Origin of the sequence: Marinomonas alcarazii, from assembly GCF_003208215.1 — a bacterium.
GTDB lineage: Bacteria > Pseudomonadota > Gammaproteobacteria > Pseudomonadales > Marinomonadaceae > Marinomonas > Marinomonas alcarazii.
On the sequence record NZ_QKLW01000001.1, the window covers coordinates 288,357 to 403,699 of the forward strand.

103 protein-coding genes (2 of these 103 cut by a window edge) are annotated in these 115,343 nt (G+C 43.2%); 67 read left to right on the forward strand and 36 right to left on the reverse strand.

Going from position 1 to position 115,343, the window contains the following annotated elements; all coding sequences use genetic code 11:
• Positions 1–776: the start of an RNA polymerase-associated protein RapA gene (gene rapA / locus DFP75_RS01250; RefSeq protein ID WP_110571684.1), read on the reverse strand. It extends 2,053 nt beyond the left edge of the window; 776 of the gene's 2,829 nt are visible here — the first part of the coding sequence; the start codon lies at positions 774–776; its stop codon lies beyond the left edge, outside the window.
• A gap of 2 nt (positions 777–778) precedes the next feature.
• A complete protein-coding gene (locus tag DFP75_RS01255; RefSeq protein WP_110571685.1) occupies positions 779–1,396 on the reverse strand; it encodes a YigZ family protein in 618 nt (205 codons plus the stop codon).
• A gap of 142 nt (positions 1,397–1,538) precedes the next feature.
• On the opposite strand from DFP75_RS01255, the gene DFP75_RS01260 reads away from it, so the two are divergent.
• On the forward strand, positions 1,539–2,852 hold the full coding sequence (locus DFP75_RS01260; protein WP_110571686.1) for a DNA recombination protein RmuC: 1,314 nt from the start codon (positions 1,539–1,541) through the stop codon (positions 2,850–2,852).
• A 220-nt stretch (positions 2,853–3,072) separates the two neighbouring features.
• On the opposite strand, the gene DFP75_RS01265 is transcribed toward DFP75_RS01260, so the two are convergent.
• From DFP75_RS01265 to DFP75_RS01285, 5 genes are all read right to left on the reverse strand, one after another.
• Complete coding sequence (locus tag DFP75_RS01265; protein WP_110571687.1) at positions 3,073–4,239, reverse strand: cation diffusion facilitator family transporter; 1,167 nt, start codon at positions 4,237–4,239, stop codon at positions 3,073–3,075.
• A 319-nt stretch (positions 4,240–4,558) separates the two neighbouring features.
• Complete coding sequence (locus DFP75_RS01270; protein ID WP_110571688.1) at positions 4,559–5,455, reverse strand: recombination-associated protein RdgC; 897 nt, start codon at positions 5,453–5,455, stop codon at positions 4,559–4,561.
• Between the two features lie 2 nt (positions 5,456–5,457).
• The gene (locus DFP75_RS01275; RefSeq protein ID WP_110571689.1) at positions 5,458–6,036 is read right to left on the reverse strand and encodes a thymidine kinase; all 579 of its coding nucleotides are present in this window, start codon (positions 6,034–6,036) and stop codon (positions 5,458–5,460) included.
• An 84-nt stretch (positions 6,037–6,120) separates the two neighbouring features.
• The gene (gene ybfE, locus DFP75_RS01280) at positions 6,121–6,444 is read right to left on the reverse strand and encodes a LexA regulated protein (RefSeq protein WP_110571690.1); all 324 of its coding nucleotides are present in this window, start codon (positions 6,442–6,444) and stop codon (positions 6,121–6,123) included.
• A gap of 72 nt (positions 6,445–6,516) precedes the next feature.
• Entirely contained in the window at positions 6,517–8,565 is a 2,049-nt protein-coding gene (locus tag DFP75_RS01285) for a carboxy terminal-processing peptidase (RefSeq protein ID WP_110571691.1), read from the reverse strand.
• 122 nt (positions 8,566–8,687) lie between these two features.
• Here DFP75_RS01285 and DFP75_RS01290 point away from each other — a divergent pair, with 122 nt between their 5' ends.
• Entirely contained in the window at positions 8,688–9,986 is a 1,299-nt protein-coding gene (locus DFP75_RS01290) for a M18 family aminopeptidase (RefSeq protein ID WP_110571692.1), read from the forward strand.
• 80 nt (positions 9,987–10,066) lie between these two features.
• Here DFP75_RS01290 and DFP75_RS01295 read toward each other — a convergent pair whose 3' ends face one another.
• Both DFP75_RS01295 and DFP75_RS01300 read right to left on the reverse strand, forming a co-directional pair.
• Positions 10,067–11,395 (reverse strand): TolC family outer membrane protein, encoded by a 1,329-nt coding sequence (locus DFP75_RS01295; RefSeq protein ID WP_110571693.1) that lies wholly within the window; start codon positions 11,393–11,395, stop codon positions 10,067–10,069.
• Between the two features lie 198 nt (positions 11,396–11,593).
• Complete coding sequence (locus tag DFP75_RS01300) at positions 11,594–12,826, reverse strand: hypothetical protein (RefSeq protein WP_110571694.1); 1,233 nt, start codon at positions 12,824–12,826, stop codon at positions 11,594–11,596.
• 121 nt (positions 12,827–12,947) lie between these two features.
• Between DFP75_RS01300 and xni the strand changes: the two genes are divergently transcribed.
• Together xni and gltX are read left to right on the forward strand one after the other, a co-directional pair.
• Entirely contained in the window at positions 12,948–13,730 is a 783-nt protein-coding gene (gene xni, locus DFP75_RS01305; protein WP_110571695.1) for a flap endonuclease Xni, read from the forward strand.
• A gap of 181 nt (positions 13,731–13,911) precedes the next feature.
• The gene (gene gltX, locus DFP75_RS01310; RefSeq protein WP_110571696.1) at positions 13,912–15,396 is read left to right on the forward strand and encodes a glutamate--tRNA ligase; all 1,485 of its coding nucleotides are present in this window, start codon (positions 13,912–13,914) and stop codon (positions 15,394–15,396) included.
• Positions 15,397–15,478: 82 nt separating this feature from the next.
• Here gltX and DFP75_RS01315 read toward each other — a convergent pair whose 3' ends face one another.
• The 9 genes from DFP75_RS01315 to DFP75_RS01355 all read right to left on the reverse strand — a co-directional run bounded on the left by DFP75_RS01315 (position 15,479) and on the right by DFP75_RS01355 (position 26,384).
• Entirely contained in the window at positions 15,479–17,365 is a 1,887-nt protein-coding gene (locus DFP75_RS01315) for a methyl-accepting chemotaxis protein (protein ID WP_110571697.1), read from the reverse strand.
• A gap of 241 nt (positions 17,366–17,606) precedes the next feature.
• Complete coding sequence (locus DFP75_RS01320; RefSeq protein WP_110571698.1) at positions 17,607–17,921, reverse strand: DUF3301 domain-containing protein; 315 nt, start codon at positions 17,919–17,921, stop codon at positions 17,607–17,609.
• A 255-nt stretch (positions 17,922–18,176) separates the two neighbouring features.
• Complete coding sequence (locus DFP75_RS01325) at positions 18,177–18,713, reverse strand: flavodoxin (RefSeq protein ID WP_110571699.1); 537 nt, start codon at positions 18,711–18,713, stop codon at positions 18,177–18,179.
• A 28-nt stretch (positions 18,714–18,741) separates the two neighbouring features.
• Positions 18,742–19,629: a helix-turn-helix domain-containing protein gene (locus DFP75_RS01330; RefSeq protein WP_110571700.1), complete on the reverse strand. Its 888-nt coding sequence runs from the start codon at positions 19,627–19,629 to the stop codon at positions 18,742–18,744.
• Between the two features lie 137 nt (positions 19,630–19,766).
• A complete protein-coding gene (locus DFP75_RS01335; RefSeq protein ID WP_110571701.1) occupies positions 19,767–21,140 on the reverse strand; it encodes a sigma-54-dependent transcriptional regulator in 1,374 nt (457 codons plus the stop codon).
• Between the two features lies 1 nt (position 21,141).
• Entirely contained in the window at positions 21,142–23,223 is a 2,082-nt protein-coding gene (locus DFP75_RS01340; RefSeq protein WP_110571702.1) for an ATP-binding protein, read from the reverse strand.
• An 83-nt stretch (positions 23,224–23,306) separates the two neighbouring features.
• Positions 23,307–24,257: an AEC family transporter gene (locus tag DFP75_RS01345; RefSeq protein WP_110571703.1), complete on the reverse strand. Its 951-nt coding sequence runs from the start codon at positions 24,255–24,257 to the stop codon at positions 23,307–23,309.
• Between the two features lie 21 nt (positions 24,258–24,278).
• Positions 24,279–24,959, reverse strand: coding sequence for a response regulator (locus DFP75_RS01350; RefSeq protein WP_110571704.1), 681 nt, complete (start codon positions 24,957–24,959; stop codon positions 24,279–24,281).
• An 18-nt stretch (positions 24,960–24,977) separates the two neighbouring features.
• On the reverse strand, positions 24,978–26,384 hold the full coding sequence (locus tag DFP75_RS01355; protein WP_110571705.1) for an ATP-binding protein: 1,407 nt from the start codon (positions 26,382–26,384) through the stop codon (positions 24,978–24,980).
• Positions 26,385–26,613: 229 nt separating this feature from the next.
• On the opposite strand from DFP75_RS01355, the gene DFP75_RS01360 reads away from it, so the two are divergent.
• From DFP75_RS01360 to DFP75_RS01375, 4 genes are all read left to right on the forward strand, one after another.
• Entirely contained in the window at positions 26,614–27,519 is a 906-nt protein-coding gene (locus DFP75_RS01360; RefSeq protein WP_110571706.1) for an acyltransferase, read from the forward strand.
• Between the two features lie 110 nt (positions 27,520–27,629).
• Positions 27,630–28,796, forward strand: coding sequence for an aminotransferase-like domain-containing protein (locus DFP75_RS01365; RefSeq protein WP_110571707.1), 1,167 nt, complete (start codon positions 27,630–27,632; stop codon positions 28,794–28,796).
• A 189-nt stretch (positions 28,797–28,985) separates the two neighbouring features.
• Positions 28,986–29,702: a YebC/PmpR family DNA-binding transcriptional regulator gene (locus DFP75_RS01370; RefSeq protein WP_110571708.1), complete on the forward strand. Its 717-nt coding sequence runs from the start codon at positions 28,986–28,988 to the stop codon at positions 29,700–29,702.
• 58 nt (positions 29,703–29,760) lie between these two features.
• Positions 29,761–29,955 carry a DUF1289 domain-containing protein gene (locus DFP75_RS01375; protein WP_110571709.1) on the forward strand — a complete coding sequence of 65 codons (195 nt, stop codon included), beginning with the start codon at positions 29,761–29,763 and terminating at the stop codon, positions 29,953–29,955.
• 18 nt (positions 29,956–29,973) lie between these two features.
• On the opposite strand, the gene DFP75_RS01380 is transcribed toward DFP75_RS01375, so the two are convergent.
• Positions 29,974–31,206 carry a glycosyltransferase family 4 protein gene (locus DFP75_RS01380; protein ID WP_110571710.1) on the reverse strand — a complete coding sequence of 411 codons (1,233 nt, stop codon included), beginning with the start codon at positions 31,204–31,206 and terminating at the stop codon, positions 29,974–29,976.
• A gap of 166 nt (positions 31,207–31,372) precedes the next feature.
• Here DFP75_RS01380 and fabV point away from each other — a divergent pair, with 166 nt between their 5' ends.
• Both fabV and DFP75_RS01390 read left to right on the forward strand, forming a co-directional pair.
• Positions 31,373–32,575 carry an enoyl-ACP reductase FabV gene (gene fabV / locus DFP75_RS01385; RefSeq protein WP_110571711.1) on the forward strand — a complete coding sequence of 401 codons (1,203 nt, stop codon included), beginning with the start codon at positions 31,373–31,375 and terminating at the stop codon, positions 32,573–32,575.
• A gap of 103 nt (positions 32,576–32,678) precedes the next feature.
• Positions 32,679–33,221 (forward strand): hypothetical protein, encoded by a 543-nt coding sequence (locus DFP75_RS01390; RefSeq protein WP_110571712.1) that lies wholly within the window; start codon positions 32,679–32,681, stop codon positions 33,219–33,221.
• 10 nt (positions 33,222–33,231) lie between these two features.
• Here DFP75_RS01390 and DFP75_RS01395 read toward each other — a convergent pair whose 3' ends face one another.
• From DFP75_RS01395 to ubiG, 3 genes are all read right to left on the reverse strand, one after another.
• Positions 33,232–36,183 (reverse strand): insulinase family protein, encoded by a 2,952-nt coding sequence (locus DFP75_RS01395; protein ID WP_245926920.1) that lies wholly within the window; start codon positions 36,181–36,183, stop codon positions 33,232–33,234.
• 66 nt (positions 36,184–36,249) lie between these two features.
• Complete coding sequence (locus tag DFP75_RS01400; protein WP_110571713.1) at positions 36,250–36,993, reverse strand: YciK family oxidoreductase; 744 nt, start codon at positions 36,991–36,993, stop codon at positions 36,250–36,252.
• Between the two features lie 20 nt (positions 36,994–37,013).
• The gene (gene ubiG, locus DFP75_RS01405; RefSeq protein WP_110571714.1) at positions 37,014–37,736 is read right to left on the reverse strand and encodes a bifunctional 2-polyprenyl-6-hydroxyphenol methylase/3-demethylubiquinol 3-O-methyltransferase UbiG; all 723 of its coding nucleotides are present in this window, start codon (positions 37,734–37,736) and stop codon (positions 37,014–37,016) included.
• A 318-nt stretch (positions 37,737–38,054) separates the two neighbouring features.
• Between ubiG and gyrA the strand changes: the two genes are divergently transcribed.
• The 6 genes from gyrA to rpsA all read left to right on the forward strand — a co-directional run bounded on the left by gyrA (position 38,055) and on the right by rpsA (position 47,887).
• Entirely contained in the window at positions 38,055–40,727 is a 2,673-nt protein-coding gene (gene gyrA, locus DFP75_RS01410; RefSeq protein ID WP_110571715.1) for a DNA gyrase subunit A, read from the forward strand.
• Positions 40,728–40,801: 74 nt separating this feature from the next.
• Positions 40,802–41,881 (forward strand): 3-phosphoserine/phosphohydroxythreonine transaminase, encoded by a 1,080-nt coding sequence (gene serC, locus DFP75_RS01415; protein WP_110571716.1) that lies wholly within the window; start codon positions 40,802–40,804, stop codon positions 41,879–41,881.
• Positions 41,882–41,922: 41 nt separating this feature from the next.
• Positions 41,923–43,044, forward strand: coding sequence for a prephenate dehydratase (gene pheA, locus DFP75_RS01420; protein WP_110571717.1), 1,122 nt, complete (start codon positions 41,923–41,925; stop codon positions 43,042–43,044).
• Positions 43,045–43,068: 24 nt separating this feature from the next.
• Positions 43,069–45,321 (forward strand): bifunctional prephenate dehydrogenase/3-phosphoshikimate 1-carboxyvinyltransferase, encoded by a 2,253-nt coding sequence (locus DFP75_RS01425; RefSeq protein WP_110571718.1) that lies wholly within the window; start codon positions 43,069–43,071, stop codon positions 45,319–45,321.
• Positions 45,322–45,340: 19 nt separating this feature from the next.
• Complete coding sequence (cmk, locus tag DFP75_RS01430) at positions 45,341–46,024, forward strand: (d)CMP kinase (RefSeq protein ID WP_110571719.1); 684 nt, start codon at positions 45,341–45,343, stop codon at positions 46,022–46,024.
• Between the two features lie 180 nt (positions 46,025–46,204).
• Positions 46,205–47,887, forward strand: a complete 1,683-nt coding sequence (gene rpsA / locus DFP75_RS01435) for a 30S ribosomal protein S1 (protein WP_110571720.1) — start codon at positions 46,205–46,207, stop codon at positions 47,885–47,887.
• A gap of 133 nt (positions 47,888–48,020) precedes the next feature.
• Here rpsA and DFP75_RS01440 read toward each other — a convergent pair whose 3' ends face one another.
• Together DFP75_RS01440 and tsaA are read right to left on the reverse strand one after the other, a co-directional pair.
• Entirely contained in the window at positions 48,021–48,269 is a 249-nt protein-coding gene (locus DFP75_RS01440; protein ID WP_110571721.1) for a hypothetical protein, read from the reverse strand.
• Positions 48,270–48,280: 11 nt separating this feature from the next.
• The gene (gene tsaA, locus DFP75_RS01445; RefSeq protein WP_110571722.1) at positions 48,281–49,000 is read right to left on the reverse strand and encodes a tRNA (N6-threonylcarbamoyladenosine(37)-N6)-methyltransferase TrmO; all 720 of its coding nucleotides are present in this window, start codon (positions 48,998–49,000) and stop codon (positions 48,281–48,283) included.
• 131 nt (positions 49,001–49,131) lie between these two features.
• Between tsaA and DFP75_RS01450 the strand changes: the two genes are divergently transcribed.
• The 15 genes from DFP75_RS01450 to DFP75_RS01520 all read left to right on the forward strand — a co-directional run bounded on the left by DFP75_RS01450 (position 49,132) and on the right by DFP75_RS01520 (position 64,229).
• Positions 49,132–50,391, forward strand: coding sequence for a glutamate-5-semialdehyde dehydrogenase (locus DFP75_RS01450; protein WP_110571723.1), 1,260 nt, complete (start codon positions 49,132–49,134; stop codon positions 50,389–50,391).
• Entirely contained in the window at positions 50,381–51,037 is a 657-nt protein-coding gene (gene nadD, locus DFP75_RS01455) for a nicotinate-nucleotide adenylyltransferase (protein WP_245926922.1), read from the forward strand. Before DFP75_RS01450 ends, nadD begins: the two co-directional genes overlap by 11 nt.
• Before the next feature lie 14 nt (positions 51,038–51,051).
• A complete protein-coding gene (gene rsfS, locus DFP75_RS01460; protein ID WP_110571725.1) occupies positions 51,052–51,405 on the forward strand; it encodes a ribosome silencing factor in 354 nt (117 codons plus the stop codon).
• Positions 51,406–51,416: 11 nt separating this feature from the next.
• The gene (gene rlmH / locus DFP75_RS01465) at positions 51,417–51,884 is read left to right on the forward strand and encodes a 23S rRNA (pseudouridine(1915)-N(3))-methyltransferase RlmH (RefSeq protein WP_110571726.1); all 468 of its coding nucleotides are present in this window, start codon (positions 51,417–51,419) and stop codon (positions 51,882–51,884) included.
• Positions 51,885–51,894: 10 nt separating this feature from the next.
• Positions 51,895–53,778, forward strand: a complete 1,884-nt coding sequence (gene mrdA / locus DFP75_RS01470) for a penicillin-binding protein 2 (RefSeq protein ID WP_110571727.1) — start codon at positions 51,895–51,897, stop codon at positions 53,776–53,778.
• The gene (gene rodA, locus DFP75_RS01475) at positions 53,768–54,889 is read left to right on the forward strand and encodes a rod shape-determining protein RodA (RefSeq protein ID WP_110571728.1); all 1,122 of its coding nucleotides are present in this window, start codon (positions 53,768–53,770) and stop codon (positions 54,887–54,889) included. The genes mrdA and rodA overlap by 11 nt, the downstream gene beginning before the upstream one ends.
• Positions 54,886–55,944 carry a lytic murein transglycosylase B gene (gene mltB / locus DFP75_RS01480; protein ID WP_245926924.1) on the forward strand — a complete coding sequence of 353 codons (1,059 nt, stop codon included), beginning with the start codon at positions 54,886–54,888 and terminating at the stop codon, positions 55,942–55,944. Before rodA ends, mltB begins: the two co-directional genes overlap by 4 nt.
• A complete protein-coding gene (locus DFP75_RS01485; RefSeq protein ID WP_110571730.1) occupies positions 55,931–56,866 on the forward strand; it encodes a septal ring lytic transglycosylase RlpA family protein in 936 nt (311 codons plus the stop codon). The genes mltB and DFP75_RS01485 overlap by 14 nt, the downstream gene beginning before the upstream one ends.
• A gap of 81 nt (positions 56,867–56,947) precedes the next feature.
• Positions 56,948–58,096, forward strand: coding sequence for a D-alanyl-D-alanine carboxypeptidase family protein (locus DFP75_RS01490; RefSeq protein ID WP_110571731.1), 1,149 nt, complete (start codon positions 56,948–56,950; stop codon positions 58,094–58,096).
• Between the two features lie 28 nt (positions 58,097–58,124).
• Complete coding sequence (locus tag DFP75_RS01495) at positions 58,125–58,427, forward strand: HP0495 family protein (protein WP_110571732.1); 303 nt, start codon at positions 58,125–58,127, stop codon at positions 58,425–58,427.
• Complete coding sequence (gene lipB, locus DFP75_RS01500) at positions 58,428–59,072, forward strand: lipoyl(octanoyl) transferase LipB (RefSeq protein WP_110571733.1); 645 nt, start codon at positions 58,428–58,430, stop codon at positions 59,070–59,072. It begins immediately after the preceding gene.
• 1 nt (position 59,073) lies between these two features.
• Positions 59,074–60,033 (forward strand): lipoyl synthase, encoded by a 960-nt coding sequence (lipA, locus tag DFP75_RS01505; protein WP_110571734.1) that lies wholly within the window; start codon positions 59,074–59,076, stop codon positions 60,031–60,033.
• A gap of 156 nt (positions 60,034–60,189) precedes the next feature.
• Positions 60,190–62,091 carry a biosynthetic arginine decarboxylase gene (speA, locus tag DFP75_RS01510; RefSeq protein WP_110571735.1) on the forward strand — a complete coding sequence of 634 codons (1,902 nt, stop codon included), beginning with the start codon at positions 60,190–60,192 and terminating at the stop codon, positions 62,089–62,091.
• Between the two features lie 48 nt (positions 62,092–62,139).
• A complete protein-coding gene (gene aguB / locus DFP75_RS01515) occupies positions 62,140–63,018 on the forward strand; it encodes an N-carbamoylputrescine amidase (RefSeq protein WP_110571736.1) in 879 nt (292 codons plus the stop codon).
• Between the two features lie 323 nt (positions 63,019–63,341).
• The gene (locus DFP75_RS01520) at positions 63,342–64,229 is read left to right on the forward strand and encodes a GNAT family N-acetyltransferase (protein ID WP_110571737.1); all 888 of its coding nucleotides are present in this window, start codon (positions 63,342–63,344) and stop codon (positions 64,227–64,229) included.
• A 26-nt stretch (positions 64,230–64,255) separates the two neighbouring features.
• Here the strand turns inward: DFP75_RS01520 and DFP75_RS01525 are convergent, their stop codons facing one another.
• A complete protein-coding gene (locus DFP75_RS01525) occupies positions 64,256–64,978 on the reverse strand; it encodes a hypothetical protein (RefSeq protein ID WP_110571738.1) in 723 nt (240 codons plus the stop codon).
• Positions 64,979–65,163: 185 nt separating this feature from the next.
• On the opposite strand from DFP75_RS01525, the gene parC reads away from it, so the two are divergent.
• The 3 genes from parC (at position 65,164) to bfr (DFP75_RS01540) (ending at position 68,530) form a co-directional block, all read left to right on the forward strand.
• A complete protein-coding gene (parC, locus tag DFP75_RS01530; protein ID WP_110571739.1) occupies positions 65,164–67,461 on the forward strand; it encodes a DNA topoisomerase IV subunit A in 2,298 nt (765 codons plus the stop codon).
• 119 nt (positions 67,462–67,580) lie between these two features.
• Positions 67,581–68,054 carry a bacterioferritin gene (gene bfr, locus DFP75_RS01535; protein ID WP_110571740.1) on the forward strand — a complete coding sequence of 158 codons (474 nt, stop codon included), beginning with the start codon at positions 67,581–67,583 and terminating at the stop codon, positions 68,052–68,054.
• Between the two features lie 11 nt (positions 68,055–68,065).
• Complete coding sequence (gene bfr / locus DFP75_RS01540) at positions 68,066–68,530, forward strand: bacterioferritin (protein WP_110571741.1); 465 nt, start codon at positions 68,066–68,068, stop codon at positions 68,528–68,530.
• Between the two features lie 15 nt (positions 68,531–68,545).
• On the opposite strand, the gene DFP75_RS01545 is transcribed toward bfr (DFP75_RS01540), so the two are convergent.
• From DFP75_RS01545 to DFP75_RS01555, 3 genes are all read right to left on the reverse strand, one after another.
• Positions 68,546–68,740, reverse strand: coding sequence for a (2Fe-2S)-binding protein (locus tag DFP75_RS01545; protein ID WP_110571742.1), 195 nt, complete (start codon positions 68,738–68,740; stop codon positions 68,546–68,548).
• 191 nt (positions 68,741–68,931) lie between these two features.
• Positions 68,932–69,573, reverse strand: a complete 642-nt coding sequence (locus tag DFP75_RS01550; RefSeq protein ID WP_110571743.1) for a DsbA family oxidoreductase — start codon at positions 69,571–69,573, stop codon at positions 68,932–68,934.
• A 43-nt stretch (positions 69,574–69,616) separates the two neighbouring features.
• Positions 69,617–70,291 carry a DNA-3-methyladenine glycosylase I gene (locus DFP75_RS01555; protein ID WP_110571744.1) on the reverse strand — a complete coding sequence of 225 codons (675 nt, stop codon included), beginning with the start codon at positions 70,289–70,291 and terminating at the stop codon, positions 69,617–69,619.
• Between the two features lie 146 nt (positions 70,292–70,437).
• Between DFP75_RS01555 and DFP75_RS01560 the strand changes: the two genes are divergently transcribed.
• The 5 genes from DFP75_RS01560 (at position 70,438) to DFP75_RS01580 (ending at position 74,785) form a co-directional block, all read left to right on the forward strand.
• A complete protein-coding gene (locus DFP75_RS01560) occupies positions 70,438–71,163 on the forward strand; it encodes a pyridoxine 5'-phosphate synthase (protein WP_110571745.1) in 726 nt (241 codons plus the stop codon).
• 24 nt (positions 71,164–71,187) lie between these two features.
• Positions 71,188–71,787, forward strand: coding sequence for a tRNA-uridine aminocarboxypropyltransferase (locus DFP75_RS01565; protein WP_110571746.1), 600 nt, complete (start codon positions 71,188–71,190; stop codon positions 71,785–71,787).
• A 35-nt stretch (positions 71,788–71,822) separates the two neighbouring features.
• Positions 71,823–72,116 carry a DUF1244 domain-containing protein gene (locus DFP75_RS01570; RefSeq protein ID WP_217495002.1) on the forward strand — a complete coding sequence of 98 codons (294 nt, stop codon included), beginning with the start codon at positions 71,823–71,825 and terminating at the stop codon, positions 72,114–72,116.
• A 67-nt stretch (positions 72,117–72,183) separates the two neighbouring features.
• The gene (locus tag DFP75_RS01575; RefSeq protein ID WP_245926925.1) at positions 72,184–72,813 is read left to right on the forward strand and encodes a transglutaminase-like cysteine peptidase; all 630 of its coding nucleotides are present in this window, start codon (positions 72,184–72,186) and stop codon (positions 72,811–72,813) included.
• Positions 72,814–72,823: 10 nt separating this feature from the next.
• Positions 72,824–74,785 (forward strand): bifunctional diguanylate cyclase/phosphodiesterase, encoded by a 1,962-nt coding sequence (locus DFP75_RS01580; RefSeq protein WP_110571748.1) that lies wholly within the window; start codon positions 72,824–72,826, stop codon positions 74,783–74,785.
• Positions 74,786–74,823: 38 nt separating this feature from the next.
• On the opposite strand, the gene DFP75_RS01585 is transcribed toward DFP75_RS01580, so the two are convergent.
• A complete protein-coding gene (locus DFP75_RS01585; RefSeq protein WP_110571749.1) occupies positions 74,824–75,195 on the reverse strand; it encodes a hypothetical protein in 372 nt (123 codons plus the stop codon).
• Between the two features lie 148 nt (positions 75,196–75,343).
• Here DFP75_RS01585 and DFP75_RS01590 point away from each other — a divergent pair, with 148 nt between their 5' ends.
• The 14 genes from DFP75_RS01590 to mobA all read left to right on the forward strand — a co-directional run bounded on the left by DFP75_RS01590 (position 75,344) and on the right by mobA (position 94,136).
• Positions 75,344–77,623 (forward strand): type I secretion system permease/ATPase, encoded by a 2,280-nt coding sequence (locus tag DFP75_RS01590; protein ID WP_110571750.1) that lies wholly within the window; start codon positions 75,344–75,346, stop codon positions 77,621–77,623.
• Positions 77,624–77,625: 2 nt separating this feature from the next.
• Positions 77,626–78,957, forward strand: a complete 1,332-nt coding sequence (locus tag DFP75_RS01595; RefSeq protein ID WP_110571751.1) for an HlyD family type I secretion periplasmic adaptor subunit — start codon at positions 77,626–77,628, stop codon at positions 78,955–78,957.
• Positions 78,958–79,062: 105 nt separating this feature from the next.
• Positions 79,063–79,698, forward strand: coding sequence for a helix-turn-helix domain-containing protein (locus tag DFP75_RS01600; protein ID WP_110571752.1), 636 nt, complete (start codon positions 79,063–79,065; stop codon positions 79,696–79,698).
• 204 nt (positions 79,699–79,902) lie between these two features.
• The gene (locus tag DFP75_RS01605; protein WP_110571753.1) at positions 79,903–80,508 is read left to right on the forward strand and encodes an ANTAR domain-containing response regulator; all 606 of its coding nucleotides are present in this window, start codon (positions 79,903–79,905) and stop codon (positions 80,506–80,508) included.
• Entirely contained in the window at positions 80,505–81,704 is a 1,200-nt protein-coding gene (locus DFP75_RS01610; RefSeq protein WP_110571754.1) for a CmpA/NrtA family ABC transporter substrate-binding protein, read from the forward strand. The genes DFP75_RS01605 and DFP75_RS01610 overlap by 4 nt, the downstream gene beginning before the upstream one ends.
• A 399-nt stretch (positions 81,705–82,103) precedes the next feature.
• On the forward strand, positions 82,104–83,450 hold the full coding sequence (locus DFP75_RS01615) for a CmpA/NrtA family ABC transporter substrate-binding protein (protein ID WP_425451214.1): 1,347 nt from the start codon (positions 82,104–82,106) through the stop codon (positions 83,448–83,450).
• Between the two features lie 25 nt (positions 83,451–83,475).
• Positions 83,476–84,447, forward strand: a complete 972-nt coding sequence (locus DFP75_RS01620; protein WP_110571756.1) for an ABC transporter permease — start codon at positions 83,476–83,478, stop codon at positions 84,445–84,447.
• Positions 84,448–84,499: 52 nt separating this feature from the next.
• Positions 84,500–85,348, forward strand: coding sequence for an ABC transporter ATP-binding protein (locus tag DFP75_RS01625; RefSeq protein WP_110571757.1), 849 nt, complete (start codon positions 84,500–84,502; stop codon positions 85,346–85,348).
• Positions 85,341–86,582 (forward strand): NAD(P)/FAD-dependent oxidoreductase, encoded by a 1,242-nt coding sequence (locus DFP75_RS01630; protein WP_110571758.1) that lies wholly within the window; start codon positions 85,341–85,343, stop codon positions 86,580–86,582. Before DFP75_RS01625 ends, DFP75_RS01630 begins: the two co-directional genes overlap by 8 nt.
• 60 nt (positions 86,583–86,642) lie before the next feature.
• The gene (gene nirB, locus DFP75_RS01635; protein ID WP_110571759.1) at positions 86,643–89,201 is read left to right on the forward strand and encodes a nitrite reductase large subunit NirB; all 2,559 of its coding nucleotides are present in this window, start codon (positions 86,643–86,645) and stop codon (positions 89,199–89,201) included.
• A 4-nt stretch (positions 89,202–89,205) separates the two neighbouring features.
• Positions 89,206–89,538, forward strand: a complete 333-nt coding sequence (gene nirD / locus DFP75_RS01640; RefSeq protein WP_110571760.1) for a nitrite reductase small subunit NirD — start codon at positions 89,206–89,208, stop codon at positions 89,536–89,538.
• 291 nt (positions 89,539–89,829) lie between these two features.
• On the forward strand, positions 89,830–92,529 hold the full coding sequence (locus tag DFP75_RS01645) for a nitrate reductase (protein WP_110571761.1): 2,700 nt from the start codon (positions 89,830–89,832) through the stop codon (positions 92,527–92,529).
• A complete protein-coding gene (locus tag DFP75_RS01650; RefSeq protein ID WP_245926926.1) occupies positions 92,526–93,548 on the forward strand; it encodes a glycosyl transferase family protein in 1,023 nt (340 codons plus the stop codon). The genes DFP75_RS01645 and DFP75_RS01650 overlap by 4 nt, the downstream gene beginning before the upstream one ends.
• A gap of 12 nt (positions 93,549–93,560) precedes the next feature.
• On the forward strand, positions 93,561–94,136 hold the full coding sequence (gene mobA / locus DFP75_RS01655) for a molybdenum cofactor guanylyltransferase (RefSeq protein ID WP_110571762.1): 576 nt from the start codon (positions 93,561–93,563) through the stop codon (positions 94,134–94,136).
• 1 nt (position 94,137) lies between these two features.
• Here the strand turns inward: mobA and DFP75_RS01660 are convergent, their stop codons facing one another.
• From DFP75_RS01660 to purM, 3 genes are read right to left on the reverse strand one after another with little or no spacing between them, the layout of a single operon-like run.
• The gene (locus DFP75_RS01660; protein ID WP_110571763.1) at positions 94,138–94,857 is read right to left on the reverse strand and encodes a DUF3108 domain-containing protein; all 720 of its coding nucleotides are present in this window, start codon (positions 94,855–94,857) and stop codon (positions 94,138–94,140) included.
• A gap of 13 nt (positions 94,858–94,870) precedes the next feature.
• A complete protein-coding gene (purN, locus tag DFP75_RS01665; protein WP_110571764.1) occupies positions 94,871–95,524 on the reverse strand; it encodes a phosphoribosylglycinamide formyltransferase in 654 nt (217 codons plus the stop codon).
• Positions 95,521–96,579: a phosphoribosylformylglycinamidine cyclo-ligase gene (purM, locus tag DFP75_RS01670; RefSeq protein WP_110571765.1), complete on the reverse strand. Its 1,059-nt coding sequence runs from the start codon at positions 96,577–96,579 to the stop codon at positions 95,521–95,523. The genes purN and purM overlap by 4 nt, the downstream gene beginning before the upstream one ends.
• Positions 96,580–96,696: 117 nt before the next feature.
• On the opposite strand from purM, the gene DFP75_RS01675 reads away from it, so the two are divergent.
• A complete protein-coding gene (locus DFP75_RS01675) occupies positions 96,697–97,782 on the forward strand; it encodes a DUF2066 domain-containing protein (RefSeq protein WP_110571766.1) in 1,086 nt (361 codons plus the stop codon).
• Positions 97,783–98,013 (forward strand): hypothetical protein, encoded by a 231-nt coding sequence (locus DFP75_RS01680; protein WP_110571767.1) that lies wholly within the window; start codon positions 97,783–97,785, stop codon positions 98,011–98,013.
• Between the two features lie 83 nt (positions 98,014–98,096).
• On the opposite strand, the gene gltA is transcribed toward DFP75_RS01680, so the two are convergent.
• On the reverse strand, positions 98,097–99,380 hold the full coding sequence (gene gltA, locus DFP75_RS01685) for a citrate synthase (RefSeq protein ID WP_110571768.1): 1,284 nt from the start codon (positions 99,378–99,380) through the stop codon (positions 98,097–98,099).
• A 572-nt stretch (positions 99,381–99,952) separates the two neighbouring features.
• On the opposite strand from gltA, the gene sdhC reads away from it, so the two are divergent.
• The 11 genes from sdhC to lhgO all read left to right on the forward strand — a co-directional run bounded on the left by sdhC (position 99,953) and on the right by lhgO (position 113,194).
• Positions 99,953–100,330 carry a succinate dehydrogenase, cytochrome b556 subunit gene (gene sdhC, locus DFP75_RS01690; protein ID WP_110571769.1) on the forward strand — a complete coding sequence of 126 codons (378 nt, stop codon included), beginning with the start codon at positions 99,953–99,955 and terminating at the stop codon, positions 100,328–100,330.
• Positions 100,324–100,671 (forward strand): succinate dehydrogenase, hydrophobic membrane anchor protein, encoded by a 348-nt coding sequence (gene sdhD / locus DFP75_RS01695; RefSeq protein WP_110571770.1) that lies wholly within the window; start codon positions 100,324–100,326, stop codon positions 100,669–100,671. The genes sdhC and sdhD overlap by 7 nt, the downstream gene beginning before the upstream one ends.
• Before the next feature lie 3 nt (positions 100,672–100,674).
• Positions 100,675–102,447 (forward strand): succinate dehydrogenase flavoprotein subunit, encoded by a 1,773-nt coding sequence (gene sdhA / locus DFP75_RS01700; protein ID WP_110571771.1) that lies wholly within the window; start codon positions 100,675–100,677, stop codon positions 102,445–102,447.
• Positions 102,448–102,459: 12 nt separating this feature from the next.
• Positions 102,460–103,164 carry a succinate dehydrogenase iron-sulfur subunit gene (locus DFP75_RS01705; protein ID WP_110571772.1) on the forward strand — a complete coding sequence of 235 codons (705 nt, stop codon included), beginning with the start codon at positions 102,460–102,462 and terminating at the stop codon, positions 103,162–103,164.
• A gap of 374 nt (positions 103,165–103,538) precedes the next feature.
• Positions 103,539–106,376, forward strand: coding sequence for a 2-oxoglutarate dehydrogenase E1 component (locus DFP75_RS01710; protein ID WP_110571773.1), 2,838 nt, complete (start codon positions 103,539–103,541; stop codon positions 106,374–106,376).
• Between the two features lie 33 nt (positions 106,377–106,409).
• Positions 106,410–107,954, forward strand: a complete 1,545-nt coding sequence (gene odhB / locus DFP75_RS01715) for a 2-oxoglutarate dehydrogenase complex dihydrolipoyllysine-residue succinyltransferase (protein ID WP_110571774.1) — start codon at positions 106,410–106,412, stop codon at positions 107,952–107,954.
• 85 nt (positions 107,955–108,039) lie between these two features.
• Positions 108,040–109,479 carry a dihydrolipoyl dehydrogenase gene (lpdA, locus tag DFP75_RS01720; RefSeq protein WP_110571775.1) on the forward strand — a complete coding sequence of 480 codons (1,440 nt, stop codon included), beginning with the start codon at positions 108,040–108,042 and terminating at the stop codon, positions 109,477–109,479.
• A gap of 90 nt (positions 109,480–109,569) precedes the next feature.
• The gene (gene sucC, locus DFP75_RS01725; RefSeq protein WP_110571776.1) at positions 109,570–110,736 is read left to right on the forward strand and encodes an ADP-forming succinate--CoA ligase subunit beta; all 1,167 of its coding nucleotides are present in this window, start codon (positions 109,570–109,572) and stop codon (positions 110,734–110,736) included.
• A gap of 2 nt (positions 110,737–110,738) precedes the next feature.
• Positions 110,739–111,611, forward strand: coding sequence for a succinate--CoA ligase subunit alpha (gene sucD, locus DFP75_RS01730; protein ID WP_110571777.1), 873 nt, complete (start codon positions 110,739–110,741; stop codon positions 111,609–111,611).
• A gap of 75 nt (positions 111,612–111,686) precedes the next feature.
• Positions 111,687–111,896 (forward strand): cysteine-rich CWC family protein, encoded by a 210-nt coding sequence (locus DFP75_RS18745; RefSeq protein WP_110571778.1) that lies wholly within the window; start codon positions 111,687–111,689, stop codon positions 111,894–111,896.
• A 68-nt stretch (positions 111,897–111,964) separates the two neighbouring features.
• On the forward strand, positions 111,965–113,194 hold the full coding sequence (lhgO, locus tag DFP75_RS01740) for an L-2-hydroxyglutarate oxidase (protein ID WP_110571779.1): 1,230 nt from the start codon (positions 111,965–111,967) through the stop codon (positions 113,192–113,194).
• A 148-nt stretch (positions 113,195–113,342) separates the two neighbouring features.
• Here lhgO and DFP75_RS01745 read toward each other — a convergent pair whose 3' ends face one another.
• Genes DFP75_RS01745 through DFP75_RS01755 form a run of 3 tightly spaced genes read right to left on the reverse strand, consistent with a single transcriptional unit; the run spans position 113,343 to position 114,706 of the window.
• On the reverse strand, positions 113,343–113,636 hold the full coding sequence (locus DFP75_RS01745) for a DUF1330 domain-containing protein (protein ID WP_110571780.1): 294 nt from the start codon (positions 113,634–113,636) through the stop codon (positions 113,343–113,345).
• 30 nt (positions 113,637–113,666) lie between these two features.
• Complete coding sequence (locus DFP75_RS01750) at positions 113,667–114,047, reverse strand: carboxymuconolactone decarboxylase family protein (RefSeq protein ID WP_110571781.1); 381 nt, start codon at positions 114,045–114,047, stop codon at positions 113,667–113,669.
• The gene (locus DFP75_RS01755; protein WP_110571782.1) at positions 114,047–114,706 is read right to left on the reverse strand and encodes a GntR family transcriptional regulator; all 660 of its coding nucleotides are present in this window, start codon (positions 114,704–114,706) and stop codon (positions 114,047–114,049) included. The genes DFP75_RS01750 and DFP75_RS01755 overlap by 1 nt, the downstream gene beginning before the upstream one ends.
• 142 nt (positions 114,707–114,848) lie before the next feature.
• Here DFP75_RS01755 and DFP75_RS01760 point away from each other — a divergent pair, with 142 nt between their 5' ends.
• Positions 114,849–115,343: the 5' portion of an amino acid synthesis family protein gene (locus DFP75_RS01760; RefSeq protein WP_110571783.1), read on the forward strand. It continues 105 nt past the right edge of the window; 495 of the gene's 600 nt are visible here — the first part of the coding sequence; it begins with the start codon at positions 114,849–114,851; the stop codon falls past the right edge of the window.

The following is a 115,343-nucleotide window of genomic DNA, read 5'->3' on the forward strand; positions in this document are numbered from 1 at the left end:
GTCGCTTTTGGATGTTGGCTCGCCCAATCGATTGGTGCAATAACAAAAGGTTGTTGTTCGAATGGGTTGTCGTCACCGTCCATAAAGTCTTCATACACGGATTCGTTGATCAGTGAGAATGGCTGGTGGAAGCGGCGTAGCATTTCAACCAACCACTGATGTTGTAGGTTTGTTGGAGTCAAAATCAGTACGCGTTTGCAAAGACCGTTTAGTAAACGTTGATGCAAGATCAAGCCCGCTTCTAGGGTTTTACCCATGCCGACTTCGTCACACAAAAGTGCGCGAGCTTTCGGACGGTTAGCGATGTCGTGAGCAAGGTAAATCTGATGTGGTAGAAGTTCTGCTTTCAGACCCATTAAACCACGTACCGGCGATGCCGCATTGGCCGCTTGGTGTTCAAGTGTGTGACGACGTAAGTCGAACCACATACGACGAGCAGGCGACAGCGCCAATAAAGAATCTAACTCGTTTTTATCGTTACGTGGAAATTGGATGATGGATTCTTCTAGCCAATCATCGTCGTCACTGATGCGGTATTCGATCAAATCGTTGATTTCTTCTACTTCCAATACTGTGTAGGTTTCATCTTGGAAATGAAGTTGGTCGCCGACGGTCAGCGTGCGTCGGACAAGGCTAGTCTGGTCATTTGAGTATTGACGTTCTGCTTCCGCATCTGGGAAATGCAGGGTAAAAGACTTATTTTGTGTGTCTACTATCATGCCTACGCCGAGATCAGGCTCGTTGCGGCTACTCCATCTTTGTCCAGTTTGGTACATAGTTATTCGTTGTCCGGTTCAATTAAAGTTAAACTGCCTTGGCATAAATCGGTTAATAGGATTTTGTGCTCAGGCCAAGTACGTTCAATAACAGCAAGGTCAATTACGATGCTGTCACTGTATGTTTTGTTGGTTATTTCTATATCGCTCTGTTCTAGCCAGTATTCAACCTTACCCAATAAAGGGTAGGCGATTTTTAGCTGAACGGCGCGCCGCGGGTATACATTTTCATATTCTGTTTGCGACAGCGCTTCTTGTACGGCTTGGCTGTATGCTCTTACTAAGCCACCTGCGCCAAGTTTTACACCACCAAAAAAGCGTGTCACGACGACAGTCGTTTCTCCAAAATCTGAGTGCTGCAACACATTCAGCATCGGTTTACCCGCTGTGCCTTTTGGTTCACCATCGTCACTTTGATCCCACAGGTGGGCATTATTTGGCATACCAGCAATAAACGCCCAACAGTGATGGTTAGCATCTGGGTAACGCTGACGCACCTCTTCGATAAAAGCCTTTGCCGCATCACGGCCGTTTGTACGACAAACCGTCGTAATGAACTGACTATTTTTTATTTCTAGATCAAAGCGTTGCGTGTGTGTTGGGCTTAGGTAGTAATCCATGTAAACTTATCGAGACCTTAGCATGACTGCTGCGCGCGCCAATGCAGTATGAAAAATAGACTCGTTTTGCCTTTGTTCGCGACGTCATGTAAAGACCTCACTTTGTTAAAAATAGACATTTAAATAGCGAGTTTTAATTCATATGACAGATTGGCTTTCGCAATCAGTTTGGGTGTTATCGGGCTTTTGTATCGGCGCGATTCTTCTCTCTGTTATTGCTGGCGTTATTGTACAGGCTATGCGCCGTCAGTGGCAGCGCACAGAGGAAAAAATGCAGCAACAAAATGAGGAATTACTGCGTCTTTTAGAGCAATCGAAAGATCAGGTTCATTATTTGGAAAAAGAGTCGCTTACTTTAGAGCAACAGTTCGCAGCAGCACAAAGTGTCTGGCAAGAAAAAGAAGCCTTTTATCGTGAGCAAAAAAAGCAAAACGAAACCGAATTTAAGCAAATGGCTCAGGAGATTATGAGCCAGCAAGGACAGCGGTTGGCGAAAGAAAATGAGCGCCAATTAGGGTCGTTATTAACGCCACTTGGCTCACAAATTCAGAAGTTTCAAGAAAGCGTAGAGAAAAGTTATCAAGAAGAGGCCCGTGAACGCTTTTCTTTGGTGAAAGAGATCAAAGGGCTTCAGCAACTGAATCAAAAAATCAGTGACGATGCGGTGAGCTTAACGCATGCTTTGAAAGGGCAAAATAAACTGCAAGGCGGTTGGGGTGAGGTGATTCTAGAGCGAATATTAGAACGTTCTGGATTAGAAAAAGGCCGTGAATATGAGACGCAAGCCTCCTACCAAACGGCAGAAGGTCGACGCTTGCAGCCAGATGTGGTGATTCATTTGCCTGAGGGTAAGCAGATCATTGTGGATTCCAAAATGGTGCTAATTAGCTATTTGGCCTATATGGAAGCCGAAACTGAAGAAGACAGAAATCGAGCGCTGAAACAGCATTTGGATGCCGTTCGCCGTCATATGAAGGAGCTAAGCGCTAAGTCTTATCATGACTTGCCAGGTGTGACCTCATTGGATTTTGTGCTTTTGTTTATTCCAATCGAAGCGGCGTTTGGTCTGGCTTTGCAGGGCGATAATGGTTTGTTTAGTGAAGCTTTTGAACACAATATTATTATTGTCGGGCCATCTAACTTGTTGGCGACATTACGCACCATTCAAAATATTTGGCGCAATGAAAAGCAAAGTCAAAATGCGATTGAAATTGCACGCCAAGCAGGCGCTATGTACGACAAGTTTTCGAGTTTTGTGCAGGATATGGATGACATAGGCAGTAAATTGGATGCGGTGAGTCGTACTCATGAATCGGCGTTGAAAAAGCTGACGGCTGGGCGTGGTAATTTGGTTTCCAGAGCGGAAAGGCTGAAAATGATGGGTGCGAAGACCAGTAAGGCGCTGCCAGTGGAGTATCTAAACGATGATGTTTTTACCGATGAACCGAACGAGTAATTGAATCTTTCCGTGTTTCATTGCTCGTCGTTTTTGGCGTAAATTGTAGGTCGTGCCTTTAGGCCGACAAAAAAACTCCCAACACAAAATCAAAACCTTCTTCACGAGAAATGACATTTTTTTGCGCTAAAGTACGCCCCAAAAAGCTCATAAGGATATATAAGGTTTTGTCGGGCTGAAGCCGCGACCTACAAAAATCTTAGCTGATTCACTTTCTTTGTCATTCAGGAAAGGCCCAAAGCACAGTGGCTTTGTTTATATAGTTTGTTGTTTGTAGTTCCTGAAGAATTCTTGCTGTCAGTTGTTTTAGATCCGCGCCTTCTGCTGTGTTTGCAGACTGAGCTATGATTTCTAAATCAAGCTGATTGTTCAGATAATGAAGCCGAGTGTTTGGTATGTCTACGTACGCTGAATGCTGGCGCAGTAGGTAACCTAAATCGGCTATAATTTGATGGCGTGCAGGCAGTTTTAAGTGTGGTGGCTTGCCAGATTTATGGGTGAAACTGTCTGTCTGAATGGTTTCATCGGTATCCACGTGCACCATCACGTCTTCTACTTGTGAGTGTGCTTTTTTAATGGTGTAAGCAACCAAGTCGCCAAGGTAATGTCCTTCGCTAACGCTAGCGTGGCTTGGAACATGAATGTGCATATCTAGATAGATTTTCCCAGCCATGGATCTTGCTCTCACATCATGGGGCGCCATTACGTGTTTTAGACTGTTGGCCGTGTCTTTGATTTGCGCAATCAGTTTTGGGTCAGGGGCTGTGTCTACGAGTTCCGCTAGGTTTTCCCATACCATGCTGATCGCCATTTTGCCGATTAATAGGGCGACAATAACGGAAGCCACCATGTCTGCCCAGCCATAACCAAAGTAGACCCCAGTTAAGCCTATTAATACGGCAACAGAGGAAAGCGCATCGCTACGGCTGTGCCAAGCATTGGCAACCAACATTTTGCTGCCGATTTCATCGCCCGCTTTTTTGGTGTAATGGAAGATGGCTTCCTTCACAGCGATGGTGACAAGGATCGCGGTTAGGCCATACCAAGTTAATTGAGCTTGTGATGAATCTGCATTGAAGGCCTCGTAACCAATCCCAAAGGCCACCACAATCAGAACCATTCCTAGAAAAACGGTGGTTAATGTTTCAAAGCGAAGGTGACCATAGGGATGGTTTTCATCTGGTCCTTGGCGGGAGTTGGCAGAAGCAAAATAGACAAACACGTCTGTGACTAAATCCGATAGGGAATGGATGCCGTCAGCGATAAGAGCCTGTGATTGAGAAAAGTATCCAGCAACAATTTTTGCTAACCCCAATAGAGCGTCCCAAACAGCGCCAACCAGAGTGACTCTTTTAGCGATATCTTCTTCTTTTTTAAGTGTTGTCATGCAGTTAGGAACCTATTTAAAAATACGACAATATAAGGGTGTTTATTGGTATGGCTTGCTTAAGTCGACTTTATTTATCTAAAACGGTTAAGTAAATTTAAAAAATTAAGTGATTGATTTGTAAGTTTATTTCTGTTGTTTTTTGGATGATTGTCCTGAGTTTTTAGGTTCAGGATTGTGCATCTGGTTGCTTTACGTTTTGGCTGTTTTTATTGAGTATTCTGTGCGGCTGCCTTGTTGTCTGGCTTTGCGAATGTTCTCCCCAAGCTTATCCACGATATCTGTGGAAAAGCTTGGCAAGCTCAATAAATATGGCGCTTTAATCGATTTCAAACCACATGCAATAGGAAGCAAAAAACTCTCTCATGGTAAGAGACATTAGAGAAAAGTTTGCGTCCATGTCGGATAACCCACCGCCTTGAGAATCATTAAACGCAGCTTCTTTTAGTGCATCATCAAATTTAATTTTGCGTAATGTTAGATCGTCATGTAGTACGAAGCTTAGTTTATCTGTCCAGCGAAGGCCTAGGTTTTTTACTGCCATGCCTTGTTGTAAGTGACGAGTCACGTCTTCAGATAATGGCTCTAAAGATTTAAAGCGAATGGTTGCTTTGTCTTCTGACGCATCTTGGATTTCACATTCGTCACCGGTTTCGAGACTTGCTGGTACTTCGTTTTTGACTAACCAATCTGTCATCAGAGAAGACGGTGAAACCTGTGCTTGCAAAGGTGTCATTGGGAAACTGCCAAGCGTTGTTTGCAGGTGCTTAAACAACAGCTCTGTCATGCTGGCATTGGTGCTGTTGAGAACCAGTATTTTGGCTTGTAGATCAATGTATGCCCAGATGTCTGTGCGCTTTGAAAAAGCTTTGGGACGAAGCGTGAAAACCAATTCGTCTTTCATGTCAGACTTTTCTTTTCGACCTACTTTACGGCCTTCGATTAATTCGATTTCAGCGACCTTGGCTTCTAGTTCTTCACGTACCACGGCAGAAGGTAACACTTTTTCTTCTTTACCGGCGCGGAACAACAAGCAGCGATCGCTGGCTAAGCTCCATTGCTCGCTGTTACGAATGAGTGGCAGCCAGCCGAAAGAGAACTCTTCTTGAGATCCGCATTCTTTTAATGGGAACTCCGGGATTTTGTCGATTAGTTCGTTAGTATCTAGTGATTCGGTATCTTTTAGTTGGAATATCTGGGCGTTCTTGAACCACATAATTAATCTCTCACGGCTTCTTTAAAGTGTTTTCGGCAAACGGACAAGTAGCGGTCGTTACCACCAATTTCAACTTGTGCGCCTTCTTTAACAGGAATTCCTTGTTCATTAAGTCGAATGACCATGGTGGCTTTGCTACCACAATGACATACGGTTTTTAATTCAATTAACTTATCTGACCAAGCTAGTAACGCTTGGCTGCCTTCGAACAGCTCACCTTGAAAATCTGTGCGAATGCCAAAAGCAAGCACAGGGATGTGTTGTTTATCGACAATTTCAGATAAAGCATAAACTTGTTCTTTGGTTAAAAACTGCGCTTCGTCAATCAATATGCAGCTTAATGTTTGCTGGTTGATTTCATTCTGGATTAACGCCACAAGGTCTGTGCTGTTATCAAACAGGCAGGCTTCTGCTGATATGCCAATTCTAGAGGCAATATGCCCTGTTTCAAATCGATCATCTATCGATGCTGTAAGAAGTAAAACCCGCATGCCTCGCTCTTGGTAATTGTGAGCAGATTGCAGTAAAACGGTGGATTTACCAGCGTTCATCGCGGAGTAATAAAAATACAGTTTGGCCATATCGAGTCTGTTTTTCAGTTTGCAGTGTTAAATGGCTGGCTAGTATATCAAATCACTATTGTTAGTGGTTCTTTTTCATGGGGATTATTTACTCACTTTTGTGTCGCTCTTTGGGGCTGGTCTTTTTGATTTGGTGGTTTTGCCATTGGCAAGTGAGCTATTAATTTGCAATGTTAGCCATTCAGCACGTTTTAAGCCGTTTAGGTTGCAAAGTTGATCAAGTTTTTCAATAACCTCTTGCTCTATGAGAAGTTCTAAGCGCTTCAGTCCTTGTGCTTTTTCTTTCTCACGCTGGGCTCGTTTATTGAGTTTAAGCTGGTCTTTTCTGGTGAGAGGTTGGCTTCTAGGACGGCCTGGCGATTTGCCAAATAGGTCTATGGTGTTGCGGTCGGATGAGGCTTTAGCCATGGTATTAGGTACGTTCGTATTAGTGGGTTGAAAAGGGCGAACAGCAGGATTTAGCTCTTCGCCCTTTATAGGCTATTTTTGTGCAGTCTTCTTATCTGCTTGCGCTTGCGCCATTTGGTTGGTTGCGATGAAGTCTAGTAAGATTTCTGATGCTTCTTTTGCATAGGTATCTTCTTCGACAGGCTCTATATCATCAACAGAGTCTACCGTTTCAAGCCCGAGTGCGGTACGGCGTTTATTTTCGCGTTCTAGCTCTCTTTTCTTGCTTTCTTCTCGTTGTTTTATACGAGTGGCTTCATTCAATGATATTGTTTTATAGGTTTCAACCTGATCTTTGAACTCTTTAATTTGTTCATTGATGGCAATGAAATTAGGATCTTTTGCCATTCTGTCTTCATGACGAGGCTCTAGAATAGGCAAGTAAGCAGGCATATTCCAGTAAACTGGGTAGCGTGTTTCATGAATTTTATCCCATGGTAATGGGTTATCTAAAGCACTCTCGCCAATGTTGTCTTTGTCTATCAAAGAAGGAAAGGCAATGTCTGGCATGACGCCTTTGTGCTGGGTGCTCTCACCTGAGACACGATAAAATTTGGCTTGTGTGACTTTCAGTTGGCCTTTGTCCATTTCTTGTAAGACTTGAACGGTTCCTTTTCCGAAGGTTTGATCGCCAAGAATTAAGGCGCGTCCATAGTCTTGTAAGGCGCCAGCCACGATTTCAGATGCAGAGGCGCTCATACGGTTCACTAAGACGGCCATTGGGCCGCTGTAGGCTATGCCTGGGTCAGAATCGCCTAATGGTGTGACTCGTCCGCTTTGATCTCGAATTTGAACGGTAGGGCCAGATGGAATGAATAAGCCAGCTAGGGCGTTGGCTTCTTGTAATGAACCGCCACCATTGTTTCGTAAATCTAGAATCAGGGCGGAGATGTCTTCTTTACGCAGCTCTTCTATGAGTTTTTTAGTATCACGAGTAGAGCTTTTGTAGTCTTTATCACCAGCTTGGATGGCGGCAAAATCAGAATAGAAGGTAGGTAAACTAATCACACCCACTTTGTATTTCTCGCCATCACGTTCTATTTCGACAATTTCTTTTTTGGCGGATTGGTCTTCAAGTTTAACTTTTTTACGTACGATGCTGATTTTTTTACTGGTTTGTGTATCGCCTTTACTCGGCGTTACTTCCAGTATTACTTTTGTGTCGCGCTCTCCACGGATCATGTCTACAACGTCGTCAAGACGCATTCCCACCACATCGATCATGGGCTTGCCTTCTTGACCCACGGCAATTATGCGGTCGTTGGGTGCTAGATCGCTTTGTGTGGCGGCAGGGCCACCAGGCACTAGACGTACTACTTTGGTGTAGTCATCGTCCATTTGTAATACCGCGCCGATGCCTTCAAGGGACAAACTCATATTGATATTGAAAGTCTCTGACGCTCGTGGGGCAAAGTAACTGGTGTGAGGATCCAACGCGGAGGTGATGGCATTGGCAAAGGTTTGATAAACGTCGGTGGCGTTTGTCTGATCAACCTGCTTAAGTTGGTTTTTATAGCGGCGCTCAAGGACGGAAATGATTTTGTCTTCGTCTTCGCCATTTAATTTAAGCGTGAGTGCGCGATTTTTTAGGCGTTTACGCCAGTAATCGTCGAGTTCTGCTTCACTGTTAGCCCATTCTAGTGTTTCTGGATCGGCGTTTAATGTTTCGTCTATCGTGTAGTCAAAGCCCTTTACCATCTCCGGAAGTTGGCTTTTTAGGTCGACCAAACGTTTCTCAAGGCGCTTAAGATAAAGATTGTAGATAGTGTAGGCTACCTGAGTATCGCCATCGCGCAAAGCATCATCCAAGCTGTTTCTGTATTGAGACAGCTTTTCTATGTCGCTTTTTAGGAAGAAGCTTTTCGTCGGATCGAGCGCTTCGATGTAATAATCAAACGCTTTTGCCGAAATGGTATCATCGATAAGAGGTCTGTTATAATGAATGCCTTCCAGCATTTCGACGAGTTCTTTGGATACTTTGTCATATTCATGAGGAGGCTGTAGCTCCTGATAAGCAGACACAGAGGTTGAGGCAAAGGTGTAGCCGGTTAAAAGGCAAAGCAAAAGGCGTTTATAGTTCATCCGGAATGTGTTCTCTCTGTCTATTTAATACATCATTAGTAAAATCATATTAGACACTGAGCTGTAAGGCTAGCTTAAGTGTTAAAAAGTCACTTTTTTAAAGCATTGTGCTATAGGATATTATGGAATTTTCAAACTTTAATGATTCTTTACTGTCATTTCTTCACTCTTCCCCAACGCCGTTTCATGCCACAGACAGCATGCGTAACGCCTTGCTTGCGGAAGGTTTTGTCGAGTTATTAGAAGAAGATAACTGGGTGATTGAGGAAGGTGGGAAATATTTTGTCACGCGTAATGAATCATCCTTAATTGCTTTTACGACGCCTCAGCTGACTATGCATCAAACTGGTTGGCGAATGATTGGTGCCCATACCGATAGTCCTTGCTTAAAGTTGAAGCCGAATGCGCAAGTCGATCGTTTTGGTTATCACCAGTTGGGTGTCGAGGTTTATGGCGGGGTTTTACTTCACACTTGGTTGGATCGAGATTTATCGATTGCAGGTCGTATCACTTTAAAAAACCAAGAGGGTAAAATTGTCAGCCGCTTAGTGGACTTTAAAGATCCGATCGCGGTCGTGCCAAACCTAGCAATTCACCTGAATCGTCAGGCAAACGAAGGCTTCTCTGTGAATCCACAAGAAGAAATTTTGCCTATTCTTTGTGGCGCAGAAAACGAATTCGATTTGCATTCATTGTTAAAAGCGCAACTGAAAAAGCAATACCCAGAGTTGTCTGTTGCTACTATTTTAGACTTCGAGTTGAGCCTTTATGATACTCAGCCAGCCGCTTTGGTTGGTTTGCATAAAGAGTATATCTGCTCCGCTCGTTTGGATAATTTGTTGAGCTGTTTCGTTGGGTTGCAGGCTCTATTAGATAGTGACTCACAGCGTCCAAGCTTGCTTATTTGCACCGATCACGAAGAGATTGGTAGTTTGTCTGCGTGTGGCGCAAATGGGCCATTTTTAGAGGATGTATTGCACCGTTTAACACCCGATCCAGAGCAATATGTTCAATCCATTCAGCGTTCTATGTTGGTGTCTGCAGACAATGCTCATGCATTGCATCCGAACTATGCGCACAAGCACGATAAAAATCACGCGCCTGCTATCAATAAAGGGGCGGTTATTAAGGTCAATGCGAACCAGCGCTATGCGACAAACAGTGAAACAGCAAGCATTTACCGTGATATCGCTGCGCAAGAAAATTACGATGTACAGTGCTTTGTCGTTCGTAGTGATATGGCGTGCGGTAGCACAATTGGGCCAATTACTTCTGGCGAGATAGGTGTTCCTACCATTGATATCGGCTTACCAACATTTGGTATGCATTCAATTCGTGAGTTGGCAGGCAGCAAAGATGCTTATGGTTTATATAAAGTATTGGCTCGATTCACAAAACGAGAAAAGTTGATAACTCGATAATACTGACAGGGTGTTGAAGCCAATAAAAAAGCCGTAAAACAGTGTTTTACGGCTTTTTTCTTTCGCTAAGACTGAGTCGGTTAGTTTTTAGCAACCAGCCATTTGTCTAGCTCTTTGATCTTGTCTTCTGTTAGGTCGCCAGTGGCTTCAAGAAGATTTAGCTTTTTCAACACAAAGTTGTAGCGGTATTGTTCGTAAGTATTTTGCGCATTAAACAGATTAGATTGTGCATCTAATAGTTCAACAAGGTTACGAGTACCCACATCATAGCCAGCTCTTGTTGCTTCTAAGGCACTGGTTCTAGAGCGGATTAGCTGCTGCTGTGCTTCGATTTGAGCAACGGCTGTTTGTAAATCAAGATATAGGCTACGGATATTCAGCTCAATGGACTGAATAGAGCTTGCTCTTTGTTCAGCAACAGACTCGGCTTGTGATGTTGCTTGTCGAATGGATGCGTTGATTGCACCACCGCTGTAAAGCGGAATGCTAACGCCTAGAGCGACGGAAGCATTGTTCGTGACGCCGTCTTGCATGGAAGCAGGGGCGCTGTTGCTATAATCCGTGTCTGTTCTTGATAGCGAGCCTGTGATGGCGACAGTTGGTGTACGACCATTGGCTTTTTGGATATTGATATTGTTCTCTGCACTTTCCAATGAAAGGCTTAGAATTTTCAAATCTTTGTTATCCATTTTCGCTTTAGCAATCAAAGAATCCACTGTCATATTTGGGTCTAAGCGAATAGGGTAGTCTTTTGACAGTTGAGGAATGTTTTTGATCTCTTGTCCTGTTCTTTGGAGCAAGGCTTTTTGAGCATAAGACACACTAGAGCGTGCGCTTAGTTCCGTTACTCGAACAGAGTCATATTCCGCTTGTGCGTCTTGCAGGTCAGTAATAGACGCCAAACCTACTTCATATTGCTTTTTAGCGCGATCTAGCTGACTTGCTGTACTTTTTACTAAAGCTTCTGTTGTTTGCAAGGTGGACTGTGCAATTAACAGGTTGAAGTATTCGGTTAGCGTTTGAAGAGCAAGATCTTCAGAGGCATTTTCATAACTAATACCAGCACTTTTCGAGCTTAATTCAACTGAGTCAACAGCATAACTAAGAGCAGGTGAGTAAATTGGGTAACTTAACTGCAACGCCAAGGAGTTTGAGGTGCTGTCAAAATCAGCGGAAGAAGTGTCTGTTTTATCGTAACCAAGGTTGCCGTTAAAAGAGATGCTTGGGTATAGGTTCCCTTTGGAAACTGTTACGCCTTCTTTTTGCGCTTGATAAGTGGCAGCTGCCGCTCTAAGACTTGGGTCATGTTGCTGAGCTAATTTGTATACTTGATAAATGCTTTCAGCGTTTGCAGTCGCACTGGATAGCACTGCTGCGGCAATGAGTGATGATATAATATGCTTTTTCATAGATCTCTGTGGGCTCGTATTATGAAATATAGTTATAATACTACCTTAAGTTTTTAACTTGTGGCAGTACCTAAGTTGCTATATCTATTATGACTATTGACCATATCATAACGAAATATTTTAATTAGGATCGGATTGTGAAAAATTAATGCAAGAGAGATGAGGGGTTGGCCCCCATTTCTCTTTATTTTGTAGTGATTAGTTTTTCAGCTCTATTTTATAGGTTACTGTCTTCGTTGAATTCGCTTCTATATTACCGCTAAGGTTTATGCCTTTGGCATTTGTCTGTGTTGCCGCGTCGCCCGCTAATAACTCTACAAGACTGTTTGTACTGTGTTCCACTGAATAGTGCTGTGCTTTATCGGAATGGTTTTCTATTGTGGCAGTCCAGACCTGTGTCGTGGGAAGTTTTTCGGATGTAGAGCTAACAAGGGTAAGGTAACCGGTTACATCTTGGCTTTTGTTTGTCGTCACGGTAAGAGGGTTGTTGGCGCGAACGGTATTTAATGTGATTTCGTTGCCCGGAATCAGTAAACCTTCTTTTTTCCAGAAGGTTTTATATACCCCAGGGAAGCCATCTTTAGGCAATGAAAAATGGACGGTGTTATTAAAGGTTAGATCGATTTTTCCCGAACTGTTTCCATAGGTATATAAACTGGCTTGTTGAACTTGTTTGTCTATTTCGCTGTTGCTGCTCGGTAACGGTATTAAGGTATTGGAATAGGGGGAAATAGAAAGAGCGTTTTCTTTTAAAGGATAACTTATTTCGTTGTCTTGATAGTTTACCTCTTGCTTCATGTCACCCATGGCAAGAGAACTGCGTTCTATTTTAAAGCGCTGCGGGCTAATGTTATTTGAGTAGTGTAATAAGCTCTTTCGAATATCAATCTGTGTGTTGGAGTGATTGCTCAATAAAGCTTGTTGCGAAAGAGTCACCTGACCATTTTCAAATATTAGGCTGAGCTGTGGTGACCAAGAAAGCTGGTTGGTTTGATAGCTGACAGGGAAGGTAAGTGCTGTTGCGTTTTTTTGGGGTTCCGATTTTGTCAGCGGAATTAGGTAGAAATCATCCAGCGGTAATTGTGTTAGGCGGCCATTTATGGACAGCCACATGGTACGGTTATTTTGTTGTATTTGAGTGAGAGTGCCTGTGTAGCTTAGGTCTCTTTGTTTATGCTCTACTCTGACTTCTTGTCCCACTTCATTAATCCAATTGGTTGATGAATCATTCTGTAAATGGGTAATGGGGGCGAAGTTATCTTGCAGTGGTAGCAAAGTGCCTGAGATTGGAGACAGGCTTATGGTTGGGTTGTTTTCGACTATTTGACTGTTGCTTAAACCAATGACCGCGTCGATTGGCGTGGCAAAAATAGGTTGAGTTAACGTGCCTAAAAGAACGCTTACATACAAGTAGGCTGGTTGCTTTTTCATAACAGAGTCCTTTTGTGTTATTGGAATATCATCATACTAGTTATCGTGGTGCATGTTTACTCATGTTACCCTAATAAAAAGTTTTGTCTGTAAAGCAAAGAAGTAAAAATAAGGGTTTGGTGTGGATAAAAAATTACTCATTATTGACGGTTTAAATTTAATTCGTCGACTTTATGCTGCATTAGAATCCGAGCAAGATTTAGAGCGTCGAGTGGAACGTACACAAAGCATTGCAATAGAAGCTTTGGCGAAGTTAACTCATCAGTTTGAACCATCATATGCTGTGGTTGTGTTTGATTCCAACGGTAAAACGTGGCGTCACAAAGTCTATCCAGAGTATAAGCTTGGCCGAGTTCCCATGGACGATGCATTGCTGGAATCGTTAGCGGATTTTGCCCGTGTCTTTCGATTTAATCATCTGCCGTGTTTGAGAATAGATGGCTGGGAAGCGGACGACCTTATCGCCACTTTGGCGGTCAAAGCAGCGCAGAATAATGTCAAATCTTATATTGTTTCCACGGACAAAGGCTTCACTCAATTGCTGGGGGACGATCGCATTCTACAGTACGATTATTTCGCTAAGCTGGGGTATGACAAAATCTGGGTGCCTGGAAAGTACGGTGTGGAACCTCATCAGTTAACTGATTATTGGGCCTTGGTTGGTGATACAACAAACCGTATTCCAGGGGTGAAGGGGATTGGTCCTAAAACCGCACTGGGCATTATTCGAGAGTTTCCAACAATTGAAGATATTTATGCCAATTTGGCGTCTTTTTCGGAACGGACTCAGAAAATGTTGGCGGGAGGATATGAACAATGTCTCTTGTCACGATCCTTGGTGGCATTAAAAACCGATGTAGATATTGGCGTTCGCCTTTCTCAGCTCCGTTATCAGCACAAATAAGTAATCAGCGCAGGCTATTGGCTATTTTATCTACTTGTTTCTTCGGCGCTTAGTGGCTGCACAAGTAAAGTTTCATGAATATCAAACATCTAAACGGAAAAGATAGTTCAGCCCTCTTACTCACAGGCTGTGAGAGGCTTATAATAGTGATATTTTCAGGCAACAGATAAATGAGATTGTTATGTCAGAGGTAAGAACACGTATTGCACCTTCACCAACAGGTGACCCGCATGTAGGAACTGCTTATATCGCGCTATTTAACATGGCGTTTGCTCGAAAAATGGGCGGTAAGTTTATTTTACGTATTGAAGATACGGATCAAACTCGCAGCACGCCAGAATCTGAAAAAATGATTTTGGATGCGCTTCGCTGGTTGGGTCTTGATTGGGCGGAAGGTCCAGATGTTGGGGGAGAATACGGCCCTTATCGTCAAAGTGAAAGAGGCGATATTTACGCTCAGTATGCACAAGAACTGATCGAGAAAGGCCATGCGTTTTATGCGTTTGAAACACCGGAAGAGTTGGATCAAATGCGTATCGAGCAGAAAGAACAAGGTCTGCCGCAAAAGTACGACGGTAGAGCGCTTAAGCTGAGCCAAGAAGAGATTCAGGCGAAACTGGATGCAGGTGTTCCTTATGTTATCCGCATGAAAGTGCCTGAAGAAGGCGTTTGTGTGGTTCAAGATATGCTTCGTGGCACAATTGAAATCGATTGGTCTCAAGTGGATATGCAGGTGTTGCTTAAAGCTGATGGCATGCCAACTTACCATTTGGCCAACGTCGTAGATGACCATTTGATGAAAATTACCCATGTTATTCGTGGTGAAGAATGGATTAACTCAGCGCCTAAGCACATATTGTTGTATCAATACTTTGGTTGGGATATGCCGACATTGTGCCATATGCCTTTACTGCGTAACCCTGATAAGTCTAAATTATCAAAACGTAAGAACCCAACGAGTATCTTGTACTATCAACGTATGGGTTATATGTCTGAAGCCGTTATCAATTACCTTGGTCGTATGGGCTGGTCTATGCCTGATGAGCGTGAAAAATTCTCGCTTGATGACATGATTGAGCATTTTGATATTCAGCGCGTATCTTTGGGTGGCCCTGTTTTTGATGTTGAGAAGTTGAGCTGGTTAAACGGTATGTGGATTCGCGAGAATCTATCGCCAGAAGCGTTTGCTCAGAAATATGTTGAATGGGCACTGAACCCAGAATACTTGATGAAGATTTTGCCTTTGGTAATGCCACGAGTAGAAACTTTTTCTGATGTTGCGGATGTGGCAGGCTTTTTCCTAAAAGGTATGTTGCCTATTACGAAAGAAGATTTCTCTTCTATAAAAATGGAAGAAGAAACGCTTCGTAAAGCGATGCAGTTCGCGTTGTGGCGTCTAGAAGCATTGAACCAGTGGGAAAAAGATAACATCTTTAATGAAATGAAAGCGCTAGCACAAGTTATGGGCATTAAGCCTAAGGACTTCTTTGCGCCTTTGTTTGTGGCTATTTCTGGTACAACCGCTTCTGTATCTGTCTTTGATTCAATGGCGATTCTAGGTTCTGATATTTCACGTGCACGCATGCGTACCGCGGTGAATGTTTTAGGTGGACCGTCTAAGAAAGAAGCTAAGCATTGGGAAAAAGAATTTGCTGACTTAGCATAATCAGTTATTTCTGGTTCATAGCAAATGAGATAAAAAAAACCGGCTTTTAGGCCGGTTTTTTTGGTCTCTTATTTGTCTTGCATTAACGAGTAGTGAAAACGCTCGTTTTTTTATCTAGGCTGCTTACCTGATTGTGAATGTCGCGGGTATTGCCTTCAATGCTGTTAATGTAGCTGTTATCGCGTTGAAGTTGCTGAGCAATCTTATCCATCTCTTCACTCATGTGAACTGCGGTTTTCGCGACTTCTTGGATGGATCTTGCCATATCGATAGAAGATGCAGAGCTAGTTTGTGCATTTTGCTCAATGTCTCGAATCGCAAGCTCAGCTTTCTCGCTGAACTCTTCAATAGAGTGCAGGCTATCTTGACCGCTTTGCATTGTTTCAATCGCCGTTTGAGTAGACGACTGTATCGTGCTTACTATGTCAGTAATTTTCGCTGTTGCATCAACTGTTTTTTCTGCAAGAGAGCGAACTTCATCTGCCACGACAGAGAAACCACGACCAGCTTCACCGGCACGCGCTGCTTCAATAGCTGCGTTTAGGGCTAATAAGTTGGTCTGATTAGCTAGATCGTTAATCATACCAATGACATTGTCGATGTCTTTAGACAGTTGGCCTAACTCGTTAAGCTGCTGGCTAGTTTTGTTTACCACACTGATAGTGCTAGACAGATTTGCAAGTGCGCCTTTTATCGTTTCTGCACCCACTTTGGCAGACTCATAAGTATTCTGAGACTGACTGCTTAAGCCTTCTGTTGTATGGGAAATGCTTGAAATAGTGGTGGATATTTCTTCGGTAGCTGCCGCTAGAGAGTTTGTCTGTTCGCTAACGGAACGGTTGCTCTGAGCAATGTTTACAACCGATGTATTAAGCTCGGCTACCATGTTGTTGACACCTTGCGTGGTGTTGACTACGTCGCCAATAACGCTACCCAGTCCATTTGTCATTTCGTTGACAGAACTACACAGAGAGTCAAATTCATCGTTACGTTTGCTGTTTACATGTAAGCGTGCCGTCAGATCACCGCTTTTCACTTTACCTAAATCTTTAATGATTTGGTTTAGGGTTTTGTTAACGCTGCTGCCGATACCCATCATCATTAGAGCGGATATAATAGCGACAATCACACTAACAATGATCAGGCCTATGCTGGCTTGCTGAGAACTTACAGAAGCTTGTTGGCGTGCTTCTTGTACGGCTTTCTGCATGTAATCGGTTGTGGCTAAGCGTGTTTGCGCGAACGCCGCTTTATTGGTAGAGAACTGTGCTTGTAGATCTTTTAAGATTTGGTTTTCTTTACTAAGGTTTTCTACCGCCGCAAAATATTGGCCAATAACTTCACCAAAACGCTCTTCTAGGCCAAAGTTCACTACGCGTTTATAGAATTTGTCGTAGCGTTCCATGAACGAAGCTTTGTTTTCTGGTGTGGGCTCAAAGATAAAGTTCTTTTCTGCTTCGCGAACGGGTAAGAATTCTTGCTTAACAAGACTTAAGAAGGAAATGTCTTCAGTCACTTTTTCACCTAAAAGAGATATTTCACCTTTTAGGCCAGATGAGCCATTAAAGCCCACTTTATGTCTTTGCTTAACCAATAATATTAATGAATCGTTGTAGTCAGCTAAGGAAGTGATGATGTTTTTAAGGTTTTCTTTAGCGCCTTCATCTTGAAGACTTGCTAGGTCTTTTTGAAGCGTCGCGATAAAAGACTCGTTGCTCGCGTTTAGTTGTTCTAAATAACTGTCGTAGGAGCTGTCATTGATTGTAGAAAGGGCTTCATACTCTTCCATCAAGGTGATGATGAGCGTTGACAGATTTTTATCAACGCTTGTTAGTCGCTCAAATTTTGATGAGGATGTTTCTTGGACGTTTAAACCCTGCAAGGCAACAGCAGTGACAATAACGAATCCAAGAACCGCAGCAATGAGTAGGGAAAGTAATTTTGTACGAAAACTAAGGTTTGCCAACATAATTTATCCTGCGTTTTTATTATATGTGGAACAGATAGACTTTAGTTGAGGGTATTAGGTCGATAGCCTAAGTTTACGCTTTGTCTATCAAATCATTACACTTATTTACACATGTATTCTATTTCTACTATGACCACATTTGCAATTAAATGAAATAAAAATATGAATTTATCTTGTCGTTGTTGTGTGAATAAATGTGACTGTCGTTGATATTTTATTGCATGGTGTTGTCTTTTGGTGCTCAAAAGTCATGTGGGCTTAGCCATATCTCTGTTTTATGGGGGCCGAGGTAGCTAATTTTTCCTTGGTATCGGGCAATACCACTAGAGCTAAATTCGAATTTATAGCTGCGCTTTATTTTGATTTGGCCATGTTGCCAAGTCGGCCGCCATTCAGACCCTGCTACACTGTCTTCTAGTAACTGTAGATTTAGAGATTCACAGTGTTTTTTGGCGCATATTAAAGCTTGCTCTCTAATAAAGGCATTACGCCACCATGCATAAATGGCGGCAAAAACAAGTAGCAGGATAACAATATCCGAAAGTTGTAGGTTCATGTATATCAACTGTGTGTAGAAGAAATTTAATGCTTTCTCTTACATCATAACGAATAGTATCTAGAAGAAAAGAAAAATACGTGACTACCTCCAAGCAGGAGAGAAAGGAGAGGTAGTCACGTTCTTCACACAGGCTAGAGCAAGCCGTCAAATTATCTCATTGCAGTAAGCTAAATTTGGGCATTCGGGGCAGCGAATGTTTGGTGTACCAAATTAGTCGTTAGCTTTTACTGCAATGGCCAGTCAGACGATAACTTAAGCGGCTTCTACTGCTCTTTCTGCGTAAAGCTGGATGACCCACTGTTCTATACGTTGATCAGTGAGTTCAAATTGCTGGTCTTCATCGATTGCTAAACCGACAAAATATTCTTTGTTATGAACGCAAGCGCGCGATGCTTCAAATTCATAACCTTCGGTGGGCCATTGACCAATAAATGTGGCATTTGTTGGTAACAGTTTCTCGTAAAGCCAACCAACTGCGTCAACAAAGTAGTCGCCATATCCAAATTGATCACCTAGTCCATAAAGCGCTATAACCGTATCAGCAAGAGCTAAGTCTGCTAGATTGTCGCCAATGTCTTCCCAATCTGATTGAATGCCACCAAAGTCCCATGTTGGAATCCCTAAAATGAGCATTGAGTACTGTTCTAGTTGGCTAAGCTCTATGTCTTTTATGTTGAATATATCAACTTGCTCGCCTAATTCTTCCCATTGTTTCGCTATCTTGTGACCAACTTCTTCTGTGTTGTTGGTGTCTGTGCCGTAGATGAGGGCGATAGTTGATTGAGCCATGTCTTATGTATTTCCTATAACTTAATGCTTAGTGTATTTGCTCATATTGGTGGCTGTAGACACCAAAATATTTAATGAAAGCCGCTTCAAATTGATCTTCAGAAAAACCGCTTTGAGCGACAATATGCGATTTTTCCGCAGGGTTTTGTCGAAGTTTAGAGGCCGCTGATTCGATACGATTGAGAGTGAAATAGCTCTCTATTGATTTTCCTGTAAGGTGTTTAAAACCAATAGCTAATGCTTCTGTATTTAAGCCTACAGTATGAGCAAGATGTTGAATGTCGAGTTTGTTTAACTCTGGTGCTTCAATCAGGTTTTGCGCGTTAAATAACTTACTTTGACAACCTTCACATTGAGAGAGGTGACTAAGCATTTGCAGCTGCTCGATCAGTGTAAAAATAAGTGAGTACAAATGCCCCGCTAGACTAATTGAGTGGCTTTTGTGGTTTAAAATATTGGTTAATATTGGATGAGTATTGCCAGTGACAGGAAGTTGGATGACAGCGTTTTCGTTGCCTAACCGGTTACGCATAGCAACAAAATGCTGAATCACTTGATCTTCTGTCTCGCCCAAAACAGACGCAAGAAGAGAAGGGCTAATATGCGTCTGCAAAAGACTAAATGACTCGCCTTTTTTCATCATAAAGTCGCCACTAATGGCGCTTGCCTGATAACTAATTTGTACAGACTGAATATCTTCGACGGTTTTTATTGGGCCTGTTCCCAAAAAAGAAAAAAAGAGGCCTGGTTGAGCTTTTTCGTGAATAGACACATCTGCAGTACTGCTTAGATGCTGGTTGAGTAAGTGCAAATTAGGCAGAAGGGTAATTCGTTGCTTGTGACCAGATAGCCATGGCATCGCCTGTTCGCTAATGCTGCCGCTATTGTCATAGATGTCTTGCATGTTTAGTTGCATCGTATGTAGCCCCTGAATCGATAATGGTTATCATTAAAGTATTTTTAGAGGTTTGATGCAAGTGATTCTCATTAAATAAATTATATGAGAATCACTTTGTTGATATCTTTATTTGATGTAATTGCTTAAATAGCGGATTAATCTAGGTAATCGACTCGGTTTAAGCCGTATTTTTGCATTTTTTGATTTAGGGTTCTGCGCGGAAGTTGAAGTTGTTCCAAGACCAGCTGAATATTACCTTTTTGTTGTCGGATGCTGGCTTCTATCAAACTGCGTTCAAATTCTTGGACTTTGACACTTAGAGGTAATGGCGTGATGGTGTCTATGTCGTCTTGCGCCTGATAACCAGCAAGTATCTTGGCTATGCTCGTGTTGGGTTCTAAGGCATAGCGTAGAGCGACGTTTCTGAGTTCACGAACGTTGCCGGGCCAGCCATATACGGTGAGTGTTTCGTGATCTATTGGGCTTAATGGTTTGAAATCACCACCCCGTTCTTTTACGGCAATACGGCAGAAATGCTCGAAAAGTAGGGGAATGTCTGCTCCTCTACTGCGTAAATCTGGTAAGTGAATCTGAGAAACGTTGAGTCGAAAGAATAAGTCCTGTCGGAAATTGTCGAGTGTCTGTAAGTCGTTTTTAGCAGCGGCAACCACTCTAAGGTCTATTTGTATAGTGTTGTTACTGCCGATACGTTCTAGCTGATTTTCTTGTAATACGCGCAATAGTTTTATTTGCATTGGCAAAGGCATGCTTTCTATTTCATCTAGAAAGAGGGTGCCGCCACTGGCGTGCTCCAGCTTGCCTATTCGTTGTTTATTGGCACTGGTGAATGATCCAGCTTCATGTCCAAACAGCTCACTTTCAAAAAGATCAGCAGGAATGGCAGCGCAGTTTATAGCAACAAAGGGGTGTTTACTTCTTGGGCTGCAGTCGTGCAGCGCTTTGGCGACTAGTTCTTTTCCGCAACCTGTTTTCCCGTAAACAATGACGTGAGTATCCATGCTGGCAAAGGTGCGAATTTGCTGTCTTACTCGAATGATTTGTTCGTTTTGTCCGATAATCGTTTCTTCCAAGCCATGTAACTCACCCAAATATTGAGATTGGTTTGCGTGTTGCTGTTGTACCTTTCTCAGTTGAATGGCTTTTTCTACGGTTTGTAATAATCGATTCGGATCAAAGGGTTTTTCGAGGAAGTCAAAGGCGCCATCACGAAGAGCATTAACGGCAGTATCGACATCACCGTGGCCTGTGATGAGAATAAAAGGCAGTTCAGCTTCCTGTGAAAGACAGTTATTCATCAGTGTGAGCCCATCAATGGGGGTCATTCGAATATCGCTAACAATGATGCAAGGCAAACCAACGCTGAAATGGTCAATGAGGTCTTGAGCGTCTTGGAATTCTCTCACTGTGTAACTGGATAAGCGTAACCATTGGGCCGTCGTTGAACGTACGATATCGTCATCATCAAGCAGCCAAATTTCGATGTGATTGCTGGTGTTGTTATTTTCCATGTTAGGCCTTTAATAGGGTTAATCTGAAGACTAATTGCGCCGCAGAGTTATGGCTTGCCTTAAGTACTCCGTTCATGTCTTTCGCAAGGTTGGCACTAATAGCAAGACCAAGTCCTAATCCTTTACCGATTGGCTTGGTCGTGAAAAAGGGTTCAAAGATATGCGCTAATTGTGCTTTATCAATACCTGGTCCATTGTCTTGATAATTGATGCTGATATAGCCATCTTCCTCTTGTAATGCGATTTGAATCCTTGGGGGAATTTTTAATTCATTGCAGGCTTGGACTGAATTGCTAATAAGGTTGGCAAAAATACGCTCTAACCTAGTCGGTTCAGCAATAACCTTGTCTGAATCTTGCAATTCTATATCCCATTGTACGTCATGGGCATCATCACCAAGGCTTTCTATTGCGCAATTGACCGCCATTTTTATTGATGTGGGAATAAGTTGTTCAGGTCGACGATAGGCGAGGACTTTTAGTTCGCTAGTCAGTTTTTGCATTCGCACCACAAGAGATTCTAGATCAACTAACGTCTTTAAGGCTTGTTCGGGTTCTTGTCTTTTTAATAGTAGTTCAGTGCTGTAAGCAAGTGTTCTGATGCCGGTAAGGGGCTGATTCAGTTCGTGAGCAATGGCGGTAGACATTTGCCCTATGGCGGCGAGCTTTTCAGTTCTTAATAACTCTTGCTGTGCGACTTCAAGGGCTTTTGTTCGTTCTAGAACACGTTCTTCTAGCCTTGTGTTGGCTTCCAATAAATTCAATTCGGCTTTTTTTCTTTTGCTAATGTCGATTAGTGTCACCAAGTATCCTTGAGAATCGCTCCATTCAAGTGGTGAAACAGATAATAGGGCAGGGAAAAGTTGTCCATCGTCTTTTTGTAACATCGCTTCTTGTCCTAACAAGTTGCTAGTCAGCACCGTGTCTTTTGATTCTGCTTCTTGTAACGATTGCACAAAGGTAAGTGCGGTATGGTTTTCGGGGCAATTAGGTAAAAAATCCTGAAGATAGCGTGCGTTGAGTTGAGCGCTTTTTCCAAGATAGCTCAGGCCCATTGGGTTTGCGAAGGAGATTTCCCCGCTTTTGGTCAGCTGTAAAAGTCCTACGTGTGTGTTTTCAATTAGCGCACGCTGACGCAGGGCGCTGTCGGCAATGAGGATTTCATTTTCAAGTTTGGACGCGATTTTTAATGCGCGTTCTCTTCGATATAGCCAAAATAGAAAGATTAAGGCGAAGATCCCTAAGCTTATAAATGCAATGTTCTGTGCTTTCTTTTGGATGGTTTTCAAATTGGATAAATAGTGAATTTGCCATTTTAGATCGTCCAAAGTGACATTTTGCAGTAAGTAACTTTCATTGTTTAAATGGTATATTTTAGAGCGAGTATTATTTAAAAACTGCACATTGCTGTAGTTGCTTAGCCAGTCACTAATTAGCAATCTATCTACTTTGCTGGCTAAAAAAATCAGGCTGTTTTGATCTGTCATCACGACCAGATCATCTGATAAGTTCCAGCGCTCAATTAGATCGTTCACATTGATACGGACAACAACTGCTCCGGCTAATCCTGAAGGCGTATAAACCGGCGCCATGACGATATGTGCGGATTTAGATAGCTCAGCGTTGTAGCCAGAAACCAGAATATATTCTCCTTGTTGGTCTTTCAGGACATTGCTTAAGCTCTGTTTGTCGAAATAATCGTCCAGTTTAAAATGCGGGGATTGCTCACTTGAGACAAGCAAATCTCCTTGTGAGGAAAGAATAAACCAATCTAATGTTTTTGATACGTGAGTAAGGTCTTCTAGCTGTCGTTGAATTTGCTGGGTTAACGCCTCGTCCTTTGGGTTCTCCATAAAGTCTAATAGCGTTGGGTTGTCTGCAAGGGCGTAGGGCAGAATATGGTAGCCTTTTAGTTCATTACGTAATTCGATGACGTAATCGAGCAGCTGATCTTGGCCTTCCGAGTGTTTGTTGATGATAAGTGCTTGATAGGCGATGGTGTTTACACCGAAGAACAGTAGAGTCAGGATGACACAACCAAGGGAAAGAAAAAAAAGGCGATGTTTACGAAATTGTGAAATCAAGGGTGTCTCACTTGCTTATATTATGCTGAAAGACCTAATAACTTACAGGCAACCGTGTTCGTTGAAAGAAAGGCTTTCTTTAATTAGATAAGGTTAAAACTGCGTAGCAAAGTAACGCCAATGCTTGTAGTAATCAAGGATGCAATCGTTGTTATCACAATAATATTGGCAGCAAGAGTGGCGTTGCCCTTCATGGCTCTGACCATAATATAACTTGCAGAAGCGGTTGGAGCAGAAGACATTAAGAATAATACACCGAGTTCCATACCGCGATAACCCAGTAAATATCCACTAAAAGTCAGTGTAAATGGAATGAACACAAGTTTACCGACTGATGCCAATATGGCGCCAAGCATGCCGTTTTTTAAGGACTTGAAACTCAATGACGCACCCGCACAAAGCAAGGCCAATGGGAGTGTCATTTGCGCAAAATAACTGCCCGTCTTATAAAGTGTAGAAGGAAGTGTGAAGCCTGATAATGTGCAAGCAAAGGCTGCCACAATGGCGATAATTAAAGGGTTTTTCGCGATGCCTTTTATTATGCCTGTAAAGCTGGCGTTTTTACCCAAAGCTCGGCTTAATCCAATCACAGACAAAATATTAAATAATATGGTGACGCCACCTAAGTAAACGGCCGCGACTGAGAATACTTCATTGCCATAAGCGTTTACGCAATAGGCTAAACCGATAATCCCCATGTTGGAACGAAAAGCGCCTTGAACCAGCACTGCGCGCTCGGCTTTATCCGCTATCCAAAACGACATAAATAGCTCTAAAGCTATATAAGTGATAGTGACAGCAAGCATGGCAAATATCACCAGTGATAAGTCGGTATCTTGGCTGATATTTGATTTAGATATACTAATGAAGAGTAGGGCGGGAAGGGTGACGTTGAACACTAATTTAGAGGCAATATCAACGAAGTTGTCATTGATAAGGCGTATTCGGTGTAGCAATACGCCTAGCGCCAATATTAAGAATATTGGCAATGTAATGGAAAATGAAAAAACCAATACGTCTAAAAAATTGTCCAACGCCTATTCCTTAGCAGGATATTACTGGTCGTTGTTTTCGAAACGGTAACCAGCTCCATAAACGGAATGAATAACATTTAACTCTGGCGCTACGGCAGATATTTTCTTACGCAGTTTCTTGATATGGCTATCAATTGTACGGTCACTTACGACACGGCTGTCAGCGTAAATGCTCTTCATTATCAGATCTCGGCCAAAGACACGACCCGGTTCTTTGATTAGTAGTTGAAGCAACTGGAATTCAACAGTCGTTAGGTCAATCAGCTCACCTTTGTAAGTGGCACGTAGGCGATCTACGTCTAGGTCAAAACCGTCTGTTCTTGGTGATTCAGCTTGGTCTAGTTCAACTCGACGAAGGTTCGCTTTCACACGAGCAACGATTTCGCGAGGGCTGAATGGTTTGCATACGTAATCGTCAGCACCCATTTCTAAACCAATTAGGCGATCGATTTCTTCAGCTTTGGCTGTCACCATAATAATAGGCACGCCGCTAAATTGACGAACTTGTTTGCAAATCTCGACGCCATCTAACCCTGGTAGCATCAAGTCGAGCAAAATAATATCGACAGCATTGTTTTTAATGTAGTTTACGGCAACATCACCGCGGTCAAGGTGATGGTGCTCATAACCTGCTTGCTCTAGGTAAGCACCCATTAATTCTGCTAATTTTGGTTCGTCTTCAATAATTAGTACTTTGCTCATAATGTTATTCGTTCCATATTAATTTAAAGGGAATTCTATTTTTATTCCTAAACCACCATCAGGAGAGTGGTATGCACTGATAGTGCCTTGATGTCCATCTACAATATTAGAGCAAATGGCGAGACCTAGACCTCTGCCTCCTGTTGCTCTGTTTCGTGAGTTTTCAACGCGGAAAAACTGCTCGAAAATTTTCTCTTTATCCTCATCACTTACTCCAGGCGCTGAATCCTCGAATAAAATGATCGCTTTCTTGTTCGCCTTTTTTAGTTTTACCGTCAAGGTCCCTGGAGCGTTTGTGTATTTTAGTGAATTATTCATCAGGTTAGAAAACAACTGATGCAACCTATCAGCGTCACCATTCATAACAATAGGTTTTTTCTGTGAATATTCAAATATCAAATCCAGTCCAGCTTCATTGAAAGGTAACGTCATAGATTGAACGGTTTGTTCAATAATGTCGTTAATCGCAATGTCTTCCATGTTGTAGCTTAGGCTTCCAACATCATGCATTGATAATTGGTTTAAGTCATCAATCAGACGTGCAATGTGCAATGTTTCTTGCTGTAGTGATGCAAGGCTGTCAGGTGTTACCTTAATAATGCCGTCCTGCATTGCTTCAATCTCGCCACGTAAAATAGCGACTGGTGTTCTTAGTTCATGGGCTGTGTCAGCTACCCAGCGCTTACGTGCTTCTCTTGTATGCTCTAATGTACAGGCTAAATTGTTAAAATCACAACTTAGGCTTGCCAGTTCATCAGAGCCATTTACAGCGATGCGTGTCTCAAATTTACCCGCCGCTAGTTTTTTAGTTGCTCTTTGCATGGAGGTTATTGGGCGGCTTAGCCATTGAGCTAAAGGCCAAGTTAACAGTGCAGCAATGATGAGCATGAAAGCGGAAATCAGCAAAAATGCCTCACCTTGCTGTCTCACAAAGCGTACTGTTTGATCCTGAACTAATTCACGAATAGATCGAAGGCCCACATAGCCGACGACTTTCTTGTTTACTTTTACCGCATGCGTTTCTGCGTCCGCAAATTTAACTTCGCCGATAATGGGGGTCTTCTGGCTATCGAACAGTAAAAAACGCTGGCGGTAGTATTGTGATGGGTAAATTAAATCTAGATTGGGTGTGCTTGGGGGCGGCACAAGATCGCGAAGATTTTCAAGTTTTGCTTGCTGCCACTCACTTTCCATGCGGCTTTCTTGTACCAGGAAGTACCAATCATCGTAATAGATATATAGGTTGGCTGTTCTGTTGGCCATTTGTTCAAGGAAATCGCGATCACGTTCTGTCGCATAGGAGACGAAGCCTTTATCAAAGCTCCATTGAAAGACTTGCCACATAGACACTATTAGCAATACGTTACTTAATACAAAAACGGCAAATAGTTTATGGCGAATTTTTAACCCTTTAGTCATGGTCATAGCTGGGTTTGAAATCCTATAGTGTGCACTACTAAAAATAGTGAAGCAGTTTGCTCTGTTATCATTGCTTTGCTGTGTAATCGCTTCATCTAAGGTGTTGGTTGATAAGTTATTCTAACGGTCTATTTACTATACTGTTTTATTAGGAAAGCTGGCTACTTGATTGGAGTGTAAATAATGAGGATTTCCTTTAAAATAGTGCACTATTTTTCGTTTTTTGAGCTAGTCCATGATTAATTTCTTTGTTTTAAGAGGCGTGCTTTCATTTGTTTTGATTGTACTAAACACTCTGTTTTGCTTTGTGCCAGTAATAATATTGGCTGTTTTAAAAGGGGGGCTTCCTTTTCCGAGAGTGCGTGCTGTGCTGAATGTCATTCTAGACCGAATTGCTACTTTCTGGATCGGAGTGAATAACATTAATCAGCGTTACTTTGGGCGCTCCGCAATTGATGTTACTGGTGTGAATGCGTTTGAGAAAAACGAATGGTACATGATCACCGCGAACCACCAATCTTGGGTGGATATTCTTATTCTCCAGCGCCTGTTTAATAGACGCATTCCTTTCATCAAGTTCTTTTTAAAGCGCGAGCTTATTTGGGTGCCTTTTATCGGTTTGGCGTGGTGGGCATTAGAGTTTCCCTTTATGAAACGTTACAGTCCTGAGCTGCTCAAGAAGCGACCTGAACTGAAAGGAAAAGACATTGAGGTGACGAAAAAAGCCTGTGAAAAGTTTCAGTATTTTCCCGTTTCGATTATGAATTTTCTCGAAGGCACGCGTTTTACAGAAGAAAAACACCGACAACAGTCTAACCAGTACAAGCACCTTCTTACACCGAAAGCGGGAGGTTTGTCCTTTGCGCTGAATGCCATGAATGGCAAGTTACATCAGTTAATTGATGTAACCATTGTTTATCCCGAAGGTATCCCAAGTTTTTTTGACTACCTTTGTGGGAATGTCCCCAAGATAAAAGTACATATTAGAATGATGCCGATTGAACCTGCATTGCTTGGTGACTACCAAAATGATGCAGAATATCGGGCGTATTTTCAGCAATGGGTGAATGACCTTTGGCTGCAAAAAGATCAGCAGTTCGAATACTTATTGCAAGCTGAGGCGAAGGGAGATGAGCGGTAAATAATTCGTTTTTCTTCTGTATGCTCCAATCAATCAAGAATTGTATCTTTTTTATTCTTTTTAAATGTCAGATTCTGTCTCTCTACTCTTAATTTATCGAGGCGTTTGGTATGGATATTTCTCATTTATTGACTTCTCACTCACGAAATATGGAAGCCTCTTTGGTTCGTGAGCTGCTGCATTATAGTCAACAGCCGGATATTTTATCTTTGGCTGGTGGTTTACCTGATGAGAATGTAATGCCTGCTTACCCTAGGTTAGAACTCTTAACCGACAGCCGACAATATGGCCCAAGTGAAGGTGAAAAAGACCTGCGAGAATGTATTGTATCTATTGTGGCTGGGCGAGGTATTGAAACCTCGACGGATAACGTGCTCGTGACCAACGGCTCGCAGCAAGGTTTGGATATCGTCAGCCGTTTAATTTTAGATGAAAACTCGACTATTTTAACTGAGCAGCCAACGTACCTTGCTGCTTGTCAGGTGTTTAAATTACAAGGTGCAAACATACAAGATGTCGTGTCGGATAAAGAGGGTATGTCTGTTTCTGCTTTACGCGATGCGATTGAAAAGTATCATCCTAAAGCGGTGTATTTGATTCCTAATTTTCAGAATCCAGCTGGGCAATGTTATAGTTTAGAGCGTCGACGCGAGATCGCAGCCTTGCTTGATGAGAAAAATATACTGCTCATTGAAGATGATCCTTACCGTGATCTTTGTTATGACAATGTTGACCTAACGCCAATTTCAACGCTAATAAAGCAAGCGCCATGGCTTTATATGGGGAGTTTTTCGAAGGTTTTATGGCCGGGGTTGCGTACTGGTTACATCGTTTCCTGTGATGCATTTTCTCCCTATTTAGTGAAAGTAAAACAAGCCGTCGATCTTCATACTAACCGTCTTTCTCAGAGTATGATTACCCAGTTCTTCAAGTCTGGACAATATCCGGATCATGTTATCCAGCTCCAAAAAGCTTATAAAGAAAAGCGTGACGTGATGGCTGACGCTTTGAATACACAGCTTGGCGATCTTGTTGAATTTTCACTTCCTGCTGGCGGAATGTTCTTTTGGGTGAAATTGCCTGAAGGTGTTTCATCGCAACGAGTACTGACTGAGGCATTAAAAGGTAAGGTGTTGGTTCTTCCTGGAACACCCTTTTTTCCGTGTAATAGTCCACTTGATGACTCGTTTCTAAGACTGAGCTTTGCCCGTGTTTCACCAGAGCAAATTCATCAAGCGATTGCGGTGCTTGCGAAAGTTGTTAGACAACTTTCCTAGCTCACAGTGAGTTGTTGTACTTTTACACTACTTGTTGTGTGCCAATATTGACTAGGTTCTTTTGTTTCATGATATTTTTGTGTTGGTAAGGCTGGCTTTTTATTGTATTTATGTTTGGCTAGCAGTTCCTTCTTTTTGGGCTACACGTTAGAATCTTACTTTTAAGACTGTATAGAATAGGAATATGTAATGGGCAGAGCCTTTCAAAACCGCAAAGAGTCCATGGCAAAAACGTCTGACCAAAAAGCCAAGGTTTACAGTAAGTACGGCCGTGAGATTTATGTTTGCGCAAAATCCGGTGGTATTGATCCTAATGGTAATTTGGCACTACGTTCTCTGATTGATCGAGCTAAAAAAGATCAGGTGCCAACTCACGTTATCGATAAAGCAATTGATAAAGCGAAAGGCGGTGGTGGAGAAGATTTTGATACTGCTCGCTACGAAGGTTTTGGTCCTGGTAATACAATGGTTATCGTCGATTGTTTGTCTGATAACCCAAACCGTACTTTTGGTGATGTGCGCACTTGCTTTAACAAAGTAAAATGCAAAATTGGTAGCCAAGGTAGCGTGAGTCACATGTTTGACCACAGCGCTATTTTTGTTTTCGCCGGTACGGATGAAGAAGCGGTATTAGAAGCACTAATGATGGCGGATGTTGACGTAACCGACATTGAGTTGGAAGACGGTAAGGTGACAGTATTTGCACCGCATACTGATTACAGCAAAGCTAAAACGGCCATTACGGATGCGTTTGGTGACATTGAATTCGAAGTAGATGAAATTCAGTTTGTTGCTCAAAATACGATTGAAATTCAAGGTGAAGAAGTGGAGCAGTTTGATCGCTTTTTGGATCTTTTGAATGATCTTGATGATGTGCAGCGTGTGTACCATAACGCTGAATATTAGAATCAGAGGCCTTGGTGATCTTTTTCACTAAGGCCTTTTTTATGTATGTTGATTAAGAATGACTAAGCCAAAACCTCAGTTAAAATCCCCTTGTGTAAATATCTGTCTTTTGAATGACGAAGATGTTTGTGTTGGTTGTTACCGTACTGGCAAGGAAATTAGTCAGTGGGGCAGTATGAACAAAGCCTCTCAGCAGGCTGTAATGAAAAAAGTGCGTGAGCGAGAGGCTAAAAGTCGTTTTGTTTCTGCTTAGTGTGTTTTTTCGTTAGCGCTATTTCTCTTCATTTTTGTTTTTAAGTTCTATCCATTGGGACATGTATTGCGTGCTTTTAAGGCTGTGATGCCGCAGCATTAATCCTAGAAAGTGTTTGTTTCTTAGGCTTTCTTTTAGCTGAAGCTGTAATTTTAATCGATTGATCAGTTTGGGCTCCCACTCTTCTGCTTGATAGCGAGCTTGCAATATTGTGTTGCCATTTTGTTGCATTAATAGCCAGCTTTCTTTGTCCTCATAGAGCGAAACAGCGGCGTCGACAAAGGTGTCTATGTTGTCGGTTATCACGCCATTCCAAGGTAATACGCCATGCATAGATTCCGCGCCAATGCTGGTGGTGATGCTCGGTGTGCCGACTTGCATGGCTTCCACTAATTTGCCTTTAATTCCCGCGCCAAAGCGTAATGGTGCTAAGCAAAGTCGCGCTTGTTGCATCACAGTTTGAGCATCTTCAGCCCAGCCTTTCACTAAAAAGCCTTCTTTTGCATTATGCAGTTGTGTGGCTTTTGGTGGTGGGTATGCACCGTAAATATGCATCTCTGCTTTCGGTAAGCGCTTGCGAATTTTTGGCCATATTTCTGTTTTCAATTGCAGTACAGCATCCCAATTTGGAGCATGTCGAAAGTTGCCGATGCTAATAAAATGTTCGCGATCTTCGAAACTGCGTAATGTGTCTGTCTGTTGTGGTTCAGGCAGCATAAATGGTAGGTGGAAAACGTGTGTTTCTGGTACGTGAAATTGATCGACTAGCAGCTTTGCTTCCACTTCAGAAATCATTAAGGTTAGATCGCAGCGATGAATGGCAGCGATTTCTCGGATGCCGTGGTCGTTGTAAAGGTCTTCAATGACAAACTCTCTGTTTTGCTTAAGGGCATTGTGTCTGGCTTGCCTTAGTGAGTGAAGGTCTTCTGTATTGAGGACTCGTAACGAATCGGGGCTGAATTTTTCTACGCGCCAGCCAAACTGCTCCTCCATCATGAAGCGATCAAATACCACAATGTCTGGTTTCTTTTCTGCAATATAGTGATCAAATGAATCGCTGTTCAGCTCTATATGTTCGGCTTCAATGCCTAGCTGGGATAGGTCTGCCATGTGTTCTGTTTGCTGGGCTGGGCTCGCAAAAGAAATCTGCCATTGTTCTTTATGGAAGCTGTTTAGTAGTTGCATCATTCTACTGCCAGCAGCGGAAGAGTTTGGTTCTGGCCAGACGTAGCCAATGACAAGTAGGTGCACTGTGCGCTCTCTCAAGATTTTGATGGTTTTTTGGTTCTGAATTTTTAGCAGAATCAGGACATATTGGTTCGGCTATTGTATCATGGCGAGTAGATTTGTGTTGCCTGCCTTATTTGAAGTAATTGTCAGGCAAGACGTAAGCAAAACATGACGTTGAGACAATATTATGATCATAAAACCAAAGATTCGCGGATTCATTTGTACAACAACACATCCAGTAGGTTGTGAGCAAAACGTAAGAGATCAAATCGCTTTTACTAAAAGCAAAGGGGCGATTGAAAATGGCCCTAAAAAAGTACTTGTAATCGGTGCGTCAAGTGGTTATGGCTTGTCTTCTCGTATCGCTGCAGCGTTCGGTTCTGGTGCTGCAACAATTGGTGTTTTCTTTGAAAAACCAGGTACAGAAAAGAAAACGGGTACAGCTGGTTGGTACAATTCTGCTGCATTCGATAAAGTGGCCAAAGAAGAAGGTTTGTACGCGAAAAGTATTAATGGCGATGCTTTCTCAAATGAAGCGCGCGAAACTGTGATTGATTTGATTAAGCAAGATCTTGGTCAAGTGGATATGGTGGTTTACTCACTGGCTTCTCCTGTTCGTAAAATGCCAGAAACCGGTGAGGTTGTGCGTTCTGTTCTTAAGCCTATTGGTCAGCCATACCGTTCTACTGCGATTGATACCAATAAAGATGTCATTATCGAAGCTGAAATTGAGCCTGCGACTGAAGAAGAAGTTGCAGCGACGACGACGGTAATGGGTGGTCAAGACTGGGAGCTTTGGATGTCTGCTTTACAAGAAGCGGGTGTTTTGGCTGAGGGTGCTCGCACGGTCGCTTATTCATACATTGGTTCTGATATCACGTGGCCGATTTATTGGCATGGTGCGTTAGGTAAAGCGAAAGAAGATTTGGATCGTGCTTCTGCAGCTATTGATGCTCAGTTAGCGAAAATCGGCGGTGGTGCTAATGTTGCCGTATTGAAGTCGGTTGTTACTCAGGCGTCTTCTGCTATTCCAGTGATGCCTTTGTATTTGGCAATGGTCTTCAAGGTGATGCGTGAAAAAGGTATCCATGAAGGTTGTATGGATCAGATTTACCGTATGTTCTCTGAGCGTCTATACAACAATCATAACCCTGCAGAATTGACAGACGAGAAAAACCGTCTTCGCTTGGATGATTGGGAATTGCGCGAAGACGTACAGCAAGCTTGTCGTGATCTTTGGCCTCAAATTAACGATGCCAACCTCTTTTCAGAGACGGACTATCAACTTTACAAAGATGAATTCTTGAAGTTGTTTGGTTTTGGTGTCGAAGGTGTTGATTATGACGCAGAAGCCAATCCTGAAGTGGATTTTGAAGTCATTACTCTTTAATCGTTACTAAAAGAGACAAAAAAGGAGTTCAAGTATTGCTTGGACTCCTTTTTTTATGTGTTTTTATCTCTTATAGTGAATGGAGTCTTACTTTGGGGTGGTTATGAAATATTTAATTGGGTTGCTTTGTGCAGTATCGTTATGTGTGCATGCTCAGACTGTTGAGCGTCAGCCTGTTGAGATTATCTATGGTAATCAGATTATTCGTTCCGAGCATCAGGTTGTGTTGAGTTCTCAGGAACAGGTGGCAGTTATTCCAGCTGAAAAGGCAAAAATGACCCTAGGACCCAATGTTGTTATTACAGCGGATGGTAAGGGCATGTCTTATTTGGAAGAAAATGCCATTGCTGAGCGTGAGCAGGCGATTTACGATGAAGTGAATAAGCGTACTGAAGAGGCGCCTTTTACTGTGCTGTTTACAGGTAATATTCCCGAAGATATTCAAAATAAGCGTTTAAGAATGATGCCGGAAATTGGTATTTTTGGTGATCAAATTAATGCGGATGATCGCTCGTCAGATAAAGTTGTACCAGATGTTGGGGATTTCTCTCCTGTAGGGGAATCTGCTGCGCCAGCTTCGGCGCGTGGGGCAAAAGGGGCTCCTGCCACGGACGCTGAAAAACTGGAGCGATTAATTGGCGGTTAACTCCTAAGTCTCACAGCTTGGGTGACATAGGGGAGGCCTCCTGCCAAGATTCTTGGTCTGTTAATTCCTGCGGAAACGCTTTGTTATGAATGATGATTTTTGCTGTTTCAGCTGATTCAAATTTCTGTTTGATAAAGGCAAGAAAGTCTTTTACTTCTATCTTTTCTACGTTTTCTATCCATTCTTCTTTCGTCTGAAAATCGGGTGCTGGTTTGGCAATTTGATGCCATTCATTAAGGGCGTTATCACTTAGGTTTTTTGCTGTCATTTTTAGTTCGCTTAACAGCGCATTTTTTGCTTTATAAAACTCATCAGCAGATAGATTGGGTAATCTTTCTCTTTGCTCTTCTATGAAGTCTTCCATGGCGTTTACTAAGGTTAGCGTATCCTTATTGGGGGATTGTACCAGCAGCCCTAGTATTGGGGTTTTGCGAATGCTGAGGTCTTGCGCGCCAACAATGTAGCCGAGCTGCTTTTTGGTCCTTAGTTCTTGATAAAAAGGGCTGCTAATGAGCTTTTTCAAGATGGCAAAGTACGCTTTTTCGGTAATCGCCTTTTGTGTGTTCTGTCCGCTGGTGTCTATTAATGTGTAAAGTACAACGCAGTCGTTGCTTGTGGAGTTGAACTTGTAATGATGCTTCTGTTGTGCGGTGAGTTCTTTGGTTTCAATTTCTAGCGGTTCTCTTTGTGTGAGTCTGTCTTCTACGCGTTGGTAAATGGATTGAGCAAGTTGTGTTGATTGTTGCTCTGTGACATTTCCTGTGCTGTAGGCGACGATATCAAAATGACTGCGCGCCCTTTTTGTGAAAGCTTGGAGGTCTTCTAATGTGAGTGATTCTAGTGCACTTTCTAGTTGTTCTATGGTCTGGCTATTTTTTGTGATGAGCGTGTGTAGCGCGCTGTTGGCATTGCTGTAAGCCTGACGACTTTTTTGATTGCTTAGGTCTGTTTTGAGTTGAGCTTTAGCAAGATTGAATGTTTCTTGGTTAGGGCGAAATAAGAAAATCTGATCTATGAGCCAAGTTGTGTAAACGTTCTGTTTATCTGAGTAGCCGCTTGTTCTAAGTGTGACGCCGTTTGTGTGTGGGTAGAATGAGTAGCCTAATCCTGCGATATACGGAGCATAAGTCGACTCGCTTACGCTGTCGTTAAAAAGTCGTGTCCATAGTCTATTGAGCAGTGTGTGTTTGGCGGTATCGGCGGCATTATCGAAGCGAAAGGCGATAAAGTTCATCGCCGTGGGTTTTTTAAAGCTGGGGTCGGATTTGTTCCAAAAAGTCATGCCTTCTTTCTGGAATATAATCTTAGGACTTGAGTCTTTTTCATTGACGAGTTTTAGTGACTCTGGGATGAAGTTGTTTTTTTCAGGTAACCCGACTTGCGTGGTTTTGACTGAAAAATTAATGGTGTCTGAAAGTGACTGGCTAATTAGGTTGTTACTGTATTCGCTGTTATACCAAGGTTCGGTTTTCCATGTGGGGGCTTTACTTGTCCAGTCCTGCGGGAACGTTTTGTTGGTCACTACTTGTATTAGTAGGTTTTCTGGTGACAGTTGTTGTAGCAGGTGTTGGACTTCGCTCTGGTTTGCTGCATGTTCTAGTCGAAAGCTGCTTAGAATGTCCTCACTTGGTGTATCTAACATTCTTGCAGAGAGTGTTCGAGCAAGGTTTAAAGGGGCGACATAGCTTTGGTTGTTGAACATGAGCTGGCTTAATGTCAGTCCTTCTTGCAAGTAAAGTGGGTTAACAGGTGAAGATTTCAAAAGGCTAATCGTGGCAAAGAGTCGCTGTGCGACAGTATTGATTTGAGATAGTCCCTCGTCGGTTAAGCGTATTTTTATGGAGAATAGGGCGTTGTCCCCATAATCCGGAGAAACTCCGGCTGATATGCTGTTAATTAACCCATCTGATTTTAATGAGGCATAAAGAGAGCCTTTGTTTTCATTGCCCAAAATATAGGATAGGTAGCGTGTTGGCTGAGTTTTGTAATTTTGTTTTTGGGCGTCTATTTGGTAGAAAATATTAAGCGTGTTGTTGTTGATTAAAGAACGAACAAATTGCAGTTGTGGTTTATCGGTCGTAATGAGTTCTGGGTAGCTTTTGGATGTCGTTATGGCTTTGCTCGGAATAGATGAGAAGTATTGATGAGCAAGCTCTGCTAGCTGATTTGGCGGAAGGTTTGCGACAAGAACTAGACCCATATTTTCGCTAGAGTAGTGTTCTTTGTATAGGTTGAGCAGCTGCTCTCTTAGTGGTTTATTAGGGAGATCTTTGAGGGTGTCTAGGCTGCCTACTGAAAATTGGCTGTAGGGATGGTCAGGGTTGATCAAGGTTTTTAAGGCTTGGGTATTGCGTCGGCTTTCGTCAGTTAGCTTTGCTTTATATTCTGCATTGACGGCATTTTTTTCTCTTTGAGTGAGTGATTCGCTAAACAGGGGAGAGATAAAAAACTGTGAAAAGCGATCTAGGGCGCCTTCATAAGCTGATGGGGAAATATCAAAGTAAAAGTTGGTTTTATCTGTGCTTGTGTAGGCGTTATGTGTTCCGCCATGAGTGTTTATGTAGGTTTGGTAGTTTCCGGCCTCAGGGTACTTTTCAGTGCCAAGAAACAGCATGTGTTCAAGAAAGTGAGTCAGCCCCTGTTGCCCTGTTGGGTCTTGAAAACTACCGATTTTGACTGATAGGGAGGCAGAGTATCTTTCTGCTTTTGGATCACTGATAAGCAGTACTTTTAGGTGGTTAGGGAGAGTGATCAAGTTGTAGCTGTTTTCGTCGCTTGTGCTCTTATTTGAAATCGGTGTAAAGGTGTCTTGAGTGGCGTACGTAATATTTTGCGTCATTAGTTTTGGGCTTACCGAAGTGTGATTTTTTGTTAGGTGTGCGTCATCCGCGCGAGCTGATGGCGAGGTGTGCGTGATGAATAAAATGAAAAGTACGTAAAGCGCTGTTTTGAATTTGTTCATGACTTCAGACTAACTGAAGCATGGGGAAAGATGCAATGGCTGTCGCGCATTGCATCTATCGGTGGGTTATTGGGCGTCTAAAGATTGCCCATTAACGTTTAGGCTGTCATCGCCCATAAGGTAAAGGTATACCGGCATGATGTCTTCTGTTGTTGCCAGTGTTTCTGGGTTTTCTTCAGGGTGGGCGTTGGCGCGCATGCTGGTTCTTGTTGCTCCAGGGTTGATCGCGTTCGCCCGAATGTTCGGGGAAAGATCGACCAGTTCGTTGGAAAACAATTGCATCATGGCTTCGGTGGCAAATTTTGAAATGGCATACGCTCCCCAGTTAGCTTTTGCCTTTCTGCCAACGCCAGACGATGTAAACACAATAGAAGCATGTTTTGCTTTCTGCATAAGAGGGAGTAGGGCTTGGTTTAGCAATAATTGGCTGGTCACATTGACGCGCATAACTTGCTCGAACAAGGTGATGTCGTAGGTTGCTATCGGCGTTCGTTCACCTAAAAGGCTGGCATTGTGTAGAATGCCATCTAAATGACCAAATTCACTTTCAATGGTGTTGGCAAGTTCTACATAGTCGTGCTCAGCCGCGCCATCAAGATTTAGTGGTACGATCGCGGCCTGAGGATAGCCCATTTGTTCGATATGGTCGTATACGGCTTCCAGTTTTTTGGTGGTGCGTCCTAATAGGATGACTGTTGCGCCATGTTTTGCATAAGTGATCGCGGCGGTTTTGCCTATACCGTCACCTGCACCAGTAACAAGGATTACCTTGTCTTTAAGTAGTTGGCTTGGGGCTTGATAATCAAACATATCTCCTCCTTATGCCTTGGTTAGGCGTTAATTTTCTGAGTGTGCATCATGTAATTAACGGATACATCTTTGTCGTTGAGTTTGTACACTTTGGTGATGGGGTTATAGGTCAACCCTGTCATGTGTGAAACTTCTAAACCAGCGGCCCTTGCGTAGTTATTGAGCTCAGCCGGTTGGATGAATTTTGCGTAGTCGTGGGTGCCTTTAGGAAGCATTTTTAGAATGTATTCAGCCCCTATAATGGCAAATAGATAAGCTTTGGGGTTTCTGTTGATGGTGGAGAAAAATACATGTCCACCTGGCTTCACTAGCGTCATGCAGGCTTTGATAACCGATGATGGGTCTGGAACATGCTCAAGCATTTCAAGGCAAGTGACGATGTCGTACTGGCCAGATTCTCGTTGGGCAATTTCCTCTGCGGTGATTTTTTCATAATCGATATCGAGCTTTGACTCTTCGTTGTGCAGTTTTGCTACAGCAAGTGGGGCTTCTCCCATATCTATGCCTTTGACGCTTGCGCCGAGTTTTGCCATAGCTTCTGACAATATGCCTCCACCACAACCGACATCGATGACTTTTTTGCCTTTCAGGCCGTCAGCTCGCTCATTTATATAGTTGGTGCGTAGTGGGTTTATGTCGTGCAGAGGTTTAAATTCATTCTCAGTGTCCCACCAGCGGCTTGCTAGTGCTTCAAATTTTGCAACTTCATTTAGGTCTACGTTGTTTTGTTGAGTGTCGGTCATCTGTTCTGCATCCATCTTAAATGTTGCTAAAGGCGATAAGCTCGATGTATTGAGCTGCGTAATGTGCTTTATGTCGTCTGTTTTAGGCTTGAGCTAAAGTGTGCTTTTTCTAGTATAGCGCCAACTAAAGGGGTGACCAATAGTAAACTTACTTTGAGCAGGGAGACTGTTTGGGGTGCTGTTTCTATAATTGCAATATAGAACAACAAAACATGCTCCTTGAAGGGGTGTTATTTATTTCCTTATGTTACAATGCAGCGCTTATAAAAAGATATTAGGGAGTCTTTTGACTCCAAGGCATAAGGATCGATTGTATCTATGGGTGAATTAGCCAAAGAAATTACTCCCGTCAGTATCGAAAATGAACTTAAGGGATCTTACCTAGACTACGCAATGAGCGTTATTGTGGGCCGAGCATTACCTGATGTACGAGACGGATTAAAGCCTGTTCACCGTCGCGTTCTATTTGCGATGAATGAACTTAAAAATGATTGGAATAAACCGTACAAAAAATCGGCGCGTATCGTTGGTGATGTAATCGGTAAGTATCACCCACATGGTGATTCTGCTGTATACGATACGATTGTTCGTATGGCGCAGCCTTTCTCAATGCGTTACACCTTGGTTGATGGTCAAGGTAACTTTGGTTCTGTCGATGGTGACAGTGCTGCAGCGATGCGTTATACCGAAATTCGTATGGCGAAAATTTCTCATCATCTGTTGATGGATCTTGAGAAAGAAACGGTTGATTTCGTGCCTAACTACGATGGCACCGAATTTATGCCTGAAGTATTGCCTGCACGCGTTCCAGGGCTGTTGGTAAACGGTTCTGCGGGTATCGCGGTTGGTATGGCAACTAATATCCCTCCTCATAATCTCGGTGAGATTATTGATGGCTGTCTTGCTGTTATTGATAACGCAGACATCACCATTGATGAGCTGATCGATCATATACCTGGACCTGATTTCCCTACAGGGGCGTTTATCAATGGTCGTGCGGGTATTATTGAAGCCTACAAAACAGGTCGTGGCCGTATTTATATGCGTGCTCGCCATCACTTTGAAGACATGGAAAAAGGCAATCGCCAATCCATCGTTTTCACTGAAATTCCTTACCAGCTAAACAAGGCGAAAGTGATTGAAAAAATCGCTGAGCTAGTCAAAGAGAAAAAGCTGGAAGGCATCAGTGAGCTACGTGATGAATCTGATAAAGACGGTATGCGTATCGTTATTGAATTGCGCCGTGGTGAAAATCCTGAAGTTGTTGTAAATAACATCTTCACGCAAACACAGCTTCAATCTGTATTCGGTATGAATATGGTGGCCTTGGTTGATGGCCGCCCTCAATTGCTAAACCTTAAGCAAATTCTTGAGTGTTTCGTTAAGCACCGCCGTGAAGTGGTTACTCGTCGTACTATTTTCGAGCTTCGCAAAGCGCGTGAACGTGGTCACATTCTTGAAGGTTTGGCGGTGTCGCTTGCTAACATCGACCGTGTGATTGAGTTGATTCGTACTTCTCCGACCTCTGCTGAGGCGAAAGAAAAATTGGTTGGCGAGTCTTGGCAGCCAGGTGATGTTATGGCCATGCTTGAGCGTGCAGGCGCTGATGCATGTAGACCAGATGACCTTGAAGCTTGTTACGGTTTTGTTGATGGTGCTTATCATTTGTCACCAGATCAAGCGCAGGCGATTTTGGACTTACGTCTACATCGTCTAACGGGCTTAGAGCACGACAAGCTAATGGGCGAGTATAAGTCTCTTATTGAGCTTATCGCTGAATTGCTGAATATTTTGTCTGACCCTGATCGCTTGATGGAAGTGATTCGTGAAGAGTTGGAAGAAGTTCGAGATACATTTGGTGACGCTCGTCGCACTGAGATCTTAACCTCTCGTCAGGATTTGACTATTGCCGATTTGATTGATGAAGCCCCAATGGTGGTGACAATTTCGAATACTGGTTATGCGAAATCTCAGCCATTGGTTGAGTATCAAGCTCAGCGTCGCGGTGGTCGTGGAAAATCTTCTGCAAGCATGAAAGATGAAGATCATATCGAGCACTTATTAGTTACTAGTAGCCATGACACTATCATGCTGTTCAGTAATCTAGGTAAAGTTTATTGGTTGCGTGTGTTCGAGATTCCTGTGGCTAGCCGTAGTGCGAAAGGTCGTCCTATCGTTAACCTACTGCCGCTAAAAGAGGGAGAGTTTATTTCTGCTCTATTGCCTTTACCAGTGGCTGAGGCTGACTCTGATGAAGAAGTTTCTGAAGAGGAAATTGTTGAAGCAAGCAGCTACATCTTCATGGCAACGGCAAACGGTACGGTTAAGAAGACGGCGATGCAGCATTTTGCGCGTCCTCGCTCTACAGGTTTGATTGCGCTTAGCCTAGATGAAACAGATGAGTTGGTTGGTGTGTCTGTTACCAATGGTGAAAACGACATTATGTTGGTTTCCTCTTCTGGTAAAACAATACGCTTTAAAGAGTCTGATGTTCGTGCAATGGGTCGAACTGCGGCAGGTGTTCGTGGTATTCGCTTGAATGAAGACGCTAAGGTTGTGTCATTGATCGTTCCTCAAGAAGGTTCTGCTGTCTTGATGGCGTGTGAGAATGGTTACGGCAAGCGTACTCTAGTGGAAGACTTCCCAGTCTATGGACGTGGTGGTCAAGGTGTTATTGGTATTCAAGTGTCTGAGCGTAACGGCCCTGTGGTTGGTGCTGCTCAGGTTGATGAAACCGATGAGATTATTTTGATTACCGATCAGGGTACTTTGGTTCGTACTCGGGTGACCGAGGTGTCTTGTCAAGGTCGTAATACTCAAGGTGTTACCTTGATTCGATTGACCAATGATGAGCATTTGGTTGGTATTGAACGTGTCGTTGAAGATGACGAAGCAGACATTGTGGTTGATGAAGCAGGTGATGTTGTAGTCGATCAGGCACCAAGCGATGGTGACGAGTCTCCGGACATTCCAGATACTGATACGGAATAGAAAATAAGCGACGCACCTAGGTGCGTCGCTTTTGTTGTAGATAAGTCCTGAAAATACTAGAGGTAATAGGCGGGATGAGCCGAGTATATAATTTTTGTTCTGGTCCAGCAGCGCTTCCTGAAGCGGTATTGAAAAAAGCACAGGCTGAAATGCTTGATTGGCATGGTGCTGGTGTTTCTGTTATGGAAATGAGTCACAGAAGTACTGAGTTTATGTCGATCTTGGCGTCTGCCAAAGCTCGTTTATCTCGACTGCTTGATATTAGTGATGATTATGAAGTGTTATTTGTTCAAGGTGGTGCATCCACTTTGTTTGCTCAGATTCCTGCAAATTTAGTAAATGGTTTTGAGTCTGCCTGCTATCTAGATACTGGTGCTTGGTCTTCGAAGGCTATTAAAGAAGCGAAAAGATATACCAAGGTTAACGTGGTCGGTTCTTCAAAAGAGCAAAATTACACCACGGTTCCTGACTTTTCTAGTTTGAAACTAGATGAAAGTGCGGCCTACTTGCATTTGTGTGCAAACGAAACGATTGGTGGTCTAGAGTTCGCAGATTTGCCAGAAACAAGCTTGCCTATCGTTGCAGATTTGTCTTCAACTATATTGTCTCGCAAAATTGATGTGAGTAAATATGGTCTTATTTATGCTGGTGCCCAAAAGAACGTTGGTCCAGCAGGTGTGGTGATTTGTATTATTCGTAAGGATTTGTTGGCTCGTTGTGGCGATAATGTCCCTTCCATTTGGAATTTTGAAAATTTAGCTGCCAATGATTCTATGATCAATACGCCACCGACTTTTGCTATTTATTTAGCGGATTTGGTGTTTGAGTGGTTGGAAGAGCAAGGTGGTGTCGAAGCGATTGAGGCGATCAATATTCGTAAAGCTCAAGCCTTATATGACTTTATTGATTCTAGCGATTTTTATTCAAACCCTGTTGATCCTGCCTACCGTTCTCGTATGAATGTGCCGTTTATTTTGGCGGATGAGTCCCTTGAATCTCTTTTCTTGAAAGAGTCGGAAGCGGCTGGCTTACGTACTTTAGCAGGGCATCGCTCTGTTGGCGGTATGCGTGCCAGTATTTATAACGCTATGCCAATGGAAGGGGTTCAGGCATTAATTGATTTCATGCGCGCCTTTGAAGAGCGTCATCGATAACCCCTTTTTAGAGATAATAACGACTACGGATAATAAATAGCATGTCGAATTCTAAACAAGCAGTACCTGATACGCTGCCGCTATTGCGCGATCGTATTGATTCTATTGACTCGCAAATACAGATGTTGATCAATGAGCGCGCACGCTGTGCTCAGAAAGTAGCGGAAGTAAAACTGGCTGAGCAAGGTGATGAGTCTGTTGTGTTTTACCGTCCTGAACGTGAGGCGCAAGTTTTACGCAGAGTGATGGAGCGCAATGAAGGGCCTTTGGGTAATGAGGAAATGGCGAAGATATTTCGTCAGGTTATGTCTTCATGTCTTGCACTTGAGAAGCCAATGCGAATTGCTTTCTTAGGTCCTGAAGGTACTTTTACTCAGCAGGCAGCGCTAAAGCATTTTGGTAAATCAATTATTAGTGCGCCTATGGCGGCTATTGATGAGGTGTTTCGTGAGGTTGAATCTGGGGCGGCTAATTATGGTGTTGTGCCAGTTGAGAATTCGACAGAAGGTGTTGTTAATCATACCTTAGACAGTTTTCGTGACTCACGTCTTAAGATATGTGGCGAAGTGGAAGAGCGAATTCACCACCACTTGTTAGTAAGCCCAAATGTAAATGCGGATGATGTCACGCATATTTACTCTCATCAGCAATCTTTGGCGCAATGTCGTGCCTGGCTGGATCGCTATTGGCCGCATGTAGAGCGTGTTGCTGTAAGTTCAAATGCGGAAGCGGCGCGTTTGGCGGCGGAGGCTGGCCGTAGTGGTCGAGCCATTGCTGCAATAGCGGGTGAAGTGGCTTGCGAACTTTATGGTCTGCTGAAAGTGTCTGCCAATATTGAGGATCGTCCGGATAATACGACGCGATTTTTGATTGTGGGGAATGAAGATGTGCCACCAAGTGGAAAGGATAAGACATCATTATTGATCAGTGCGAAAAACGAGCCCGGTGCTTTGTATCGATTGCTTGAGGCTTTTGAGCGACATGGGGTTGATATGACTCGCTTGGAGACACGCCCATCACTTATGAGCCGTTGGGGATATATTTTCTATATAGACTTCGTTGGACATCATTTGGATGAAGGCTGTAGCGCAGTCATTGAAGAGTTGCGTGAACGTGCGTCAGAAGTGAAAGTGTTGGGGTCATACCCAGTTGCTGTGCTTTAGCAAATTGATTAAGAGTGTTGTGCTTTGACTGGTGAAAGTGAATTTCAGGTGCTCGCGAATGTGACGCCGCAAGAAAATAAGAAGTTTGGCAATGTCATGATTATCGGTCTTGGCATGATAGGTGGTTCTTTTGCTAAGGCGCTTAAAGATCGAGGATTGGCAACACTTTATGGTGTCGATCGTCGAGAGGGCGAGCTCGCGTTAGGGGTCTCGACTGGTGTTATTGATTATCCAGCAGAGCTTTCACAAGAGTATGTCTCAAAAATGGATGTTATTGTTCTTGCAACACCGGTAAGAGCAATGGAATCCGTATTGGCTGACCTTAAGCCATTGCTACAAGAAAAAACGCTTGTTACTGATGTGGGTTCGACAAAGGGAAGTGTTGTTGAATCTGTGCGCCGTGTATTTGGTTTTGTTCCTGCTAATTTTATCCCTGGTCATCCTATTGCGGGTGCGGAAAAAAGTGGTGTTTTGGCTTCGAATCCGCAGCTGTTTGAAAAGCATATGGCGATTGTCACGCCTTTGCCTGATAGTGACCCCTTGTTATTGGATCGCTTGCACCGAATTTGGCGTGCGGTTGGTGCGGATGTGGTGAGTATGGATGTTGATCATCATGATCATGTCTTGGCCTCGTCCAGTCATTTGCCACATTTGTTGGCATTTACCTTGGTGGATGCACTGGCAAGCGGTGAGCGTAGCCAAGATATATTCAAATTTGCGGCTGGTGGCTTCCGTGACTTTACTCGTATTGCATCAAGTGACCCTGTGATGTGGCGAGATGTTTTTATGGCGAATAAAGATGCCACGTTAGCTACATTGGATCACTTTACAGATCGTCTGGCTGATATGCGTGCTGCAATTGAGCAAGGTGATGGGGCGAGCATGTTCGGTGTTTTTACCCGAGCAAAGTCTGCGCGAGATCATTTTCTTCGTCTGCTGGAGTTGCGTACAATAGGTTCAGCAAAAGAGGTGCGCCCTGTTTCTGTCTCTGTATTGCCAGCTTCTACCATAAAAGGGAAGATTTCTTTGTTGGGTGACAAATCTTTGTCACATAAAGTCATTACTATAGCGGCGCTTTCCGTCGGTGTGAGTGAGATCAAGAACATTGATTTAACAGGTGATGTACGCATTACAATGCAAGCTTTCCGTGATATGGGGGTTGTTATTGAAGAGGCCTCAGCGGATTGTGTGCGTATCCATGGCGTGGGCTTGTATGGTTTAAAAGCGCCAATTGCGCCAATCAATGTGCACGAGTCGCGAGAGAGTTTGTATTTGTTGTTGCCAGTTTTAGCTGGTCAGTCTTTCTCAGTAACGGTTGTTGCTGAAGGTAAATTGCTTAATCAATCTATGAGTGATTTATTTTCTTTGCTGCGTCAGATGGGTGGATCGGTAGTCTCTGAACTGGCTGATTGTTTGCCTGTTACCTTGTCGCCAAATGATTCTTTAAATGTAAATGTAGATGTTGAATTGAAAACAGGGTCTGGGAACCTTTTGATGGCAGCATTTTTGTCTGCTATTTATTCCCCTGATGAAGGGCGAGTGAAGCCTATGTTGCCTGGCTTATCTCACTGTGAAGTTTTATTGCAGCGCTTTGGCCAGAATATGACCAAGCATGGAGACAGTTTTAATTTTTCTCCTGGGTCTTTAGTTGGTACGGATATTGTATTGTCTGGTGATGAATATGAGGCCGTATGGCTTGTGCTGTTGGCAAGTTTGCTACCAGGCTCTGATTTGATGATCGAAAATGCAGGGTTAGACTCTGTTTCTTTTGATTTCTTGTCGTTTTTAAAATCTATTGGTGCAAATGTGGTTATACCACCATTGGCTGAATCTGGCCTTTATGAGGGTGTTTTGCAGGCAGGTTTTGCAGAATTATCATCGTTTGTATTATCGGCTGGGCAGGCCTACCAATTTAGAGATGAGCTACCTTTGCTTTGTGTGGTGGCAGCGTACGCGAAAGGTGACAGTCGAGTAGAGGGTGTGGGTGACCTACCTTATTACTATGAAGATAGAGTGTTGGCTTTGGTGGATGCGTTGGATTCTATGAAAATCTCCTGTACATACGAGCACGGTGATCTATTGATCAAGGGTGGTTTTCCTCAGGGTGGTGAATTGGACTGCGCTGGTGATGATAGATTAGCGCTTGCCATGCTTGGCTTGGGAGCGCGTAGTAAATCCATAACAAAAGTAAATGATTGTCAAAAATTATTAGAAGAATTTAATGAGTTGGAGAGTGTCGCATTGCAATTAGGTTTTCATTGCTCTGTGGCGCAATAGTTTTTTAAGAGGAATAGTTATGATCAACCAAGGCCCAGTTATTACGATTGATGGTCCAAGTGGTGCCGGTAAAGGTACTGTAAGTCAATTGATCGCGGAAAAGCTGGGATGGCACATACTTGATAGTGGTGCCTTATATAGATTACTTGCACTTGCTGTCTCCCATCATGGAATGTCTCCTGATGATGTGGAGACGTTAAAAGTCTTGGCTGAGCATCTGGATATACAGTTTCAACAGACCGAAGAAGGTAAAGTTGAGATTATTCTCGAAGGAGAGGTGGTTACTCAAGCTATTCGAACAGAAGAGGTTGGTAATTGTGCTTCTAAATTAGCGGCAATTCCTGAAGTTCGTGAAGGTTTGTTGTTGCGTCAGCGTGCTTTTTCGCAGGCCCCTGGTCTTGTTGCTGATGGTCGGGATATGGGAACAGTGGTGTTTCCTTCCGCCCAGATTAAAATATTTTTAACGGCTTCTGCAGAAGAGCGAGCGCAAAGACGTGCGCAGCAATTGCAGCAAAAAGGTGAAGCTGTTAATCTAGCTGAACTTGTTAAAACGATTAAAGAGCGTGATGAGCGGGATGCGAACAGAGCAATTGCTCCTCTTGTGCCTGCAGCAGGCGCTTTAGTTATAGATAGTACGAATTTGACCATAGAGCAGGTTGTCGAGATGGTTTTTGCCGAAACGGTAAAAGCGGGTCTTGTATAATCTGTTCTTTTTTGCGTCTACTTTTTTTTATCTATAATGTGCTAGAATAGATCAAATGTTATTCAAGTCGGTGGAAGTGCCAGCAAGCTTTCATCGCATCATTCAAAAAATTGACCCACATTTGCTGGCAATGTGGATATGACCTAGTTCTTTATATAGGTCGATTATATAGGAAATACAATGACTCAAAGCTTCGCAGAACTGTTTGAAGAAAGCCTATTAACCGTCGAAATGGCGCCAGGCTCAATTGTTACTGGTATCGTTGTTGACATCGATAACGAATGGGTAACTGTTCATGCAGGTCTTAAATCTGAAGGCGTAATTCCTCGTTCTCAGTTCCTAACGGAAAGTGGTGAGTTCAACTTAAACATCGGTGACGAAGTTAAAGTTGCACTTGATGCTGTTGAAGATGGTTTCGGTGAGACTAAATTGTCTCGTGAAAAAGCTAAACGTGCAGAAACTTGGTCTGTTCTTGAAAAAGCTTACGAAGAAAATGCCATCGTTCACGGTGTTATCAATGGTAAAGTCAAAGGTGGCTTCACTGTTGATATCGCTAATATCCGTGCTTTCTTGCCTGGTTCTTTGGTAGACGTTCGCCCAATCCGCGATACATCTCACTTGGAAGGTGTGGATCTAGAGTTCAAACTTATCAAGCTTGATCAAAAACGTAACAACGTTGTTGTTTCTCGTCGTGCCGTTATGGAAGCGACTAACAGCGCTGAACGCGAAACATTGCTTGCTTCTCTTGAAGAAGGTCAAGAAGTTAAAGGTATCGTTAAGAACCTTACTGACTACGGTGCTTTCGTTGATCTTGGTGGTGTTGATGGTCTTCTACACATCACTGACATGGCTTGGAAGCGCATTAAGCACCCAAGCGAAATCATTGCTGTTGGCGATGAGATTGATGTTAAGGTTCTTAAATTCGACCGTGAGCGTAACCGTGTATCTCTAGGTCTTAAGCAGTTGGGTGAAGATCCATGGGTAGCTATCAAAGCTCGTTACCCAGAAAATACTAAAGTAACTGCTAAAGTAACTAACTTGACTGATTACGGCTGCTTCGCTGAGCTTGAAGAAGGCGTAGAAGGTCTAGTACACGTTTCTGAAATGGATTGGACTAACAAAAACATTCACCCATCTAAAGTTGTTCAGATCGGTGATGAAGTTGAAGTTATGGTTCTTGACATTGATGAAGAGCGTCGTCGTATTTCTTTGGGTATCAAGCAATGCACAATGAACCCATGGGAAGAGTTTGCTACATCTTTCAATAAAGGCGACAAGATCTCTGGCGCAATCAAGTCTATCACTGACTTTGGTGTGTTCATCGGTCTTGATGGCGGTATTGATGGTCTTGTTCACCTTTCTGACCTATCTTGGGACGAAACTGGTGAAGAAGCCGTTCGTCAATACAAGAAAGGCGATATGCTAGAAACAGTTGTATTGTCTATCGATGCTGAGCGCGAGCGTATCTCTCTAGGTGTTAAACAACTAGAAGAAGACCCGTTCCTTGCTTTCGTTGCTGAAAATGACAAAGGCACTATCGTAAACGGTACTGTTTCTGAAGTTGATGCGAAAGGTGCTGTAGTTGTTCTTGCTGAAGGCGTTGAAGCTACTTTGAAAGTATCTGAAATCAGCCGTGAGCGTATCGAAGATGCAACAACTGCATTGAAAGAAGGCGATAAAGTAGAAGCTGCGATCATCAATGTTGATCGTAAAGCTCGTACTATTGCTCTTTCTATCAAGCAGAAAGATGCTACTGAAGAGAAAGCTGCGTTGAAATCTCACTCTGAGAAACAACAAGCTGAATCTAATGGTCCTACGACTATCGGTGATTTGATCAAAGCGCAACTAGAAAACCAAAACTAAGTTTTGATTCTATAGTTGTAATAAAAAGCGGGCTTAGGCCCGCTTTTTTTTGCATATTTTTTTGAAGTTGTTGACAGAAAAACTATACATATAACATGTGGATAACCATGGGTATAGGTGTTGTGTATGTTGATCAGCGCAGGGACTCTAGCAATGTATTCGTATCTTCCTCGCTCCAATCTTCTTTGTTCAGTAGAGCTTTTAGGGTGTCACTGTTCTGGGCATTTTGAAGATTTTTCTGAAATTTCGCGTAGTGAAAGTCTTTAATCAAGCGCTCATCATGCTCTGAACGATAAATAGGCGGCTTTACTGAGTTTTCGGCCTTCTTCTCGTTAAGTCCATCTATTTTTTTGTAGGTATTTAAAAACTGCTTCTTGTTCATGATTTGCTCACTTATTCGTGCTCTATTCTGAGAACTTCAAAATGGTCATTTCTTGCGCACCACTTGATATTTAAGTCCCATAATTGGATTCCGTGCTCTCTATCTATTTGTGTGGATAGGTAGGATGGCCTTGGGTCTTGTTCTATTATTTGCTTAATTAAAGTGGTTATTTTCTTGTTGTGCAAATTTTCATATCTTTCGCACTGTGCTTTGGCCTCTTCAGAAAAGACGACGGGTCTTTTTTGTGCTTCGGCAGCCGCTGGGGCGAATCCTCCTTTGGCGTTACTAATGCTATCTGCATAAGGTAAATATGGCTTGATGTCGAGTACGGGGGTGCCATCTAGTAAATCTGCGCCATATAGGTCAATAAATATACGCTGACCCTCCTGATAAATTCGTCCGATTTTTACTGCTGATAAGCCTATTGGGTTGGGTCTGTGTGTGGCTCTGGTAGCAAACACGCCCATCTTAGCCTTGCCTCCTAAGCGAGGAGGGCGAATTTTAGCTTTCCAGCTTTCATTTATGCAGCCATGGAAAATAAACTGTATCCAGATATGAGAAAAACCATCTAGTCCGTCTAGGGTATCAAGTCTATTGTATGGTGGGATGAGTTCTAGTCTGGCTGTCGCTTCGGTAACCAGACCTGGCTGGCGTGGAATGCCAAATTTTTCTTTGTAGCAAGAATGGATTATGCCAATAGTGTTTAGAGTAAAGGAATGTTGGGAGGGCAATGGTCTGTCCTTTCGTGAAAATCTGCACTAAATGAATAAAAATAGTGTGATAGTATACTGTCTTGATGAAATAGGTCGCGACTTTTTACGGATCTAGTGTGTACTCTTTTTACTTTTATTAGAGATTAACGATGTCTTTAGAATCTTATATGAATCAAATTGGTCAGCAAGCTAGGGCGGCTTCTCGTCTGCTTGCTAAAGCATCCACGAAGCAAAAGAATATGGCGTTGTTTGCTATGGCAGACGCTTTAGAAAATGCCCGACCTCGATTGATATCTGAAAATGCTAAGGATATGGAAAATGGTCAAGCTAAAGGTTTGGATTCTGCATTGTTAGATCGTTTATTGCTTGATGATGCTCGTATTAATGGGATGATCGAAGGATTAAAGCAAGTTGCATCTTTGCCAGACCCAATCGGTGAAATATCCAATATGGTTTATCTTCCATCCGGTATTCAGCGCGGTCAAATGCGAGTTCCTCTTGGTGTGATTGGTATTATTTATGAATCTCGCCCTAATGTGACGATTGACGCAGCAAGTCTTTGTTTGAAATCCGGCAATGCGACGATTTTACGCGGTGGTTCTGAAGCGTTTTATTCTAATCAAGCGATTGCTGAGGCTGTAAAAAAAGGGGTTGTTGCCGCCGGTTTGCCAGAGCATGCGGTGCAGGTGTTAAATACTACTGACAGAGAAGCCGTTGGTATGTTGATCTCGATGCCTGAGTTTGTGGATGTGATTGTGCCTCGTGGTGGCAAAGGGTTGATTGAGCGCATCAGTAAAGATGCGCGTGTCCCAGTGATTAAACACCTAGATGGTAATTGTCATGTTTATATTGATGAGGAAGCTGATTTAGAAAAAGCTTTTGCCATTGCTATGAACGCAAAAACACGTCGTTATGGTGTGTGTAATGCCATGGAGTCTTTATTGGTGCATGCCGCAAGCGCTGAACAAATATTGCCTAAATTAGTTGCAGCTTATCAAGAAAAAGGCGTAGAGCTAGTAGGCTGTGAGCAATCTCGTGCTATTAGTACCGTTATCGGTGAAGCATCAGAAGAGGATTGGTACACCGAATATTTAGCGCCTAAGTTATCCATTAAGATAGTATCTGATATGGATGAGGCAATTACGCACATTAATAAGTATGGCTCACACCATACAGATGCGATTGTGTCACAGAATTATTCGAAGACCCGTGCGTTTATGACGGAAGTGGATTCCTCATCTGTAATGGTGAATGCTTCAACATCTTTTGCCGATGGTTTTGAGTATGGGTTTGGTGCGGAAATTGGTATATCAACCGACAAAATTCATGCCCGTGGACCAGTTGGTTTGTTGGGGTTAACCAGTCAAAAGTACGTAGTACTTGGTGATGGTCATACTCGTGACAACTAGGTCTAATAAATTGTCCGGTTTGGCCATTATGGGAGGGACTTTTGATCCTATTCATAATGGCCATTTAAGAACGGCCGTTGAGATACTAGATCGTTACGGTTTTTCGGAGTTGAGGTTAATACCTTGCTTTCAGCCTGTTCATAAAGATCGTCCTGTGATCACACCTGAACAACGCTTAGAAATGACGCAACTTGCTATTTCTAGTGATGAGCGTTTGAGTGTTGATTCTCGTGAAATCGATCGCGAGGGTCCTAGTTATACGGTTGATACATTACGAGCTATCCGTGAGGAAATTGGCCCAGATACACCTCTTGTTATGGTGTTGGGTATGGACAGTTTTTTATCCCTTCCAACTTGGAAAAATTGGCATCAACTGATGCACTTTGCACACTTGCTTGTGGTGTCTCGACCTGGTTGGGAACCAGACTTTGTGTCTGAATTAAACGCTTTTTGCGAAAATTGTCGTGCGGCATCACCGCATGAGTTACAATGCGCGCCCTCAGGGCGGATCTGGTTTGAGGCACTGACTCCTCTAAGCATATCCTCAAGCATGATTAGGGGATTGGCTCGTAACAATGAGTCTATTGCCTACTTGTTGCCCGAACCCGTTCAGAACTACATACAGCAATATCAATTATATCGATAGGATAACGTAAACATATGAGTCAACTTAATCTCACAGCAGATCAAATTTTAGCTTTTGCTGTTGAAGCATTGGAAGATGTTAAGGGTGATAAAATTACAGTGCTAAACGTAGGAAATCATACAGATATGATGGACTACATGGTTATTTGTACTGGTACTTCAAAGCGTCACGTGAATGCTTTGGGTCAAAATGTATTTGAACATTTAAAAGGTCAGGGTCTTCAGCCATTGGGTTCGGAAGGTCGTGGCATGGGCAGTGATTGGGTTTTGGTGGATTTACATGATGTGGTTGTTCATGTGATGACGGAAGAAGCTCGAGCGTTTTATGACCTTGAAAAACTGTGGGATATTAAACCAGAACAACTCTAAGGCTTTTTGTAATGCGCGTTCGTTTAATTGCTGTTGGTAGTAAAATGCCGAAGTGGGTGACGGAAGGTTATGATGAGTATGCAAAGCGTCTTCCAAAAGACTTTGCGTTAGAGCTTGTTGAAATCCCAATGTCGCCACGTGGGAAAAATACGGATATAGCTAAGGCGATTCGAAAAGAAGGGGATGCCATGCTTGAGGCAATTCCTTCTGGCGACAAGGTCATCGCAATGGAAGTCCTTGGTAAAGAATGGTCTACAGAGCAGCTTGCAGACCAAACAGAGCAGTGGCGTATGGATGGCTACAATGTTAGCTTGTTGGTGGGTGGCCCTGATGGTCTCGACCCAAGATGTACAGCACGAGCGGATCAGGTTTGGTCTTTGTCTCGTTTAACGTTACCCCATCCTATGGTGAGAATTATCTTAGCAGAGCAGATCTATCGTGCTTGGACGCTAATGAATAATCACCCATATCACAGGTAAAGGTGGTCAGGTGAGCCGTCGACATCAGAACTTCCGAAACTATCGTCAAGAGCAGCGTTTGACTCAACATCGTTTGATTGCTGCTGCGTTATTTGTATTGATACTGGCTATGATATTGATGGCCAGGCTGTTCTATTTACAAGTGATAGAACATGACCTTTATCAGACAAAAGCGGATGATAATCGGGTGATGTTGGTCACTCAACCTCCACCTCGTGGTTTGATTTATGATCGTAATGGCTTAATTCTGGCGGACAATACGCCGATTCACAGTTTAACTATTATTCCTGAACGAGTAGAAGACTTCGCCAAGTTGAAAAAAATGCTCTCTGGCATTATTGAAATCAGCGATGCTGAATGGGAGGATTTTGATGAAAGACTTAAAGAATACCGCCGTCCTTATCAATCCTTAACACTCAAATCTCAACTGACCGATGAAGAGTGGGCGAAAGTAGCCGTTGATCTCTATAAGCTTGACGGTGTTCAAGTAGAGGCACAATTAACCCGTTACTATCCGTATGGAGAGGCGTTTGCTCATGCGATTGGTTACGTGGGCCGTATTACATCGAAAGATTTAGAAACGGTTGATAAGCAAGCTTACCAAGGCGCTTTATTTATTGGTAAAACTGGCGTTGAAGGTTTCTACGAAAAAACGCTCTTTGGTGAGGCTGGTCTTAGTAAAGTAGAAGTGAATGCGCGCGGGCGCATCATGTCTGAGCTGGATAGACAAAATCCAACCCCAGGAAAAGATCTGCATTTGTTTTTAGATGCAAGGCTTCAACAGTATGCTTATGATCTTTTGGGTAATTACACTGGATCAGTTGTAGCAATAGATCCAACAACGGGTGGTGTTTTAGCCTTGGTTTCAAAACCTGGTTATGATCCTAACTTGTTTGTCCGCGGTATATCCTACGACGATTACAAAATTCTTCGCCAATCAAAAAAGCTGCCTTTATTTAACCGAGCGTTACGCGGTGGCTATCCCCCTGCATCAACGATTAAACCGTTTATGGCTCTTGCTGGTCTTGAGTATGGTTTTTCCTCTTGGACTGAGCGTTATTTCGCAAAAGGCTATTACCAAATTAACCCAGATGGTCGACGTTACCGAGATTGGAAGCGAACCGGTCATGGTTGGATTGATTTAGAACGCTCTATTATAGAGTCGGTTGATACCTATTATTATCAATTGGCGAATAAGATGGGAATTACTCCGATCCATAATTTCTTAACACGCTTTGGTTTTGGTCAGAGTAATTTACTGGATTTAAATGGTCAAAGTGATGGTCTGTTGCCTTCAAATGAGTGGAAAAAAGCTAAGTATAAAGAGCCTTGGTACCCAGGTGACTCAGTAAACGTTGGTATAGGGCAGGGGTTTATGGTGGCAACACCGGTGCAAATAGCCTCCGCTACATCTGCACTCGCAAGCAGGGGGCATTATTTTTATCCACGTATGGCAAACACGATTGGTGATGAGCCCGCTGTTTTTGAAGACGGCCGCGGTGACGAGCACGATATAGTGTTGAAAGATCAGCGTAACTGGGAGCGAATGGTTGATGCTATGCGTAAAGTAATCACCGACTCCCATGGTACGGCTAGACGTTTGCAAGGAACGAAATACGACATTGCAGGTAAAACAGGTACTGGACAGGTGTTTAGCTTACAAGAAGACCAAGAGTATGATGCAGATAGCTTAGAAAAAAGGTTGCACGATCATGCTTTATTTATTGGTTTTGCTCCCGCTAAAAACCCTAAGATTTCTATTTTTGCAATTTTTGAGAACGGTGGTAGTAGCTCTAAGCCTGCTGATTTAAGTAAGGCGTTGTTTGATGCCTATCTTTATGATGACTACCCTGAGCGATATGACTATTTAAAAGGTAATAAGAATGAGGGATAGTGTTTATCGTAGAGCCTTGTCTTTTACTAATGCCCACTTATGGAAGCTGGTGCACATTGATATTCTGCTGATGGCCTCGCTATTGTTGTTAATATCGGGCGGTCTTTTTATTCTTTATTCTGCTTCTGGTCAGGATGTTGCAATGGTCGAACGACAGGTGTTTCGTTTGGCTGTGGGGCTTTTAGTGTGTTTGGTCTTGGCACAACTCCCTCCTAAATATATGCGGCGTGCTTCGCCAGCTTTGTTTATTTTCCTTGCTGTTCTTCTCATTTGTGTGTTGCTTTTTGGGGTGGGGGCAAAAGGCGCTCAGCGTTGGTTGGCGTTACCTGGTGGTTTACGTTTTCAGCCTTCCGAAATTATGAAGATTGTTATGCCCATGATGATTGCTTGGTATTTTTCTGACAAGCAACTTCCTCCTAGTTTTAAGCAAATAGTGATTGTGCTTGCTCTGATTGCCACCCCAGTGTTACTTATCGCTAAGCAGCCGGACTTAGGGACCTCGTTGTTGGTGGCCGTGTCAGGCATTTTCGTTCTGTTTCTCGCGGGATTAGGTTGGCGTTATATTTTAGGTGCTGCGGCATTAGCGCCTATTGCAGGGTACACATTATGGCAATTCATGCATGATTATCAGCGCCAGCGCGTATTGACGTTTTTAAATCCAGAAAGCGACCCATTGGGTTCTGGCTGGAATATTATTCAATCTAAAACGGCGATTGGTTCTGGCGGTCTATATGGCAAAGGTTTTCTGGAAGGAACGCAGGCCCAGTTAGATTTTCTGCCTGAAAGTCATACAGATTTTATTATCGCTGTACTCGCCGAAGAGTTTGGCATGCTGGGCTGTGGTGTGTTGATACTGGCGTATCTATTGGTTATAGCACGAGGTTTGTATATCTCTGCCACAGCGGAAGATAATTATGCGCGTTTATTAGCGGGTAGTTTAACGCTTACCTTTTTTGTGTATATGTTTGTAAATATTGGCATGGTGTCAGGTATTCTGCCTGTGGTTGGGGTACCCTTACCACTCGTTAGTTATGGTGGAACCTCTATTATTACCATCATGGCGACCTTTGGGATTTTAATGTCAATACAAACACATAAAAGAGCAAGATGATGATTAAGCAAGCTGCATTTGTATTTTTAGCGCTTGGTCTGACTGCGTGCAGTAGTATGGATCACTCAACCTTACCCGCTGATTCAGGGGTCAGTAATTCACTGCTTGAGGATATGCCTGAGGAATGGGCGGAGTCTTATGCAGGTTATCCTGAAGTTCAGCGCTTTATTAACAAGTTAGTAAAAGAGCACAACTATGACAGAAATCGCCTAGAGCTGGCCTTTTCTCATATAAAAGTGCGTCCTAAGGTCATTGAAAAATCCGACAACCAACCCGAAGTTATTACTCCTTACTATGAATATAAAACTCGCTTTGTAAACGAAGATAGAGCAAAAGCCGGACGTGAGTTTGCTAAACGTAATGAGAAATGGCTACGTAAGGCTCAGCAAGAGTTTGGTGTTGAGCCTAGTATCATTGTTGCGTTAATCGGTGTTGAAACCTATTACGGGCGTATAACTGGCTCAAGGGACGTTTTTACATCACTAACGACACTCGCGTTTGATTATCCTAGGCGAAAAGATTATTTCCAAAGTGAGCTGGAAGCATATTTATTATTAGTTCGCCAAGAAGGTTGGAACATTGGCGACACAAAAGGGTCATATAGTGGTGCAATGGGGATGGTTCAGTTTATGCCAAGCAATTATCAAAAGCTGGCAGTAGATTATGACCAGAATGGCCATATTGACTTATGGGGATCCGAAGCCGATGCCATTGGTAGTGTTGCTAACTACCTTAAACACCATGGTTGGAAGGCGAGAGAGCCTTGGTTTGTTATGGCCTACGTTGCAGAACCAGAAAAGGTGGTAGATTTTGTTAATCGTGGTAGAGCGCCGAGTTCTGAAATGACAGAATGGTCGGCACTTAATGTACTGCCAGCACAATCCTTTATTCCTAAAAAGACAGGGTTGATTGGTTTGAGAACAGGAGCCGAAGAGGTTTCCTATTGGCTTGCCTACGAGAACTTTTTTACCATCATGGACTATAACCCAAGTAGGCGGTATGCCATGTCAGTACTTGAGCTTGCGGAGATGATAGGAAGCTATGAGAGCTATTAATCTACTATTTATTGCCAGCCTTAGTTCGCTGGTATTAAGTGGTTGTATGAGCACGCGTCATGTTTTAGGTAAAGATGAAATAGATTACGAAAAAGCGTCTGGGGGCGGGCGTTATTCGATTTTGCAAGACCATGCCCCTACAGGTGATATAAAAGTAGATCATTTGCCAGACTTGGTACCGAAATGGGAAGAAAAGAGCCGTGGTGGCAATAAAAGCCCTTACGAAGTTTGGGGCAAAAAGTATTGGGTGATGGACTCTGCTCAAGGCTATGTGGCAGAGGGGACGGCTTCTTGGTATGGAAAGAAGTTCCATGGTCATAAAACCTCAAATGGGGAAACATATGACATGTACGCGTTCTCAGCGGCACACAAATCCTTGCCATTGCCGACTTACCTCAAGGTAACCAACCTTGATAATCAGCGTTCAGTGATTGTTCGTGTCAATGATCGGGGGCCATTTCATGGAGACCGATTAATCGATCTTTCTTATGCAGCAGCGGCTCGCCTTGATTATCATAAGAAGGGATTGGCACGGGTGAGAATTGAAGCGATAACGCCAGCGAAAGGGCAGAGTTATCGTCCATCGGAGACAGCGGTGAGTACACCTGCTCCACCACTGAAAGCCTTGTCTGATAAGGCTTTGGCTACTCCGCCGGTTGAAAACCCAAGTCCCGAAGCTGAGTTAAGGTTCTCTCATTTACAAATGGGAGCCTTTAGTTCAGAAGAGTCAGCAGACCAACTAAAGCGTCGACTTTTTGAAGCATTTGATACCAGTGTTAAAGTGGTTGTTAATAAGCAAAGTGATGGTTTGTATAAGGTTTTTGTTGGCCCTTTTGAAAGCGCAGATAAACTACTTGAATGGCAAAGTAAGCTCCAGAAAGAGGGCTTTGGCAACCCGGTTAGGGTGGCTTTAGTGCCGTAGGCACGATTTGTTTGGGCTAGAGATTCGTTTAATGCTCTAGTATTATTTATTCACATTTTTTAGAAGACGACTTTTTTGAGTATGAAAAAACTCCTAGTTACCCTATCCCTCGTATTTTGTTTCGTAAGTGGCTCCATTTTTGCGGCTCCGTCATTGATCCCGACCCCTCCGCAATTATCAGCTTCTAGCTATATTTTGATGGATGCCTATACCGGAGATGTTTTAGTCGAGCATAATGCTGATGAAGCTTTGCCGCCAGCGAGTCTGACTAAATTAATGACGGCTTATATTGTTGAGTACGAACTTGCTCGTGGAAATTTATCTTTAGAAGATAAAGTGACGATTAGCGAAAAAGCATGGAGGATGGAAGGTTCTCGTATGTTCATTCGTGAAGGTACGCAGGTTAGCTTAGAAAACTTGATGCGCGGTATTATTATTCAGTCTGGTAATGATGCTAGCGTTGCTGCTGCCGAATACGTAGCTGGAAGCGAGTCCGCATTTGCCGATTTAATGAATCAGCATGCTCAGCTACTAGGAATGACCAATTCACATTTTGTTAACTCGACCGGGTTTCCTGCTGAAGATCATTACTCTAGTGCACACGACATAGCGAAATTATCTCGTGCAACTATTCTGCAGTTTCCTGAAAATTACAAAATGTATGCTGAAAAAGAGTTTACATACAACAATATCCGCCAACCAAACCGTAACCGTTTGTTGTGGAGAGATAAAACAGTTGATGGTCTGAAAACAGGTCATACAGAGGCAGCTGGCTATTGTTTGGCCGCATCTGCAGTGCGTAATGGTACGCGCCTAATTACAGTGGTTATGGGAACCAAATCCGATGCGGCTCGCGCTGCTGAAGCTCAAAAACTATTGGATTATGGTTTTAGATACTATGAAACTCGTAAGCTTTATAGTCGCGGCCAAGTTGTGAACAATGCTCGAGTATGGGGCGGTAGTCAGCCAAATGTTAAAGTTGGTTTCTCTGAAGATGTCCTAGTGACTATGCCTCGTCAACAAGGCGACTCTATTCAAGCTACATTGGGTATGCAAAAAGAAATCGTAGCGCCTATTGCTGTTGGTGATGTGTTAGGGAAAATCGTAGTTGGTTCAGAAAATAACGTACTACTAGAGCGTCAAGTGGTGGCACTAGAGGCGGTAGAAGAAGGTGGTTTCTTCAAGCGAATCTTTGATAAAATTAAACTCTTCTTTATGAACTTGTTTTAAGGCCTTATAGGCGAATGGTAAACTAGAAATGGCACTAATTACGAAAGATGGTGATCAGGCACAAAATGCTGTAGATGCACCTAAAATTGAGTTTCCTTGTGAAAACTACGTTATCAAAGTAGTTTCAATTGATGCCGATGGTATCCATCAAGAAATCAAGGAATGCTTGTTGGTGCATGCACCAGAAATGGCGGAAGCAGAGAACATTAATCGCTCTAGTAAAGGGCGCTTTGTTAGCTTTAGTTTTCGTATTGTTGCTCATAGTGAAGATCAATTATCGGCTTTGCATCGTGACTTAATGTCGATTGAAGCCGTTAAAATGGTCATGTAAATGCAGCTAAATTTAATTTGCCGTGATTTAGGCGTGATTGATTACGCTGACACATGGGAGCGAATGAAAGAATTTACTCAGCATCGGACAAAAGACGATGCTGATGAAATTTGGCTGCTTGAACACCCAGCTTTATTTACACAAGGACAAGCTGGGAAAGAAGAGCATCTTTTGGCTCCTGGCGATATTCCCGTTATTCAAGTCGACCGTGGTGGTCAGGTCACGTATCATGGGCCTGGCCAGCTGGTTGCTTATGTTTTAGTGGATCTGAAGCGTCTTGGAATTGGTGTTCGAGATCTGGTCAGCGTACTAGAAAACGCTGTGGTAGGTACTTTGGCACAGAATGCCATTGACGCTTACCCAAAACCCGATGCTCCTGGGGTTTATGTGGATGAGCAAAAAATAGCCTCGTTGGGATTGCGTGTGCGCAGAGGCTGTTCATTTCATGGCTTAGCTTTGAATGTTGATATGGATCTTACCCCATTTAATCGTATTAACCCTTGTGGCTATCAAGGCTTGCAGATGGTTGATATGAAACGTCTTAATAAAGACAGTAATTTATCGAATGTAAAAGTTCAGTTGGCGAATCAGCTTGCTGAACAACTCGGATACAGTTATCCGGCTATCCAACAAGGGTGGAATTAGAATGACAGCTGAACGCAAACGCGTTGTCCAAGGGGAAAAATTACGCGGTGCCGATAAAATGGCGCGTATTCCCGTGAAAATTGTTCCAACAGAAGAAATACCTCGTAAGCCAGATTGGCTTCGTGTCCGTATGCCCGCTTCTCCTGAGATTGCTCGTATTAAAGCAACGTTGCGAGAGCACAAACTGGCTTCTGTTTGTGAAGAAGCTAATTGCCCAAATTTGGGTGAGTGCTTTAGTAATGGTACTGCTACTTTTATGATTATGGGTGAGATCTGTACGCGTCGCTGTCCTTTCTGCGATGTGGCTCACGGTCGTCCTAATCCTCTTAGTGCAGATGAGCCAAAAGAATTGGCTGCCGCCATTCGCGACATGAAACTTAAATATGTGGTTATTACCTCTGTGGACCGTGATGATCTTCGTGATGGTGGTGCTCAGCATTTTGTTGATTGTATTCGAGAGACGCGTGCAGAAAGTCCGAACATTGAAATTGAAACTTTGGTTCCTGACTTCCGTGGTCGCATGGAGGTGGCTATTGATACGCTTTCAATTGCACCGCCGGATGTGTTTAACCACAATCTAGAGTCTATCCCACGTTTGTATCGTCAAGTTAGACCTGGTTCTGACTATCAGTGGTCACTGGATCTTTTGAAAAACTTTAAAGATCGCTGCCCTGATGTGCCAACTAAATCTGGCTTGATGGTTGGTATGGGTGAGACCTTTGAAGAGATCGTTGAGGTACTAAAAGACTTGCGCGCGCATAACGTGGATATGTTGACGATTGGGCAGTATTTGCAGCCATCTAAACATCATTTCCCAATGGCACGTTTTGTACCGCCTGAAGAATTTGCTCGTTATGAAGAAGTAGCAAAAGAGTTAGGCTTTAAGCATGCAGCATGCGGTCCTTTGGTGCGTTCTTCTTACCATGCGGATAAACAAGCACATGGCGAAAGAGTGTCTTAGTTTGTTCTTTCGTTAGAATAAAGCGGAGCTAAGGTGTATATCTTAGCGCCGCTTTTTTTTATTTTAATTACACCTAAAATATTTGTCTGTGCTTCACTAAGTGTACCTCATTCGAATGAGGGCTAATGTTTAGTTACATAGAAATTTGGAGATGATATGAAGCCTTGGTCAATCAAAGATTCGATGGAACTGTATAATGTAAGTCATTGGAGCAGTGACTTTTTTTCAATCAATGATAAAGGTCGAGTGATTGCTTTACCAGATAGAGAAAATAGTATCGATTTGACTGAGCTTTCCGCGGCGCTTAAACAACAGGGTATTCCATATCCATGCCTTGTTCGATTTCCTAATATTTTGCATTCGCGCATTGAGAAAATAACTAACTCGTTTCAGCAGGCGATAGACTACTACGACTACCAAGCAAAATACGCCATAGTTTATCCAATTAAAGTAAACCAGCAGCGTCGAGTGGTTGAAGAAATTGCTGCTTGCCAACCTGATAATTTATCTACGGTAGGCTTGGAAGCAGGTAGTAAACCTGAGCTTATGGCAGTACTTGCTATGCATAAAAATGCTGACGGCATTATTGTGTGTAATGGCTACAAAGACCGTGAGTTTATTCATCTTGCCTTGATGGCTGAGAAAATGGGCCATCAGGTCTTCATCGTTGTTGAGAAAATGCATGAGCTAGATTGGATTCTAGAGGAAGCGGAGAAGATTGGTGTTCAGCCACGTATCGGTATTCGTATTCGCCTTGCGTCAACCTGTACTACGCACTGGGGCAATAGTGGTGGCGAGAAATCGAAATTTGGTCTAACCACATCTCAGTTGTTGCGCGCAATTGACCGTTTGCGTGAGTTGGGTTTGTTGCATTGCCTTGAGTTAATCCATTTTCATTTAGGCTCGCAAATTACTCGTATTCGAGACATTCAAAACAGTTTGAAAGAATGCGCTCGTTATTATGCTGAACTGCATCAAATGGATGTCAAAATCAAGTGGGTTGATGTTGGTGGCGGATTGGGTGTCGATTACGAAGGTACTCGCAGTCAGAATGACTTTTCTGCAAACTACAGTATTGGTGAATACGCTAACAATGTTGTTTTTGCTTTTCATAATGTGTGTGAACAATACGAGCTTCCGCATCCACATTTGATCTCTGAGTCTGGTCGTGCAGTAACGGCGCATCATGCGATGATGATTGCTGATGTCTTTTCGCATGGCGCAGAGCTTTTGCCAATTGAAGAGCCAAGCGAAGAATGTGAGTTGGAACTGCAACGACTTTGGGCATCTTATCAGAGCTTGAAAGAACAGCAAGATGAGGGTCGCTCTCTGGTTGAGATTTATCATGACTTGCTGGATGACTTTAACGATAGTTTGACCTTATATAACCACGGCCAGCTTAACCTTGCCCAAAGAGCGCAAGCCGAAAACCTCTTTTTATCTGCGTGCCGTAATTTATTACCTCGTTTAGATAATCGTAACAGAGGTCATCGTCCTGTTATTGATGAGCTGAATGAACGTTTAGCTGAAAAATTGTTTGTGAATTTGTCTGTGTTTCAATCCATGCCAGATGCTTGGGGGATTGATCAATTATTCCCTGTCTTGCCTTTGCAGGGCTTGGATCAAGCGCCTTCTTTTAGAGGTAAGATTCAAGACGTTACTTGTGATTCTGATGGTTGTTTATATAGCTATGTAGACGGTCAGGGTATTGAATCGTCTTTACCATTGCCGCCACCGCCACCAAAAGGTGAAGATTATTTGATGGGCTTTTTCTTAGTCGGAGCGTATCAGGAAACCTTAGGGGATCTGCATAATTTATTTGGCGATACCTGTTCAGTGGATGTGTATTTAACGGATGATGGTTTTAGAATTGATCATGTACTAAAAGGCGACAGTGTTCAGGATGTGCTGAAGTTTGTCAGTTATGATGAGAATGAATTAATTAAGCGTTACCAAGAGAAAGTAGCAGCAAGCTCGCTTAGTCAGGAAGAGCAGGTGAAACTAATGGCTACTTATAAAAAAGTACTAGAAGGCACAACCTATTTGACTCAGGTATAAGCTAAGCCTTTGTGCTGATGACACACGATATTTTGGAGGTAGTAGAGTATGAGTACTGTAAAAGTAGCCTGCGTTCAAATGGCAATTAGTACAGATTTTCAAGCGAATTTAGATAACGCGGTTGCGCAAGTAAGAGAGGCCGCAGCAAATCAGGCAAATATTGTTCTGTTGCAAGAATTGTTTATGGGACCGTATTTTTGCATTGATCAAAAGCCAGAGTATTTTGATTGGGCGCAACCTGTAAATGATTGCTTGGCGATCCAAACAATGAGTAAGCTTGCGAAGGAGTTGGGGGTCGTTTTGCCTATCAGCTTCTTTGAGCGTGATGGTAATGTATTTTATAACTCTTTGGTGATGATCGACGCCAATGGTGATGTGATGGATTTGTATCGCAAAACCCATATTCCGGATGGCCCAGGTTACCAAGAAAAATACTATTTCACTCCAGGCAATACCGGTGTGAAAGTATGGGATACAAAGTTCGGTCGTATTGGTTGTGGAATTTGTTGGGATCAGTGGTTTCCAGAATTGGCTCGTGAATTAGCTTTGAAAGGGGCTGAACTGATTTTTTACCCTACGGCAATTGGTTCCGAGCCTCCTTATCCTGAGTGGGACTCAAAAGATCATTGGCAAAGAACTATGCAGGGGCATTCCGCTGCGAATATGGTGCCAGTGATTGCTGCGAACCGTGTTGGCCGAGAAGAGGGTGAGAATAGTTTTATCCAGTTTTATGGTTCTTCTTTTATGACCGATGAAATGGGAGCGATGAAGTGTGTGGCGGGGCGTGATGAAAGTACTATTTTGTATTCTGATTACGATTTAGATGCGATACGCCAAGCACGACGTTCATTTGGACTATTCCGTGACCGACGTCCTGATCAATATCAAGCGATCACTTCGGGTGCTGGTGTGACTTGGGATAAATAGCCAAAAAAAGTGCCCGCTTCACAGCGGGCACAAAAGCTTTCCTTATCCCTACTGATATAAAGGGGGATACCAACAGGGAAGATCTATTTACACCAGGCTTTATGAAGCCTATAAGAGTTTAAAAATAATAGTGTAAAGGGTATTACTAAGTACCCATGACGGCAGCACAAAGCGTATCGCTAAGTTTTAATAAAAAGTATTACTGCGTCAGTATAGATCTGTCCAAACCTAGGTAATAACTATAGTCGGAGATTACCAATAAGTGTGTATATAATTCATGTTTACACATTTATGATTTATCTATCTTTCAGGTTAGAGAGTCTATGAGCGTATTTAGTTCCCCAAATAAAGTGCCTTACTATGGTGTTTCGCTTTCTAGTAAACTGATGTCGGATGATTTGACCTACCGAATTATGGTTGAAAAAATGCTTGAGCTGGTGAAAGAGCAACCAGGTTATCTTGATGCTGAGTATTCCTCAGGTGAGACGGATGTATTCATCACTTATTGGTCAAGCAAGCCAGAGGCTGAGGCTTGGTTAAATAATGACGTACAGCGTAGACTTTTAACGATTGGTGAAAATTGTTGGTATGAAGAATACTCGTTAAAGCTGTTTGAAGTGATGAAGGATATGTCGTTTAAATACTCTAATCATGATTTGTATGCATCACGCTTTCCTCGTATTGTCACAGAGCGCGGAGTGTTAAGAATATTGGACGAAAGCCAAGCGCCGCTCTTGTATGACTATATTAATCAGGAAAAAGACTTTCTAGCTCAGTGGGAGCCTCTTCGAAGCGAAGGCTATTATTCACTTGAGACTTGTGCATTACGCATACGCGAAATGCGTCGTGATTTTCTTGAGGACAGGGGCGTTGTGTTCTGCTTTTTGTCTCCAAGCGAAGACAAAATGCTTGCTTATACTAATTATTCCAATATTATCCGCGGCGTTTTTCAAGCTTGTAATTTAGGCTACAGCATCCGAGAAAGCGAGCAAGGCAAAGGGATCATGCATGAAGCTTTAACCGCGGGATTAGAGTATCTTTCTAAAGAGTTACATATTGATCGTATACAAGCGAGTTACATGCCAAGAAATGTTCGAAGTGCTGCGGTGCTGAAGAAGTTAGGTTTCGATAAAGAAGGCGTGGCAAGAGACTACTTGAAGATTAATGGTAAGTGGGAAGACCATATTTTAACCGCACTCGTGTTGCGATAACCGTATGTCGTTCAAAGTTTACTTTACTAGCTTCGTGTTAGAAGGTGAACGCGCCCTTGGTTGTAATGCTTGGTCATGACCGATAGGACAATACTGTTTTGATTTCCTGGGTTTAAGATGGCCACGGCTTCTTTAGGTGGAATGACTTTTCCTATACTAGGGCAAGCCGTAGGTGTTTTTGATTTGCTCAGTAGAAGAGTTGAGCCGCTAAGTGGTAAAAAATACTGCGTCGTTGTTTTGTGGTAGTAGAGTGTTTCCTTGTATTTCGCAGGATACAATTCTAGTGAAATTCGTCCGATCTCTGTTTCCCACAGAGGCCATATTCTGATCTGATTCCTTCCTAATTGCGACTCAACGGTTCCTGACGATATTTTCGTGAACGGTTGGGTTGGCTGTGAATTCATTGAATTTGACAGCCTAATTAAGCAACATTCGACTCTGGGGGTGAGTAACGTGACAGAGTTGATTGTGTCTGCATTGAGCCAAATTCCTTGGTGTGTTTTCAAGGTGATTTCTTCAGCGATGGTTTGAACATTGTTTGGTGCATACTGTTGCAAGTAGGCTTCGCCTTTAATGATAAACAAGAATGTATCTGCTTGGTCGTGATAAAAGCGGGTGGGCGTCACATCTTGAAAAAGGTGATCGTGAATAATCAAAAGGTCATCTTGCTGGTGCACAATAATACGTTTGCTGGTCTCGCCAAGACTGTAGTCTAGGGGATTGCTTGTATTTTGGACTGTCGCATTCACTAACCGTTACCTTATTTGATAATTGACCGTATTGAAACACGAGAATACAGGCCTTTCCATGATAATCTTACGCAGAGTGTTGCAGTGTATTGGGATGTTTCTTTATAGTTGTTCCCATATTAGTTTATGAAATCCGTATGTGTCGATAATTTACACATTCAAACGATTGTAGAAGGAAAGTTTCCTTGAGTGAGTTGTCAAATTTTGAGTCGAATGAAACCCTTTCATTAAAAGACTACACAGAAAAAGCGTACTTAAATTACTCTATGTACGTGATTTTAGACCGAGCATTGCCACACATCGGTGATGGGTTAAAACCGGTTCAGCGTCGCATCATTTACGCGATGAGTGAACTTGGTCTAAAAGCCAGTGCGAAATACAAAAAATCCGCTCGTACTGTGGGTGACGTACTGGGTAAGTTTCACCCTCATGGTGACAGCGCATGTTATGAAGCTATGGTGCTGATGGCGCAACCTTTCTCGTATCGTTATCCATTAGTGGACGGTCAAGGTAACTGGGGCGCGCCGGACGATCCAAAGTCTTTCGCAGCCATGCGTTACACCGAATCTCGATTGTCGAAATACGCGGATGTCTTGCTTAAGGAAGTGAGCCAAGGAACCGTGGATTGGGTTCCGAACTTTGATGGAACGCTACAAGAGCCATCGGTTTTACCATCGCGTTTACCCAATTTATTGCTCAATGGGACAACGGGTATTGCTGTTGGTATGGCAACCGATATTCCACCACATAACTTGCGTGAAATCGGCGAAGCCTGCATTCATTTATTGAATAATCCAAATGCAGAATTAGAAGACCTCCTTAATTTTGTTCAAGGCCCAGATTTCCCGACAGGCGGTGAAATTATCACGCCTAGAAGCGATATCGCTAAGCTTTATGAGACCGGTAAGGGGCAAATTAAAGCCAGAGCTCGCTTTACTGTCGAGGATGGCGAAATTGTTGTTAACGAGCTCCCTCATCAGGTGTCTGGTAGCAAGGTGTTAGAGCAAATTGCGGCGCAAATGCAAGCGAAGAAATTGCCGATGGTGGTTGATTTACGTGACGAATCAGATCATGAAAATGCGACTCGATTGGTGATAGTGCCTAAGTCAAATCGCGTTGATATTGATTCGGTCATGACGCACCTTTTTGCCACAACAGATTTAGAGAAATCTTACCGTACCAACATGAATGTGATTGGTCTTGACGGTTTACCTCAAGTGAAACCGTTGAAGAATTTCTTATCTGAATGGTTGCGTTTCCGTATTGATGTCGTTCGTCGTCGTTTGCAATTCCGACTAGACAAAGTTAATAGCCGTTTGCATATTTTAGAAGGCTTGTTGATTGCTTATTTAAATATTGATGAAGTAATCGAAATCATTCGTACGGAAGAAAAGCCGAAAGTAGAGCTGATGTCGCGTTTTGGCTTAAGTGATGCGCAAGCTGAGTCGATTTTAGAATTGAAATTGCGTCACCTTGCTAGGCTTGAAGAAATGCGTATCAAGGGTGAGCAAGATGAGCTAGAGAAAGAGCGTAAGCAGCTCGAAGGTCTACTGTCTTCTGACCGTAAGTTAAAGAAATTGATTTCGGACGAGATTCAAGAAGCGGTTGATGCTTTTGGTGATGAGCGCCGTACTCCGATTGTGGCTCGTAAAGAAGCGCAAGCCTTTAGCGAAGAAGATTTGCTATCGAATGATCCTATTACTGTGGTGATTTCTAAGCAAGGATGGATTCGTGCCGCCAAAGGCCATGATATTGATGTTAATGGTTTGAGCTATAAATCGGGCGATGGGTTCCTAGCCAGCACAAAAGGGCGTTCGAACCAAATGCTCGTGCTAGTGGCTTCTAATGGACGTACGTATTCGATTAAGGCTCACACCTTACCATCTGCCCGAGGCCAAGGAGAGCCGATAACAGGTCGTATTACGTTGGAAAAAGACGCGACGATTGTTTCGATGGTGCTTGATAGTGAAGACGCTTATTACTTGATCGCAAGCGATGCCGGTTATGGTTTTGTTGCTCAGCTTAAAGATTTGTATGCGAAAAACAAAGCAGGTAAAGCAACATTGTCCTTACCGAAAGGGGCGCAAGTACTTGCACCTGTGCCTGTGCAGGATCCTTCGTCAGGTCGTGTTGTTGCGATTTCAAATGAAGGACGTATGCTGGCATTTGATGTGGCTTCGTTGCCTCAGATGGCTAAAGGCAAAGGCAACAAGATGCTTAGCATTCCAAGTGCCCGTGCTGCGGATAGAGAAGAGCTGGTGGTTGCCTTAGCTTGCGTACAACCCAATGATCTTTTAACGGCTTATGCTGGGAAGCGTTTTATTTCCTTCACAGAAAAAGATTTGGAAGAATACCTTGGTGAGCGTGGCCGCAGAGGACTTAAGTTACCAAGAGGACTTCAAAGAATTGACAGTCTTGAAGTGAAGGTGGGAGAAGGAAAGGTGGCTAAAACCGATGAGCCGCCTAGCCAAGATTTATTTTAATCTTAGACAAACTAAGGCGAGAGTCTAGAATTGAATTCTAGACTCTCCATTTTTGAACCAAGTTTTACATTTTGTGCCCATTACAAAAATGGACTTGCTTACGATAAGAGGAAAAGAATATGAAAGGCAGTAAAAAAGTAATTGATAGCTTGAATACCTTGTTAGCGAACGAATTGGCCGCGATTGACCAATATTTCATTCACTCTCGCATGTACGAAGATTGGGGCTTAGATAAACTTTATGAGCGCCTTAATCACGAGATGGAAGAAGAAACTCAGCATTCTGATTGGCTTATCAAACGCATCTTGTTCTTAGAAGGTGTGCCATGCATGACGAAACGTCGTGATTTGTTGATTGGCTCTGATGTTCGTTCGATGATGAGTAATGACCTGACCCTTGAACTTGAAGTGGTTAGCTGTGTGAGAGAGGCCATTGCTGTATGTGAATCAGAAGGGGATTATCAAACACGTGAAACGCTAGAGAAGTTGTTGTTTGATACTGAAGAAGACCATGTTTATTGGTTGGAAAAACAGCTTGGTCTAATGGACAAAATTGGTATGCAGAACTATTACCAGTCACAGATGGGTAACTAAGGAGTGATGCTATGAAAGGGGATCGTGACGTAGTTGCTAATCTAAACAAAGTTTTGGCCAATGAATTGGTTGGTATCAACCAGTATTTTCTTCATGCTCGCATGTTTAAAGACTTCGGTTTTAGTGCTCTGGACAAGGCGGATTATAAAACCTCTATCCAAAAAATGAAAAATGCGGATCGTTTGATTGAGCGTGTTTTGTTCTTGGAAGGTTTGCCTAATTTACAAGATCTTGGACGTCTGCGCATTGGTGAAAATAGCGAAGAGATGATTGCGGCTAACTTGGAATTCGAATTGGATACCTTGCCAACGCTTAAAGCGGCAATTGATCTTTGTGAGCAGAAAAAAGACTTTATGAGTCGTGATGCCTTAGAAAAGATATTAGAAGAGCAAGAAGAGCAGATAGATTGGCTCGAAACTCAACAGCATTTGATTGCAACTTCTGGTATTGAAAACTACCTGCAATCACAAATGTAATTTAGTTCTTTGCCATTAAGCTACTTGAACTTGGGTGTCGGCAATCTTGATCAACTCACTGTTCAGTAGCTTTTTTGCGCACTGGCAACATTTGCCGCACTGGCTACCGATATTGTGTTCTTTGTAGAGTTCACGCATGGTTGTCGCCCCTTCTTGAATGGACGCTTTGATCTCTCTGTCTGATACTTTGTTACAAATACAAACATACATAAATGAAAATCACTCTCACTAATATTCTGATCTTGCGATTCTATTTTTAATGTTAATGATTATCAATAGATAAATATTAATCTATTTTAAATATTTGATAGTTTTTTATAGGGGCTGTTGGTAAGGCTTACTGATAAGACCGTGAATTAGCTTAGGTCTTATCAGCAAAAGGATGGGATCGAAGAGGGTGTTTACTGCTCTTTTTCTGCTATGTCCGTTAGAACTTTCAGAAATGCTTCAGGGTCGTGGGCACCATGAACCATGTATTTGTCATTGATAACATAGGTCGGTACGGAGTTTATATCTAAGTCACGTAAGTGCTTTAGTTTTCTTTCGGTCAGCTGCTGAGCTTCAGGGCTCAGTGCATAATCCATGTCAGCTTTCTGCATACCGATGCTTGCGGCGACTTCTTCAAGAATGACTTTTGACCCAATGTCCTTTCCATCAGTGAAGTAGGCATGGAATACAGCCAACACAAAAGGCGTCGCTAGCCCAGACTTAGTGGCAGCCAGTACAAATTGATGGCTGAGCTTGGTATTGGGAATGCGATCTTTTTCAGAAAAATTGAATTGAATTCCTGCTTCTATCCCCACTTGTTGAATAGCATGTGTCGCTTCATTTAGCTTCTCTGGGCTACCGAACCGCTCACCTAGGTAAGTTTCTCGATCTGCCCCTTCTAGTGGCATATCAGGATGTAGCTCAAATGGCTGCCAGCGAATGTCGATACGGTAATCGTCTCCCAGCTGCTCAATCGCTTGTTTAAGACGTGAGTAGCCTAAGTAGCACCAAGGGCAAACCAGATCTGAAATAATGTCGATTCGTAGATCGGCCATGTATTCTCCTAACAAATAATAAATTACTGAATGTATAAAATGTTTAATTAACGCTCAGTGCAATGCACTGGCTTATTTCGGTATAAGAACGTCCGCTCTCGTTATGCCAATGGTTAAACGCAGCTTGTGCGGCTTTCCATGCTGACTGAGTGTCTCTGCCCGTGGTGATAATCTCATGCTGGCGCAGGTAACCCTCAACATCCCTGGTTAGCATAAAAGTATCTTTCCCCATGGCTCTTAGCGTGTAAGGGCCGGTATTGCCGCCAAGGCGAGCGCCATGTTTTTTCAAATAGGCCCACAAGCCTATAATGTTGTCATCCGGCCATTGCGCAACAAAGTTTGAAAAAGAACCATGGCTAGCTTGGCATTCACTAATCATTAAGGCGTTTTCACGAATTGTCATGACTTTGCCGAAGTTGCGAATGATGCGCACGTCTTTGGCTTTTTCTTCCCACATTTCATCATGGATTAGTAGCATTTTTTCGATGTCGAAACCGAAGAAAACCGTTTCAAAACCGGGCCATTTGTTGCGAACAACCTGCCAATTAATGCCAGACTGAAAGACTTTTTGAGAGAAGCCCGCAAGCCATCTATCGTCTGTGTGCTGGCTGAGTTGTGTTGGGCTTAGTGGTCTAGAAAGCATGGCTTCAAGATGTTTTTTACCACCATGTCGAAGAGCAGCTCGATCATAAATGGACTGGAAGAGTTCGTATTTCATCATGGACTCCTTTTTTGTGGCGGCCAGTTTATCATAAGCCTTGCTCTATATAATGGGCGCAACCAATATCTTGTTTGGTATTTTAGTGATTGACGCTAGGTGTTTGTCTTATAATGCCATTAAATGACCCAATCGAGAGAAGTTGAATGACACACTTAAGCGTTAATTTGAATAAAATTGGTTTACTTCGAAATTCTCGTGGCAGAGATTACCCAAATTTAATAGCGATGGCTGAGCGTACATTAGAACTTGGCGCTTTTGGTATTACCATCCACCCACGACCAGATCAGCGCCATGCAACTTATCAAGATGCCCATGATTTAAAAGCGCTATTAAAGCGTTTTCCCGGTGCAGAGCTAAATGTTGAAGGTTTTCCAGATGCTCAATTTTTAGATGTGGTCTTAGAGGTAGAACCAGACCAATGCACCTTGGTGCCTGATGATCCAAACCAATTAACGTCAGATCATGGGTGGAATATAGCTCGTGATCAAGATGCTTTACGCCCAGTTATTGCTAAACTGAAGGCAAAGGGAATCAGAGTTGTTTTATTTATGGATCCTGATGCTGAGAATATGGCATTGGCAAAAGAGGTGGGAGCGGATCGTGTGGAGCTTTATACCGAAGCCTATGCGAATGCTTATGGCAAAGAAGGATTTGAAGATGTTCTTGAAGCGTATCAGCAAGCAGCGCAAGCGGCTATAGACGCTGGTTTAGACGTGAATGCGGGTCATGATCTAGACTTGAATAATGTTCAGGCGTTATGTGAGCCAGGGCGCATCACGGAAGTATCGATTGGTCATGCTTTAACTGTTGAAGCATTAGATATGGGCTGGGATAACGTGGTGAAGGCTTATCTCGCCAAACTGGCATAACGTTTAGTGATAAGAGGCCAGTAAATGCCAAGTGCAAAAAGAGCAGGCTGTGATTCTTGTGGTTTTTTAGCGGGTCAATGTGTTTGCAAGTGGGTTCCCAAGTTGTCTACTCGCTTGAAAATCTTAATACTACAAGACCCTAAAGAAGCACAGCATGCGAAAAATACTGTGTCGTTATTGTCTTTAAGTTTAACGTCGGTTGAGTGTATTTCGACAGCCAATCGAGATGAGTTGGTAAGCAGACTAGGGCAATTAAACCCAGCTAAATGGCGCTTGGTGTTTCCTGCAGACAATGCGGTTTCTATAGAGTCTATGGATGCGGATTCGAATGCGGAAATAGAAGGGCTTATCTTGCTCGATGCTACTTGGCGAAAAGCCAAAAAAGTGTTTTTTACCGAGCCTATGTTGGGGGTATTTGATGCCGTTAGTTTTGCACAGTCCCCGAAGGGGCAATACGCGATTCGTAAATCGCCTAATATGACATCGCTTTCTACTTTAGAAGCATGTGCTTATGCGATAGAGCAGGTTGCAGGAGAGAATATGCAACCATTGAGAGATTTTATGCTGGTTGCGCAAGAATGGCAGTGGCGTCATCAACCTAAGCACCATAGGCATCTTGATTAATTGTTAACCTTTTTAAGAGAAGACTTGAGATTATTATGAGCAAACAAACGGAAATTGAAGCGGCTGTATTACGTCGTCTTTTGAAGCATCTTGATGACAATAAATCTGTGCAAAATATCGATTTGATGAATTTAGCGGGATTTTGTCGTAATTGTTTAAGCAAATGGTACATGGCTGAAGCTAAGCAGCAAGGCATTGATATGGACTATGATGAAGCGCGCGAATTCGTCTACGGCGAACCATATGATACTTGGAAAGCGAAGTATCAGCCGGAAGCGACAGCAGAACAGTTAGCTGCGTTTAATGCAAAGTCGATATCTGATAAGTAATTTTTCTGTGAAAAAACGATTTCAATCGTTTTTTTTACTTATGGGGCACAGCAGACGATGTTTGTGTGTGCTCCTTGTCGTGTGCTTTTTGCCGGGCTTGTGGCTATATGCTGACGTATCGGACAAATATCGAACACTGGCTAAAGAAGCGGCAACTGTTTATGGTGCCAGTGCAGAGAAGCGCATACTTGCATGGCGCAAGTTGATAGGAGAATCTCAATCCTTACCAATTGTGGAGCAATTGACAGTGGTGAATAACTTCTTTAACCAGATGGAGTTTGTTGATGACATGACTCTATGGGGTAAAGAAGATTATTGGGCAACACCAATTGAATTTTTAGGAATGCAAGCAGGGGACTGCGAAGACTTTACTATTGCTAAATATTTCACTCTAAGAGAGCTTGGTGTGCCTGATGATAAGCTACGACTTGTGTATGTAAAATCATTGAAACTTAATCAACATCACATGGTATTGGCGTATTACCATAAGCCAACCTCTGTTCCTGTCTTGCTTGATAATCTAGATAAAGAATTAAAACCCGCGATACAACGCAATGACCTCTTGCCTATTTACTCATTTAACGCAGAGAACATGTGGCTATCCAAAGAAAAAGGGCGCGGTGTCTTGGTAGGTGGCTCATCTAGGTTGAGCTTGTGGACAGATTTAAATAATCGTTTCAATACGATGAAAAACTAGGAGAACGTGGATGACCCTGTTCCGCCAATTAATGATAACAATTATCGCCATTTTTTCATTGATGCTTGCTGTCGTAATGGGCATCAATTTTAACACGACAAAAGGCTATTTGATCGGGCAGTTGGCATCGACAACACAAGATTCTGCGACGTCTCTTAGCATGTCTGTTTCAGATTTTATGGCTTTGGAAGATTATGCCTCGGTAGAAAGTAGCATCAATGCAGTATTTGATAGTGGGTATTTCTCTGAAGTACGCATCCATGTTTATAACACAGAGCAAGACATTGTTCGCTCGAATGAAACAAAGATAGATGGTGTGCCAAATTGGTTTATTCAACTGATTGATTTTAAAGTTCCTGTTGCCAAAGCCGTGATATCAAATGGCTGGAGTGAGCTTGGTCAAGTGTATGTTACCGGTAGTGCGGGTTATGGCTATTATCAGCTCTGGTTAGCGACACGAGATTTACTGATCTCATTCTTTGTCATCGGCGCAGTAACACTACTTGTGGGAAGCTTTGCCTTACGCTATTTGTTCCGCCCCTTGGTTGAGTTGGAAAAACAGGCTGAAGCGATACAGCAACGCCGCTTTATGAAAATGACGAACGTTCCTAAAACCCGAGAATTAAAATCCGTTGTTTTATCCATGAACCGGATGGCTGAAAAGTTAGAGAAAGAATTTGCCTCCGAGGTGGAAACGGCGCAATGGCTACAAGCGAAAGCCTTTAAAGACCCTGTCAGTGGATTGGGGAATCGTAACTTCTTTGAAAGCCAGATTAAATCTCATTTTGTCGGAAGAGAGCGTGGGATTGATGGTCTTATTTTTGTGAGTTTGGCCGATTTGGCAAAATTGAATAACGAACGAGGCTATGAATCTGCAGACTTGTTTATTCAATCCGCAGCAGATGTATTGTCCAAAAAAGTTGCCACTATTTCGTCATTTTGCACGCTTGCGCGTTTGTCGGGCGCAGATTTTGTGGTCTTGATTCCAAACGTTGACCATAGCGAGCTTAAGCAAATAGTCGAAGATATTATGGCAAACTTACTGGAGTTAAATGTGGCCAGTATTAGTTATTCCAGTCATGTCGCAAATATTGGGGCAATTACCTTTGATGGGCAGGTTGATCGTGCTGCGGTTATGTCTCAAGCAGACAGTGCCTTACGTGAAGCGAAGCGAGCGGGTGCCAACATGACTAAAGTGTTGGATTTCAATGCGGGTCAGAAATTATCTTTGAGCAGGACAGATTGGAAAGACGTTTTAGAGTTAACCATCAAGCGTCAATCATTCAAGCTGAAAAAACAGAAGGTGGTGATGTTAGACTCGTCATCAGACGATGTTTTCGTCACCTCCCATGAAGAAGTGTTTATGGGCTTGGAGCATGGTGGAAAGGAATATCATGCAGGGTATTTTATTGGCTTGGCTGAACAGTTTGATTTGGGTGAAAAAATAGACAAAGTCATTATTTCTCAGGTTATTAACTATATTAAATCCAGAAGCTTAGCCGCACCGCTTACGGTAAATGTGTCAATGTCATCCGTCACTAAAGCGTCATTTATTGATTGGTTAGACAGCACTCTTGGTTCATTAAGTACGGATATTAAAAGTAAGTTAATGTTTGAGATATCTGAACAAAGCGTTTTGTTAGAGGAAGCCCAAGCCAACGTGTTGGCTCAAATACTGAAAAAACATCATGTAGTGTTCGGTATTGATAATGTCGGTAAGCAGTTCTCAGCTTTCCAATATCTACAAACGCTAATGCCAGATTATGTGAAAGTCGATTCGTCTTATACGCGTATGGCAGCGGGTAAGGAATCTGAGTCTTTCTTTATGCATACTCTTTGTAAGATGTTCAATAGCTTAAATATTGAAGTGATCGCAACGGGTGTGGAGAATGAAAGACAGTTAATAGCATTGAAACGATTTGATGTAACGGGGGCTCAAGGCTTCTATATTGGGCGCTCGCAAGACATGTAATGCAGCTTGCTTGTGCGGTCTTTTAAGAAGGTGGCTTACTAGATTAATGAGTCATCTTCTCGATCGCCAATGTCTTCATTGTCGGCCATTAAGCTTTCATCATTTCCGCTATGAACGCCACGCACCCATTTTCTACCAAGCAATTTCTTCTGCGCAGCTAAAGGTAATTCAGTAAATTGTATCAGGCGTTTTTCTGTTAGAAGGTCTACTAAATCTTCCAAAATACGCATCATTTCACCATCAGAGCTAGCGAGTATTTCTTGGGTGCTGGTGCTTGCTGACGTGAATTTTTTTTCCAATATGCTGGCAACCGTTGGGTCATTAGGAGCGACTAATAATTTGTACTCATCTGACTGTGATGTGGCCACATCTATAATCACTCCATCTGCATTGAGTTTTGCGTAAAGCATATTGATTTCCTTCTAATATCTCAATTTATGACAAGTTGGTATGTTCTCTTCCCATATTACTTAATAAACACTATTCTAGACTATAGTTCTTATTATTTTATTATTGATCCACAAGCGGTATTTCGGTTTTTTAAGGAGAATATAGGGTATGTCTGACACTGGTCGTTCAGAGCAGGACTCTTCGTCACCAGAATCTTATGAAGATAATGACATCATTAATGAGGGTGGTGAAGACGTGACAGGAGTAACGAATCAAGCGACTCCTGAAGAAGCTGCCGACCAATGGCGAATTAAAAGTGCTTCGTTAGAATACCCGAATCCGTTATTAGATTGCTTAGTTCTGCTAAGTAAGTATTTTTATAATCCTTACACTGCCGATGGTATTGCCGCGGGTTTACCTATCACTGAAAATGAAATGACCCCCGAGCTTTTTCAACGCGCTGCACAGCGCATAGGTTTGAGCTCACGTTTTGTTAAGCGTCCCCTGTTAAAAATCCCAGACATGGTGCTTCCTGTCGTCCTTCTATTGAAGGAAAAGCAAGCCTGCGTTTTATTGGAATTGGATAAAGAGTCTGGCACCGCCAAAATATTTCGACCAGAATCTGGGGAAGGGGAAATAACCTTACCGATTGAGCAACTGACTGAGTCTTTTTCTGGTTACTGTTTTTTTGTACGCCCTTTGTATCAATTTGATAAGCGTTCAGCGAAAAATGATGACGAAGAAAAGAAAAAGGGTCATTGGTTCTGGGGAACTGTGACTGGTTCTTGGCGTATTTATCGAGACGTTTTCATCGCTTCCCTGCTGATTAATATCTTTGCCGTAGCCAGCCCGCTTTTTGTGATGAACGTATACGATCGTGTTGTGCCTAACAATGCATTTGATACGCTTTGGGTCTTGGCTATTGGCGCCGCGGTTGTCTATTTGTTTGATTTTTTATTGCGTATGTTGCGCTCTTACTTTATCGATATTGCTGGGAAAAAATCAGATATATTGATTTCGGCCTCTATTTTTTCCAAGGTGAACAATATCACCATGGCGTCTCGTCCCAAATCGGTTGGGGCGTTCGCAAAAAACCTCCAAGAATTTGAGAGTATTCGAGATTTTATTACTTCAGCGTCAATCACTACTCTGGTTGATATTCCATTTATGTTTCTTATCATTGGCGTGATATGGATGATCGGTGGACCTGTTGGTTATATCCCCATCGTGACTATTGCCTTAATTTTGCTTTACAGCATTATTATCCAAGTGCCTTTGCGTCGCTCCATTGAAGAAAGCCAAAAAACAGCCTCACAGAAAAACGCGGTATTGATCGAAAGTCTTTATAACGCTGAGAGTGTTAAGCTCAATAACGCCGAAGGCGTAATGCAAAAGCAATGGGAAAGTGCGGTTGGTAACATTGCCGATTGGGGCGTGAAAACGCGTCAACTATCACAGTCCTCTTCTTCTTTTGCCATGGTTGCGCAACAGTTAACAACCGTGATCATTGTGATTGTGGGTGTCTATCAGATCGCAGAAGGGAACATGAGTATGGGGGCGTTGGTGGCCTCTGTTATGTTGACAGGTCGCGCACTTGGCCCCATGGCGCAGGTGGCGAGTTTAGCAACTCGATACAATCAAGCGAAGTCGGCCTTTACCTCAATAAATGAAATTATGTCCTCTCCAGTTGAAAACCCTGACGATGTTAAGTTTGTGCATCGTCCTGTCTTTAAAGGAGAATTTCAATTCGAGGCGGTTAATTTCGCTTATCCTGATCAAGAGCAAGCAGCGGTAAGTGAAATTAATATTAATATTAGGCAAGGAGAGAAGGTCGCCATTATCGGGCGTATCGGATCCGGAAAATCGACCATTGGTAAGTTGATGACAGGCCTTTATACACCCAATAGCGGTGCAATAAGAATAGATGGTGTGGACCTTCGTCAGGTTAATCCTACTGATTTACGTCGTAATGTTGGCGCTGTATCCCAAGACGTTAATTTATTTTATGGCTCTATCAAAGATAATATCGTCATGGGCGTTCCTTACATGGAGGATGACGCTATTATTCGAGCGGCTGACCTGTCAGGTGTTTCTGAGTTTGCTAATCGTAAGCCAAGTGGTCTAGACAGTAATGTTGGTGAGCGAGGTGCTTTACTGTCAGGTGGACAGCGTCAAAGTATTGCGATCGCTCGTGCGTTACTTTTTGATCCACCAATCCTTATTTTGGATGAACCCACCGCCTCGATGGACAATACAACTGAGACGCGAATGAAGCGAAGACTAATGGAAGGGTTAAAAGATAAAACGCTTATATTAATTACACATAAGGCCTCTATGCTGGATATGGTTGACCGTATTATCGTAATGGATAATGGTCGCTTGATTGCTGATGGTCCAAAAGCTCAGGTGCATGAAGCACTTCGCCAAGGCAAATTAAAGGTCAGTTAATAATGAGTAAAAAAACATCAATATCTCAAAGTGATTTAGAGTATTTGACTAACCGAAATGCCGCTTTGATGCTGAAGACGCCTCGTGGCGGCCGTATCATTCTATGGGTGATTTTTATATTCATCACCGTTGCATTAGTGTGGGCTCACTATACTTCGTTGGATGAAGTGACTGTTGGTGAGGGAAGGGTGATTCCTTCGAGTCAGGTTCAACAAATTCAAAACCTTGAAGGTGGTATTTTAAAAGAAATTAACGTAAAGGTTGGGCAGGTTGTCGATAATGATCAGGTGTTGATGACGATCGAAAACACAGAAGCGCTATCTTCATTAAGGGAGCAACAAGCAGAGTCGATTAATTTACGGGTGCGTGCCACACGTCTTCAAGCAGAGTCTTATGGTGTTAAACCTGAGTTTGATGCTGATGTTATGAAGGAAAACCCACAGGTGGTTAATCGAGAGCTTGATTTATACAAGAATCGCTTAGAGTCACTGCGTACTAATCAGGCTAGCTTTGAGCAGCAGATAGCACAGCGGCGACAAGAGATTGTTGAATTACAGGCGAAGCTGGCAAACTTGAAGCAAAGTTATGCATACTCTAAAGAAGAATTAGCGTTAACTCGACCTGCTTTTGAGCAGGGAGCTGTATCGAGGGTTGAGTTATTACAGCTTGAACGGCAAGTGAACCAGCTGCAGGGGGATTTAGAAGCCACTCAATTGGCTATTCCAAGAGCCGAGTCAGCGTTAAAAGAAGCGCAGAGTAAGCTCGAAGAAAGTGATGCTAAATTTCGTGCTGATGCCCAAGAGGATTTAACCGCCGTTCGAAGCAAGTTGGATCAACTGCGTGAAACCAGCGTATCACTAGCTGATAAAGTTTCTAGAACGCAGGTTAGATCACCGGTTAAAGGGATTGTGAAACAAATTCAAATCAATACGGTGGGTGGCGTTGTTAAGCCTGGAATGAGTTTATTGGAAATTGTACCTATTGAAGACTCGCTATTGATTGAAGCTAAAGTTCGACCCGAAAACATTGGTTTTATACAGCCAGACTTGAAAGCGGTTGTTAAGTTGTCAGCCTATGATTTTGCTATTTTTGGCGGGTTGCCTGGTGTTGTTGAAAACATCAGTGCTGATACCATTCTGGATGAAGAAGGCAACAGTTTCTATTTGGTTAGGGTGAGGACGGATAAGAATTATTTAGGGACTGAAAAATCGCAATTGCCAATTATCCCAGGTATGCAAGCGACCGTAGATATTATAACAGGCAAGAAAACGCTACTCGATTATTTATTGAAACCAATTCTAAAAGCCAAGCAGAATGCGCTTCGTGAGCGTTAATTACAAAAAAAACGCCAAGGTTTATATTCGGTAACAAATGTTAACAAACTGTCATTGTTAGCTGGTTAGAATAGCTAGGTTGCACTCAATAGGATGAGGTTTATTTTGAAAATTTTGTGTTGGAATACAGATGACGCCGTTTGGACACATTGGAATAGTGTAGTCGCAGTTGGAATTTCATTATTTCGTGCTGAGACGATAGAAGATGTGCGTGAATCGTTAACTGTATCACCATCCGAGTTTGAATATTGCTTTATGTATTTAGGCAACGACTCTTTTTCCAAAGATGTAGAAGATGTTGCGGCATTATGTTCAGCGTTTCCAAAACAAAAAGTGGTCGTTTTTCCGAATCAATTTAGCCAAAGTGCAGCACTAAGATTATTTTCGGTAGGCGTAAATGGTCAATGTGCACCTTATATTGGTAAGGAGCAATTATCACTGGTGTTGTCCGTGATTGACTCTGGCGAGATTTGGGGAGGGAAGGCTTTCATAGAGCAACTCATTCAACAGTCTGCACCGACTGAACCAACGTCTAATAACACGCTTGAGCATTTGTCTGACAGGGAATGGAGTGTTGCTAGATGTATTGCAAAAGGCCTTTCAAACAAGCAAATTGCATTGGAGTTAGAGATTACCGAGCGGACGGTGAAAGCTCATCTTACTTCTGTTTTTAAGAAAACCAATACAAAAGATCGTTTGTCCTTGGCTCTTTTGATGAAATCACAGAACATGGTGCATTAAGTTATTTTTTTAGCGTCTTTTGCGCTTTTTTGGTTCGTTTCACTTTTTTGCCGCTCAATAACATCAGAATGAAAGGGAATTTTCGACTCCAGCAGCGCTCTATTGTTGCTTATCCTCCGTATTTATCTATTTTCTGTGTATCTTAATGGCGCAATTTTTGCAGTTTACTTGAGTGTAACTTAACGCTTTCAAAGAGAATGCACCATGTCCGCTCCCCCCGAAAAAGAATTGACTGTGATGTTGGTCGATAATGAGCCTGCAAGAGCGGCTATTGTAGAACAAGCTATGATGGATAGCGGTTACCGTGTCATTAGACGTTTAGAGAATGCTAAAAACCTAACCGAAGCCGTAGCAGAGTTTCAACCAGATATGGTGATTATTGATATTGAATCACCTGATCGAGACATGTTGGAAAATATGTCTCGTCTCACTAAAGATAATCCTCGCCCAATCGTGATGTTTGCTGAACAGGATGACTCTAAGTATGTAGAGGCTGCCATTAGGGCTGGGGTAAGCGCCTATGTGGTTGATGGCGTCAATAGCGGTAGCGTCAAAGCATTATTACAAGTGGCTATTGCGCGATTTAGGGAGTTTCATGCTCTTAGGTCTGAGCTTGAGTCGGTAAAAAGCCAGCTTGAAGATCGTAAGCTGATAGATAAAGCAAAAGGTTTAATCATGAAACATCAGAAATGTGATGAGCCAGCGGCCTATCAAGCTCTTAGAAAACTAGCAATGGATCGTAGTCAACGTATGACAGATGTTGCTAGAAATATCATATCTGTCATGGAGTTGATGGGAGGTTCAAAATGAACACAGTGCAATCAAATAGTCTTATTCAGCAAGCGGATCCCATTCGTATCGGTTTTATCCCACTTATCGATTGCGCGCCTTTTGTTATTGCTCAAGAGAAGGGCTTCTTTGTCGATGAGGGCGTCAATGTTGTACTTTCTAAAGAGGCATCTTGGGCAAGTATTCGTGACAAGGTAGCGTTTAATTTGCTAGACGGTGCGCACATGTTGTCATCAATGCCGATCGCTGCCAGCCTAGGAATAGGCAGTATCAAAACAGCTATGCAAACTAGTTTTACCGTAAGCCACAACGGTAATGGCATAACGATTGGTAATTTTCTGTACGACCAACTGCAACATTTTGCTGACTCTTCTCTGGACATCCGAACGGGCGTCGCTTTAAAAAGGCTCATTGATCATCGAGGTGACAATGTCGCGCCGTTGCGTTTTGCGATGGTGTACCCTTATTCCTCTCATAATTATCAGTTACGGGATTGGCTGAGCCGAGCTGGTATTAATCCGGATAAAGATGTCCAAATAGTGGTTATTCCTCCGGTAAAAATGGTTGATAACTTAAGACGTGGCGATATAGATGGCTATTGTGTGGGGGAGCCATGGAATAGCTTGGCGGTTGAGCAAGGTGTTGGTCATATGCTGGTCACAGGATATGAAATTTGGGGAAGCACTCCGGAGAAAGTATTTGGAGTGAACGCTCTTTGGGCCGAGCAAAATCAAGCACAACATCTTGCGATTATTCGGGCGTTAGATAAAGCCTGCGCTTGGGTAGATGTCGCAGAAAACCAAGCTGAGCTTCTTAGTATTTTGAGCCATCCAGATTATTTAAATTGCACTATGCAGCAGTTGGTGTATGGCTTTGGTTCTATTAAGCCAAAGGGGCAGTTTGATTGGCCAATGGAAGCGTTTCAGCGTTTTTCCGGTAGTGATATTAATAAGCCCCTGCCGAGTTATGCATTATGGGTCATGGCTCAGATGCATCGCTGGCAACAGTTAGGTGGAGTGTCCAAGCTAAACCAGTTAGCCGAGCAAATTTATCGAAAAGATCTTTACTACAAAGCACTGGGCTTAGTTGAAGACAAAAATGCCATAGAGTGGCAGCTACCAGAGGCAGACGAAGCAACTTGGTTATCTTTGGTGGCGGATGGGGAAATTCGTTTGCACCCTGAAGGGATTTTAAAGGGGTTTGAAAGATTGGCGTAATGCGCATCGGATGATGTGATGTTTTAGTGCGCTGTGCATGATAATTGGGCAAGAATAAAGATGTTCTTATCGGTCTGCATTTCAAAATTGAGCGCAAAAAATACAAAAAACCATATAAAACAGTTGTTTATTTTAATTGGCACACTGCGTGCTTTGTAAAATACATAGAGAAAAATTTTTTGAAAAAAAATGGTGAAATTGGCAACGGTCGTTAATTGTCACCCACATTACTGAATCTCCAAAGTCGGATTTTCTTTGAATGGCAAAGGCGCCTGCAAACACATTCTATTTGTGTTGTGCATGCGCCTTTTTTTGTTTTTCTACTTTTTGAAATGTATTTAGTTGCGGAGTATGACAATGAACCTAAGATTTTTGAAAGCCTTAGATCCCCTTCCTAAAATGGGTTTTTCCATATTAATGGGGTCCGTTCTGTTATCTGGTGTTGCCCAAGCGGAGGTTGGTTATGCGGAAAAGGAAGAGCTTAAATTTGGTTTTATCAAACTAACCGATATGGCGCCATTGGCGATTGCGTATGAGAAAGGCTATTTCGAAGATGAAGGGCTGTATGTCACTTTGGAAGCTCAAGCAAATTGGAAAGTTCTACTCGACCGAGTGATTGATGGGCAGTTAGATGGCGCTCATATGCTAGCGGGTCAGCCACTGGGTGCAACCATTGGATACGGTACGAAAGCGCACATAGTGACCGCTTTTAGTATGGATTTGAATGGTAATGGTATTACGGTTTCCAACGATGTTTGGGATGAAATGAAGAAAAACATTCCAAATGGTCCAGATGGCAAGCCTGTTCATCCAATCAGTGCCAGTGCTTTAAAGCCTGTAATAGATGGCTATAAAGCCCAAGGCAAACCATTCAAAATGGGCATGGTGTTTCCCGTCTCCACTCATAATTACGAGTTGCGTTATTGGCTTGCTGCTGGTGGCATTCATCCAGGTTATTACGCCCCAGCGCGAGGCGACACCAGTGGACAGATTAATGCCGATGCTTTGCTGTCTGTAACACCGCCACCGCAAATGCCAGCCACCATGGAAGCGGGAACGATTTCAGGTTACTGCGTTGGTGAACCTTGGAACCAACAAGCTGTGTTTAAAGGGATTGGTGTGCCAGTCATTACCGATTATGAAATCTGGAAAAATAACCCAGAGAAAGTCTTTGGTGTGAGCAGCGACTGGGCGGATCAATACCCCAATACGCATATTCGTGTTGTAAAAGCCATGATTCGTGCTGCGAAATGGCTAGATGAAAACAACAATGCTAATCGCCCTGAGGCGGTAAAAATCCTCTCGCGTAGCCAATATGTGGGCGCCGATTACGATGTGATCGCCAACAGTATGACGGGCACTTTTGAGTATGAAAAAGGCGATAAACGTGACATTCCAGATTTCAACGTCTTTTTCCGTCATCACGCAACTTATCCCTATTACAGTGATGCTATTTGGTACCTCACGCAAATGCGCCGATGGGGGCAAATTTCCGAACCTAAGTCTGACGAATGGTTCATGAAGATCGCTAAAGATGTCTACCGTCCTGATATTTATGCGCAAGCGGCACAATCCTTAATAGAGGAGGGTGTCATGTCGGCAGACGAGTTTCCTGATTTTGATAAGGAAGATGGTTTTAAACCACCTCAAAGCGACTTTATTGATGGTGTCATGTATGACGGTAAGCACCCTAATGATTATCTGAAGCGATTTAAGATTGGTCTAAAAGGCGATGATCAGGTCTAAACCAAACACGATAAGTGAGATAAAGATGATGATATCAAACATAACTATGGCTTCTTTAAAGGACAAGATCAGCGCCTTTTCTGTTAAGGGAATCCTGCTGCCCGTCTTTGGCATTCTTGTGTTTATCTTGTTATGGCAAGTTGGAGCAAGTCGAGTTCATACCTCTTTGGGAGAGTTTCCTGGTCCAGTTGTGGTGTATGAGCAATGGAATAGCCTCGTTGCAGAACACCAGAATGAACGAGTGAAGGCCGAAAAGTTTTACGTCCGCCAAGAAGAGCGTATTGCAGAACGTCAAGCTAAAGACCCAAGCTATGCTGGCATTATCCGTGATTACACTGGTAAACCGACCTTTTTTGACCAGATATTTACCAGCTTGTATACCGTCTTAGCAGGTTTTGGCTTGGCCAGTTTGATCGCGATTCCCTTAGGGATTTTGATTGGTTTGAATCGTTCTGTTTACAGTGCCCTGAATCCGGTGATTCAGGTATTTAAGCCGGTTTCTCCGCTGGCATGGTTGCCTTTGGTCACTATGGTCGTGAGTGCGAGTTATGTATCTGATGATCCTATGTTTTCCAAATCATTTTTAACATCCATGTTCACGGTCACCTTGTGCTGCATGTGGCCAACCTTGATTAACACTGCGGTGGGGGTTGCAGCGGTCGAAAAAGACTTGCTTAACGTATCCAAAGTATTGCGCCTTGGGTGGGTGACACATGTGATCAAAATCGTCATTCCGTCCGCGATTCCTTTGATGTTCACAGGTTTACGCCTGTCGTTAGGTATTGCATGGATGGTGTTGATTGCGGCGGAAATGTTGGCGCAAAACCCAGGGCTAGGGAAGTTTGTTTGGGATGAGTTTCAAAATGGCAGTTCGAACTCGTTGGGCCGAATTATGGTGGCTGTTCTGATGATTGGCTTTATTGGGTATTTGTTGGATCGAGTGATGTTGGCATTCCAGCGCTTCGCTTCTTGGGATAAGACGCAGGTGCTTCGATAAGAAGCGATTTGTCGAAAATACATTAATTTAGAGTGCGCTAACGGAGAATGCTATGACAACACATTTAGATATAAGCCATATTTCTATTGAGTTTCCTACACCAAAAGGGCCTTTTAAAGCGCTTGATAATGTCAGCCTGAAAATAAAAAAAGGCGAATTTGTGTCGCTTATTGGTCATTCGGGTTGCGGTAAGTCTACCGTCCTTAATATCGTGGCTGGTTTGTATGACGCAACGGAAGGCGGCATTTTATTGGATGGTCGTGAAGTGAAGGGGCCAGGACCGGAGCGTGCAGTGGTTTTTCAAAACCATTCTTTACTGCCTTGGCTAACCTCTTACCAGAATGTCGAATTGGCAGTGAAACAGGTTTTTCGCAAAACCAAATCGAAGAAAGAAATGCATGACTGGATCATGCATAACTTAGAGTTGGTGCACATGACCCATGCCGCTGATAAGCGTCCAGATGAAATCTCTGGCGGTATGAAGCAGCGTGTTGGTATTGCCAGAGCGTTAGCGATGGAGCCTAGTGTTTTACTGATGGATGAGCCTTTTGGAGCATTGGATGCCTTGACTCGGGCACACCTTCAAGATTCGTTGATGGAGATTCAAAAAGACTTAAACAACACCGTGATTATGATTACTCACGACGTGGATGAAGCCGTGCTGCTATCGGACCGTATTGTGATGATGACGAATGGCCCAGCAGCCACTGTTGGAGAAATTCTCCATGTTGACCTTGAGCGCCCGCGTGAGCGTCTGGCTTTAGCGAATGACCCAAGATACGTAGATTATCGAACTCAAGTGTTGACCTTCTTGTATGAAAAACAACGCAAAGTAGAGCCTATTCAAGCAACGGCTAAAAGTAAAACGGTGGCGGCCAGTGCCAAGGTTGCCAATGCCTAGTCTTATCTCTAAGTCGGGGAAACGCCGTCTCGTCATTGTTGGGGCTGGTATGGCTGGCAGCAAGCTTGCGCACGACTTCGAAAAAGCGCATGGCGATGATTACCAAATAGTTTTGGTTGGGGAAGAATCCAGAGTTGGCTATAACCGCATCATGTTGTCCTCTTTGTTGGCAAAGGATATTTCGGATACCGATATGCCATTTGTTGATGCGCAGAAAATGCAAGAAGATGGCGTTGATATTGTGTCCAATGATCCGGCTATTAAGTTGGACCCGAAAAATAAAACGCTCCTATTAGCCAGTGGAAAAACCATTAAATACGATCAATTAGTGCTAGCGACTGGCTCTCGGGCAAGTGTGCTACCAATCAAAGGGGTGTCGGCCCCTAATGTAATGGGCTTTCGTACTTGGAATGATGTGGATGTTATGACGCAGTTGAAAGGCCGTCAGTCTGTTTGCGTCGTCGGTGGTGGTTTGTTGGGCTTAGAAGCTGCAGTGGGCTTGGTAAAGCGTGGTCATAAGGTGGTCGTGTTTCATCGATCAAATTGGTTGCTAAATCGTCAGCTAGACGCCGAATCGGCCGAGCTCTTACTGGCTAGGCTTACGCAAATGGGTATCGAGTTTCGTCTTGGCGAGTCACCAGAATCCTTTTTGCAAACAGATGACGGCTGCGTCTCTCATGTGGTTTGCCAAAGTGGCGAACAGCTGGCAGTGAACTTGGTTGTTATGGCTGCGGGTATCGTGCCTGAAATTTCGTTAGCCAAAGCGGCTGGATTGGAAATGAATCGGGCGATTTTAGTCGATGAGCAAATGCAAACTTCTTACTCTGATGTTTATGCTCTGGGTGAGTGTTGTGAATGTAATCAACAAACCTTTGGCTTAGTAGCGCCTATTTGGACACAAATTAACGTTTTGATGAAGGTGTTGGTAGGCGAAGAAGCCGCGTTTGTTATCGAGCCGACACCGACTAAGTTGAAAGTATCCGGCATCAATCTTTTTTCGGTTGGTAAGATTGAGCCATCAGAAGAAGACAGCTGCATTTTTTTCAAAGATGTTAGCGCAAATCATTACCGCAAACTGGTAGTCAACGACGGCTTACTGGTTGGCGCAATTCTTTATGGCAACGTCGCCGATGGAAGCTGGTATTTCCAGCTAATTCAAAACAAGACCAATGTCTCTGAGATGCTTGATTTACTGGTATTTGGCGAAGCGTATTGCTGCCTTCAAGTGGCCTAAATCAAGCCGTTCTAGACGTTGTTAGCCGTTAGGCAAACTATTATTGCAAAGGGGAACACAATGATTTCTAGCGTGTCTTTTCTTACTACCAAACCTCATCTTGTGGTGATCGGCAATGGCATGGTCGGTCATCACTTTGTCGAACAAATGATCGCCCAAGCTGGTCATGAAGCCTTTCAAATTACGGTGTTTGGTGAAGAGCCTTACTTAGCTTATGACCGTGTGCATCTAAGTGAATATTTCACGGGTAAAGGCGCAGCCGATTTGGCCATGACAGATGGCACTTTATATGACGAACATGGTGTGCGCTACTTTACCAATAGCTTGGTGACCGAGATCGACCGTGAGGCGAAGACGCTCATATTACAAAATGGCGAGTCATTGTCTTATGACAAGCTTGTTCTGGCGACGGGCTCTTATCCTTTTGTTCCACCTATTCCTGGTCATAAACGTGATAACACCTTTGTTTATCGTACTCTTGATGATCTTGACGCGATTAGAGCTTGTGCGAAACAAGTAACAAGAGGCACGGTTGTCGGCGGTGGTTTACTTGGGTTGGAAGCGGCGAATGCGCTCAAAAATTTGGGTTTGGAAACTAGTGTTGTGGAATTCGCTCCGCGTTTAATGCCCGTTCAATTAGATGAAAAGGGCGGTGCGGTTCTTAAGGAAATGATCGAGGGGTTAGGTGTCAAGGTATATACCGACACCGCGACCAAAGAAATAATTGATGGTGAGAGTGCTTTTCATCGCATGAATTTTGCTGATGGTTCTCATCTTGAAACTGATCTTATTTTATTCTCTGCGGGGATTCGACCGCAGGATGCGTTGGCGCATCAATCGGGTCTAACGGTTGGAGAGCGTGGCGGTATCAGTGTCAACAATCATTGCCAAACCAGTGATGACGATATTTATGCCATTGGCGAGTGTGCGCTGTGGAATAATCGTATTTTTGGTTTGGTTGCTCCAGGTTACGCCATGGCCAAATCTGCCGCAGGGCATTTGTTGGGTGATGTAGGCGTGACGTTCACTGGCGCGGATATGAGCACCAAGTTGAAGCTTTTGGGTTGCGACGTGGGGTCAGTTGGCGATGCACATGCTCAATCGCAAGGCTGCAAAGTCTTTGTTTACCAAGATGAAATCAGCCAAAGCTATCGAAAAATGGTGGTTTCTGAAGACGGTAAAAAGCTATTAGGCGCTGTTTTAGTGGGCGACAACAGTTATTACGATACCTTGTTGCAATATTACCTCAATGCCATTGATTTACCTGAGCAAGCACAAGCACTTATTTTACCTACGATGGGCGATGCTCCCGTTGGCCTAGGTGTAGATGCTTTACCAGCGACTGCATCGATCTGTAGCTGCCATAATGTCTCTAAACAAGATATTAATGACGCCGTTTGTCATGGCGCTTTGTCGGTTGGTGATGTGAAAGGCATTACGAAAGCGGGAACGGGTTGTGGTGGTTGTGCAGCGTTATTGAAAAAAGTCGTCGACAATGAATTGCTAGCCTTGGGTGTTGAGGTCAGCACAGACATTTGTGAACATTTTGCGTATACCCGCCAAGATTTGTACAACCTAGTGAAAGTCGGTGGAATCAAAACCTTTGCTGAACTGTTAAACCAACATGGTAAAGGTCACGGTTGTGAAATATGCAAGCCCGCAGTTGGGTCTATTTTAGCCAGTGTCTGGAATGATTATGTGTTGAAAAAAGAACACATTAGCTTGCAAGACACCAATGATCGCTTCCTTGCCAATATGCAAAAAGATGGAACCTACTCAATTGTGCCGCGCATTCCGGGCGGGGAAATCACGCCTGATAGATTGATTGTATTAGGCGAGGTGGCAAAAGAGTACGGCTTATACACTAAGGTAACGGGTGGTCAGCGGATCGACTTATTCGGTGCGACCTTGTCGCAATTACCCGAAATTTGGGAAAAGTTAATTGCAGCGGGTTTTGAAACCGGTCAAGCCTATGGCAAATCCTTACGTACAGTGAAATCTTGCGTTGGTAGCACTTGGTGTCGTTATGGCGTGAATGACAGCATGAAGATGGCGATTGATCTGGAGAATCGTTACAAAGGCTTGCGCTCACCCCATAAAATCAAATTTGCGGTGTCTGGTTGTACTCGAGAGTGCGCTGAAGCTCAGAGTAAAGACATTGGCGTGATCGCCACGGAAGGCGGTTGGAATCTATATGTGTGCGGTAATGGCGGTATGAAACCACGTCACGGTGACTTGTTTGCCAAAGATCTGGACGATGAAACCTTGGTGAAATACATCGATCGCGTATTGATGTTTTACACCAAAACAGCGGATAGATTGCAGCGTACTTCTGTTTGGATGGACGGTTTAGAAGGTGGTTTGGATTATCTTAAAGAGGTGGTGATTGATGACAAACTGGGTTTATGTGCTGAGCTTGAAGCCAGTATGCAGCACGTCGTGGATACCTTCCAATGCGAATGGAAAACCACGTTGCAAGATCCAGAAGCCCTAAAAACGTTCCGCCAATTTGTGAATTATGAGGGAAGTGATAACAATGTGGTCTTTGTTGAAGAGCGCAGTCAAATGCGTCCGGCAACAGAAGCAGAGAAACAACAATTAATTGCGAAGGTAGGTTAAAACGATGACGATGTCATGGAAATTAATTTGTAAACAAGAAGACCTAATAGAGGGCGCTGGTGTGGCGGCCATGGTAAATGGCGAACAAGTCGCGATTTTCTACGTCCCTGAGTCAGATAATAAAGTCTTTGCGATTGGTAACTGGGATCCGGTTGGCAAGGCGAATGTTTTATCACGAGGCTTGGTTGCCCATTTACAAGATCAATGGGTCGTTGCCAGCCCTTTGTATAAACAACACTTTGTCTTGGCATCGGGCGAATGTCTGGAAGAGGATATTAAAGTACCTCACTGGCAAGCGAAGTTAGAAGGTAATGAGGTGTTTATCGCCGCCAATTAGAAATGGTGCATTTTATTGCTTAGCTGCACTGTTTGAGGGCTCTAAAAGATCGTTTTTTATAGCACTTCAGAAGTACGCCAGCCGCAAGGCCAGTAAAACCCAGTTATAACTGGCTTTATTAAAAGTTGGCTTGTTTATTGCTAAATTAATATTACTGATGCACCGTAAACCGACGATGGCTTACATATAAAGCATACAGATATTACAAAAGGCAACGAGGCCCAATCACTTTTTTTAGAAAAGTGATTGGGCCTTTTTTTGTTTTTAAGAAGGCAAATGTGAGGAGGGTCCATGGCGGCAACAACGATGACAGCAACAAGCGGAAAAACGACTTGTCCATACTGCGGTGTTGGGTGTGGCGTAAACTTGACTGTTCCTCATTCGGTAAATGAAGCGATTCCTCCTGTTTCTGGTGACTTGGAGCATCCTGCGAACTTTGGTCGCTTGTGTGTGAAAGGCAGCAGCCTTGCACAAACGATTCAATCAGATGATCGTTTATTAACGCCTATGGTGAATGGGCGGCCAGTGGATTGGCAATCGGCTGTTGAGACGGTAAGCGCAAAAATCACTCAGGTTATTAAAGACCATGGTCCCGATGCGTTTGCTTTTTATCTTTCTGGGCAAATTCTGACCGAAGATTATTATGTGGCCAATAAACTGGCCAAAGGTTTTATTGGTACTGCTAACGTGGATACCAATTCTCGCTTGTGTATGGCGTCTGCCGTTGTTGGTTATAAACGGGCTTTTGGCTCGGACACTGTGCCTTGCAGTTATGAAGATTTAGAGTGTTGTGATTTATTGATCATGGTTGGATCGAATGCCGCCTGGACTCATCCCATTTTATATCAGCGCATTGCTGCTGCTAAAAAACAACGACCGAATATGAAAGTCGTCGTGATCGACCCTCGTGAAACAGCGACTTGTGATATTGCGGATTTGCACTTGGCGATTAAGCCTGGGGGTGACGCCGCAATATTTTCCTTTTTATTACACGACTCTGCCCAATTAGATATTCTGGATCATGACTTTATTGCGAACCACACCAATGGTTTTGATGAGGCTTTGGCGCAAGCGCAAGCGTCGACACCGAGTCTTTCCTCTGCAGCGAATTTTTGCGGGGTAAGTGAGCAAGATTTAACCTGCTTAGTTGGCTGGTGGCGTGATACCGCAAAGACAATTACCTTTTATTCGCAAGGGGTGAATCAGTCGTCCTCCGGCGTTGATAAATGCAATGCGATTATTAATTGTCATTTGGCGACGGGCCGTATTGGCAAAGAGGGGGCTGGGCCTTTTTCTATTACGGGTCAGCCGAATGCTATGGGTGGGCGAGAAGTCGGCGGGTTGGCCAATCAATTGGCTGCTCATATGGATTTTGCAACACCAGACGCACAGGATTTAGTCCAGCGTTTCTGGCAAGCGCCCAATATGGCCACAGAAAATGGTCTAAAAGCCGTCGACTTATTTCAAGCCATGGAGGAAGGTAAAGTAAAAGTCGTGTGGATTATGTCGACCAATCCTATGGTGAGCTTGCCTGATACAGCGCAAGTTCGACGGGCATTGGAAAAGTGTGAGCTTGTGATTGTCAGTGATTGTAAGGCGCATACGGACACAACCGCGATGGCTAATGTCTTGTTTCCTGCGACGGGCTGGAGTGAAAAAGACGGTACGGTCACCAACTCTGAGCGGCGTATTTCTCGCCAACGAGGTTTATTGCCAGCGCCAGGGCAAGCTAAGCATGATTGGTGGGCAATCTGTGAAGTCGCAAAAAGTTTGGGCTTTCAATCGGCTTTTTCTTATCAAGATGTTCATGAGATTTTTGCTGAGCATGCGGCTTTGTCAGCGTTTGAGAACAATGGCAAACGTGATTTTGATATTGGCCATTTTAGTCAAATAACTAAGGCCGAATACGATGCTTTGACGCCAGTGCAATGGCCGGTGCCGAAAGGTCGTCCAGAAGGCACCAAGCGGATGTTTGAGGATGGCTATTTTTTCACGCCAGACGGTCGAGCAAAATTCATTGCCATTACGCCACGTTTGCCTAAGCATCAAGCTTCACCGGAATGGCCTTTCACTTTAAATAGCGGGCGAGTGCGCGATCAATGGCATACGATGACAAGAACTGGAGATGCGGCGTCTTTGGCTAAGCATACCGCACAGCCTTATGTGGAAATCCATCCGAAAGATGCGAAACAGCTTGGTATTAAAGACAAAGCATTGGTGTGTCTTACTTCGCTGTACGGGGAAGTGTTGCTAAAAGCTAAGCTAAGTCGAGCCGTTGCACCGGCTAATGTGTTTGTGCCAATTCACTGGACTCGACAATTTGCTAACGCGTCCGTTGTATCTAATCTAATACCCCAAGTCGTTGACCCTTTGTCAGGGCAACCAGAGTCTAAACACGCTCAGGTTCAGCTGGAGGCGGTAAGTGATATTGACTACGGCATGATTATCTCGGCAGTTCCGCTTGTTTTATCGGATTGTTTGTATTGGTGCCAAGTACCATCAGAGCAAGGCTATCACTACGAAGTTGTTTGGCCGAAGGGGCAAACACAAGCGTCCTTGAAAGCAATCCATGTAGAACGGCGTGACGGTTTAGCAAAAAAGGTTGAGTGGTTAGAGTATGCGAACCCAGTAACCCAACAAGTTCGATTGGCGAAGTTGGTTGATCAAAAAATTACCATGCTTATTTATATGCATCCGCAGCCTAAATCCATTTTGGCGGATTGGCTTATTTCTAAATTAGAAGCAAACACTCCGTTATCATTAGCAGACCGTTTAGCTATTTTGGTAGGCAGTCCCGCCAACGCTGAAGATAAAGGAGAAATTGTTTGCTCTTGCTATCAAGTAGGCAGTAAGCAAATTGAAAAGGCGGTTTCGTCTGGTGTTTGTACTGTCAGTGGATTGGGGGACAAACTAAAATGTGGCACCAATTGTGGCTCTTGTCTTCCTGAGTTAAAACGCTTTGTTTCTTCAGTGGCGGAGTTATCAGCATGATGAGTAGTACACAAATCCGAATGACGAATGATTTCACTCAATATGTAAAAATTTTAGGCCGAGGTAAAAAAGGCGCACGCAGTTTGACGGCGGAAGAGGCCGAACATGCCATGAATTTAATGTTGTCTGGTCAAGTTGCGCCAGAACAGTCAGGCGCATTCTGGATGTTGATTCGAATTCGTGAAGAAACGGTTGAGGAAACGGTTGGTTTTACGAAAGCAGCAAGAGACTATTTATCGAAAAAAGAACCGCTGAAAGCCAAGGTCGATTTGGATTGGCCTGCTTACGCTGGCAAACGCAATGAGTTGCCTTGGTTTTTGCTGGCGGCAATCGCACTTGCTAATACAGGCGTGAATATTGTTATGCATGGCCATACATTTGATGGAGAAAATCGAATCTATGTGGAATATGTTATTCAACAATTGGGGTTAGCCGTTTGCCACTCTAGAACACAGCTAAAACAAGAGCTTATTGACAGACATTTTGCTTACATCCCACTGGCTGATATCGATGCATCTTTGGGGAGCATGATGGATCTTAAATATGTGTTGGGGTTGCGTTCACCAGTCAATACGGTTGTGCGTATGATGAATCCTTTTTCGGCAGCCCATAGTGTGCATGGGGTGTTTCATCGTGGCTATGACCAGCTTCATCTTTCTGCCTGCGAACAATTGGGTGATGAATCAGTATTGGTATTTCGTGGTGGTAATGGTGAAGCGGAAGTGAATCCAGAGCGCGATGTGGCATTGGGTAAGTGGCAAAATAACGTAGCCAGTTGGTCTGATTGGCCAAAGGCTGAAAAGGAGCACAAGCGCTTAAAAGACAATTTGGACTTGTCACGATTAACAGATCATTGGTGCGGAAATCAGTTAGATCAATTTGGTGAGCAGGCCGTGCGACAAACTATTGCGTCGGTGGCAGGACTTCTTTATGGTGTGACGTCTCATGAGGATTGTCTTGTTTTGGTTGATGATATTTGGTCAAAGCGAGATAGGGCGTATTTTGATCATATTTTGTAGAAAGAGAATAGCATGGCGTTTATATCTTTATCAGCAGCAGTGCTTGCTGGTGGAAAAGCAGAGCGAATGTCAAAGCAGGACAAAGGTTTGTTGTTCTTTCAGGGTGAACCGATGGCGTCATCCGTAGCGCGAGCGTTACAGCAAGTAGCGGATGTTGTGTTTATTAATGCCAATCGAAATATCGAAAAATACGCTGAGCTGGGTTACGACGTGATAGCGGATGAGCAAAATTATCATGGCAAAGGGCCTTTATCTGGATTGATGTCTTGCTTGGCCTTTTCTAAGACATCGCATTTATTGGTTTCTCCCTGTGATACGCCACAAATTAGCGCAGACGCATTCGCAAAGTTAAAACAAGCCAGTGTGTCCTCACCTGATCGTATTCATTATTTATGTGATTCTTCAGGAATACATCCTTTGCATGCGATCTTACCTGTAGCGGAAACGTTAGTAGCGTTAGAAGCGTTTTTTAATACTGAGAACCGTTATAGCGTGATGGCTTTTTATGACTACTTTGGCGGTGATACCGTCAAGTGGGATGTCCCTGAGCAGCTTTTAAATGTAAATACGCCACAAGATCTGCTGTAAATTATTTTAGTGAGTCGATATCTAGGTGGTACGACTCGCCGTCTTCTTCATGCTCTAGTTTAACGAGCAAGTAGTCTAACGAAGGGACAAACCAGAAAGACGTCTTTTTACCCTTTTCAAGATTGTCTGTGCGAATGATTTTGATGGCGGAAACACGACCAAGTTTGGTGTTGATGGTTTCCATTTTATCTCGCTTGAAGCGCCAGGTTTTTATGTATCCTCCATCCGCGATTTGATACTCGAAGTCGTTTTTTCCAAGCTTTAGGTCTTGTCTAACTTGTAACTGAATTGACAGTTTATCGAGAGTGCCTGGGTTAATCGAAAGATTCCATGGCTTGTCTTTAACATCATTGCGAACGAAGTTGTTTTCCCAGTCGAAGGTCAGTGTCGCGCTTCTTTTTTTCCCAAGAGCTGAGCTTTTATATTTGTATTTGGTGGGCACTATCTGGTGATCTTTAACGTAAAAAACAGATGACTCATTTAGCGAAGCGATGAGACTGTCAGCAGTAAACGTAAATTTCCAAGAATCATTATCTTGCTTTGAAAGGGTTTGCTTGCCTTCTACTTTTAGACTGATGCCTTTTTTCCATATTGTGCTGTAGACGGCGGTATAGGGCTTTAGAAAAGTTTCTTCGGGCTTTTGTGCTGTTGAAGAGAAAGAAAGCATGGGAATACTCATAAAAATAGCCATTAACAAATTTGGAATTTTACGAGCTCTCATACTTTCTCCTACATCATGTTAGTGCTTCGTTATAAAGAATGCCGTGTTCGGGCAGTGGATTCTTATCTAAAAAAGCCTTTCCGTCTTGGAATGTTAGTCTTTCTTCACTGAACCATTTTACAGCCAGTGGGTAAATAATATGCTCCAAAGCATGGACTTTTTTCGCTAATGTTTCCGCTGTCTCTTCTTCGGCAATCTCTGTGCTTGCTTGCAATATCACCGCACCTGCATCCAGTTCAGGACTGACAAAGTGAACGGATACACCGTGCTCTTTTTCATTCGCATCAATTGCACGTTGGTGCGTATCGAGCCCTTTGAACTTTGGCAACAAAGATGGATGAATGTTTAGCATCCTGCCATCATAATGTTTCGCAAATGCTTCAGTTAAAATACGCATAAAGCCAGCCAGAACAACCAGCTTTGGCTGGTATTGATCTATGAGAGCTTGTAGTTCTGAGTCGAACTCCTCTCGGCTGTTGAATGATTTATGGCTAAGAGTATGAGTGGGAATGCCTGCATTCTTCGCTCGCTCTAGGCCATATGCATCCGCTTTATTGCTAATTACAGCGCAGATCTTGGTTTTGAGTTTTCCTTGCAAGCTTTGATCAATCAAAGCTTGCAAGTTGCTGCCGCTGCCAGAAATTAAGACAACGATTGGAAAACTCATGCTTGCATCTCTAGATCAGAGATCAAGACATCTTTGCCACCGTTACGTGGGCAAATGTCACCAATGATCCAAGCGTTTTCACCTTCAGCTTGAAGAATGGCAAGCGCTTCGTCTGCTTTTTCTGCATCAATTGAAAGTACCATGCCGACACCGCAGTTTAAAACACGGTACATCTCTTCTTGCTCAACATTTCCTTGTTCTTGCAACCAATCGAACACAGCTGGGCGTTTCCAGCTTGCTGCATCGATGCGCGCCGCTGCGTCTTCAGGAAGAACGCGAGGAATGTTTTCAAGCAAACCGCCGCCAGTGATGTGAGCTAGGGCGTTGACAGAAATGGATTCCATTAACTTAAGGATAGACTTCACATAAATGCGAGTTGGCTCCATCAATGCGTCTTTTAACGGTACGCCGTCGATCTCTTGATTTAGGTCTGCTTTGCTGACTTCAAGAATCTTACGGATAAGTGAATAGCCGTTTGAGTGAGGGCCAGATGAACCTAAAGCAATCAATTTGTCGCCAGCTTTTACATTGCTGCCATCAATGATGCTTCCTTCTTCAACCACGCCTACACAAAAGCCAGCTAGGTCATAATCACCGTCATGGTACATGCCAGGCATTTCAGCTGTTTCACCACCAACAAGCGCACAGCCTGCTTGTAGACAGCCTTCGCCAATACCTGTTACTACATTGGCTGCAACGTCAACGTCTAGCTTGCCAGTTGCGTAGTAATCTAGGAATAATAGAGGCTCAGCGCCTGCTACTACTAGATCGTTAACGCACATAGCAACAAGGTCGATACCAATCGTATCGTGTTGATTAAGGTCCATTGCTAGGCGAAGTTTTGTGCCTACGCCGTCAGTGCCTGAAACTAAGATGGGGTTTTTGTATTTTGTTGGAAGGCGAGTCAAGGCGCCAAATCCACCCAAACCACCCATTACTTCAGGGCGACGAGTTTTTTTGCTTACGCCTTTAATGCGTTCAACAAGTTGATTTCCGGCGTTGATATCTACGCCTGCGTCTTTATAACTAATGGATGGTTTATCCGACTTGGTCATTGCCTATGCCTTATCATGGTACGAGGAAAAAAAATGCATTTTAGCATAGTGGCGCATTAGGGCTATGGTTCTTTGCAATTAAGACAGTAGAATAGGCAAATAAACGAAGGAAGGGTTATGAATTCTCGTATATTTTTACTACTTATCAGTGTTTTTTGTATTTCGTCGGCCAATGCTGTTCCTGTTAAAGGGCTTTATAGTGCTGAAATTAATTTACCAGTGACACAATCTGAGTCGCAAATGCTGAACGATGCGTTCAATTTGGCTGCTGAGGATGTGCTAATTAAAGTATCAGGAGACAAAGACGCCATTTCTGGTGATTTGCTTGAGCAAGCTAAAAAACAAGCTTCTACTTGGGTAGCGCAACACTCTATTGCTTCTTTAAATGAGCTTTTGCCATTTGATGGGGGTTTTGTTCCGGGTAAAAAAATCAAGGTGACTTTTTATCAAGCATCAATTGATGGTTTTTTATCCAAGAATAATTTGCCTGTGTGGGGCGATAATCGACCTTCTGTATTGGTATGGTTAGTGACAGAAAAAAATGGTGTGAGGTCATTGTCTGGGTCAAGGTCGCCTTCAGATGCACTGAGTCAATTTGCGCAATCGAGCAGCATGGTTGGGGTTCCTGTGTATGCCCCGCTATTTGATGAAGTGGATAAGAAAAATCTGACGGTGTCTGATGTTTGGGGCTTTTTTGAAGACAGTATACAAGCGGCAAGTCGGCGTTATCAGACAGATTCTGTCGTCGCGCTAAAAGTAAGTGATTTTGCTGGGCAAATTGAAGGTAGCGCCTTGGTGCTATTAAAGAACGGTGCAACGGAACGCTTTTCATTACAGGGTGAAACACTTAATGATGTGGTCGATCAGGCTGCGGCTCGTGTAGCGAAAGTGTTTTCTTCTCGCTATGCGTCTGTCCGTAATAGTGGCTCGGCAAGCAAGCTGAATATTCAGGTAGTTGGTGTTAAAAATTACGCCGCGATGAATAAAGTGCAGTCTTATTTGGAGAGTATTGGCTTGGTGCGTGACCTGAGTATTGTGCAGGTTGAAGGTGATAAAGTGGAATTCGTTGTCGTTATTGATGGTGATAAAGAGAAACTCTTTAATAGTATTTCCTTGAGTCGCTTGCTCATCAGTGCTCCGTTAAATGCGTTAGATCCCGACGCAAATAGGGTTGTGTCTTATCAATATGGTGGAATGAATTAAATGTTAGATCCGATGGATGAAACAGTAAAAGAACGTGATTTCTCGGCGCGCCCAGAGGAAGAGCAAAAAGATTTTGTATCTCAAACTTGGTGTAATCACTGCATGGAAGTTGACTTAGGCATGGTTAACCCTAAGGAATTTGAGTCGAAAGATCGAGTTTGGATTGAAGGGGAGTGTGTTAAGTGTGGTCAATCAACGATTACTGAAATCGTTGAAGATGATGAAGAGTAGCACTTAGCTTTTATTTAGATCTTTATAACCAATAAAAAACGCGCCTAAGGGCGCGTTTTTTTGTAATGCATTAGTTCAATGTATTACTTTTTGGTTGGGTAGTCGCGCTCTGGCTTGCCGACATACAGCTGGCGAGGGCGGCCAATTTTATACGGCCCGCTGATCATTTCATTCCAGTGAGAGATCCAGCCAATAGTACGAGACATGGCAAAAATCACAGTAAACATACTGGTTGGAATACCAATTGCTTTCATGATAATGCCGGAGTAGAAGTCCACGTTAGGGTAAAGTTTACGCTCAACGAAGTAAGGATCTTCTAGTGCAATCTGCTCAAGGCGTTTGGCGATTTTAAGAAGAGGGTCATTAGACTGGCCTAATTCTTCCAATACCTGATCACATGTTTCACGCATTACTTTTGCGCGTGGATCAAAGTTTTTATAGACACGATGCCCGAAGCCCATTAGACGGAATGGATCGTTTTTGTCTTTGGCTTTCGCGATGTATTCATCAATGTTTTCAACATCACCAATTTCTTCAAGCATAGTCAACACAGCTTCGTTTGCACCACCATGAGCAGGCCCCCAAAGCGTTGCGATACCAGCAGCAATACAAGCGAATGGGTTTGCGCCTGATGAGCCTGCTAGTCGTACTGTAGAAGTAGACGCATTCTGTTCATGATCTGCGTGAAGGATGAAAATTCGGTCCATTGCTTTAGCAAAAACAGGATTAACTTTGTACTCTTCACATGGTGTTGCGAACATCATGTACAAGAAGTTTTCTGCATAAGATAAGTCGTTACGAGGGTACATAACAGGCTGATCTTTAGAGTACTTGTAGCAAATAGATGCCAAAGTAGGCATTTTAGAGATAAGGCGGAATGCCGCAATTTCACGATGCTTTGGATTGTTGATATCCATATGGTCTTGATAGAAAGCAGACAAAGCACCAACTAGGCCACACATAATAGCCATAGGGTGAGCGTCATTTCTAAAGCCCTCGATGAATTTATGCATCGATTGGTTCACCATGGTGTGTTTGCCAACCGTTTTTTCAAATTCTGCTTTTTGGGCTTTATTAGGAAGTTCTCCATAAAGTAACAAATAGCATGTTTCTAGATAGTCTGAATGTTCTGCAAGTTGCGCAATTGGGTAACCGCGATGCAATAGTATTCCTGCATCTCCATCTATGTATGTAATAGAGGATTCACAAGAGCCGGTAGACATAAAGCCTGGATCGTAGGTGAATACACCGTTAGCACCTAGTCCGCGAACGTCTATGACGTCTGTTCCTAAAGTACCTGAAAGAACAGGAAGTTCGATAGCTTTATCGATCCCATCCACTTTGAGTAGCGCTTTTTTATCAGCCATTTATGGTCTCCTTCGTATTCCGGTTCTGGGCTAAAAGTTCTTATATTGACACTGCCTAGTCCAGAAGGTGCGGAAAAAATACTGTTTCTAGACTATAAAAGTCAATCTTGTTCATTTGCACCGAATTTACATTATGGTGTGTTATTTTGTAATTATCTGACATAACCCTGAAGGTTGTTCGGAGGGTTTTTATACTTATTTTTACTTATCTGTATGATTTATAAGGAAAAATAAAAAAATTCTCAGTGCTAGTTTTATGTAATTTTATACCATTATTGTTTGAAGTTATGTCTACATTCATTTGATGAATGGTGACCATTGAAAACCTCTTGTTCAGTCTATTTGTCTTAGTATTTTTCGCTGGTCTATAATTGCGCCTCAGACGATTTCATTGATTTGCTGATGCTAATGGATAAAAGAAAGTCGCTTTTAAACATTTGTTGGCAAATCGATGAGATTTTCAAAGTAGGCCTATGACGTGTCATATTACTCTGATTAAGATGTAAAAACAGGCGCGTATAGACATTGGGTCGTGATTGACCATTCAATCGATAAAAATGGTGTAAATAGTCGTGAATAAAAAAAGACCAGTCAACCTTGATATTTCAACAATATCAATGCCCGTCACTGCAATTGTGTCTATTCTTCATCGTGTAACAGGAATCATCCTTTTTGTGGGATTGGCTTTCTTGTTTTATGCGTTCGATCTTTCTCTTGAATCTCAAGAAGGTTTTGATCAGGTAGTTAACGCTTTGCAAACTAACTTTTTGGTGAAGTTCGTTATCTGGGGTGTTGTCTCTGCATTGATGTACCATTTCGTAGCAGGTGTTAAACACTTGTTTATGGATATGGGATATTTTGAAGAATTAGAAAGTGGACGTAGTGCTGCTATCGCAAACATTGTGATTGCTGTGGTTCTTATTGTGTTAGCAGGAGTTTGGATATGGTAACTCAAATCACTAGTTTTGGTCGTTCAGGCCTTTATGACTGGATGATGCAGCGTGTATCTGCCGTTGTGTTGTCTTTGTACACTGTTTTCATTATTGGATATTTGTTGCTTAATCCTGATCTAACATACGATCAGTGGAGTGCTTTGTTTGAAGCAACATGGATGCGCATCTTTAGTTTGATGGTGCTTCTATCTATTGGTATGCATTCTTGGATTGGTTTGTGGTCAGTTTCAACTGACTACATCAAAGCAACCGGTGCTCGTTTCTTTTTTCAATCTCTATGCGGTTTTGTAATGTTTGTTTACATCGTATGGGGTGTTCAGGTTCTTTGGGGGCTATAAGTAATGGCAAATATTCGTACTATTTCTTTTGATGCCATTGTTATCGGTGGTGGCGGTGCTGGTATGCGCGCTGCACTTCAGTTAACAGAATCAGGTTTAAATACCGCATGTGTTACTAAAGTATTCCCAACTCGTTCACACACTGTATCCGCTCAGGGTGGTATTACGTGTGCAATTGCGAGTGATGATCCGAATGATGATTGGCGCTGGCACATGTATGACACTGTAAAAGGGTCTGATTACATTGGCGACCAAGATGCAATTGAATACATGTGTTCTGTCGGTCCTCAAGCCGTTTTCGAACTAGAGCACATGGGCTTACCGTTTTCACGTACTGAGCAAGGTCGTATTTATCAGCGTCCATTTGGCGGTCAGTCTAAAGATTTTGGTAAGGGCGGTCAGGCTGCCCGTACTTGTGCTGCTGCTGACCGTACAGGTCACGCTTTGTTGCATACGCTTTATCAGGGTAACCTAAAAGGCGGAACGACTTTCTTTAATGAGTGGTATGCCACAGACTTAGTGAAGAATAACGAAGACGCTGTTGTTGGTGTTATTGCGATTTGTATCGAAACAGGCGAAACCGTTTACCTAAAAGCAAAGGCGACTGTTATTGCAACAGGCGGTGCTGGCCGTATCTTCCAGTCAACCACTAACGCTCACATTAATACTGGTGACGGTGTTGGTATGGCTTTGCGTGCTGGTTTCCCTATGCAGGATATGGAAATGTGGCAATTCCACCCGACAGGCATTTACGGTGCAGGTACGCTTGTAACGGAAGGTTGTCGTGGTGAAGGTGGTTACCTAATCAATAAAGACGGCGAACGTTTCATGGAGCGTTATGCGCCAAATGCGAAAGACCTTGCTGGTCGTGACGTAGTGGCTCGCTCAATGGTTCTTGAAATTCTTGAAGGTCGTGGCTGTGGTCCAGACGGTGATCACGTGTTGTTGAAATTGGATCACCTAGGTGAAGAAACGTTGAATAAGCGTTTGCCTGGTATCCTTGAGCTTTCTCGCACGTTTGCGCACGTTGATCCAGTTAAAGAACCAATTCCTGTTATTCCTACTTGTCACTACATGATGGGTGGTATTCCAACAAACATCGGTGGTCAAGCGCTTAAACAAAATGAAGCGGGTGAAGACGTTATCATTGATGGTCTTTATGCGTGTGGTGAAGCAGCTTGTGTATCTGTACATGGTGCCAACCGTTTGGGTGGTAACTCACTTCTAGACCTTGTTGTGTTTGGTCGTGCTGTTGGTTTACATGTTAAAAAGTCTCTAGATGAAGGTTTCGACTCTCTAGATGCGGACGACACGAATATAGAAAAAGCATTGTCTCGCTTGAACCGTCTAAATGGTTCAAACGGCGGTGAAAGTGTTGCAGCCGTTCGTGCTGATCTTCAGCGTGTAATGCAGCTTTACTTCGGTGTATTCCGTGATGGTGAGGCAATGCAGAAAGGTTTGGCTCAGCTTAAAGAAATTCGTACTCGCGTTGAGAATTTGCACCTTGAAGATAAGAGCCAAGCATTTAATACTGCGCGTATTGAGGCCCTTGAGCTTGAAAACCTATTGGAGGTTGCTGAAGCAACAGCTATTCCAGCAGAATTCCGTAAAGAAAGTCGAGGTGCTCATGCACGTAATGATTTTACTGAGCGTGACGATGAAAACTGGTTGAAACATTCTTTGTTCCACCCAGTAGGTAAGAATGTGACTAAGCGTGAAGTAAACTTTGCTCCAAAAACCATGGAAGCTTTTCCACCTAAGATCCGTTCATACTAAGGAGTTATATCAATGTTGGTTAGTATTTATCGCTATAATCCTGAAGTGGACGATGCTCCTTACATGCAGGACTATCAAATTGAGTTGCCAGAAGGTAAAGATCTGATGGTGCTTGATGTGTTGAACTTGTTGAAAGCGCAAGATCCTACTATCTCTTACCGTCGCTCATGCCGTGAAGGTGTGTGTGGTTCAGATGGTATGAATATGTCTGGTAAGAATGGTTTGGCTTGTATAACGCCAGTATCGGAAGCCGCTAAAAAGGGTAAGCTTGTGCTTCGTCCTTTGCCTGGTTTACCGGTTGTTCGCGATCTTGTCGTGGATATGGGACAATTCTACAAGCAGTATGAAAAGATTCGTCCATTCCTAATTAATGATGAGCCTGCGCCAGCAATTGAACGTTTGCAAAGCCCAGAAGAGCGTGAAAAGCTTGATGGACTTTACGAATGTATTCTATGTGCTTGTTGTTCAACGGCATGCCCATCTTTCTGGTGGAATCCTGATAAGTTTGTTGGGCCATCTGGATTGCTACAGGCTTACCGCTTCTTGGCAGATAGCCGTGATACAGCAACTCAGGAACGTCTTAGTGACTTAGACGACCCATTTAGTGTTTTCCGTTGCCACGGTATCATGAACTGTGTAAACGTTTGCCCTAAAGGTCTAAACCCAACTAAGGCGATTGGTAATATTCGTTCTATGCTGTTACAAAGAGCGACCTGATAGTTGTTTTTGTGGTTGTCCAGTTTTATTTGGATTGACTGCGCGAAATAGGCGGCTTGGAAATGTATTCAATGCCGCCATTTTTGCATATTCTAATGTAGAGAATGCAACAAAAAGAATTTAAAATTCGACCTTTGCGAACAAGGATGTACTAAGAAAAACCGCTAACTTAGTAATTATGGAATTAGGATGTGGCATTTTTTTAAATGTGATGTTCTTAGTGGTTTAGTATTGAACGTAGAAGGGCGAAAGTAGCTGGAAATAAACAAAAAATCGAGGCTTTAATAGCCTTACGGGCCTGATAAAATGATCGATCTTATTATAGATTGAGACCGGGACCCCGGTAGCTGGCTCGAACATAAGGGTGATCGAGAATGCACGAAAGTTTAATGGAGTTGCTGTGGAGCACCTCTCATTTTTCAGGTGGAAACTTGGAATATGTTGAAGGGTTGTTTGAAAGCTACCTCGTCGATCCGAACTCAGTGTCGGAGGAATGGCGTAAATGTTTTGATCAATTGCCTCGTGTAAGCGAAGCACAATCAACTGATCTTCCTCATTCCGTGATTCAAGAACAGTTTCTACAAATTGGTAAGAACAAATTTCGCTCAATGCCTGCTTCTACAGGTGTGGTGGCTAGTTCTGATCATGAGCAGAAACAAATCAATGTCCTGCAGTTGATAAACGCTTATCGCGTTCGTGGACATCAACACGCAACACTTGATCCACTTGGGTTACAAAAACGTGAGAAAGTAGCTGATCTAGATATTGGTTATCACCAATTAACTGGTGCAGATCTAGATACCACTTTTAATGTAGGTTCTTTATTCTTTAATAAAGAAGCGCTTAAATTAAGTGAGATCGTATCTGAGCTTGAAAAAACCTATTGCGGAAGCATTGGTTATGAATTCATGCACATTGTTGATACGCAAGAAAAAGCGTGGCTTCAACAACGTGTTGAATCGGTTCGTTCACGTCCTGAATACTCCCAAGAAACCCGCGAAAGCTTACTTGAGCGTTTAACTGCTGCTGAAGGACTAGAGAAGTATCTTGCTAGTCGTTACCCAGGCGCAAAACGTTTTGGTCTTGAGGGTGGCGAAAGCTTAATCCCTATGGTGAATGAGCTAATCCAACGTTCTGGCGCACTTGGTGCGAAAGAAGTGGTTATTGGCATGGCTCACCGTGGTCGTCTTAACGTCTTGGTGAACACGCTAGGTAAAAATCCTAAAGACTTGTTTGATGAGTTTGAAGGTAAAAAATTAGTCAATACCTCTGGTGACGTTAAATACCACCAAGGTTTCTCATCTAATGTGATGACGGCGGGTGGGGAAGTTCATATTGCTTTGTCATTTAACCCATCACACTTAGAAATCGTTTCTCCTGTTGTTGAAGGTTCTGTACGTGCTCGTCAAGATCGCCGTAAAGACACAACGGGTAAAACTGTCGTACCTATCTCGATCCACGGTGATGCAGCATTTGCAGGCCAAGGTGTGGTTATGGAGACATTCCAGATGTCTCAAACACGCGCTTACCGAACAGGTGGTACAGTACATATCGTTATTAACAACCAGGTTGGTTTTACTACTAACCGTCAGGAAGACTCGCGTTCTACTGAATATGCGACAGATGTTGCTAAAATTATTCAGGCGCCGATTTTCCACGTTAATGGTGATGACCCAGAAGCAGTGCTTTTTGTCACTCAACTAGCCTTAGATTACCGTTACGAATTTGGTCGTGATGTTGTCATTGATATGGTTTGTTACCGTCGTCGTGGTCATAACGAGACAGACGAGCCTTCTGGTACTCAGCCATTGATGTACAGTGTTATCAATAAATTGAAAACGACTCGTACCCTTTACTCTGAGCGTTTGATTGCTGAATCTGTCGTGACACAAGAACAGTCCGATAAGATGGTAAGTGAAAATCGCGAAGATTTGGATAATGGCCGTCATGTAGCAAAAAGTCTTGTACTAGAGTCTCAAACAGGATCTTTTGTTGATTGGAAACCTTATCTAGGTGTTGAGTGGACGGATGCAGGCGACACGACATACCCATTATCTAAGTTGCAGGAAGTTGCTAAGAAATTAACAACGGTTCCTGATGGTGTGGTTATTCAGCGTCAAGTTCAAAAGATTTATCAAGACCGCGATAAAATGACCGCAGGTGCTTTGCCTCTAAATTGGGGTTACGCAGAAACATTGGCGTTTGCAACTTTGCTTGAGCAGGGTTATCCGATTCGTATTACGGGTCAGGATTCTGGTCGTGGTACTTTCTCGCATCGTCATGCGGTAATTCATAGCCAAAAAGATGGCAGTACTTATATTCCACTGAAACATTTGTCAGAAGATCAGCCTACAATGGATCTTTACGACTCTTACCTTTCAGAAGAAGCGGTATTGGCTTTTGAGTACGGTTATGCCAGCACATCTCCAAAAGGTCTGGTTATTTGGGAAGCGCAATTTGGTGACTTCGCAAATGGCGCGCAGGTTGTAATTGACCAGTTTATTACCAGTGGTGAGCATAAATGGGGACGCCTATGTGGCTTAACTATGTTGTTGCCACATGGTTATGAAGGTCAAGGTCCTGAGCACTCATCTGCAAGACTAGAACGTTTCTTACAGCTTTGTGCTGAATATAATATTCAGGTTTGTGTGCCAACAACGCCGTCGCAGATCTTCCATATTATCCGTCGTCAAGCGATTCGTCCTATGCGTCGTCCGCTTATTATTATGTCTCCTAAGAGTTTGTTGCGTCATAAACAAGCGATTTCGACATTAGAAGATTTGGCGGAAGGTAGCTTCAAAACGGTTCTTCCTGAGTCAGTGGAAAACATTACTGCGGATAAAGTAAAACGCATTATTCTTTGTAGCGGTAAAGTGTACTTTGACTTGATTAACCGTCGTGAAGAACTGCAAAAAGATGACGTTGCTGTAATACGTGTTGAGCAATTGTATCCGTTCCCATACGCAGATTTAGAGTCTGAGTTAGAACAGTACAAGAATGTTGAGAGCTTGGTATGGTGTCAAGAAGAGCCGAAAAACCAAGGTGCTTGGCATGCCAATCGTCACCGTATGAATCGAGTGTTGGAAAAACTGTATCCTGAATTAAAAATCCGCTTTGCAGGTCGAATTTCGTCTGCTGCACCAGCGGCTGGTTACATGTCTGTCCATGTTGAAGAACAAGAAGCGCTGGTCAACGACGCATTAGTTGGTTAGTACCATAGCCTGTCAAAGAGATAAGGGTATAAAATGAGCATTGAAATTAAAGCACCTACTTTTCCAGAATCTGTAGCAGACGGCACCGTTGCTACTTGGTACAAACAGCCAGGCGAAGCCTGTGCACGTGATGAGCATATTGTAGACATCGAGACTGATAAAGTTGTCTTGGAAGTTGTTGCTCCTGCTGATGGTGTGTTGAAAGAAATCCTAAAAGGTGAAGGCGACACTGTATTAAGTGACGAAGTATTGGCGATTTTTGAATCTGGAGCTTCGGCTTCTGAAGCACCTGCTGAAAAAGCAGATGCTCCAGCTGAAAAGTCTGCAGCACCAGCTGCGGCTTCTTCAAAAGAAACGGTTCAGATTAAAACGCCAAGTTTCCCAGAATCCGTTGCCGATGGTACGGTTGCTACTTGGTACAAACAGCCAGGTGAAGCCTGTACTCGTGATGATCATATTGTCGATATCGAAACGGATAAAGTGGTTCTAGAGGTGGTTGCACCAGCTGATGGTGTGATTGGCGAAATCTTGAAAAACGAAGGCGATACCGTTCTTAGTGATGAGGTTCTAGCTAACTTCTTGGTTGGTGCTTCTGGTTCAGAAGCAGCACCTGCGCAAGCTGAATCTACTTCCGCTGCAGAAGGTGATGAAGATGGTGTTGCAGGCCCTGCTGCACGCAAAGCGCTTTCTGAAGCTGGCTTAACGGCGTCCCAAGTGAAAGGCACTGGAAAAGGTGGTCGCATCACTAAAGAAGATGTTGAAGCTGCAGTTAAGTCAAAATCTGCTGCTCCTGCTTCTACTGCTGCTCCAGCCAAAGCTGCGCCAGCTGCAAAAGCCGCTTCTGCTCCAGCTTCTACCGCATTGGGTGCTGAAGGTCGTGTTGAAAAACGCGTTCCTATGACGCGTCTTCGCGCAACTATTGCTAAGCGTTTGGTTGAAGCTCAGCAGACAGCTGCATTGTTAACTACATATAATGAAGTTAACATGGGTCCTATCATGGAGCTTCGTAAGAAGTACAAAGATGAGTTTGCTAAAGCTCATAACGGCACGAAGCTTGGTTTCATGTCTTTCTTCGTGAAAGCGGCAACAGAAGCGCTTAAACGCTTCCCTGCTGTAAACGCTTCAATTGATGGTAACGACATTGTTTACCATGGTTACCAAGACATCGGTGTGGCTGTTTCTACCGATCGTGGTTTGATGGTTCCTGTTCTTCGTAATACTGAAGCTATGGGTCTTGCAGACATCGAGTCTTCAATCATGGACTTCGCGCTACGTGGACGTGACGGCAAACTAGGTATGGATGATATGCAAGGTGGTACTTTCACTATTACTAATGGTGGTACCTTCGGTTCTTTGCTTTCTACACCAATCATCAATCCACCACAAACAGCTATCTTGGGTATGCATAAAATCCAAGAGCGTCCAATGGCTGTTAATGGTCAAGTAGTAATCCAGCCAATGATGTATTTGGCCTTGTCTTATGATCACCGTATGATTGACGGCAAAGAAGCCGTACAATTCTTGGTAACGGTCAAAGACCTACTTGAAGACCCTGCACGTCTTTTACTTGAAATCTAAGTATTCGTATCAACTAGTTTGTATGAATTTTATACTAGGCGGCACAGTATGTGCTGCTTAGCTTGACTGAAAAATGGGACCTCTTATGTCTGATAAATTTGATGTTGTTGTAATTGGTGGCGGCCCTGGTGGTTATGTAGCCGCTATACGAGCTGCTCAGTTAGGTTTAAAAACAGCCTGTATCGAAAAATGGTTAGACAAAGAAAACAAGCCACGTCTTGGTGGAACTTGTTTGAACGTTGGCTGTATTCCTTCTAAAGCATTGTTAGACTCTTCTCACAAATTCCATGATGCGAAAGAATCTTATGGTGTCCACGGTATCACTACGGGTGAAGTATCCATGGATGTGAATGCCATGGTTGATCGCAAAGATAAAATTGTTGATCAACTTACTGGTGGTATTTCAGGTCTTTTCAAAGCAAACGGTGTCACAAGCTTTGAAGGTTTTGGTAAAGTACTAGCGAACAAGAAAGTAGAATTTACTGCGCACGATGGCACAGTAACTGTAATCGAAGCTGAAAATGTTATTTTGGCAACAGGTTCTGTTCCAGTTAACATTCCACCAGCTCCACGTACAGGTGATATCATCGTTGACAACGAAGGTGCACTTGATTTCCGTGCTGTACCAAAACGTCTTGGCGTAATTGGTGCTGGTGTTATCGGTCTAGAACTTGGTTCTGTATGGGCTCGTTTGGGTTCAGAAGTGGTTGTTCTTGAAGCACAAGATTCATTCTTGAGCGTATGTGATCAAGATCTTGCCAAAGAAGCGGCTAAAATCTTCAAAAAGCAACATTTAGACATTCGTCTAGGTGCTCGCGTTACTGGTAGCGAAATCAAGGGTGAAGAAGTTGAAGTAACTTACCTTGATGCGAAAGGTGAAGAACAAAAGCAAACTTTTGATAAGTTAATCGTTGCGGTTGGTCGTAAACCATTCACTCAGGGCTGTTTCTCAGAAGATTCTGGCGTGAAGCTAGATGAGCGTGGTTTTGTCTTTGTTGACGAACAGTGCCGTACTTCTGTACCAGGTGTTTTCGCGATTGGTGATATTGTTCGCGGACCTATGCTGGCTCACAAAGCATCTGAAGAAGGTGTGATGGTTGCTGATATTATTGCAGGCCATAAAGCACAAATGAATTACGACTGCATCCCTTCTGTTATTTACACACACCCAGAGCTAGCTTGGGTTGGTAAAAACGAGCAAGAGCTAAAAGCAGAGGGTGTTAAGTTTAAAGTGGGTAAATTCCCATTTGCAGCATCTGGTCGCGCTATGGCGGCTAACGATACTGATGGTTTTGTTAAGATAATTGCTTGTGAAGAAACTGATCGTATTTTAGGTTGCCATATTATCGGCGGCCATGCGGCAGATTTGATTGCTCAAGCTGTTATTGCAATGGAATTCGGTTCTACAGCAGAAGACATCGCCTTGACTGTATTTGCTCACCCAACAGTAAGTGAAGCAGTTCATGAAGCGGCGTTAGCGGTAGATAACCACGCAATTCATATTGCAAATCGTAAAAAGCGTTAATCCAAATTAGATTTGCCGGCCAATGAGCCGGCAATTTCTGTCTTAACGGGCAGAGCTTATGTCAACCATTCAGATGAGCGGAAGAATCAAATGAACTTACATGAATATCAGGCTAAACAGCTTTTTGCTGAATACGGCCTGCCAGTATCTACAGGGTACGCAGTAGACACGCCAGAAGAGGCGGTTGAAGCAGCGAAGAAAATTGGTGGTGACAAGTGGGTTGTTAAAGCTCAGGTTCATGCTGGTGGTCGCGGTAAAGCAGGTGGTGTAAAACTTGTTGATTCTTATGAAGAAGTTGCTGCGTTTGCACAAAACTGGTTAGGTAAAAACCTAGTTACTTACCAAACTGACGAAAATGGTCAGCCAGTTGCTAAGATTCTTGTTGAGTCTTGCACTGACATCGCAAACGAATTGTACCTAGGTGCTGTTGTTGACCGTTCTACTCGTAAAGTTGTTTTCATGGCGTCTACTGAAGGCGGCGTTGAAATTGAAAAAGTAGCGGAAGAAACACCTGAACTTATCCATAAAGCGATTATTGATCCTCTTGTGGGTGCTCAGCCTTACCAAGCGCGTGAAATCGCGTTCAAAATGGGTCTAAATGCTGCGCAAATCAAGCAGTTCACTAAGATCTTCCTTGGTTTGTCTCAGATGTTCCATGATTACGATTTCGCACTTCTAGAAATCAACCCTCTTGTTATTACAGATGAAGGTAACCTTCACTGTCTAGACGGCAAAATCAACATTGATAGCAATGCTGTTTACCGTCAGAAGAAAATGCAAGAGTTCCACGATCCATCTCAAGAAGATGAGCGTGAAGCACATGCAGCACAGTGGGAACTTAACTACGTTGCACTAGACGGAAACGTTGGTTGCATGGTAAACGGTGCCGGCCTAGCAATGGGTACAATGGATATCGTTAACCTACATGGCGGCAAGCCAGCTAACTTCCTAGACGTTGGTGGCGGCGCGACGAAAGAGCGTGTTGCTGAAGCGTTCAAAATTATCCTTTCTGATGACAATGTTAAAGCCGTATTGGTTAACATCTTCGGCGGTATCGTTCGTTGCGATATGATTGCTGAAGGTATCATCGGTGCTGTTGAGCAAGTAGGCGTAAACGTGCCTGTTGTTGTTCGTCTTGAAGGTACAAATGCTGAACTAGGTCGTGAAGTTCTTGCGAACTCTGGTCTAGATATCATTGCTGCAGCAAGTTTGAAAGACGCGGCAGAGCAAGTAGTTAAAGCTGCGGAGGGCAAATAATAATGTCTGTTTTAATTAACAAAGATACTAAAGTAATCTGTCAGGGGTTCACTGGCGGCCAAGGTACTTTCCACTCTGAGCAAGCGATTGCTTACGGAACGAAAATGGTTGGTGGTGTTACACCTGGTAAAGGTGGTCAAACTCACCTTGGCCTTCCTGTTTTCAATACAGTAAAAGAAGCGGTTGAGCAAACTGGTGCTGAAGCATCTGTTATCTACGTTCCAGCTCCTTTCGTTAAAGACTCTATTCTTGAAGCGGCTAATGCAGGCATCAAACTGATTGTTTGTATTACTGAAGGCGTTCCAACTCTAGACATGCTTGACTGTAAAGTAGCTTGTGACAACCTAGGTGTACGTTTGATCGGTCCTAACTGCCCAGGTGTTATCACTCCTGGTGAATGTAAGATCGGCATCATGCCTGGCCACATTCATATGCCAGGTAAAGTAGGTATTGTATCTCGTTCTGGTACTTTGACTTATGAAGCGGTTAAGCAAACAACGGATGCAGGCTTCGGTCAATCTACTTGTGTAGGCATCGGTGGTGACCCAATCCCAGGTACTAACTTCATCGACGTATTGGAAATGTTCCAAAACGATCCACAGACTGAAGCGATTGTAATGATCGGTGAAATCGGTGGTACTGCTGAAGAAGAAGCGGCTGCTTACATCAAAGCAAACGTTACTAAGCCTGTTGTATCTTACATTGCTGGTGTTACTGCACCTGCTGGTAAGCGTATGGGCCATGCTGGCGCTATCATCTCTGGTGGTAAAGGCACAGCTGATGAGAAATTCGCTGCTCTAGAAGACGCTGGTGTTAAAACTGTTCGTTCTTTGGCAGACATCGGTGCTGGCCTTAAAGAAATCACTGGCTGGTAAGCTGGAACTTTAAGTTCAACTGATGATAAAAATCCCTGCCTAGGCAGGGATTTTTTTTGGCAGATAGGTGTTCATATGACGTGTCCATTTTGTTTAAAGGATAATGGCTGTGCTCTTGATGACAGTCAGACTTGTTGGTGTTTTAGAGTTAAAGTGCCGGAGGATTTACTGGCGCTTATACCGTTGGAGCAAAAAGGGCGTGTTTGTGTGTGCCAAGCGTGTATTGAATTTTATCTTGCCGATAAGTTTGGCTTTTTAAAAAAGTTCGACTTTAAGCCAAGATAGCTTTATTTTTTAAGAGAATATAAAGCTTGTTCATGTAGAGTTTTCAATAATAAAAAAGGAAGAAAGTAATGAGTGACGTGTCTGGCGGCAATACTGTTTATGATATTACAGTGATAGGAGCGGGTATTGTTGGCCTGTCAACCGCTTGGCAATTACAGCAGCGTTATCCTACGTACCGCATACTATTGATTGAAAAAGAAGCAGAAGTTGGGATGCATCAGACCGGCCATAACTCAGGTGTTATTCATGCTGGGGTTTATTATGCGCCAGGAAGTTTAAAAGCCGATTTTTGTCAGCGAGGTGCCAAAGCCACTAAGGCGTTCTGTCTTCAACATAATATCAAGTTTGATGAATGCGGAAAATTATTGGTTGCAACCAATCCCGCTGAGCAAGAGCGTATGGAAGCCCTGTACTCGCGCTGCCAAGAAAATAACTTAGAAGTGCATAAGCTAGATCAGGCACAGCTTAAAGAGCGTGAGCCAAATGTGAAAGGCCTTGCGGCACTATATGTGCCTTCTACCGGAATCGTCAGCTATCGAGAGATTTGCCATAAGCTTGCTGAGCTTTTCGTAGGGAAGGGTGGCGAACTGCGCTTAGGTACAGAGGTGGTTGGCCTTGATGAGAGTCACGAACGTGTGGCGATCACATTGAACAACGATGTAGTGAGTACATCTTATCTAGTCAGCTGCAGTGGTTTGATGGCGGATCGCCTGACTAAGATGCTTAATATCCCAACCGACTTTCAAATTATTCCTTTTCGTGGTGAATATTACCGTTTGCCTGCAAAACACAATAAAGTTGTAAATCATTTAATCTATCCAATTCCGGATCCAGACTTACCGTTTTTAGGGGTACATTTGACTCGTATGATCGATGGGTCTGTGACGGTAGGCCCAAATGCGGTACAAGGATGGAAGCGAGAAGGCTATGGTCGAATTAACATAAACCTTCGTGACGTATTTGATATGGTGCGTTTCTCTGGCTTTTGGAAGCTGCTATCTAAGCATTGGAAAACAGGTTTGGTTGAGACTAAAAACTCTTGGTATAAACCTGGTTACTTGGCGCAAGTACAGAAATACTGCGACCTTGTGTCATTGGATGATTTACAGGAATATCCAGCTGGAATACGAGCTCAGGCCGTGATGAAAGACGGCAGTTTGGTACATGATTTTCTATTTGCCCAAAGTGCTCGGACCTTACATGTATGCAATGCACCTTCACCAGCTGCCACTAGCGCATTTCCTATTGGTGCTTATATTATTGATAAGCTGGATGAGCAAATTACATCTATTCATTAAGGAATAAGGCGTTTTACTTCTGCAACTCAATTGATTGCTTAAATCAAATTGCTAGCCGCTGCATATAGGACGGGGAGAGTTACATGACACCGCCAAGCAATTATCTAGTATGCTGGGTGGTGTCATGATGAGCTCTAAATTTGCGTAATTATGCAAGGCCTTTGAGTATGAGTATATTTGCATTAGAACAATCGATACGATGTTCACGAGCAGCTTGGTACTCTGGAGATTGGTAACATTTAAGCGCGGTCTCATAACTATCAAACTCAAAGACTACGGCTCTATCAGGTGATCTGTCAAAGCCTTCAATGACAGTAAGGTCTTCTCCTCTTGAGAGTAGCTTCGCACCATATTTTTTAAGCGCTTCAGGAGCGAGTGCCAAATAATCTTGATACTTTTCTTTGTCTTCTACAGTGACAAACGCAACCCAATATCCTTTCATACTCGATAGCCTTATTTTTATTTGATTAGATTAGAGTAAGCCTTTTTCGGTCAATACGGCGCGTGCAATTCGGAAACATTCCACACCTTGCGGTACGCCACAATAGATAGCAATCGCATGAATAATGGCGCGTATTTCTTCAACGCTGACGCCATTATTTATGGCACCTTTGAGGTGTAATTCCCATTCCTCCATTTTTCCTAATGCGGCGATCATGGAGAGGTTCATCATAGAGCGAGTTTTCGGTTCTATGGTTTCGTCGCCCCAGCCAAATCCCCAACACCATTCCGTCATGGCTTCTTGAAAAGGGCGATTAAACTCGTCTGCTTTGGCTAGGTTTTTCTCAACATATTCAGCACCTAACGTTTCTTTGCGCTTGTTAATACCTAGTTCAAATAGTGCTTTATCCATTACGCTGCTCCTTGTTCAGTTTGCATGGCGATATCATAGGCTTCTTGTAAGTGCCGGGTACAAATCTCACCGGCTTTTTCGGGGTCTTTTTCTTCCATTGCTTTAACAATATCAAACAGGTCTTTTGGACCAGATGTCTTACGTCCGGTAGAGCTTAGTGTGAGAGCTCTTAGTCGTGAAATACGTGAATTCAGCTGCTCAACCAGGTCCCATGAAACATGCTTTTCAGCCGTCTTAAAAATGAGTTCGTAGAAATCCTTAGTCATTTTTAGGCCAGTTTTTACATCATCATTCAGTAGGTGGCTCGCAATATCATCCTGCAGTAGATAGAGTTTTTTAATGATTTCTGGTGTGGCTTTTTTGCTACAGGCTTTTACGGCAGAGCATTCAAGTAAGGTTCGAATTTCATAAATTTCTTTGACTTCCTCATTACTAATGGAAGCTACGATAAAACCCGCATTAGGAACGCCAACAACGAGCCTTTCGCTTTCAAGATGGCGAATGCACTCTCTGACAATGGTCCGGCTAACTCCCATGCTTTCACATAACGTTCTTTCTACAAGCCTATCTCCAGGTTTCAGTAGGTTGCTAGTGATGGCTCCCCTTAATGATTCCAGCGCATTTTCCTTTAGTGTTTTAGGGCGCTCAACTTTTTGCATCCAGTTTTCCTCTAATAATGTCCTAACCAATTATTTCATGATAGTAGCACATTTATTGTTGCACCTAATAAGATTGTATGTTTACTATTGTGTCATATGGTATACCATATGACAAATTAAATGTTTCATTGTAGGAATGGATATGACTTTAGAAATTCGCAAAATCGTTAGTTTTGAAGAAGAGACACTGGTTGAAGGGTTTAAAGCAGCAGATACGCCTTTGCGTATGTTTGCCGTTGCCGCTGTCATTAAAAACCCGTGGGCTGGTAAGTATGTTGAAGACCTAAAACCTATCGTTCTGGAATACGGCCCACAGCTTGGAAAATTATTAACGGATAGAATTTGTGAACTGGCTGGCGGGGCTGACAAGATAGAAGCCTTTGGTAAAGCGGCGCTTGTCGGTCTAAATGGTGAGATCGAACATGCTTCCGCTCTAATTCATACTTTACACTTCGGTAATTTCTATCGAGAAGCGGTAGAAGCGAAATCCTTCTTATCTTTTACCAATACTCGTGGTCCTGCCAACGCGTCTATTTCTGTTCCTATGATGGACAAGAACGATGGCGGCAAACGCTCTCATTATTTGACACTTCAATTCAACATAAATGATGCGCCTGGTGCGGATGAAGTTGTTGTT

Bases quoted from the DNA above. Each gene is read 5' to 3' on its own strand.
- DFP75_RS01255 (WP_110571685.1), bottom strand. From the start codon at position 1,396: ATGGATTACTACCTAAGCCCAACACACACGCAACGCTTTGATCTAGAA.
- DFP75_RS01260 (WP_110571686.1), top strand. From the start codon at position 1,539: ATGACAGATTGGCTTTCGCAATCAGTTTGGGTGTTATCGGGCTTTTGT.
- DFP75_RS01265 (WP_110571687.1), bottom strand. From the start codon at position 4,239: ATGACAACACTTAAAAAAGAAGAAGATATCGCTAAAAGAGTCACTCTG.
- DFP75_RS01270 (WP_110571688.1), bottom strand. From the start codon at position 5,455: ATGTGGTTCAAGAACGCCCAGATATTCCAACTAAAAGATACCGAATCA.
- DFP75_RS01275 (WP_110571689.1), bottom strand. From the start codon at position 6,036: ATGGCCAAACTGTATTTTTATTACTCCGCGATGAACGCTGGTAAATCC.
- ybfE (WP_110571690.1), bottom strand. From the start codon at position 6,444: ATGGCTAAAGCCTCATCCGACCGCAACACCATAGACCTATTTGGCAAA.
- DFP75_RS01285 (WP_110571691.1), bottom strand. From the start codon at position 8,565: ATGAACTATAAACGCCTTTTGCTTTGCCTTTTAACCGGCTACACCTTT.
- DFP75_RS01290 (WP_110571692.1), top strand. From the start codon at position 8,688: ATGGAATTTTCAAACTTTAATGATTCTTTACTGTCATTTCTTCACTCT.
- DFP75_RS01295 (WP_110571693.1), bottom strand. From the start codon at position 11,395: ATGAAAAAGCATATTATATCATCACTCATTGCCGCAGCAGTGCTATCC.
- DFP75_RS01300 (WP_110571694.1), bottom strand. From the start codon at position 12,826: ATGAAAAAGCAACCAGCCTACTTGTATGTAAGCGTTCTTTTAGGCACG.
- gltX (WP_110571696.1), top strand. From the start codon at position 13,912: ATGTCAGAGGTAAGAACACGTATTGCACCTTCACCAACAGGTGACCCG.
- DFP75_RS01315 (WP_110571697.1), bottom strand. From the start codon at position 17,365: ATGTTGGCAAACCTTAGTTTTCGTACAAAATTACTTTCCCTACTCATT.
- DFP75_RS01320 (WP_110571698.1), bottom strand. From the start codon at position 17,921: ATGAACCTACAACTTTCGGATATTGTTATCCTGCTACTTGTTTTTGCC.
- DFP75_RS01325 (WP_110571699.1), bottom strand. From the start codon at position 18,713: ATGGCTCAATCAACTATCGCCCTCATCTACGGCACAGACACCAACAAC.
- DFP75_RS01330 (WP_110571700.1), bottom strand. From the start codon at position 19,629: ATGCAACTAAACATGCAAGACATCTATGACAATAGCGGCAGCATTAGC.
- DFP75_RS01335 (WP_110571701.1), bottom strand. From the start codon at position 21,140: ATGGAAAATAACAACACCAGCAATCACATCGAAATTTGGCTGCTTGAT.
- DFP75_RS01350 (WP_110571704.1), bottom strand. From the start codon at position 24,959: ATGAGCAAAGTACTAATTATTGAAGACGAACCAAAATTAGCAGAATTA.
- DFP75_RS01355 (WP_110571705.1), bottom strand. From the start codon at position 26,384: ATGACCATGACTAAAGGGTTAAAAATTCGCCATAAACTATTTGCCGTT.
- DFP75_RS01360 (WP_110571706.1), top strand. From the start codon at position 26,614: ATGATTAATTTCTTTGTTTTAAGAGGCGTGCTTTCATTTGTTTTGATT.
- DFP75_RS01365 (WP_110571707.1), top strand. From the start codon at position 27,630: ATGGATATTTCTCATTTATTGACTTCTCACTCACGAAATATGGAAGCC.
- DFP75_RS01370 (WP_110571708.1), top strand. From the start codon at position 28,986: ATGGGCAGAGCCTTTCAAAACCGCAAAGAGTCCATGGCAAAAACGTCT.
- DFP75_RS01375 (WP_110571709.1), top strand. From the start codon at position 29,761: ATGACTAAGCCAAAACCTCAGTTAAAATCCCCTTGTGTAAATATCTGT.
- fabV (WP_110571711.1), top strand. From the start codon at position 31,373: ATGATCATAAAACCAAAGATTCGCGGATTCATTTGTACAACAACACAT.
- DFP75_RS01390 (WP_110571712.1), top strand. From the start codon at position 32,679: ATGAAATATTTAATTGGGTTGCTTTGTGCAGTATCGTTATGTGTGCAT.
- DFP75_RS01395 (WP_245926920.1), bottom strand. From the start codon at position 36,183: ATGAACAAATTCAAAACAGCGCTTTACGTACTTTTCATTTTATTCATC.
- DFP75_RS01400 (WP_110571713.1), bottom strand. From the start codon at position 36,993: ATGTTTGATTATCAAGCCCCAAGCCAACTACTTAAAGACAAGGTAATC.
- ubiG (WP_110571714.1), bottom strand. From the start codon at position 37,736: ATGACCGACACTCAACAAAACAACGTAGACCTAAATGAAGTTGCAAAA.
- gyrA (WP_110571715.1), top strand. From the start codon at position 38,055: ATGGGTGAATTAGCCAAAGAAATTACTCCCGTCAGTATCGAAAATGAA.
- serC (WP_110571716.1), top strand. From the start codon at position 40,802: ATGAGCCGAGTATATAATTTTTGTTCTGGTCCAGCAGCGCTTCCTGAA.
- pheA (WP_110571717.1), top strand. From the start codon at position 41,923: ATGTCGAATTCTAAACAAGCAGTACCTGATACGCTGCCGCTATTGCGC.
- cmk (WP_110571719.1), top strand. From the start codon at position 45,341: ATGATCAACCAAGGCCCAGTTATTACGATTGATGGTCCAAGTGGTGCC.
- rpsA (WP_110571720.1), top strand. From the start codon at position 46,205: ATGACTCAAAGCTTCGCAGAACTGTTTGAAGAAAGCCTATTAACCGTC.
- DFP75_RS01440 (WP_110571721.1), bottom strand. From the start codon at position 48,269: ATGAACAAGAAGCAGTTTTTAAATACCTACAAAAAAATAGATGGACTT.
- DFP75_RS01450 (WP_110571723.1), top strand. From the start codon at position 49,132: ATGTCTTTAGAATCTTATATGAATCAAATTGGTCAGCAAGCTAGGGCG.
- rsfS (WP_110571725.1), top strand. From the start codon at position 51,052: ATGAGTCAACTTAATCTCACAGCAGATCAAATTTTAGCTTTTGCTGTT.
- rlmH (WP_110571726.1), top strand. From the start codon at position 51,417: ATGCGCGTTCGTTTAATTGCTGTTGGTAGTAAAATGCCGAAGTGGGTG.
- rodA (WP_110571728.1), top strand. From the start codon at position 53,768: ATGAGGGATAGTGTTTATCGTAGAGCCTTGTCTTTTACTAATGCCCAC.
- mltB (WP_245926924.1), top strand. From the start codon at position 54,886: ATGATGATTAAGCAAGCTGCATTTGTATTTTTAGCGCTTGGTCTGACT.
- DFP75_RS01485 (WP_110571730.1), top strand. From the start codon at position 55,931: ATGAGAGCTATTAATCTACTATTTATTGCCAGCCTTAGTTCGCTGGTA.
- DFP75_RS01490 (WP_110571731.1), top strand. From the start codon at position 56,948: ATGAAAAAACTCCTAGTTACCCTATCCCTCGTATTTTGTTTCGTAAGT.
- DFP75_RS01495 (WP_110571732.1), top strand. From the start codon at position 58,125: ATGGCACTAATTACGAAAGATGGTGATCAGGCACAAAATGCTGTAGAT.
- lipB (WP_110571733.1), top strand. From the start codon at position 58,428: ATGCAGCTAAATTTAATTTGCCGTGATTTAGGCGTGATTGATTACGCT.
- lipA (WP_110571734.1), top strand. From the start codon at position 59,074: ATGACAGCTGAACGCAAACGCGTTGTCCAAGGGGAAAAATTACGCGGT.
- speA (WP_110571735.1), top strand. From the start codon at position 60,190: ATGAAGCCTTGGTCAATCAAAGATTCGATGGAACTGTATAATGTAAGT.
- aguB (WP_110571736.1), top strand. From the start codon at position 62,140: ATGAGTACTGTAAAAGTAGCCTGCGTTCAAATGGCAATTAGTACAGAT.
- DFP75_RS01520 (WP_110571737.1), top strand. From the start codon at position 63,342: ATGAGCGTATTTAGTTCCCCAAATAAAGTGCCTTACTATGGTGTTTCG.
- bfr (WP_110571740.1), top strand. From the start codon at position 67,581: ATGAAAGGCAGTAAAAAAGTAATTGATAGCTTGAATACCTTGTTAGCG.
- bfr (WP_110571741.1), top strand. From the start codon at position 68,066: ATGAAAGGGGATCGTGACGTAGTTGCTAATCTAAACAAAGTTTTGGCC.
- DFP75_RS01545 (WP_110571742.1), bottom strand. From the start codon at position 68,740: ATGTATGTTTGTATTTGTAACAAAGTATCAGACAGAGAGATCAAAGCG.
- DFP75_RS01550 (WP_110571743.1), bottom strand. From the start codon at position 69,573: ATGGCCGATCTACGAATCGACATTATTTCAGATCTGGTTTGCCCTTGG.
- DFP75_RS01555 (WP_110571744.1), bottom strand. From the start codon at position 70,291: ATGAAATACGAACTCTTCCAGTCCATTTATGATCGAGCTGCTCTTCGA.
- DFP75_RS01560 (WP_110571745.1), top strand. From the start codon at position 70,438: ATGACACACTTAAGCGTTAATTTGAATAAAATTGGTTTACTTCGAAAT.
- DFP75_RS01565 (WP_110571746.1), top strand. From the start codon at position 71,188: ATGCCAAGTGCAAAAAGAGCAGGCTGTGATTCTTGTGGTTTTTTAGCG.
- DFP75_RS01570 (WP_217495002.1), top strand. From the start codon at position 71,823: ATGAGCAAACAAACGGAAATTGAAGCGGCTGTATTACGTCGTCTTTTG.
- DFP75_RS01580 (WP_110571748.1), top strand. From the start codon at position 72,824: ATGACCCTGTTCCGCCAATTAATGATAACAATTATCGCCATTTTTTCA.
- DFP75_RS01585 (WP_110571749.1), bottom strand. From the start codon at position 75,195: ATGCTTTACGCAAAACTCAATGCAGATGGAGTGATTATAGATGTGGCC.
- DFP75_RS01590 (WP_110571750.1), top strand. From the start codon at position 75,344: ATGTCTGACACTGGTCGTTCAGAGCAGGACTCTTCGTCACCAGAATCT.
- DFP75_RS01595 (WP_110571751.1), top strand. From the start codon at position 77,626: ATGAGTAAAAAAACATCAATATCTCAAAGTGATTTAGAGTATTTGACT.
- DFP75_RS01605 (WP_110571753.1), top strand. From the start codon at position 79,903: ATGTCCGCTCCCCCCGAAAAAGAATTGACTGTGATGTTGGTCGATAAT.
- DFP75_RS01610 (WP_110571754.1), top strand. From the start codon at position 80,505: ATGAACACAGTGCAATCAAATAGTCTTATTCAGCAAGCGGATCCCATT.
- DFP75_RS01615 (WP_425451214.1), top strand. From the start codon at position 82,104: ATGGGTTTTTCCATATTAATGGGGTCCGTTCTGTTATCTGGTGTTGCC.
- DFP75_RS01620 (WP_110571756.1), top strand. From the start codon at position 83,476: ATGATGATATCAAACATAACTATGGCTTCTTTAAAGGACAAGATCAGC.
- DFP75_RS01625 (WP_110571757.1), top strand. From the start codon at position 84,500: ATGACAACACATTTAGATATAAGCCATATTTCTATTGAGTTTCCTACA.
- DFP75_RS01630 (WP_110571758.1), top strand. From the start codon at position 85,341: ATGCCTAGTCTTATCTCTAAGTCGGGGAAACGCCGTCTCGTCATTGTT.
- nirB (WP_110571759.1), top strand. From the start codon at position 86,643: ATGATTTCTAGCGTGTCTTTTCTTACTACCAAACCTCATCTTGTGGTG.
- nirD (WP_110571760.1), top strand. From the start codon at position 89,206: ATGACGATGTCATGGAAATTAATTTGTAAACAAGAAGACCTAATAGAG.
- DFP75_RS01645 (WP_110571761.1), top strand. From the start codon at position 89,830: ATGGCGGCAACAACGATGACAGCAACAAGCGGAAAAACGACTTGTCCA.
- DFP75_RS01650 (WP_245926926.1), top strand. From the start codon at position 92,526: ATGATGAGTAGTACACAAATCCGAATGACGAATGATTTCACTCAATAT.
- mobA (WP_110571762.1), top strand. From the start codon at position 93,561: ATGGCGTTTATATCTTTATCAGCAGCAGTGCTTGCTGGTGGAAAAGCA.
- DFP75_RS01660 (WP_110571763.1), bottom strand. From the start codon at position 94,857: ATGAGAGCTCGTAAAATTCCAAATTTGTTAATGGCTATTTTTATGAGT.
- purN (WP_110571764.1), bottom strand. From the start codon at position 95,524: ATGAGTTTTCCAATCGTTGTCTTAATTTCTGGCAGCGGCAGCAACTTG.
- purM (WP_110571765.1), bottom strand. From the start codon at position 96,579: ATGACCAAGTCGGATAAACCATCCATTAGTTATAAAGACGCAGGCGTA.
- DFP75_RS01675 (WP_110571766.1), top strand. From the start codon at position 96,697: ATGAATTCTCGTATATTTTTACTACTTATCAGTGTTTTTTGTATTTCG.
- DFP75_RS01680 (WP_110571767.1), top strand. From the start codon at position 97,783: ATGTTAGATCCGATGGATGAAACAGTAAAAGAACGTGATTTCTCGGCG.
- gltA (WP_110571768.1), bottom strand. From the start codon at position 99,380: ATGGCTGATAAAAAAGCGCTACTCAAAGTGGATGGGATCGATAAAGCT.
- sdhD (WP_110571770.1), top strand. From the start codon at position 100,324: ATGGTAACTCAAATCACTAGTTTTGGTCGTTCAGGCCTTTATGACTGG.
- sdhA (WP_110571771.1), top strand. From the start codon at position 100,675: ATGGCAAATATTCGTACTATTTCTTTTGATGCCATTGTTATCGGTGGT.
- DFP75_RS01705 (WP_110571772.1), top strand. From the start codon at position 102,460: ATGTTGGTTAGTATTTATCGCTATAATCCTGAAGTGGACGATGCTCCT.
- DFP75_RS01710 (WP_110571773.1), top strand. From the start codon at position 103,539: ATGCACGAAAGTTTAATGGAGTTGCTGTGGAGCACCTCTCATTTTTCA.
- odhB (WP_110571774.1), top strand. From the start codon at position 106,410: ATGAGCATTGAAATTAAAGCACCTACTTTTCCAGAATCTGTAGCAGAC.
- lpdA (WP_110571775.1), top strand. From the start codon at position 108,040: ATGTCTGATAAATTTGATGTTGTTGTAATTGGTGGCGGCCCTGGTGGT.
- sucC (WP_110571776.1), top strand. From the start codon at position 109,570: ATGAACTTACATGAATATCAGGCTAAACAGCTTTTTGCTGAATACGGC.
- sucD (WP_110571777.1), top strand. From the start codon at position 110,739: ATGTCTGTTTTAATTAACAAAGATACTAAAGTAATCTGTCAGGGGTTC.
- DFP75_RS18745 (WP_110571778.1), top strand. From the start codon at position 111,687: ATGACGTGTCCATTTTGTTTAAAGGATAATGGCTGTGCTCTTGATGAC.
- lhgO (WP_110571779.1), top strand. From the start codon at position 111,965: ATGAGTGACGTGTCTGGCGGCAATACTGTTTATGATATTACAGTGATA.
- DFP75_RS01745 (WP_110571780.1), bottom strand. From the start codon at position 113,636: ATGAAAGGATATTGGGTTGCGTTTGTCACTGTAGAAGACAAAGAAAAG.
- DFP75_RS01750 (WP_110571781.1), bottom strand. From the start codon at position 114,047: ATGGATAAAGCACTATTTGAACTAGGTATTAACAAGCGCAAAGAAACG.
- DFP75_RS01755 (WP_110571782.1), bottom strand. From the start codon at position 114,706: ATGCAAAAAGTTGAGCGCCCTAAAACACTAAAGGAAAATGCGCTGGAA.